General features: G+C 65.2%; 81 protein-coding genes. 18 read left to right on the top strand and 63 right to left on the bottom strand.

The genetic code is table 11. From position 1 onward, the window contains the following. The 6 genes from HPC46_RS22430 to HPC46_RS22405 all read right to left on the bottom strand — a co-directional run. A partial coding sequence (locus HPC46_RS22430; protein ID WP_218894525.1) for an LLM class F420-dependent oxidoreductase occupies positions 1-667 on the bottom strand: 667 nt, incomplete at its 3' end. 7 nt (positions 668-674) lie between these two features. Further along, complete coding sequence (locus tag HPC46_RS22425; RefSeq protein ID WP_179474005.1) at positions 675-1811, bottom strand: acyl-CoA dehydrogenase family protein; 1137 nt, start codon at positions 1809-1811, stop codon at positions 675-677. Next, entirely contained in the window at positions 1811-2593 is a 783-nt protein-coding gene (locus tag HPC46_RS22420; protein ID WP_179474003.1) for a TIGR03084 family metal-binding protein, read from the bottom strand. The genes HPC46_RS22425 and HPC46_RS22420 overlap by 1 nt, the downstream gene beginning before the upstream one ends. Continuing rightward, on the bottom strand, positions 2593-4581 hold the full coding sequence (locus HPC46_RS22415; RefSeq protein WP_179474001.1) for an acetyl/propionyl/methylcrotonyl-CoA carboxylase subunit alpha: 1989 nt from the start codon (positions 4579-4581) through the stop codon (positions 2593-2595). Before HPC46_RS22415 ends, HPC46_RS22420 begins: the two co-directional genes overlap by 1 nt. A gap of 5 nt (positions 4582-4586) precedes the next feature. Continuing rightward, the gene (locus HPC46_RS22410) at positions 4587-6185 is read right to left on the bottom strand and encodes an acyl-CoA carboxylase subunit beta (RefSeq protein ID WP_179473999.1); all 1599 of its coding nucleotides are present in this window, start codon (positions 6183-6185) and stop codon (positions 4587-4589) included. 159 nt (positions 6186-6344) lie between these two features. After that, positions 6345-7271 (bottom strand): NAD(P)H-dependent flavin oxidoreductase, encoded by a 927-nt coding sequence (locus HPC46_RS22405; protein ID WP_179473997.1) that lies wholly within the window; start codon positions 7269-7271, stop codon positions 6345-6347. 195 nt (positions 7272-7466) lie between these two features. On the opposite strand from HPC46_RS22405, the gene HPC46_RS35090 reads away from it, so the two are divergent. Together HPC46_RS35090 and HPC46_RS22390 are read left to right on the top strand one after the other, a co-directional pair. Further along, on the top strand, positions 7467-8498 hold the full coding sequence (locus HPC46_RS35090) for a LuxR C-terminal-related transcriptional regulator (RefSeq protein ID WP_233716570.1): 1032 nt from the start codon (positions 7467-7469) through the stop codon (positions 8496-8498). Then, positions 8495-9664 carry a helix-turn-helix transcriptional regulator gene (locus HPC46_RS22390; RefSeq protein WP_179473995.1) on the top strand — a complete coding sequence of 390 codons (1170 nt, stop codon included), beginning with the start codon at positions 8495-8497 and terminating at the stop codon, positions 9662-9664. The genes HPC46_RS35090 and HPC46_RS22390 overlap by 4 nt, the downstream gene beginning before the upstream one ends. Before the next feature lie 5 nt (positions 9665-9669). Here the strand turns inward: HPC46_RS22390 and HPC46_RS22385 are convergent, their stop codons facing one another. From HPC46_RS22385 to HPC46_RS22365, 5 genes are read right to left on the bottom strand one after another with little or no spacing between them, the layout of a single operon-like run. After that, entirely contained in the window at positions 9670-10128 is a 459-nt protein-coding gene (locus tag HPC46_RS22385) for a hypothetical protein (protein WP_179473993.1), read from the bottom strand. Positions 10129-10130: 2 nt separating this feature from the next. Next, positions 10131-11633, bottom strand: coding sequence for an aldehyde dehydrogenase family protein (locus HPC46_RS22380; RefSeq protein ID WP_179473991.1), 1503 nt, complete (start codon positions 11631-11633; stop codon positions 10131-10133). A 15-nt stretch (positions 11634-11648) separates the two neighbouring features. Then, positions 11649-13220, bottom strand: coding sequence for an acyl-CoA synthetase (locus tag HPC46_RS22375; RefSeq protein ID WP_179474017.1), 1572 nt, complete (start codon positions 13218-13220; stop codon positions 11649-11651). Positions 13221-13237: 17 nt separating this feature from the next. Continuing rightward, a complete protein-coding gene (locus tag HPC46_RS22370; RefSeq protein WP_179473989.1) occupies positions 13238-13741 on the bottom strand; it encodes a ketosteroid isomerase-related protein in 504 nt (167 codons plus the stop codon). A gap of 14 nt (positions 13742-13755) precedes the next feature. Continuing rightward, positions 13756-14208: a ketosteroid isomerase-related protein gene (locus HPC46_RS22365; RefSeq protein ID WP_179473987.1), complete on the bottom strand. Its 453-nt coding sequence runs from the start codon at positions 14206-14208 to the stop codon at positions 13756-13758. Between the two features lie 219 nt (positions 14209-14427). On the opposite strand from HPC46_RS22365, the gene HPC46_RS22360 reads away from it, so the two are divergent. Continuing rightward, on the top strand, positions 14428-15672 hold the full coding sequence (locus HPC46_RS22360) for an acyl-CoA dehydrogenase family protein (protein WP_179473985.1): 1245 nt from the start codon (positions 14428-14430) through the stop codon (positions 15670-15672). Here the strand turns inward: HPC46_RS22360 and HPC46_RS22355 are convergent. After that, the gene (locus tag HPC46_RS22355; RefSeq protein ID WP_179473983.1) at positions 15663-16706 is read right to left on the bottom strand and encodes an LLM class F420-dependent oxidoreductase; all 1044 of its coding nucleotides are present in this window, start codon (positions 16704-16706) and stop codon (positions 15663-15665) included. The genes HPC46_RS22360 and HPC46_RS22355 overlap by 10 nt on opposite strands. Positions 16707-16844: 138 nt before the next feature. Between HPC46_RS22355 and HPC46_RS22350 the strand changes: the two genes are divergently transcribed. Further along, positions 16845-17699, top strand: a complete 855-nt coding sequence (locus HPC46_RS22350; RefSeq protein WP_179473981.1) for a hypothetical protein — start codon at positions 16845-16847, stop codon at positions 17697-17699. Here the strand turns inward: HPC46_RS22350 and HPC46_RS22345 are convergent. The 6 genes from HPC46_RS22345 to HPC46_RS22320 form a co-directional block, all read right to left on the bottom strand. Further along, positions 17631-18245 carry a TetR/AcrR family transcriptional regulator gene (locus HPC46_RS22345; RefSeq protein WP_179473979.1) on the bottom strand — a complete coding sequence of 205 codons (615 nt, stop codon included), beginning with the start codon at positions 18243-18245 and terminating at the stop codon, positions 17631-17633. The two genes, HPC46_RS22350 and HPC46_RS22345, sit on opposite strands and share 69 nt — an antisense overlap. Positions 18246-18632: 387 nt before the next feature. Beyond that, positions 18633-19901 (bottom strand): cytochrome P450, encoded by a 1269-nt coding sequence (locus HPC46_RS22340; RefSeq protein WP_179473977.1) that lies wholly within the window; start codon positions 19899-19901, stop codon positions 18633-18635. Positions 19902-20007: 106 nt separating this feature from the next. After that, entirely contained in the window at positions 20008-20925 is a 918-nt protein-coding gene (locus HPC46_RS35775; RefSeq protein ID WP_179473975.1) for a response regulator transcription factor, read from the bottom strand. Positions 20926-20982: 57 nt separating this feature from the next. Then, complete coding sequence (locus HPC46_RS22330) at positions 20983-22137, bottom strand: helix-turn-helix transcriptional regulator (RefSeq protein ID WP_179473973.1); 1155 nt, start codon at positions 22135-22137, stop codon at positions 20983-20985. A gap of 175 nt (positions 22138-22312) precedes the next feature. Next, the gene (locus tag HPC46_RS22325; protein ID WP_005141097.1) at positions 22313-22525 is read right to left on the bottom strand and encodes a ferredoxin; all 213 of its coding nucleotides are present in this window, start codon (positions 22523-22525) and stop codon (positions 22313-22315) included. A 34-nt stretch (positions 22526-22559) separates the two neighbouring features. Beyond that, the gene (locus HPC46_RS22320; RefSeq protein ID WP_179473971.1) at positions 22560-22868 is read right to left on the bottom strand and encodes a hypothetical protein; all 309 of its coding nucleotides are present in this window, start codon (positions 22866-22868) and stop codon (positions 22560-22562) included. Positions 22869-23025: 157 nt separating this feature from the next. Here HPC46_RS22320 and HPC46_RS22315 point away from each other — a divergent pair, with 157 nt between their 5' ends. Continuing rightward, positions 23026-23940: a 1,4-dihydroxy-2-naphthoyl-CoA synthase gene (locus HPC46_RS22315; RefSeq protein ID WP_179473969.1), complete on the top strand. Its 915-nt coding sequence runs from the start codon at positions 23026-23028 to the stop codon at positions 23938-23940. 123 nt (positions 23941-24063) lie between these two features. Then, positions 24064-25170, top strand: coding sequence for an NDMA-dependent alcohol dehydrogenase (locus HPC46_RS22310; protein WP_179473967.1), 1107 nt, complete (start codon positions 24064-24066; stop codon positions 25168-25170). A 54-nt stretch (positions 25171-25224) separates the two neighbouring features. Here the strand turns inward: HPC46_RS22310 and HPC46_RS22305 are convergent, their stop codons facing one another. The 6 genes from HPC46_RS22305 to HPC46_RS22280 form a co-directional block, all read right to left on the bottom strand. After that, positions 25225-26379, bottom strand: a complete 1155-nt coding sequence (locus HPC46_RS22305) for a helix-turn-helix transcriptional regulator (RefSeq protein ID WP_179473965.1) — start codon at positions 26377-26379, stop codon at positions 25225-25227. Between the two features lie 14 nt (positions 26380-26393). Beyond that, a complete protein-coding gene (locus tag HPC46_RS22300; RefSeq protein WP_179473963.1) occupies positions 26394-27842 on the bottom strand; it encodes an aldehyde dehydrogenase in 1449 nt (482 codons plus the stop codon). Positions 27843-28080: 238 nt separating this feature from the next. Beyond that, positions 28081-28776, bottom strand: a complete 696-nt coding sequence (locus HPC46_RS22295; RefSeq protein ID WP_179473961.1) for an SDR family oxidoreductase — start codon at positions 28774-28776, stop codon at positions 28081-28083. Beyond that, on the bottom strand, positions 28773-29684 hold the full coding sequence (locus HPC46_RS22290) for an alpha/beta fold hydrolase (protein WP_179473959.1): 912 nt from the start codon (positions 29682-29684) through the stop codon (positions 28773-28775). The genes HPC46_RS22295 and HPC46_RS22290 overlap by 4 nt, the downstream gene beginning before the upstream one ends. A 79-nt stretch (positions 29685-29763) precedes the next feature. Beyond that, positions 29764-30588: an SDR family oxidoreductase gene (locus HPC46_RS22285; protein ID WP_179473957.1), complete on the bottom strand. Its 825-nt coding sequence runs from the start codon at positions 30586-30588 to the stop codon at positions 29764-29766. Positions 30589-30592: 4 nt separating this feature from the next. Next, positions 30593-31006, bottom strand: coding sequence for a DUF4345 domain-containing protein (locus HPC46_RS22280; protein WP_325096734.1), 414 nt, complete (start codon positions 31004-31006; stop codon positions 30593-30595). Positions 31007-31118: 112 nt separating this feature from the next. Between HPC46_RS22280 and HPC46_RS22275 the strand changes: the two genes are divergently transcribed. Continuing rightward, entirely contained in the window at positions 31119-31733 is a 615-nt protein-coding gene (locus HPC46_RS22275) for a TetR/AcrR family transcriptional regulator (RefSeq protein ID WP_179473955.1), read from the top strand. Here HPC46_RS22275 and HPC46_RS22270 read toward each other — a convergent pair. Both HPC46_RS22270 and HPC46_RS22265 read right to left on the bottom strand, forming a co-directional pair. Next, positions 31702-32718, bottom strand: coding sequence for an NADP-dependent oxidoreductase (locus tag HPC46_RS22270; RefSeq protein ID WP_179473953.1), 1017 nt, complete (start codon positions 32716-32718; stop codon positions 31702-31704). The genes HPC46_RS22275 and HPC46_RS22270 overlap by 32 nt on opposite strands. A gap of 83 nt (positions 32719-32801) precedes the next feature. Continuing rightward, positions 32802-33383, bottom strand: coding sequence for a TetR/AcrR family transcriptional regulator (locus HPC46_RS22265; RefSeq protein ID WP_179473951.1), 582 nt, complete (start codon positions 33381-33383; stop codon positions 32802-32804). A 91-nt stretch (positions 33384-33474) separates the two neighbouring features. Between HPC46_RS22265 and HPC46_RS22260 the strand changes: the two genes are divergently transcribed. Genes HPC46_RS22260 through HPC46_RS22240 form a run of 5 tightly spaced genes read left to right on the top strand, consistent with a single transcriptional unit; the run spans position 33475 to position 39009 of the window. Beyond that, the gene (locus HPC46_RS22260; protein WP_179473949.1) at positions 33475-34962 is read left to right on the top strand and encodes an amidase; all 1488 of its coding nucleotides are present in this window, start codon (positions 33475-33477) and stop codon (positions 34960-34962) included. Between the two features lie 20 nt (positions 34963-34982). Beyond that, entirely contained in the window at positions 34983-36227 is a 1245-nt protein-coding gene (locus HPC46_RS22255; RefSeq protein WP_179473947.1) for an NADH:flavin oxidoreductase/NADH oxidase family protein, read from the top strand. Next, positions 36224-37123, top strand: coding sequence for an SDR family NAD(P)-dependent oxidoreductase (locus tag HPC46_RS22250; RefSeq protein ID WP_325096733.1), 900 nt, complete (start codon positions 36224-36226; stop codon positions 37121-37123). Before HPC46_RS22255 ends, HPC46_RS22250 begins: the two co-directional genes overlap by 4 nt. A gap of 27 nt (positions 37124-37150) precedes the next feature. Continuing rightward, on the top strand, positions 37151-38110 hold the full coding sequence (locus HPC46_RS22245; protein WP_179473934.1) for an enoyl-CoA hydratase/isomerase family protein: 960 nt from the start codon (positions 37151-37153) through the stop codon (positions 38108-38110). Next, on the top strand, positions 38107-39009 hold the full coding sequence (locus tag HPC46_RS22240; protein ID WP_179473932.1) for an alpha/beta hydrolase: 903 nt from the start codon (positions 38107-38109) through the stop codon (positions 39007-39009). The genes HPC46_RS22245 and HPC46_RS22240 overlap by 4 nt, the downstream gene beginning before the upstream one ends. Positions 39010-39016: 7 nt before the next feature. On the opposite strand, the gene HPC46_RS22235 is transcribed toward HPC46_RS22240, so the two are convergent. From HPC46_RS22235 to HPC46_RS22170, 14 genes are all read right to left on the bottom strand, one after another. After that, positions 39017-39742, bottom strand: a complete 726-nt coding sequence (locus tag HPC46_RS22235) for a hypothetical protein (RefSeq protein ID WP_179473930.1) — start codon at positions 39740-39742, stop codon at positions 39017-39019. A gap of 13 nt (positions 39743-39755) precedes the next feature. Beyond that, positions 39756-40031: a cytochrome C oxidase subunit IV family protein gene (locus HPC46_RS22230; protein WP_179473928.1), complete on the bottom strand. Its 276-nt coding sequence runs from the start codon at positions 40029-40031 to the stop codon at positions 39756-39758. Further along, positions 40031-40657 carry a cytochrome c oxidase subunit 3 gene (locus HPC46_RS22225; protein ID WP_179473926.1) on the bottom strand — a complete coding sequence of 209 codons (627 nt, stop codon included), beginning with the start codon at positions 40655-40657 and terminating at the stop codon, positions 40031-40033. Before HPC46_RS22225 ends, HPC46_RS22230 begins: the two co-directional genes overlap by 1 nt. A gap of 30 nt (positions 40658-40687) precedes the next feature. Beyond that, on the bottom strand, positions 40688-41482 hold the full coding sequence (locus tag HPC46_RS22220; protein WP_179473924.1) for an SDR family NAD(P)-dependent oxidoreductase: 795 nt from the start codon (positions 41480-41482) through the stop codon (positions 40688-40690). 17 nt (positions 41483-41499) lie between these two features. Then, the gene (locus HPC46_RS22215; RefSeq protein ID WP_325096732.1) at positions 41500-42282 is read right to left on the bottom strand and encodes an enoyl-CoA hydratase/isomerase family protein; all 783 of its coding nucleotides are present in this window, start codon (positions 42280-42282) and stop codon (positions 41500-41502) included. A gap of 26 nt (positions 42283-42308) precedes the next feature. Further along, the gene (locus tag HPC46_RS22210; RefSeq protein ID WP_179473920.1) at positions 42309-43121 is read right to left on the bottom strand and encodes an enoyl-CoA hydratase/isomerase family protein; all 813 of its coding nucleotides are present in this window, start codon (positions 43119-43121) and stop codon (positions 42309-42311) included. A 29-nt stretch (positions 43122-43150) separates the two neighbouring features. Then, complete coding sequence (locus HPC46_RS22205; RefSeq protein WP_233716568.1) at positions 43151-43915, bottom strand: enoyl-CoA hydratase/isomerase family protein; 765 nt, start codon at positions 43913-43915, stop codon at positions 43151-43153. Between the two features lie 8 nt (positions 43916-43923). Then, a complete protein-coding gene (locus HPC46_RS22200) occupies positions 43924-44682 on the bottom strand; it encodes an SDR family NAD(P)-dependent oxidoreductase (RefSeq protein WP_179473916.1) in 759 nt (252 codons plus the stop codon). A gap of 29 nt (positions 44683-44711) precedes the next feature. After that, on the bottom strand, positions 44712-45656 hold the full coding sequence (locus HPC46_RS22195) for a hydroxymethylglutaryl-CoA lyase (protein WP_179473914.1): 945 nt from the start codon (positions 45654-45656) through the stop codon (positions 44712-44714). After that, positions 45653-46879 (bottom strand): acetyl-CoA hydrolase/transferase family protein, encoded by a 1227-nt coding sequence (locus tag HPC46_RS22190; RefSeq protein ID WP_179473912.1) that lies wholly within the window; start codon positions 46877-46879, stop codon positions 45653-45655. The genes HPC46_RS22195 and HPC46_RS22190 overlap by 4 nt, the downstream gene beginning before the upstream one ends. Next, positions 46876-48078 carry a thiolase family protein gene (locus tag HPC46_RS22185; protein ID WP_179473910.1) on the bottom strand — a complete coding sequence of 401 codons (1203 nt, stop codon included), beginning with the start codon at positions 48076-48078 and terminating at the stop codon, positions 46876-46878. Before HPC46_RS22185 ends, HPC46_RS22190 begins: the two co-directional genes overlap by 4 nt. Next, positions 48079-48849, bottom strand: coding sequence for an SDR family NAD(P)-dependent oxidoreductase (locus HPC46_RS22180; RefSeq protein ID WP_179473908.1), 771 nt, complete (start codon positions 48847-48849; stop codon positions 48079-48081). Continuing rightward, the gene (locus tag HPC46_RS22175; RefSeq protein WP_005141133.1) at positions 48849-50015 is read right to left on the bottom strand and encodes an acyl-CoA dehydrogenase family protein; all 1167 of its coding nucleotides are present in this window, start codon (positions 50013-50015) and stop codon (positions 48849-48851) included. Before HPC46_RS22175 ends, HPC46_RS22180 begins: the two co-directional genes overlap by 1 nt. 71 nt (positions 50016-50086) lie before the next feature. Next, positions 50087-51154: an acyl-CoA dehydrogenase family protein gene (locus tag HPC46_RS22170; protein WP_179473906.1), complete on the bottom strand. Its 1068-nt coding sequence runs from the start codon at positions 51152-51154 to the stop codon at positions 50087-50089. Between the two features lie 104 nt (positions 51155-51258). On the opposite strand from HPC46_RS22170, the gene HPC46_RS22165 reads away from it, so the two are divergent. Beyond that, complete coding sequence (locus HPC46_RS22165; protein ID WP_179473904.1) at positions 51259-52014, top strand: FadR/GntR family transcriptional regulator; 756 nt, start codon at positions 51259-51261, stop codon at positions 52012-52014. On the opposite strand, the gene HPC46_RS22160 is transcribed toward HPC46_RS22165, so the two are convergent. From HPC46_RS22160 to HPC46_RS22085, 16 genes are all read right to left on the bottom strand, one after another. Further along, the gene (locus HPC46_RS22160; protein ID WP_179473902.1) at positions 51984-53957 is read right to left on the bottom strand and encodes an AMP-binding protein; all 1974 of its coding nucleotides are present in this window, start codon (positions 53955-53957) and stop codon (positions 51984-51986) included. The two genes, HPC46_RS22165 and HPC46_RS22160, sit on opposite strands and share 31 nt — an antisense overlap. Positions 53958-53962: 5 nt before the next feature. Then, on the bottom strand, positions 53963-55153 hold the full coding sequence (locus tag HPC46_RS22155; protein ID WP_179473900.1) for an acyl-CoA dehydrogenase family protein: 1191 nt from the start codon (positions 55151-55153) through the stop codon (positions 53963-53965). Positions 55154-55159: 6 nt separating this feature from the next. Beyond that, entirely contained in the window at positions 55160-56830 is a 1671-nt protein-coding gene (locus tag HPC46_RS22150) for an AMP-binding protein (protein WP_179473898.1), read from the bottom strand. A gap of 69 nt (positions 56831-56899) precedes the next feature. Continuing rightward, positions 56900-57709, bottom strand: coding sequence for an enoyl-CoA hydratase/isomerase family protein (locus HPC46_RS22145; protein ID WP_407665545.1), 810 nt, complete (start codon positions 57707-57709; stop codon positions 56900-56902). After that, entirely contained in the window at positions 57706-58686 is a 981-nt protein-coding gene (locus HPC46_RS22140) for a quinone oxidoreductase family protein (RefSeq protein WP_179473896.1), read from the bottom strand. Before HPC46_RS22140 ends, HPC46_RS22145 begins: the two co-directional genes overlap by 4 nt. A 34-nt stretch (positions 58687-58720) precedes the next feature. Then, positions 58721-59155, bottom strand: a complete 435-nt coding sequence (locus HPC46_RS22135; protein WP_179473894.1) for an ester cyclase — start codon at positions 59153-59155, stop codon at positions 58721-58723. A 28-nt stretch (positions 59156-59183) separates the two neighbouring features. Next, a complete protein-coding gene (gene dmpG / locus HPC46_RS22130; RefSeq protein ID WP_179473892.1) occupies positions 59184-60260 on the bottom strand; it encodes a 4-hydroxy-2-oxovalerate aldolase in 1077 nt (358 codons plus the stop codon). After that, the gene (locus HPC46_RS22125; RefSeq protein WP_218894533.1) at positions 60257-61144 is read right to left on the bottom strand and encodes an acetaldehyde dehydrogenase (acetylating); all 888 of its coding nucleotides are present in this window, start codon (positions 61142-61144) and stop codon (positions 60257-60259) included. The genes dmpG and HPC46_RS22125 overlap by 4 nt, the downstream gene beginning before the upstream one ends. Positions 61145-61191: 47 nt before the next feature. Continuing rightward, positions 61192-61989 (bottom strand): 2-keto-4-pentenoate hydratase, encoded by a 798-nt coding sequence (locus HPC46_RS22120; RefSeq protein WP_179473888.1) that lies wholly within the window; start codon positions 61987-61989, stop codon positions 61192-61194. Positions 61990-62021: 32 nt separating this feature from the next. Further along, entirely contained in the window at positions 62022-62786 is a 765-nt protein-coding gene (locus HPC46_RS22115) for an SDR family NAD(P)-dependent oxidoreductase (RefSeq protein WP_179473886.1), read from the bottom strand. Beyond that, the gene (locus HPC46_RS22110) at positions 62783-63271 is read right to left on the bottom strand and encodes an aromatic-ring-hydroxylating dioxygenase subunit beta (RefSeq protein ID WP_179473884.1); all 489 of its coding nucleotides are present in this window, start codon (positions 63269-63271) and stop codon (positions 62783-62785) included. Before HPC46_RS22110 ends, HPC46_RS22115 begins: the two co-directional genes overlap by 4 nt. Beyond that, the gene (locus tag HPC46_RS22105; protein ID WP_179473882.1) at positions 63268-64536 is read right to left on the bottom strand and encodes an aromatic ring-hydroxylating oxygenase subunit alpha; all 1269 of its coding nucleotides are present in this window, start codon (positions 64534-64536) and stop codon (positions 63268-63270) included. Before HPC46_RS22105 ends, HPC46_RS22110 begins: the two co-directional genes overlap by 4 nt. Continuing rightward, complete coding sequence (locus HPC46_RS22100) at positions 64533-65357, bottom strand: alpha/beta fold hydrolase (RefSeq protein ID WP_179473880.1); 825 nt, start codon at positions 65355-65357, stop codon at positions 64533-64535. Before HPC46_RS22100 ends, HPC46_RS22105 begins: the two co-directional genes overlap by 4 nt. After that, complete coding sequence (locus tag HPC46_RS22095; RefSeq protein WP_179473878.1) at positions 65354-66430, bottom strand: DODA-type extradiol aromatic ring-opening family dioxygenase; 1077 nt, start codon at positions 66428-66430, stop codon at positions 65354-65356. Before HPC46_RS22095 ends, HPC46_RS22100 begins: the two co-directional genes overlap by 4 nt. Next, a complete protein-coding gene (locus tag HPC46_RS22090; protein ID WP_179473876.1) occupies positions 66375-67385 on the bottom strand; it encodes an amidohydrolase family protein in 1011 nt (336 codons plus the stop codon). The genes HPC46_RS22095 and HPC46_RS22090 overlap by 56 nt, the downstream gene beginning before the upstream one ends. 236 nt (positions 67386-67621) lie before the next feature. Then, complete coding sequence (locus tag HPC46_RS22085) at positions 67622-68353, bottom strand: FadR/GntR family transcriptional regulator (RefSeq protein WP_179473874.1); 732 nt, start codon at positions 68351-68353, stop codon at positions 67622-67624. 116 nt (positions 68354-68469) lie between these two features. Here HPC46_RS22085 and HPC46_RS22080 point away from each other — a divergent pair, with 116 nt between their 5' ends. From HPC46_RS22080 to HPC46_RS22060, 5 genes are all read left to right on the top strand, one after another. After that, the gene (locus tag HPC46_RS22080; protein WP_179473872.1) at positions 68470-70149 is read left to right on the top strand and encodes an AMP-binding protein; all 1680 of its coding nucleotides are present in this window, start codon (positions 68470-68472) and stop codon (positions 70147-70149) included. A gap of 189 nt (positions 70150-70338) precedes the next feature. Next, entirely contained in the window at positions 70339-71133 is a 795-nt protein-coding gene (locus HPC46_RS22075) for an enoyl-CoA hydratase-related protein (RefSeq protein ID WP_179473870.1), read from the top strand. 5 nt (positions 71134-71138) lie between these two features. Further along, entirely contained in the window at positions 71139-72272 is a 1134-nt protein-coding gene (locus tag HPC46_RS22070; RefSeq protein WP_179473868.1) for an acyl-CoA dehydrogenase family protein, read from the top strand. Beyond that, the gene (locus HPC46_RS22065; protein WP_179473866.1) at positions 72269-73168 is read left to right on the top strand and encodes an SDR family oxidoreductase; all 900 of its coding nucleotides are present in this window, start codon (positions 72269-72271) and stop codon (positions 73166-73168) included. Before HPC46_RS22070 ends, HPC46_RS22065 begins: the two co-directional genes overlap by 4 nt. A gap of 9 nt (positions 73169-73177) precedes the next feature. Beyond that, positions 73178-73636: a MaoC family dehydratase gene (locus HPC46_RS22060; protein WP_179473864.1), complete on the top strand. Its 459-nt coding sequence runs from the start codon at positions 73178-73180 to the stop codon at positions 73634-73636. A 69-nt stretch (positions 73637-73705) separates the two neighbouring features. On the opposite strand, the gene HPC46_RS22055 is transcribed toward HPC46_RS22060, so the two are convergent. The 7 genes from HPC46_RS22055 to HPC46_RS22025 are packed head-to-tail and all read right to left on the bottom strand — an operon-like array spanning position 73706 to position 80864. Then, on the bottom strand, positions 73706-74185 hold the full coding sequence (locus HPC46_RS22055; protein WP_179474009.1) for a CAP domain-containing protein: 480 nt from the start codon (positions 74183-74185) through the stop codon (positions 73706-73708). Positions 74186-74207: 22 nt separating this feature from the next. Next, positions 74208-74525, bottom strand: a complete 318-nt coding sequence (locus tag HPC46_RS22050) for a DUF732 domain-containing protein (RefSeq protein WP_179474007.1) — start codon at positions 74523-74525, stop codon at positions 74208-74210. Positions 74526-74548: 23 nt separating this feature from the next. Continuing rightward, complete coding sequence (locus HPC46_RS22045) at positions 74549-76018, bottom strand: MCE family protein (RefSeq protein ID WP_179473862.1); 1470 nt, start codon at positions 76016-76018, stop codon at positions 74549-74551. Between the two features lies 1 nt (position 76019). Next, positions 76020-77168 (bottom strand): virulence factor Mce family protein, encoded by a 1149-nt coding sequence (locus HPC46_RS22040; protein ID WP_179473860.1) that lies wholly within the window; start codon positions 77166-77168, stop codon positions 76020-76022. Then, entirely contained in the window at positions 77165-78484 is a 1320-nt protein-coding gene (locus HPC46_RS22035) for an MCE family protein (RefSeq protein ID WP_179473858.1), read from the bottom strand. The genes HPC46_RS22040 and HPC46_RS22035 overlap by 4 nt, the downstream gene beginning before the upstream one ends. Further along, a complete protein-coding gene (locus HPC46_RS22030; protein WP_179473856.1) occupies positions 78481-79839 on the bottom strand; it encodes an MCE family protein in 1359 nt (452 codons plus the stop codon). The genes HPC46_RS22035 and HPC46_RS22030 overlap by 4 nt, the downstream gene beginning before the upstream one ends. Further along, complete coding sequence (locus HPC46_RS22025; RefSeq protein WP_179473854.1) at positions 79836-80864, bottom strand: MCE family protein; 1029 nt, start codon at positions 80862-80864, stop codon at positions 79836-79838. The genes HPC46_RS22030 and HPC46_RS22025 overlap by 4 nt, the downstream gene beginning before the upstream one ends. Positions 80865-80961 lie beyond the last annotated feature (97 nt).

The raw sequence follows: 80961 nt of genomic DNA, 5'->3' as shown, positions 1-80961 counted from the left end.
CGAAGTCCTCGCGGGAGCGGCGGGCACCGGGGCGGGCGAACCCTTCGTCGAGCCATTCGTTGTACATCGGGGCCAGCCGGGGTGAGTAGAAGATCGGCAGCCAGCCATCGCAGATCTCGGCGGCCAGGGCGACGTTTTTGGGGCCTTCGGCGCCGAGCATGATCGGGATGTCGGCGCGCAGCGGGTGCACGATCGGCTTGAGCGGCTTGCCCAGGCCGGTGGTGCCCTCCCCGCTCAACGGCAGCGGGTAGTGCGGGCCGGCGCTGGTGACCGGGGCCTGGCGGGCCCAGACCTGCCGGATGATGTCGATGTACTCGCGGGTGCGGGCCAGCGGCTTGGGGAAGCGAGCCCCGTACCAACCCTCCACCACCTGCGGCCCGGACACGCCCAGGCCCAGGATGTGCCGGCCGCCGGAGAGGTGATCCAGCGTCAGGGAGGCCATCGCGCACGCGGTGGGGGTGCGGGCCGAGAGCTGCGCGACCGAGGTGCCCAGCCGCATCCGGGAGGTCTCGCGGCCCCACCAGGCCAGCGGGGTGAACGCATCCGAACCCCAGGATTCGGCGGTGAACACCGTGTCATACCCCGCTTCCTCAGCGGTGGCCACCAACTCCGCATGGTTGGTGGGTGGTTGCGCGGCCCAATAGCCGAGCTGCAGACCGAGTTTCATACCGTCCTCAATACGATCGGGGGAGCGCCAGGGTGTGCTGCGCCACGTAGTTCAGGATCATCTCGCGGCTCACCGGGGCGATCCGCAGCAGGCGAGCCAGCCCCCATTGCGGCAGCAGACCGTACTCCGTCGCCAAGCCGTTGCCGCCGTGCACCTGGATGACGTGATCCACCGCCTCGACAGCGGCTTCGGCGGCCGCATACTTGGCCATGTTGGACGCTTCGCCCGCGGGCAGTCCCTGATCGAAGAGCCACGCCGCCTTGGCGGTCATCATCGCGGCGAGATCCACGTTGATCCTCGCTTTCGCCAGCGGATGGGCGATGGCTTGATAGGAACCGATCGGTGGACCCCAGACGGTTCGGGTGCGGGCGTATTCGGCGCCCTGTTCGACCGCGTGCCGCCCGACCCCTACGCAGACCGCGGCGCCGGTGATGCGTTCAGGGTTCAGGCCGTCGAAGACCTGACGAAAGCCGTCGTGCTCGGTGCCGACCAGGTTCGACGCCGGCACCCGCACGTTGTCGAAGTGCAGCGTGAATTGCTTTTCAGGGACGCTGATTCCGACCGGGAGCCGATGCTTGACCAAACCCGGTGCATCGGTCGGGACCAGGAACAGTGACAATCGCTCCGGCGCGGAGCGGGTGACGACGATCAACGCGCCGGCCTCGTCGACACCGGATATGTAGTACTTGGTGCCGTTCAACAGGTAGTCGCCACCGTCGCGAACGGCGGTGGTGCTGATCTGGCGGCTGTTGGATCCGGCGTCCGGCTCGGTGATGGCGAATACGACCTTGGTTTCACCGGATGCCATCCGCGGCAACCACTCTCGACGGTGCGCCTCGCTGCCGTAGCGGCTCAGCAACTCACCCGAGATGGCGCTGGAGACGAGCAACAGCAACAGTGGGCAGCCGTGGGCGGCGGTCTCCTCGCATACGATCGCGAGCTCGGCCATCCCGGCGCCTCCGCCGCCGTACTGTTCGGGAAAGTTGATCCCGATGAATCCGTGGGCGCCGAGGTCCTGCCACAGCTCGGTAGTGGGTTCCCCGGCCGCTGCCCGCTCGGTGAAATAGCTTGCGCCGTAGCGGTTGGTGACCGCGGCGACGGCCTTGCGCAGGTCCTGGTGTTCGTCGGGCTCGGTGAAGTCCATCAGTGCATCGCCCGACGGCTGGGAGCACCGGCGAATGCCTGCGCGATTTCCAGCCAGCCCTGAGCTACCGGGCCGACGGCTCTGAGCCCGGTCTCCGTCCAATGCCGACGCTGGGTGACCGTCAGCACGAAATCCTCGGCTGTGCCGTGCACTTGGTTGGCCGAATGGACCGGTCCCCAAGTCCACTCGTCTCCGTCGGGGGAGTGCAGAACGACCCGGATGGCTTCCCCCGGCACGGCCATCCCGTTGAGCGTATGGGCGAAGGCGAACGTCGCCACACCGAGATGGGCGATGCTCCGGAGGCCGGGACTGGGCGGATGCGCGATTCCGACCGCGTCGTACACATCCTGGCCGTGCGCCCAGGTCTCCATCAGCCGTGCGGTGGCCGACGATGCCACGCTCATGTCGGGTCCGAACCACGGCAGTCTGCGTTTGGGATCGTCGCCGCCGAAGGCGGCGAGGAGCTGGCTGCGAGCCGTGGTGAACCACTCCAGCTGCCGCTCGGGTGTCACGTCGCGATACCGGGCTGCGATGCGGTCGGGGAAATCCATTCCGCCGCTGATGAGTTGGTCGGCTTCCGCTCGGAAGGCAATGGGATCGGCCGAAGCCAACCGTGTGGCGTCATCGAAGAAGGCCAAGTGGGAAACCTGGTCGTTGATGCTCCATCCTGCTGCCGGTGTAGCCAGCGTCCACTGATCGGCGTCAAGTCCCCGCAACGCGGCGATGAGGTTGTCGGACTCTGTCCTGAGGTCGGCCAGCAATCCCGGGTAGTCGAGGCCCATCACGCCGACTCATCCGAGCTGACCACCGCCAGGACTTGCCCGGATTCCACCTGGTCACCCGCGGTCACCGAGATCGTCGACACCACACCATCGGCGGGTGCACGGACGGTGTGCTCCATCTTCATCGCCTCGAGCACCACGATCGGGGTGCCGGCCTCGACCCGGGTTCCTTGGATCACCTCGATGCGAACGACCGCGCCGGGCATGGGCGCCACCAGCGAGCCGGCCTCGGCCATCGTCGTCGGATCGGGGAACCGTTCGGTTTCCCGAAGCGACGTCGAGCCCAGCGAGCTGTCGACATAGTGATCCAGGCCATCCCGGACCACCCGATAGCGCCGGCGCACCCCGTCGATCTCGGCATCGACGAGATCGGCTGAGGCACTGTGTAACCGGACAGCGAAGTCGGTTCCCGACACCGACGCGTCGACGGTTCCGCGGGTGAAGCGGTACGCCACGTCGATCTCGGTCTCGCCGGCGGTGAAGCTGACCCGCTGGTCTGCACACGGCAGGGTCCGCCACCCGGATGGCAGGCCGGGCAGCACCGATGCGCTGGCACGGCGGTCCGCTTGGGCGGCCAGTGCGGCGATCACAGCATGAATCTCCGAGGCGCCGGACCCGGCAGACTCGGCGGTCAAGCCGGCCGGGTCGTGCCGGTCGAGGTACCCGGTGTCGATGGCACCGCAGAGGAACTCCGGTTCGCGCAGGATGCCGATCAGCAGGTCACGGTTGGTCGCAACGCCGTGCACCCGCGTTTCGGCGAGCGCCCGGGCCACCCGTGCGCAGGCCTCCTCGCGGGTGTTGCCGTAGCCGATGACTTTGGCCAGCATCGGGTCGTAGAAGGTACTGATCACCGATCCCGACTCGAACCCGGCGTCAATCCGGATGCCTGGGGAGTCGGGAAACTCCAGTGTCTTCAATGTGCCCGATGCCGGAATGAAGCCGGCCGCAACATCTTCGGCATAGAGCCGAACCTCGACGGCGTGCCCGTGCGGGGATGAGTCCAGCATCTCGGGAGGCAGCGGCTGGCCGCTGGCCACGAGAAGCTGGGCGCGAACCAGGTCGATGCCGGTGACGAGTTCGGTGACCGGATGCTCGACCTGCAGTCGAGTGTTGACCTCGAGAAAATAGAACGATCCGTCCGGTGCCATCACGAACTCGACGGTGCCGGCACCCTCATAAGCCAGTGCCTGGCCCGCGGCCACCGCCGCTCGGCCCAACTCGGCGCGCAACGTGGCGTCCACGGCTGTTGAGGGCGCCTCTTCGATGATCTTCTGATAGCGGCGCTGAATCGAACATTCGCGTTCGCCCAGATGCACGACGCTGCCGTGACTGTCACCGAAGATCTGCACTTCGATGTGCCTCGGGGATTCGACGAACTTCTCCAGAAACACGGTGCCGTCGCCGAACGCCGAGGCGGCCTCTCGGCGCGCGCTCTGCACTGCCTCGACGAGAGAGCTTGCGTCGGTGACGATCCGCATCCCGCGTCCGCCGCCGCCGAACGCGGCCTTGACGAGGATCGGGTAACCGATGTCGCGCGCAGCCGCCGCGAGGTGCTCAGGATCGAGATCCTCGCCACTCTGGACGGTCGCCCCGGGCAGCACCGGGACTCCGGCAGCGGCCATGAGTTCTTTTGCGGCGATCTTGGAGCCCATCGCGGTGATCGCATCGGGGCTGGGGCCGACGAACACGATCCCCGCCGCCGCGCATGCGGCGGCGAAATCGGCGTTCTCCGAGAGGAATCCGTATCCTGGATGGATCGCATCGGCTGCGGTGCGGGCCGCTGCGTCGAGTACCAGATCGCCGCGCAGGTACGTGTCACCCGGTGCGGTGCCGGGCAGATGAACCGACTCGTCGGCGGCTGCGACATACGGCATGTTGCGGTCGGCGTCGGAGTACAGCGCGACGGTCGTGATGTCCATATCGCGCGCTGTGCGGATGATGCGGGCGGCGATCTCCCCGCGATTGGCGATCAGCAGTTTGTGGAACACGGTCCTCACATCCTGAAGACGCCGAAGCCACGGCGTCCCTCGATGACGTTGGAATGGGCTGCAGACAAGGCCATCCCGAGCGCAGAACGGGTGTCTCGGGGGTCGATCACGCCGTCGTCATAGATTCGCGCCGAGACGTAGAACGCGTGCGACTCGCGCTCGATCTGATCCTCGATCTCAGCAGTCCGGCGGGCGTCTGCCTCGGCATCGAATTCGCGGCCGGCGGCTGCCGCCGAGGCCTTTCCGACGATCGACAAGACGCCGGCGAGTTGTTGGGCACCCATGACGGCCAGTTTGGCGCTGGGCCAGCTGAACATGAAGCGCGGATCGTAGGCGCGGCCGGACATCCCGTAGTTGCCCGCGCCGAACGAACCACCCATGTTCACGGTGATGTGCGGGACCGTGCTGTTGGTGACGGCGTTGATCATCTTGGCGCCGTCCTTGATGATGCCGCCCTGCTCGTATTCGGTGCCGACCATATAGCCGGTGACGTTCTGCAGGAAGATCAGCGGCGTGTCGGTCTGGTTGGCGAGCAGAATGAATTCGGTTGCCTTCTTGGACTCTTCGGAAAACAACACGCCGCGGGTGTTGGCCAGGATGCCGACCGGGAAGCCGTGAATCGACGCCCACCCCGTCGCGATGCTGGTGCCCCAGCGTGGCTTGTACTCGGAGAACCGCGAACCGTCGACGACCCGGGCGATGACTTCTCGTGGATCGAACGGCACGCGGGAATCGCCTGAGGCGATCCCGAGCAATTCCTCAGCGCTGTAGAGGGGTTCGTCGGCCGGCAGGCTTGGTCCAGGGCCGTGCTTGCGCCAGTTGAGATGCGTGACGATATCGCGTCCGATCCGGATCGCGTCGACTTCGTCGACGGCGAAGTAGTCACCGAGGCCGGAGACGCGGGTGTGCATGTCGGCGCCACCGAGTTGTTCGTCGTCGGCATCCTCGCCGGTGGCCATCTTCACCAGGGGAGGCCCGCCCAGGAACACCTTTGCCTGCCGGTCGACGAGCACGGCGTAGTCGCACATGCCCGGCACGTACGCCCCGCCCGCGGTCGAATTGCCGAACACCAATGCGACGCTGGGGATACCCATCGCAGACAGCTCGGTGAGCTCGTGGAAAATCCGCCCGGCGGGGACGAACAGCTCGGCCTGGGTGGGTAGGTCGGCGCCGCCGGACTCGACCAGGTAGACCACGGGCAATCGGTTGATCCGGGCGATCTCCAACGCCCGCAGGTTCTTTCGCAAGGTGTACGGATTCATCGTGCCGCCACGCACGGTGGGGTCGTGGGCGATGATCATGCATTCGGTACCGCTGATCACGCCGATCCCGGTCACGATGGCCGCACCGACGTTGAATTCGGTGCCCCAGGCCGCCAATGCGGACAACTCCATGAACGGACCGTCGCGATCCACCAGCAGTTCGATGCGCTCGCGGGCCAGCAGCCGACCGCGCTCGTGGTGCCGTTGGACATAACGCGGTCCGCCGCCGGCGGCAACGAGTTCGAGCTGCTCGTTGAGCGCGGCAACGGCGGCCGACTGGGCTTCGAGGTTGCTCAGGTAGGTCGGTGAAGTGGTGTCGACTTCGGTGCTCAGGGCCGGCATCAGAATTCCTTGTCGCGGCGGCAGCGTCGGAAAGGCCGCAATCGGATAGTGAACGATGAAACACTAAGTGCGCGTGGGCGGATCTCAAACGGAATTCCGATAGTCACCTCTATCTGGTGATACAGACGATCCGGCAGGGGTACGCGGTCTTCGGCTGAGCTAGTCATTGATCACTAGACCTGCCGAATCTCTGCGGGCGGCGGTGTATTCGCCGACAAGGCTGGCAATCAATTCGGCCGCGGACGTCACGCTTCCGACGCCGGACACGCTGTGGCCGGCACTCCAGGCGGTGCTGTTGGACAGCAACCGATCCTGGTCGAATCCCGTGCCATCTACCGGCTCTGCCCGATCCGCCCTCTCGAGCCAACTGGCCAGCAGGCTGGCGGGGATCCCGCCGACGCGGGTCGACAGCCTGACGTCGTCCAGGGTGGCGGCGACAAGCGCGGTCCGGTAGTCGTCGTCGGCCTGACTTTCGTGAGTGGCGATGAACCTGGTGCCCAGGTACACGAGATCGGCGCCGAGTATTTCCGCGGCGAGGATCGATCGGCCGTCGGTGATGCCGCCGGCGAGCACTACCGGTCCGCCGTAGAACTCGCGGACCGCGCGTACGAACGCGAATGGATTGGCCCATCCCGTCTGTCCACCCGCACCGGCGGTCAGCAGGATGAGCCCGTCGACTCCCGCCGCCACTGCGCGTCGGGCGTGTCCGACGCTGGCGACGTCGGCATACACCTGCGTTCCGGTGTCGTGGAGGGGCTCGATGACCGGCTCCGGCGATCCGACGCTGGTGATGACCAACTCGACGCCGTGCTGCTGGAGCGTCGCGACATCCGCAGACAGGCGCCGGTTGGTGCGATGGACCACCAGGTTTGCGGCCACGGGAGCCGAGTCGGGTGTCAATGCCGCGCGAATCTGGCTGAGCCAGTCATCGAGTGTGGTGGAGCTGGGGGCGTTGTGGGTCGGGAAAGCGCCGATCACGCCCGCCTGGCATGCGGCGACGACGAGTTCTGGCCCAGAGACCGCGGTCATCGGGGCTGCGATCGCTGGCAGGGTGAGTCGCGTCCGCCACGGTCGGGGAATGGGCAACGTTGACCCTCGTCTCAGACAGTCTGTTAGTGAATTGAGAATAACTAACACGTCAAGTCGCGCGGTGCGGTCGATCTGGCCAGTAGGGCAGGTTGGCCCCTAATCGTGGGCCTATTTGCCGGTGAAAGGGGAGTTGACAAGAGTGATGCAGCTCACGAATGATGTCAGGACTAGTTAATCCCGAGCCGCATTGCCTTGGGAGAGTGCAAGGAGCGCCCTATCGACACCGATGTTTGGTCCGAGACACTGGGTGCGGCTCAGCTCGCTGATCGGCTGGCCGAGGTCAGCGCGTCGCGCCTGACGGCGGTCCAGCAGTCCAGCGACCGATCGACCGTGGCGCTCAGTGCCGTGCTCGACGCACTGGAGCGGGTGCGCCGGGAGTCCACGACCGGCGCGGTGTTGGACGCTGCGCCTCTCCGGTTGTGTGCCAGCGGTGCGTTCGACCGGGTGATGTTGTCCGCGATTCGCGGGTCGTTGTGGTTACCGCAGGCGCTCTACGTCAGGACCCCGGGCGGGGACGTGAACCTGCAGATCGACGTCGACGTCGAGGGTCTCGAGATCGCGTTGGCCTCACCCCTGGTGGAGGCCGAGGTGGTCCGCCGCCGGGTGCCGGCACTGGTGAACGACGCGATGAACGAGCCACGTGCGCATCAGGCACTGGTCCAGCGGACCGGGAGCCGTGACTACGTCGTGGCGCCCGTCATCGCGATGTCCACGGTCGTGGGATTACTGCACGCGGATCGTCTCGCAGGACCTCCGGTAGGCCCGCTGGATCGCGATCTGCTGCGGATGTACGCGGACGGCGTCGGCGTGGCCTACGAGCGCGCAGTACTGGCCGACCGGGCCGATCAACAACGTCGCAGCGTCGCCGACGTTTGTGATGCGGCGATTCGTGCGCTCGCCGAGATCGACGAAACGCCCAGCCTTGCTCTTGACTCTTCCCAGCAACCCGCGGCGAGTCGCGTTGCGATGGCGGCGGTTTGGGATCGGGCTGACGGGCGAGGATCTGACAGGTTGTCCCGGCTGACCGCGCGTGAGCGTGAGGTCTTGGCGCTGCTGGCTCACGGGGCCACCAACGCGCAGCTGGCGGATCGCCTCACGGTCGCCGAAAGCACGGTGAAGTCCCATGTCAAACACATCCTGCACAAGCTTGGTGCCGGCAATCGAGCTGCCGCCATCGCCTGCTATCTGCGTGAGGCTCGAACCGATGAACGGCGGCAGCGATGAGTGTTTCCCTGGCCAGTGACGGAACGCGTTCCACTACGGCACGATCGAGGACCGAATGGTGGTCCCGCGAAGTAGAGCTCGTCGAGCGGCTACGGGTGGCCAGCGAGCACACCCAGGCGACCCTCGAGACCCAACTCCCGCTGCCCGCGGTCGAATGGGACGTCCCGTGGCGGGCCGCCGAGCTGATTTCTGTGCTGACGCACGCCTGCATAGACAGGTTGCGCCACATTTCCGACATCGAGGTGCTGGCCGCTCGGGAGTTGTGTGATCAGATCCTGAACCTCCAACAACTCGCGATGGACTGGTACCTGCACGACACTGCGATGCGCGGGCAGCGGTTATCTGATTGCGCGGCCGGTTTGGCCCGGTTGCGGGGTCTGCCCAGTTCGACTGCCCTGGTCGACAGCGCGTGTGAAGAATTGGTGCTGCGCTGCGGTTTTCACCGCGCTGTGCTGTCCAAGGTGGAAAGCCGCAGCTGGAAGCCGCTGATCCTGCACGAGCGTGGGGACAGCACCAATGCGTCCTGGTTCAGCGACTGGATCAACCAGAGCGTGCCGCTTTCCGAGACGGCTCCGGAGGCGGAGATGTTGTCCAGGCGGCGCCCCTCACTTGTCTACGACACGGCGAGTGCGCCGGTGTATCGCCCGCTGATCGTCGCTGCCGGACAGTCACGTTCCTACGTCGTGGCACCGCTGGTTCTCGGCAGCGACGTGGTCGGCTTTCTGCACACCGACCACCATCCGCTACCGCGCAGAGTGGATGAGTCCGACCGAGATGTCTTGTGGGCATTCGCAGACGGCTTCAGCCATATCTATGAGCGTGCAATGCTTCTCGAGCGGCTGCGGGCGCAGCGGGACAGCGTCCGAGAGTTGTTCTTCGGCACCGTCGACCGGATCGATCAGCTTTGCGAAGCCGGTATGGAGTCGGCTCGGGCGTCCGGCGAGGCCGAGACCGAGTCACCCGGCGGAGCTTCGGGGCCCGTACCGTTGACCGAGCGTGAAGCCGAGGTCCTGGACCTGATGGTCACGGGTGCGACCAATCAGGCCATCGCCGATCGCCTTGTCATCACCGAGGGCACGGTGAAATCACACGTCAAGCACATTCTGCGGAAGTACGGCGCGGTCAATCGCGCACAGGCGATCGCTTGGGCGTTGCGGGATCGCTGAACTTCTCAGGCGGGCCGAGCCGTCGAGGCGGGACCGGGTAGCCGCAACATGGTGTCGAGTAAGGGCAGGACGGCGTCGCGAACGAGCTCGGCCGCCCCGGCCGCTTTCGGAATCAACACGGCACCGTCGGCGATTCCGAGGGCATGGATATCGGCGATCAATCCGGCCAGCCCCGACGGCGTTCCGACGTAGAGCAGGGTGCCTTCGGTACCGTCGACATCCGTGCTGCCCATCAGGGATCGTGCGGTGCGCGAGTCGGCAGCGATGACGATCTCGATGTCGGCAACGATATCGACGTCGGGGCGATCACGGCGCAGTCGAGCCGACTTGCGCCAGATGTCACCGAGATCAGTTGCCCGGACCCGCTCGGCGGCAATGCCGTTGACCCACAGGACTCCATCAGCCAGTGCCAGCCCCAACCGCAGCGGCCGATTCTGGGTGATGTCGATATCGATACCGACCATGGCTAGCCGACAGCCGGGTCGATGACGATCGCGAAGGCCTTGTTCTCGATCCCCCCGGAGCGATCGAGTGCGATGAACTTCTCCTCGACGTATTCGTCGATGGCGTGCGGGCCGCCCTCGCGACCCAATCCGCTCTCCTTGTATCCGCCGAACGGATATGCCGGGTGGATGATGTGCCAGTTGTTGATCCACACCGACCCGGCTTCGAGCCGCCGGGCAACGGCGAGCGCTCGCTCGTCGCTGCCCCAAACACCGGCGGATAGACCGTATTTGGTGTCGTTGGCGATGGCGACCGCTTCGTCGACCGAGTCGTAGCTCAGGACCACCAGTACCGGGCCGAAGACCTCTTCCCGCGCGATACGCATGTCGTTGGTGACATCGACGAAGATCGTCGGCTCGATCCAGTACCCCTTCTCGAATTCCGGACCGCAGGGTGCACGCCCACCGATCGCCGTAGTCGCCCCTTCGTCGGCAGCGATACGGAAGTAGTCGAGGATGCGGTCGCGCTGCGTCGCCGAGATGATCGGCCCGACATGCGTTGTCGGCTCCAGCGGATTGCCGAGCTTCAGGGTGGCGGCCCGCTGTACCAGCTTGCCGACGATTTCGTCCTTCCGACTGGCCGGGACCAACAGGCGGGTGCCGGCCTCGCACGCTTCGCCGTTGTTGGCCATGCAGGCGAACAACGCGCCATCAACAGCCATGTCGATATCGGCATCATCGAGAATGATGTTGGCGCCCTTGCCGCCGAGCTCGAGGGTGACCTGCCGGACCGAGTCGGCGGACTGCCTCAGGATGCTCTTGCCCACCGCGGTGGATCCGGTGAAGGCGACTTTGCGCACCAGCGGATGGCCCGACAGGTGAGCGCCTACCGGTTCACCGTCACCGGTGACCACGTTCAGCACGCCGGGCGGAAGCCCGGCAGCCTCGAACTCGCGAGCCAGTTCCAGCGCCAGTAAAGGTGCGTGCTCGTCCGGCTTGAGAACAACCGAATTGCCGGCCACCAGTGCGGGCCCGACCTTCCACACCGTCGTCAGCAATGGGATGTTCCACGGCACGATCGCCGCGACGACCCCGATCGGTTCGCGTACGACGATGCCGTCGGCCGCGATCGGCTCGATGGCCGGACCGGCCGTCTCCCATTGGTACTGCTCAGCGATCGCCGCCAGGTATTGCAGCTGGCCGACCGAGAGGCCGACGTGCAGCGCGCCGGTGATGCGGATCGTGGCGCCGTTCTCCTGCGTCTGCAACGCGGCCAGTTCGTCGGTTCGGGCGGCGAGCTTCTCGGCGACGGTGTTGATGAGCGCTGCGCGCTCGGCCGGCGGTGTACGCCGCCAGGTACCGTCGTCGAAGGCATCCTTGGCCGCGGCGACGGCGGCGTCGACGTGGTCGACGCTGCCCTTGGCTACCGTTGCGATGAGCTCTTCGGTTGCCGGGCTGCGGATCTCGTAGAGTTCGTCGGCTTCGACCCATTTGCCGTCGATGTACATCGAGTAGTGGTTGGTCATGACAGCTCCTCTGTGTCAACCAATTTGGCGGGTCTGGCCCTGCCAATACGGCTTGCGGATGGCTTTCTTGTCGACCTTGCCGGCCGGGTTCAGGGGGAGTTCGTCGGTGAACAGCACAGTTTTCGGTGCCGGGACCGATCCGAGTGCGGCTTTCACGTGTTGGATCAGTTCCCTTTCGAGATCCGGGCCGGTGATCTCACCGCTCCTGGCCACCACGACGGCCAGGACGGACTCACCCCATTTCGGGTGCGGGACACCGATGACGGCGCTCTGCGATACTGCCGGATGTGCGGACAGGACGTCCTCGACCTGGCGCGGAAAGACATTGAATCCACCGCTGACCACCATGTCCTTCTTGCGGTCGACGATGAACAGGAAGCCGTTCTCGTCGAGGTAGCCGATATCGCCGGTGTGCACCCAACCGTCGCGCAGCGTCTCTGCATTGCGTTCGGGGTCCAGGTAGCTCAGCATCTGGCCGAGCTGGCGTGAACAGATCTCGCCGGTCTCACCGCTGGGCAGCGGACGATCGTCCTCGTCCTGGATGCTGATCTGCACCGGAAACATCGGCCTGCCCGCCGAAGCGAGCCGCGCGGTCCACTGATCATCGTCGATGCGGTGTTCGTTCTTGCGCAGGCATGACACGTACCCCTGTTCGGTGCCCGCATAGGTCTGGATGAAGATGGGGCCGAACACCGCAAGTGCCTCGCGCAGGCGCTCGGGTGCGATCGGGGCACCGGCGTAGACCACGGTTCGCAACGAACTCAGGTCGAAGTCGCCTCGGCCACCGTGGTCCAGTAGCAGGTAGATGATTGTCGGCACCAACGCGGTGGCGGTGATGCGGTGCCGTTGGATGCTGGCCATCAGCCCATCGGCTTCCAGCCCGGGAAGCATCACATTGGTCCCACCACGGACGAACGTGGGCATCACGAAGATCTGCGAGAAGTGGGTCAGTGGCGCACCGTGTGCGAACACCTCACCGAAGGTGATGTCACCGATCTCAAGACCAGCGGAGATGCTGTAGTAGCTCCACGTGAAGTGAGAATTGACAACACCTTTCGGCTCACCGGTGCTCCCGGAGGTGAACAGCACGTAGGCCTCGTCATCCTCGTCGATGGCGACCTCGGGCCGGGTGGTGGAGCGTTCGTCGACGAGTTCGTCGAAGTCGAGTGCCTCGACCGCGAGCTGATCCGGGGTACCGAGGCGGATCAGCGTGTTCAGCTTGGGCAGGTCGGCTTTGATCGCCGCAACCGCGCTCTCGAACTTGGCGTGATAAATCAGTGTGGTCGCATCGGTCGACGCGAGGTTGGAGCGGAATCCGTCGGCGGCCGCGCGGGTCGGCATCTGCACCAGCACCGCGCCCGCCGCCCAAATACCGTGCTGGATGGGGATGAATTCCAGGCAGTTGGGCATCAACAGGCCGACTCGCTCGCCCTTCTGAACCCCGCAGTCGATGAGGGCGCGCGCGATTTGATTGCGCCACTGCAGCATTCGCCGATAGCTGATGCTGCGATCCGCGTCGATGATCGCGGTCTGGTCGGCGTAGTAGGTGCATGCCCGATCGAGGACATCGGGCAGCACCCCCCACATGCCGTGGCGTTCTCGGCTCACTGCGGCGCCAGCGAGGCTGGGTCGAATCCCTCGACCCAGTACTCCGGAGTGATGATCGGCAGGCCCAGCTCCTGCAGCACCGGTGTGTCGTTCCAGTAGGTCGTCTCGCGCTCGATCTTGCCGTCACCGTCGAGCTGATGCCAGGTGATTCCGCGGGTGCGCAGGGATTTGCCCTCGGTCGGTACACCGCGGTAGGTGGCCAGGCCTTCGCCGGCCCAGTCCCACAGGATGACGACGGCCGGGTTACCGTTCACCCCGGCGAGCTGGAACGCCTCGGTGGCAGTGAACCGGTGCAGACCCACTCCGTTGCCGCTGTTGGTGTTGGCGAAGGGAGCCAACCGCGGCTCCAACTCCGCCTTGGTGATGGCGGTGTCGATGACGTGATCGGAATCGGCGTGGTCGTCGTAGACCAGATCGTCGGCATAGAGATCGACCGCAGCAGCGGTGTCCGATGTCAGTGCGGTGACCCAGCGGTTGGCGTGGTCGGTGGCCAGGCTCATGTGACGTGTTCCTCTCAGACCAGGGCCGGCGACTTGGCGACGGCGGTGGGGTCGACGGGCAATCCCAGGTCGCGCACCGCGGTGGCGACGTCCCAGAAGCTCTCTTCGCGCTTGATGCGCCCATCGGCGTCATAGATGTGGAAGGTGATGCCGCGGGCACCGGGCACGACGCCGTTCGTGGGTACACCGACGAACGCGCCCGCGGTCGGTGCCTGCCAGGTCCAGCGGTAAATGGCCGCCGAGGCGTCACCGACGACCTCGTCGATGCGGAAGTTGTTGATGCCGATGCCGTTCTCGGTGTCGGCGTTGGCATAGGGCGCGAACACGCGCAGGAGCTCGTCCCTGGAGGTGATGGACTGGCCGAGGATCGGGTCCTCGAACAGGAAGTCGTCGGCGTAGAGGGCGACGACGGCCTCGGCGCTCTCCCGAAACGCTTTCAGCCATTTGACGGCAAATGCGTGGCTCATGAACGGGTCTCCTTGCGGCTGGGAACTCGGGTGGAACGACCGTTCCGACGCTAGGCATCGCGCGCGGCGGGGGCGACTACCACCGGGAGGAAACCGACTGCCCCAACGGGGGAGGGGTTCCCCTGTCGTTGGAGCGAGTTACCCCCAGTGAGGGGTGTGCGCACCCTCGCCGTGGAGCAGCATCGGCGTCACTCAGCGGAATCAGATATGGAGAAAGTGATGCTCAACCAGGACATGACGGACGAGGAGTTCGCCCCGTACTTCGCCAAGGCTCAGGAGGTCTCCCAGTTCTTCCGCGAGATCGGCCCGAAGTACGACCAGGAGAACACCTTCGCCTACCCGTCGATCGAGGTGTTCAAGAAGTCGGGCCTGGGTGCGCTGCCGGTGCCGAAGGAATTCGGTGGAGCGGGTGGCAACATCCTGCACGTGTCAAAGGTGGTCTCCGAGATGTCGCGCGGCGACTCCGCCATCACCCTGGCCTACAACATGCACTACATCATGGTCGGCATCGCCGGGAACCTGATGACCGAGGAGCAGAACAAATATTGGATGGGGCGGGTCGCCGACGGTGAGCTGATCTTCGGCCCGTTCTCCGAGAAACGGGCTGGCTTCTCCGGCCTGGCCGACATGCGGGCGGTGCCCCAGCCTGGCGGAGGATGGAAGCTCTACGGCAAGAAGACGTGGGGGACGTTGAGCGAAGCGGCCGATATCATCACCACCAACGCCACCGAGACCGACGCCGAAGGAAATCTGCCGGACACGTTCGAGGACCGGGTTGCCGCCGAGAAGCTGTTCATCGGCGATTTCAAGGTCGACGAGAACGGAATCGGTGACGGCGTGCGTATCGAGAAGACTTGGGACGCTTTGGGTATGCACGCGACGGGTACCCAGGTCATTCACTTCGACGGCTTCTTCATCCCCGAGGACGGCTTCGTGTCAGTCTGGCGCGCAGGGGCTTTCGGTGTCCTGGAGTGGGCGTCGCTGATGTTCGCCAGCATCTACCTCGGCATGCAGTACCGGATCCTGGAGGAGTCGGTCGCCAAACTGTCCAAGAAACACCTCGGCGCCACCTTCGGCGCGATCGTGGCTGCCGATACCGAGGTCAAGAACGTCGGGCACATCATCGACGGGATCGGCGACATGGCCACCCGGGTCCAGCTGTCCAAGCGGGTCGTCTACCAGACGTGCGAGGACCTGATCAACGGACGCGACAAGGATTGGCAACCGGAACTGCGCTTCCCGTATCTCGGCATCGCCAAGACCTTCACCTCCGAGAACGTCCTGCACATGTCACGAAAGGCGATGAGCCTGGTCGGCGGCGAATCATTCCGTAAGGGAACCATTTTCGAGCGGCTGTACCGGGATTCTGCTGCGTCGATGTTCCAGCCGCTCAACGCCGACCAGACTCAGACCTACATCGGCGAATTCCTGTTGAACACCGCCGCGGCGGCCAATCAGGGCTGATCGGCACGCTTGATCCCCTCGACGACGGTCGCGCGGGTGGCCTCGTCGAGGGGATAGGGCGTGTACACGGTGAATCGGTCGACGAGTCCGGCGAATCGGCGCACGATCTCAGCACCGACCTGCTTGGGTTCACCGCAGACGGCGAACGTGGACAACACCTCGTCATCTATCAGGTGGGCCATCGTGGTCCAGTCGCCGGCCTTGGACAGCCGGTGCAGGTCGGTGTGCAACTCGCTCCAGCCGTGGAGATCCAGCACCGCCCGGTAGGCCGGGGTGGCACCGTAGAAGGCGATCTGCCGGCGGACGTGGTGCAGCGCATCGGCATAACCGCGTTCGTCGTCGGCCGTGACGATCAAACCCGGGTAGCAGACGCTGAAATCGGAGCGTCGGCGCGCCGATGACTGCAAGCCCTCCTCGATCACCGGGTGTGTCACCTCTCGCAGGTAACGCGCGGTGGTGAACCCGTGCACCAGCAGGCCGTCGGCCAGCTCGGCCGCCACCGCTGTCATCTTCGGCCCCACGGCGGCCAGGACGATTCGGGGGATGCCGAACGGGTTGGGTTCCGGGCTGAACATCGGCGTCATCAGCGTGTGCTGGTAGTGCTCACCGCGGAAGTCCAACTTCTCGTGGTTCTGCCAGCTGGCCCAGATCGCGTGGAGGGCTTGGATGTATTCCCGCATTCTCGCTGCCGGGGCCGACCACGGCATGCTGAAGCGTCGCTCGATGTGAGCTTGGATCTGGGAACCGAGGCCGAGCACGAATCGCCCTCGGCTGAAGGTGTTCAGGTCGTTGGCGACGGCGGCCGTGGTCATCGGGCTACGGGCGAACGCTACCGCTACCGCGGTGCCGATCTGCATAGCCGGAGCTTTCTGGGCGGCAACCACCAAGGGTAAGAAGGGGTCTCTGTTCACTTCGGTCGACCACAGCCCATCGAAACCGCTCCGCTGCGCCTGCTCGACCTGCTCGGTCAGGACGCCGAACTCGCCGCCGCCGGTTCCGTCGATACCGCCGCCGATATTGCTGTCCACATACACGCTCGCAGCCTGGCATGGGCCCATCGACGCTGTCGTGCTCCTTACCCCCGAGTGGGGAGGCAAATCCCCTCTGTGGATGTGTGGTGCCGGCGGTCGTGGTCATAGCTTATTGGGAACATCCATCAAGGAGCTGTCGAAATGGGCCGAACGCCGACCGACGTGATGCAGCACGAGCTCAGCCTCTTGTGGCAGAACGTGTTTACGTGGGCCAGTTGGGTGATCGTCCTTGCCATGCTGGTGATCGCGGCGTGGATGGGGATCAGGCAACGTACCCCGTTCTACCTGATCGCCTGCCTGGCGGCCGGTGTGGCCGCCTTCGCGGAACCGCTGTACGACGTTGCCTTCGACCTCTGGTTCTACGATGCGCATTCCGACGGGTCGCCGGGCGCCGGCCTCGTGCATTTCTCTGCTTTCGCTGTGCCTCAACCAAACTGGACACACAGTGGCTACGTCATCCTGTACGCCACGGCCTGCCTGTATGCGGGACGGCTCATCTACGAGGGCAGGTTGGGCCGGCGCGGGCTGTTCGCCGTATGGGGGATCGAGATCGTCGCCTCGTGCGTCTTCGAGGTCACCGGAACCGCTACGAACGTCTATACCTACTACGGACCGTACCTGGGGCGGATCTGGAACTACCCCTTGGTGATTGGCGTCCTCGAAGGCACTCAGGTCGTGCTGTTCACCGTTGTCGCGGTTCTCGTATGGCGCAAGGTTGCGACGAACTGGGGCTTGCTGGGGTTGTTCATCGTCTTCCCGATGACCTTCTTCGGCGCGAACTTCGGTCTCGGCGCTCCGGTGATCATCGCGCTCCATCTCGACGACGGCTTGGCAACCCGCACCGTGATCGGCCTCGCGACGCTGGTGTCGATCGTGCTGTGCGCCGTTGTCGTCAACGGCCTGAGCAAGTTCCTTCCCGAGCCGGCGTCAGTCGCTGATGCCCAGCACAGCCCGGGCGGATTCGGTGAGCAACGTCCGCAACCGGTCCTCGGCTAGTCCGACGCCGTGGAACAGCGTTGACTGGATGGCCCCGATCGCTGCATGCACGACGGTCCGCGCCTCGGCGTCGTTGACATCGTCGCGCAGTTCGTCGACCAGGTGCACCCACTCCTCGAGATAGAGGCGTTGCTTGCGTCGAAGCCTGCGCTGGTCCTCTTCGGGGAGATTGTTGATCTCGTTGTGATAGACCTGCGCCAATTCCCGGTCGCCGACCACGAATTCGACCTGCCCGGCGATCAATTGGCTCAGCGCGTCCCCCAGGTCGGTCGTCGCGTCCAGGATGTCCTGCTCGTCGCGGAGTAGGTCGTCGATCACCCGGTCGAACAACGCCACCAAGACGGCTGACTTGCTGTCGAAATGGCGATAGACCCCGGAGCCGGTGATTCCGGCGGCAGCGCCGATCTCGGCGATGGATACCGCGTGGTAGCCCTTACGGGCGACCAGGTCTGCCGCCGCGGTCAAGATCCGGTTCTTGCGTTCTGGATCGCGAGTGCGAACGTGGGCGGGCGTTTCGCCCCGCGAGTCTGTGACGATCGTTCCCACCTCCGGATGTGTATGCGGATTCATTATGCATTGCTTCTCACCTGAACTTTTCCAGCTGTGTTAGTGAATCTTTATCAGGCATCCAGGACCATCGCCCTCGACGGCCTCCCACCGGATGGTGACTGGCGGTGGGGTCCGGGCGACGCTGGGCATGCCCGCGGTTCGAAGGTGGCGTGACCCGGCGTGATGGAGGCGGCACAGATCACCGGCTATGCGGTGTTGGTGGCGGCCTGTCACCACCGGCTGCGCACGGGGCTGGCCGATCTGGAGCACCACTGCGATCAGGATGGGTTGTGCGGCGGTGGCATTGTCCTTCGTGTCCGATGTGTTGGTCATCCGGCAGCCGGACGCCTCACCACGCGCTGCAGCACCGGCCCGCGGCTGAGACTAGGACCGCTTCTTCTCCGGCGTCCAGGTGGCGGGCAGTCGCTTCACCCCGTTCATGAAGTTTGACAACAGCAGGTCGGGCTCGCCCACCTCGAGATTCTGCATGCGGTGGTAGATCTCGCGCATCTCGGCCTTGATGACCTCACGGCCAAGGATGTGGCCGAGGCAGTAATGCGGGCCACCGGCGCCGAATGACTGGTGCGGGTTGTGCTTGTCGTCGCGGCTGATGTCCATCGTGTCCGGGTCTTGGAATACTTCCTCGTCGCGGTTGCTCGCGATATACCACAACACCACCTTGTCGCCTTCCTTGATGGTGACGTCGTCGAGCTGGTAGTCCTGTGTTGCGGTGCGGCGGAAGTGCATCAGCGGAGGTTCCATCCGTAGCGCCTCGTTGACCGCGTTGTCGGCCCGGCCCTCGAAATCCGCCATCAGGTAGTCCAGCTGATCGGGATGCTCCTGGAACAGGTTCAGGCAGTGGGCCATTGCGTGCCTGGTGGTGTCGTTCGCGCCGGCGGCCAGCAGTGCGAAGAAGACTCCGACTTCCTGCTGGGACAGCTTGTGGCCTTCGTACTGCGCCTCGGCGACCCACGTCAGCAGGTCGTCGCCGGGATTCTTGATCCGGTCCGGTACCAGTTCGTTGGCGAGGGTGGCCAGCTTCATCGACGCGTCGGCAAAGACCATCAGCGGAGAGCCGATGTGGGCGTACTCCGGGTCGTTCCAACAGGCGAACTGTTCGGCGGCATCCATCGTGTACTGAATCTGGTCGTTGTCCGTGATTCCGAGCATGCTGCAGAAGACGCGCCCGGGAACCTCCTTGGTGATGAGCTCGCACAAGTCCCCTTCGCCGCGGTATGCGACGTCATCGACGATGCCGCTGACGATGCCGCCGATCTTGTCCGACATCTTGCGGATGTTGCGCGGGGTGAACGCCACCGTGACGATATTGCGCATCTCGGTGTGCCGCGGCGGGTCGGTCACGATGAACGACAACATGTCCTCCAACTGCGGGAAGTCGTCGATGAAGACGCCCTCAGCCGAACTGAACACCTCGACGTTGCGCGAGACCTCGCGGAGGTGGCGGTGCTTCACCAGCGACCAGAAGCCTTTGGCGTTCTGCAGATTCGGGTCGAGGGAGTCTGGCGCATCGTTCCAGCTGATCGGCTGGTTGTTGCGCAGCCATTTGAACGCCTCGTGGCGATAGGGCCGCGGCTTGGCCCAGAATTCCAGCGAGTTCAGCCTGGTGTCGATACCCTCGGCGGCAGTGCTCATGAAGTGTCCCTCAGCTGTCCGTCATCCCGGCCATGAATTGGGAGCCGGTGTGGCGATGCTAAGTCCGCTGTGACCGCGGACACATCCACTGATGGGGTCAATGTTTCTACGGCAGAGGGGGGACGCCGCGTGATTGTTGGTAGCGGGCAACAGCATCCGTGCGGTTGCCCGCCTCGAGTTTCTGCATGATGTGCCGGACGTGAGATTTGACGGTTCCTTCGGAGATGAACAGACGTGCGGCGATCTGGGCGTTGGTCTTACCGGCCGACATCAGCACCAGCACCTGCTGCTCCCGGTGTGTCAGATGTCCGGTGCTGTCATCGGCGGCGCGCACATCGGGCGTGCCGCTGGCGGTGATGTACTCAGTCATATCGATGACATCATCGAAAATATCTGTCAAGGAATACATTTCATTGGCGTGATCTTTCGACGCGGTGCGCAGCGACTGCATCCGTTCCATCACGATGTTGCGCTCCATGATCGTGCCGAGACCCTCGGCGAACAGTCCCAACAGGTCCCGGTCCTCGGTGCCGACATCGCCGGACGCCGACGGCGCGTCGGCGTGCAACAGCCCCACCGGTGTCTGCCAGACATAGATGGGCGCAGCGATGTACACGTCGGGCTTGACGACCGCTACCAGGTCGGTGTTCACGTGTGGATCGGATTGGGGGTCGGTCACAAGGATGGGTGCTTTGTCGCGCACCATCGTGCTTTCCGGCAACGGTGCGCACAGGCGCCGCGGGTGCGCCCGACCGACTCGCAACAAGGTCTCGGTGAGGTCGGGGTCCCCGGCGGCGTGCGCGGAGCGCACCATCCACATATTGCGCTGGATGCGGGAGAACAGCACGCGGCTGAAGCCGGCCCTGCACAGTTCGAGCGGCAGGCGATCGGCGAGATCGGTGTTGGTGGACAGCCGCCGCAGGCGCGCCAAGGCCTCGGTGGCCGCCGTTGGTCTGCCATCCGGTGCTACCGCGGAAGGGCCATCGGCGTCTACCGAGCGCAGAACCCGGTGTGGAGGTGCCACCCCATTGACGCTATGAAGATGACGTTGTCGGCACATCTCCCAAGAGGAGGAGGTGCTCTACCTCCCGCGGGCCCGGTGATACTTGGCGACGGCTTCGGTTCGGTTGGATGCGCCCATCTTGCGCAGGATGTGTTTGACGTGGGATTTGATCGTTCCCTCTGTGACATAGAGCGACGCGGCAATCTGGGCGTTGGTCTTACCGGCCGCGATGGCGCGAAGGACTTCCGCTTCGCGCGAGGTCAGGTCAGACAACGGTGCGGCGGCTGCGTCATCACCGCCGGCAGAACCCCGGCCGACGACGTCATCCGCCCAGGACAGCGCGGGTCCAGCCGAGTCGATGACGTCCAGGGTGAAGTCGTCGGCCAGTGCGCCTGCCAGGCGCGCGTGCTCCTGTGCGGCGCGGCGCATCGCCCTGAGCCGCTCGATCATCAGGTTGCGCTCGAAGGCCAGTCCGAGGCCTGCGGCGAACATCCCGAGCACATCCCGATCGAACTCTGTGACGCGCGCCGCCCCGGCTTGGCGGTCGGCGTGTACGAGCCCGATGGGCTTGCCCCAGCTGAACACCGGTGCTGCCACGTACGCCGGTGTCTGAACCGCCTCGAGAAGTTCGGGATGGACACCGGGGTGGGTCTGCGGGTCGGTCACCAGGATTGGAGCACCGTGCCGGACCATCTCTGACTCCAACAGCGGGCCGGCCAGTTGCCGTGGGTGGGCCAGGCCCGCCTCGACCATTTTCGACGCCATCTCCAGATCTGCCCCGGCGAAGGCAGAGCAGGTCAGCCACATTCCGTTCTGAATCCGGGAGAACAGCACCCGGGAGAAGCCCATCCGGTAAACCTCGGTTGGGATGCGCTCGACCAGGGCGGCCGCGGTGGTCGCACCGCGGAGTCCGTTGATCGCGTTCTGCACACTTTCCAGGCGCACGCGCTGGGTTCCCAGGAGCATGTCCTTGAGTGCGACCTGGGCCTGTTCGGCTCGAAGCGCCAGTGCAGCCAGCGAAGCCTGGTCGCGGAACTTCCTCGAGACGCTGGTCAGTTCGAGGCGTCGGGTCAAGGCGTGGCGGGCAGCCGATAAGGCGGCGTCGGTGGCTTGCGGGTCGGCATCGGGTCCGGCGGGATACAGATCGTCAACCCCGACGATCTCTTCGGTCATGCGAACGATGTCCCACGCCTGCTGGAGGAAGTCGGTTGCCGACTGTGCATGTTGGCTCATCTCGCCTCCTCCCGCGCTCGTCCCATGGGTGCGACCAGCGCGGTCAGGACGCCGGCGGCCGTGTGGGGACAAGTATGTGACGTGCGCCACTTACCGTCAAAGACTGCAGTATAGCCCGAATAGTTATTATGGTCAGACCATACCGGAATTCGGTGAGGTGGGTTTTGCCGTCGGGTCAGGCGTCGACGATCTGGATGGATTGAGTCGGACAGTTGCTGGCGGCTTTCTCCAACTCCTCTCGACGTGAACCGTCGGCGGTCTCGTGAAGTACGACGACCTGTCCGTCGCCATCGTCGGGGATGCTGAAGAAATCCGGTGCGGTCATCTCGCACAGCCCGATCGTGGCGCACTTGGAACGGTCGAAGACAATCCGGCAGCGGCTGCTCATCAGCCCTCTCCTCCTTGATGGACGACGTTCCTCATCACACCACCGGGATGCTGACCGCGTCAGTCCCCGAAAGAGGAGTTTCTCCGGGACCAGAAGAGGTATCTGCGCCCGGCCCGAGCAACCGATTGCAGCGGAATACTCCAGGCGGACCGGGAAGGTATGACGCAGTCCACTTCCGCCAGCCGTCGGCATGGGGCACGCTGCCCCCGACGCGAAGCCGATGCACGAAGTCACCGGCGTCGGTTGCGGTGCAGATGATTTCATCCAGCAGAGTGTCGCGGACAGCGTCCTTCGGCATATCGCTGGGCAGAAAGATCTCGACCGATTTCCAGATGTCCGACACCTCGCACCTCCCGGCTGTGCCCGGTAGCAACTACGATCGACGCTAGTTCGGCGGTGCTCGCCCGACGAGTCCCAGGCGGGCGAACTTTCATCCCCCAAAAGAGGGGACTGCCGCCAGGTCGAAACCCTCGCAACGAATCTGGGCCTATGTTCGCACCGTGACTGACAACCCGTTTGACCCGTCGCTGTGGGTGCCCGTCGAGGGCTTCGAGGATCTCACCGACATCACCTATCACCGGCACATGCTCAACGGCGTCGGACAGCCGACGGTCCGAGTGGCATTCAATCGTCCAGAAGTGCGAAATGCCTTCCGCCCCCGATCCGTCGACGAACTTTATCGAGTGCTCGATCACGCCCGGATGTCGCCGGATGTCGGAGTGGTCCTGCTGACCGGGAACGGGCCGTCGCCCAAGGACGGTGGGTGGGCGTTCTGCTCCGGTGGCGATCAACGGATCCGTGGCCGAAGCGGATATCACTACGCGTCAGGGGAGACCGCCGATACCGTCGACGTCGCGCGTGCCGGACGGCTCCACATCATGGAGGTGCAGCGACTGATCAGGTTCATGCCGAAGGTGGTGGTCTGCCTGGTCAACGGATGGGCTGCCGGTGGCGGACACAGCCTGCATGTGACGTGTGACCTGACCTTGGCCAGTCGCGAGCATGCCAGGTTCAAGCAGACCGATGCCGACGTCGGATCCTTCGACGGCGGCTACGGCAGCGCGTACCTGGCCAAGCAAGTGGGTCAGAAGTTCGCTCGCGAGATCTTCTTCCTCGGTGAGGCGTACACCGCTCAGCAGATGCATGAGATGGGTGCGGTCAACCGCGTTGTCGACCATGCCGAACTGGAGAACGTCGGTCTGCAATGGGCCGCGGCCATCAACGGCAAATCCCCTCAGGCTCAACGCATGCTGAAGTTCGCGTTCAACCTTCTCGACGACGGTCTGGTTGGTCAGCAGATCTTCGCCAGCGAGGCCACCCGACTGGCTTACATGACCGACGAGGCCGTCGAGGGGCGCGACGCGTTCCTGGAGAAGCGCACACCTGATTGGAGCCGGTTTCCGCGCTACTTCTAGGGCGATTCGGTACAGCCAACCCAAAGCGGACACCAAATACACCCCTTCAGGGAGATGCCTCCCGGCCGTCGTCGGGGTGACGATGGCCTCACGAAGTCCCGGTATTGAGTCGAGAGGTGCGCCGTGCGGACGAAGGCTGCTGTCCTGTGGGGAACTGGCGAGAAGTGGCAGGTCGAGGAGGTGGAGCTCGATCCGCCCAAGGAGGGCGAGGTTCTGATCAAACTGGTCGCCAGCGGTCTGTGCCACTCGGATTACCACCTGGTCACCGGCGACATCCCGGTTCCGCTGCCCTACGTCGGCGGCCATGAGGGCGCCGGCATCGTGGCCGACGTCGGCCCCGGCGTCACCGACGTCGCCGCGGGCGACTCGGTGGTCCTGAGCTTTCTGCCCGCATGCGGGAAGTGCTCGCACTGTGCGCGGGGCATGACCAATCTGTGTGACCTTGGTGCGCACATCATCCAGGGCCCGCAGCTCGACGGAACGTACCGATTCCATGCCCGCGGACAAGGCCTGGGCCAGATGTGTCTGCTCGGAACCTTCTCGGAGTACACCGTCGTGCCGATGGCTTCGGTGGTCAAGGTCGACGCGGGCAGCCCGCTGGACCGTGCCGCGGTAATCGGCTGCTGCGTTCCCACCGGGTACGGCAGCGTCGTGAACACAGCCGGCGTGCGTCCCGGTGACGCCGTCGTGATCATGGGTATCGGCGGCATCGGGGCCAATGCTGTGCAAGGCGCCAAGGGTGCCGGCGCGCGCTACATCGTGGCCGTCGACCCCGTCGAATACAAGCGTGCCAAGGCCATCGAGTTCGGTGCCACCCACACCGCCGCCAATGTCGCTGAGGCGCAGGCACTCATCACCGACCTGACGCGTGGTGTGATGGCCGACGCATGCGTCATCACGACCGACACCGCCGAGGGCGCGTATGTCGGTGAGGCACTGAGCCTCGTGGGTCGGCGCGGGAAGGTGATCGTCACCGCCATCGGTCATCCCACCGAGCTGACCATGGACGGATCGCTGTTCGAACTCACGCTCTACGAGAAGTCGATCCACGGCTCACTGTTCGGTTCGTCGAACCCCCGCCACGACATCCCCAGGTACCTGGAGATGTACACCCTCGGTGACTTGAAGCTCGACGAGCTGATCACCACCGAGTACACGCTCGACGACATCAACCAGGGCTACGAGGACATGTTGGCTGGTCGCAATATTCGCGGAGTGATCCGGTTCTAGTAGATTCGCACGAATGCGGGGCGCTCGATGAGCGCCCCCCATTCGTGCGTGTGACTAACCGGCCTTGGCGGGGCCGGCGGCCGAGGTGAGTCGGTGATACCGCGCCACCGCCTCAGTCCGGTTGGTGGCGCCCAGCTTCCGCAGAATGTGCTTGACATGGGACTTGACTGTGCCTTCGGTGACGAACAGGCCGACGGCTATCTGGGCATTTGTCTTGCCCGAAGCCAGGTTCCGCAGCACGTCCCATTCGCGTGGCGTCAGACGCTCCCCGCGTTCGTCGGACAGCATCGACCCCTGGCTCCTGCCGGCCTCGGCGGGGGGGTCGAGACTGAGTTCGGCGCTCTCGAGGACATCGGCGGTGAAGTCGTCGGCGATGGCGTTGACTCCGGACAGATAGTCGGCAGTGGCCCGCCGCACCGCCTGCAGCCGCTCCATGAGCTGGGCACGCTCGATCGCCATGCCCAGGCCCTCGGCGTATGTTCCCAATATGTAGCGGTCGAATTCGTCTACGGCGCAATCAATGTCGCGATCCGCGTGCATCATCGCAACGGGAACTCCCCACGCGGTGATCGGTGCGGCCACGTAGCCGATGGTGCCGGTATATCGGATGAACTCGGTGTGCACCCGCGGGTTCGACTGCGGATCACAGACGACCACCGGAGTGCATCGACGCACCATCTCGCTTTCGATCAGCGGTCCGTTGAGCTGACGGGGATTCGCGCGCCCGATGGCGACGATCTCCTCGCCGAATTCCGGATCATCGACGGCGAACGCCGTCCTGGCCATCCAGGTGCCCTGCTCGATCTTGGAGAACAGCGCCCTTCGGAAGCCGATCCGTCGTGCTTCGATAGGCGCACGCTCGGCAAGCACCCCGGCCGAAGGTGCGTTTCGCAGCGCGGACAACGCATCCCGAACTCCGAGCGCGACTTCGGCGCGCTGCTGGATGAGCGCGTCCTTGACGTCCGACTCGACGGAGACCGTGCCCAGCGCCAGGGCAGCGGCTTTGACTTTGGGCACGCCGGTGGATTCCTCGGCCCCGCCCTCCAGAGCGTGGAGTAGTGCCTGGCGGGTGGTCTTCAGTGCGGTGTTGCTGGCCTGAAGATCGCCGTCGGCAGGCAGTGGGCACAGATCATCGATCGACAGTAAATCGCTTGTAGCACTGATAATCTCGCGGGTTCGCTCGACCTCGTGCGTGGTGTCTGCAGACATGGTGTCCTCTATTCCTAGGCCGGCGGCAAGTAGATCGACTTGTAGACCTGGAATGCGGCCAGTCCCTCGGGCCCCATTTCACGGCCCATGCCGCTCTCCTTGATTCCGCCGAAGGGGGCTACCGGCTCGTTGACGTAGTGGTTGACCCCGATGGTGCCCGAGCGCACTTTGCGGGCGATATCCGTCGCGCGCTCGGTGTCGGCCGACCAAACCGTCCCGCCGAGACCGTAATTGGAGTCATTGGCGATCGCGACGGCCTCGCTCTCGTCGCCGTATGGGATCACCGACAGCACCGGCCCGAAGATCTCCTCGCGAGAGATCGTGGCGTTGTTGTCGACATCGGCGAACACTGTGGGCTCGACGAACCAGCCCTGGTCCAGTCCCGCGGGCCGGGAACCACCTGTGGTCAACCGGCCTTCTTCTTTGCCTTTGGCGATGTAGCCTTCCACACGCTCGCGTTGCCGACTCGACACCAGCGGGCCGATCTTGGTCTCGGGGTCCAGCGGATCCCCGATGGTCAGTGATCGGGCCAGATCGGTGATGGTGTCGACGATTTCGGTGTAGCGGCTGCGCGGTGCCAGCACCCTGGTGTTCAACCAGCAGATCTGGCCGTTGTTGAGCAACGTGGCGCCGAAGAACGCCTCGATCGATGCGCTGAGGTCGGCGTCGTCGAGCACGATGGCCGCGGACTTCCCGCCCAGTTCCAGTGTCACCGGACGGAGAAGGCGTCCGCACATCTCGGCGATGGCACGGCCCGCGGCGGTGGAACCGGTGAACGACACCTTGTCGATGCCCGGGTGTGACACCAGGTAGGCGCCGAGGTCGCGGCCCCCCGGGACGACGTTGAGGACGCCGGGTGGCAGCCCGGCAGCAACTGCCGCCTCGGCCATCAGGAAGGCATCGAGGACGGTCTCCTCCGCCGGCTTGAGCACCATGGTGCAGCCGGCCGCGAGCGCGGGTGCAATTTTCAGGAACGAAATGCCCTGCGGGACATTCCACGGCACGATCGCACCGACGACACCCACCGGCTGACGCGACACCAGGGAGGTGCCACCGAGCATGCCCTGGCGTTCCTCCTCGATCGGGGCACTGTTCATCACGTCGCTGTAGTACCGGAGCAGCAGGGGAGGAAAGGCCGTCTCGAATTGGTGGGCCAGCCAGATGGGCATTCCGTTTTGCATCGACACCCGGGCGGCGGTCTCGGCGCCACGCGCGTCGAGCTCGGCGGCGAACTGCTCCAACGCCTCGCCACGCTGCTTGGGGTGCCAAGAGGCCCAGCCATCGGGATCGTCGAATGCCCCCCTCGCGGCCGCGACCGCGGTGTCGACGTCGGCCTCGCTCCCGCGCGGGACCGAACCGATCAACTCCTCTGTGGTGGGGGAATGAACGTCGATTGTGGCCACGGTTGCCGGATCGGTCCACTGACCTCCAAGGTAGAGCTGGCGGTAGTCGATCGCTGGCATCGGTGCCTCCTGTAAGTGACGTCGCCGATCTTCGGCAAATATGTGATCGCTGTCACCGTTCAGGGTGCCGCGACGCCCCGTAAAGTTCAATTCTTATTATGGTCAGACCGAAAAGATCCCTCTATCGGCGTACCCCCAAAGGGGGAGGAGTCGATCTGGAATTGGGCCGGCAGTCGAACCACGACGGCGGCGGCGACGGCCAGAGATGCGCTCTGTCACACGAGGACGTCGCGATACGTCACCCGCGTAGCCGCTCACCGATCGACAGGTTCATGTGTGCGCGCACCTGGCGGGTCATCTCGTCCGCCAAAACCTCGTCAGCGCCGGACTCGATGCCGTCGAGCACCTGGCGCACGACGTCCGCGGCGGCGGCTTTCGGGCTATCCGCAAACGCGGCCATGTCGGTGTCCACTAGTCCCACGTAGACGCCCACCACCTGCACGCCGCGCGACCCCAATTCGAGCCGCATCGAGTCGGTGGCGCTCCACAACGCGGCCTTCGTCACCCCATAGCTCGCGCCGACGGGCATCCACGCGAGCACCGAGGCCACGTTGACGATGGCGCCGGACCTCGCTGCGATTCGATCGGCGAAGGCCGCCGCAGTGGCCAGCGGACCGAACAAGTTGGTCTCCATCTCCTCTCGGAGTGCAGAGGAGTCATGATCGAGCACCGAAGCCCCGCGGGCGATGCCGGCGTTGTTGATGAGAACGCTGACGTCGGGGGCTGTCTGGGCGGCGTTGGCGACCGATGCTGCGTCAGTGACATCGAGCCGGAGCGCAACGACGCGTGGGTCTTCCACCTTGACTGCCCGCGGAACACGGGCACCGGCATAGACTTTCGTGGCTCCCCGGTCGAGAAGCTGCGCTACGTATTCGCGGCCCATGCCCCGATTGGCTCCGGTGACCAGCACGGCCTGGCCGGCGAGTGAGGTCATGAGTTCACCGATCCCAGAAATTCGAGTGCCTCCGGAACGAAGCGTTGGTGGGCTTGGAAGATGCCACCGTGCCCGGCATCGGAGTAGATGCGCAGAGTGGCGTTGGGTAGGCGGTGGGCCAGGTCGTAGGAGTTGCTTGTGGGCACCATGCGGTCGTTGTCGCCGTTGGCCACGAGTACGGGCTGGTGGATGCGTGACAAGTCGGCGGGTGTCTGCAGACCAAAGGCGTGAATCGCTTTGAGCTGCTGACGGAATGCTCCGATCGCCATCGCTTTGTCCCGATCGTTCGTGCGCTCCTTCAATCGCTTGATGAACGCGCGCGCCTCGGATTTTCCGTGCTTCGTCCTCGTGAAGAAGAGAAGTTCCTTGGGGTCCTTGAAGGTGGCGTAGGCGTGCAGTGTGTCAAGGTAGGTCAGTCTCGTCACGTCGGCGATGCCTTCGCCTCCGGCGGGTCCGGTACCGGCGAGGATGATCTTGCGGACGAGTGCGGGTTCCTGTTGAGCGATCACTTGCGAAACCATCCCGCCCAGCGAGAACCCCAGTAGGTCGACCTGATCGAATCCCAGCGCGCGGATGAACGCCACCGCGTCGTGTGCCATCGCCTCGACGGTGTCCGGTGTCTTGCCCGCCGAACCGCCGACGCCGCGGTTGTCGAAGGTGATCACGTGGTGTTTGGCCGCGATGCCGTCGACAACGCGGGGATCCCAGTTATCGAGGTTGGCGGCCAGGTGGTTGAGGAAGATCACCGGTATGCCGGAATCGATGCCCAGTTCCCGGTAGACGAACTGCGTCCCGTCCACCGACACCGATTTCGTCGGCGCATTCCGGTACGACGTGCCGTCTTTGCCGGCGCTCGCTGCGTGTGTGTGGTGTGCCGCTTCGGGTCGGGTGCCGCGCTTGTCTGTCATGATCTCTCCTCAACGTATACCGATCGGTTTGTTTCTGATGTGGCGTCGCTCACCGGCAAGGCGGTGTCGCCGGGGCCCGTCATTTCGATGTGGTTGCTGCAGCCAGCGCTGCATCGCTGACCGCGGTCGGCGTGATTGCGATGGCCGCTTTCTGGGTGCGGCTGACCAGATCCAACAGGTAACGGCGTTTGGGGCGCCTCGATGTCAGCGCGTGCTCCACTGCCTTCGTCACCCTCTTGGGATCGGCGGCAAGCTTCTGCATACGTCCCAACAACTTCCGGCTCCCGGCCAGGTGTGAGGCATACAGTCGGCGGTGCTCGTCACTGAGTTCGGCGGTCATCCGGTCGTAGTCATCGAGCACGTCAGCCCACATATCGGTACGGATCGGTCCCGGCTCGATGAGCGAAACGCGAATCCGCCACGGCCGCAATTCCATCCGGAGTGCATCGGCCAGGGACTCGATCGCGTACTTCGAAGCGGTATAGGCGCCGGTGCCCGGTGTGGTGATCAACCCGCTGACCGAGGACATGAACACCACCCGGCCTCCAGCTGCCCGAATGCTTGGCAGTACCGCCTGCGTCACCGCGATCTGCGAGATGACATTGACGTCGAGCTGTCGTACCAGATTGTCGAGCGACAGTCCCTCGATCGGCCCGTTGACGATGATGCCGGCGTTGTTGACGACGCCGTCGAGCTCGCAGGGAAGGTGTTCGGCAAGTGCTGAGATCGCAGAGCGGTCGGTGATGTCGAGCGCAATCGGGTGGACATTCGGCAAGCGGCCGAGGCTGCTCAGGGCGGCGTCGGATCGAGCGGTCGCGTAGACGTCCCAGCCTCGCCGGCTCATGTGCTCGGTGATCGCGAGGCCGATTCCTCTGCCTGCGCCGGTTACCAGTGCGGAAGGCATTTGCTCACACCGCCTTTGCGGATTGGCGCCGCTGCCAGGAGAGCAGGATCGGCACTCCGATGGTCTCGAGGGCGATCGCCCCCACGATCGCGGGATGCGGCCGGCCGCGTTGTCTCCAGGAGACGATCCGCGCCAATCCGCCGACTGCGACAGTGGACAACGCGAATGTGGCGGCAGGAGATCGATCGATACGTCCGAGCTCCCGCAGGATCGTGACGCCCGCGGCGAACTTGAACACGTTGGCATAACGCAGGGCGCTGTCGACGGTCGGAACCACATCGGGTGAACCCCCGGGCACAGCCTGGGGACCGCGCAGGATCTCACCCAATACACTGCCCATCGGTATCGCCGAGAGAATTCCCAGGGTCCACTGCAGCGCCGCGCGGTTGGGGCCGAGGGTGTGATGAGAGGTGGTCACAGTGGCGGTCTCCTCGTAGCTGATGCGTCCGGATGTAAACCGATTGGTGTACTTCGATGGCCGACGCTACACGGCCGCGGCCAAAAGGTAAACCTATCGGTATGCTTAGGTCATGAACGCAGATGTCGCGGAGCGTAGAACTCCTAAGGGGGCCGGTACCGGCGGCGGGCGAGGGGCGCGCCAGCGCATCGTCGCGGCCGCTATGAAGTTGTTCTACCACGAGGGCATCAACGCGACTGGAGTGGAGCGATTGGCCACCGAAGCCAGTGTGTCCAAACGTACTCTCTACCAACATTTTCCGAGTAAGGATGCGGTGGTCGAGGAGTATCTGAGGTTCATTCAGCAGCACGTGGGTGATCCGCTGCGGCCCGGGCCGGACGATCTGCGGCGGACTCCGCGGGCACGCATCCTGGCGCTGTTCGAAACGCCGTCACCGGATGGACAGATGCGGGGTTGCCCGTTTCACAATGCGGCCGTCGAGGCGGCCGAGGCCATGCCGGAGATTCACGAGATCGTGAAGGAGCACAAGCGCAACTACATCGACGGTGTGGCGCGGCTGGCCAAGGAGGCTGGAGCCGGCAATCCCAAACTGCTGGCCAACCAACTCGCCGTGCTGTACGAAGGTGCTGCCGCCCTGTCGACGTCCTTGGACGATCCGGCTCCCTGGACGCACGCGCGCAAGGCTGCGCAGACGCTCATCGATCTGGCTGTTGCTTCACAGCGATGACTACCTTGCCCTTTGTCCGTCCGGTTTCGACGTAGGCCAACGCCTCGTTGGTCGCCTCGAAATCGAAGGCCCTGTCCACCAGCGGCCGGATGACACCCGATTCGATCAGGCCGGTAATCTCTTGCAGTTGCTCGCCATCGGCTCTCATGAACAGGAACGAGTACCGCACACCCAGCCGCTTTGCCTGGGCTCGCACTCCGCGGCTCAACGCCCGCAGCGCGAGTCCGACGAACCACGGCGCTCCGACCTGTTCGGCGAAGGCGGGGTCCGGCGGCCCGGAGATGGAGACGAGGATTCCGCCGGGCTTCAGAATCCGAAGGGACTTCGTGAGGGCTGCGGTGTCCTGGCTGTGCAATACGACGTCGTAGCCGCTCAGTTCGGTCTCGAAGTCTTGTGACTTGTAGTCGATGACCACATCGGCGCCGAGCCCCCGGACCAAGTCGAAGCTGGCCGGGCTGCAGGTTGTGGCCACGGTCGCACCAAGATGTTTGGCGAGCTGGATCGCCACGGTGCCGACGCCACCGGAGCCGGCCTGGATGAAGACCTTCTGGCCCGCGGTGAGGCGCGCCGTCTCGATGAGCGCTTGCCATGCGGTCAGCGCGACGAGCGGTATCGAGGCCGCCTGTTGGATCGTGAGGTTGGCCGGCGCATGCGCGACGTCGCGCTCGTGTATAGCGATGGATTCGGCGAACGTGCCAATCCGGTTCGTGTCAGGCCGGGCATAGACGGTGTCGCCAGGCTTGAATGCAGATACTTGCGAGCCGACCTGTGTCACGACGCCGGCGACGTCATTGCCCATGATGATCGGCAACTTGTACGGCAGAACGAGTTTGAACTCTCCATCGCGGATCTTGGCGTCTACGAGATTCACACCGGCGGCATGGATCTCCACCACTACGTCGTGCTGGCCTGCGCGCGGAGCGTCGACATCGGTCAGCGTCAGTCGGCCGTTCTTGCGGTAGTGGTCGAGGACAAAGGCCTTCACGCGCTGACCCTTCCCGTCGTCGGTACACCGAATGGTATACCGGAACGGTACTCCGGCTCGGAGAAGAAGTAAACTGATCGGTGTTATTTCACCTTGCGGCGGCTGCGCGACGACGTTGGTCGATGTGCCGCGATGAGTTCCTCGAGGTGGTGGGAGACCTGCTCGAGTGGCTTCGTCGACCGCGCTGCGCGGGCAAGGATGACTGCCCCCTCGACCGCGGCGACGATGGTCGTCGACAATGATTCGGCGACCGAGGGGTCTATTCCGTCTTCTGTGAGCGACGTGGTCAGCAACTCGGCCCACTGCGCGAACACGTCGGCGGCTGCAACAGCGGCCTCGGGCGCTTCGTCACGACCGCACGCTGCCGCCACGATTGCGCACCCGTTCCGGAAGTCGTTGCCAACCAGCGCATCGCACCACATCTGGGTGAATGCCGCGACCGGATTGGGCTGGTCCAGGTAGGCGCGAAGGACGGTTGACATCTCGTCGCCGGCGGATTGGGTTGCCGCAGCGACGAGTTCGGACTTCCCGCCCGGAAAGTTCAGATAGATGGATCGTCGCGTCACGCCACTGGTTTCGAGGATGTCGGCGATGCCAGTTCCTGCAACGCCGTGACGTTGCATCAGTTCCGCTGTGGCGGCCGTGAGCCGATCGCGTACCCGCATGGCTTGCAATATACCATTTGGTCTACTACCGTCCCTTTCTGAAATACACCGATCGGTATACCGCCGCGGTTCACCTCGAGAAGGGCGTGCCATGTCAGCGACGATCTCGGACAGCATCGTCTGGCTCCCGGCCGCCGACCAACTGGCCGCACTGGCTGCCACGGACGTCTCGAGTGCCGAACTGGTCGAGCTGTATCTGGCCCGCATCGAGGCCCACAACAAGTCCCTCAACGCCATCGTGACCGTCGACACCGACGGGGCGCGGCGCTCTGCGCGGGAGGCCGACGCGGCGCGGGCGCGTGGCGACCGACTCGGCCCCCTGCATGGGCTCCCGATCACCGTCAAGGACAGCTACGAGACAGCCGGGATTCGCACCGTGTGCGGCCGGCCGGACCTGGCCGATTATGTGCCCATCCAGGACGCCGAAGCCGTCAGCCGATTGCGTCGCGCGGGCGCTGTCATCCTGGGCAAGACCAACCTTCCGACCGGAAATCAGGACGTCCAGGCCAGCAACCCGGTGTTCGGCCGGACCAACAACCCGTGGGACACCGCGCGCACGTCCGGCGGCTCGGCCGGCGGCGGTGCGGCCGCGACCGCGGCCGGCCTGACGAGCTTTGACTATGGGTCGGAGATCGGAGGCTCGACCCGCATCCCCGCTCACTTCTGCGGCCTTTACGGTCACAAGTCGACATGGCAATCCGTGCCGTTGGTGGGCCATATCCCCAGTGCGCCTGGGATTCCCGGGCGTTGGGGAGAGAGTGACATGGCCTGCGCCGGCGTACAGGCCCGCGGACCCCGTGACATCATCGCCGCCTTGGAGGCGACGGTCGGGCCACTGAACCCCGACGGTGGGTTCTCCTACACTCTGGCCCCGCCGCGGGCCACCGCGCTCAAGGATTTCCGGGTGGCGGTCTGGGCCGACGATCCAAACTGTCCGATCGACGGCGACGCCCGACACGCCATCGCAGAGACTGTTTCGGTCCTGCGCAATGCCGGCGCCCGCGTCACCGAGCACCCGGCCACCATTCCGATCGACCTGGCCGAGTCCCACAAACTCTTCCTCAGCCTGGTCTTCGCCGCCTTCTCCGTCGACCGGTCGACGATCAGCCCGCGCTCGGCCGGTGCCTTGGCGATGCGCGCGATGCGCAATCCTCACGGCGACGCCGCGGCTGCGCTGCGGGGGACCACGCAGAGCCATCGCGGCTGGCTGTTTCGCGATGCCGCGCGTCGCGAGATCGCAAGTCGCTGGGTCCGATTCTTCACCGAGTTCGACGTGCTTCTGCTGCCAGTGACGCCCGGCGCCGCACCGCCCCATCACGACAGCGACCACGATCTGTTCGGTCGCACGATTCTGGTTGACGGTGTGCAGCGGTCCTATTGGGACCAGACCAAGTGGAACGCGCTGGCCAACATCGCCGGCACTCCCGCGACGACGATGCCCGTGAGCACCAGTGCCGGCGGCCTGCCCGTCGGCGTGCAGGTGATGGGGCCGCCGGGCGGCGACCGCACCACCATCGAGTTCGCCGCCCTGATCGCCGAGGCGCTGGGCGGCTACCGCGTGCCGCCGCAATACCGATGACCCCTTCGAAAGGACCTGTCATGACCGCACTGTCCGATCCACTGACCTTGCCTTGTGGCCTGGTGCTGCCCAACCGGATCATGAAAGCCGCACTCAGCGAGGGGATGGCCAACAAGCGTCATGCGCCCGACGAGCGACTCGAACGTCTTTACTCGACGTGGAGCAAGGGTGGATACGGCTTGATCATCACGGGCAACGTGATGGTCGACGGCACCCAACTCGGCGAGCCCGGCAATGTGGTGATCGAGGATGAGCGCAACCTGGACGCGCTGTCCCGCTGGGCCAAGGCCACCAAAGACGGCGGGGTGCCGATCTGGGCGCAACTCAATCATCCGGGCCGGCAGTCGAATCCGCTCGAACTGGGTGCGGTACCGGTTGCCCCCAGCGCAGTTCCACTGGCCATGCCCGGCTCGCCCACACCTCGTGCCCTCACGACGGTTGAGATCGAGGACATCATCGAGCGGTTCGCCGTCGCCGCCAAAGTCTGTGAGACAGCGGGCTTCGACGGCGTACAGATCCACGGCGCGCACGGTTACCTGGTCGCCCAATTCCTGTCACCGCTGTCGAATCGGCGCGAGGACGAGTGGGGCGGCGACCCGGCGCGACGGATGCGCTTTCTCGTCGAAGTGGTGCGCCGCATCCGTTCGCGAGTGTCACCCGGCTTCGCGGTGGGACTCAAGCTGAATTCGGCGGACTTCCAGCGCGGTGGATTCACCGAGGACGAGTCCCGTGGTGTCCTGACGGCGCTCGCCGGCGAGGGCCTCGACCTGATCGAGGTGAGCGGCGGAAGCTACGAACAGCCGGCCATGATGGGCGCCGCCGCGGACAGCACGCGGGCGCGCGAGGCCTACTTCCTCGAATACGCGCGCACGGTGCGCAGCATCGTCGGTGACGTCCCGTTGGCGGTCACCGGCGGATTCCGGTCGCGATCGGCTATGCAAGCCGCGGTCGACAGCGGCGAATGTGACGTCGTCGGTCTCGGCCGGCCCACGGCCACCACTCCGGATGCGGCCGATGCCATCCTGAGCGGACGCACCGCGGCGCTGGCTTCGCATCAGAAGCGCTTCGGGATGCGCAGCGTCCTGGGCAGGGTGACCGATCTGAAATCGCTCGACGGCTTTCTCGACATCAGCTGGCATGCCGATCAGCTGCATCGGGTGGGTGCCGGGCTGCAGCCGGACCTGGAGCGGGGCCGCATCGCCACCACGCTGGCGATGTTGCGGCGCAACGGCCGTGCCTCGTTCGGCCGCAAGCGGGGATTGTGAAGACGCTGAGGCGGCGTGGCGGGAAGCGCTACCCCCTGGCCGGCAAGGTGGTGCTGATCACCGGCGCCGGACGGGGCCTCGGAGCGGCCACCGCCAATACCCTCGCTCGACGAGGGGCGCATGTCGTGGTGGCCGACATCGACCAGCTCTCGGCGCAGCGGGTGGTCGCGACGCTGGCGCATGCTCGCGGATTGGCGCTTGAATGTGATGTGACACGGCTTGATTCGGTCCATGACGCGGTGACGCGGACGATTGAGGAGTTCGGCGGTGTCGACGTGGTGATCGCCAACGCCGGAATCATGGGTCGCGGCGCCACGCTACGCGCGTTGGAGCCCACCGAGGTCGGACAGGTCATGTCGGTCAACGTCGCAGGCGTCGTCAACACGGTGTCGGCCGCGATGGAGTCGGTGATCAGTCGACAAGGCCAGATCGTCCTGATCAGTTCGGTATTCGCGTTCATCAACGGGGCCGGGGTCATCCCGTACGCGATGAGCAAGGCCGCGGTGGAGCAACTCGGCCGCGGGCTCGGCGTAGAACTGGCCCGCCACGGCGCCTCAGCCATGACGGCGTACTTCTCGCTCATCGATACCCCGATGATCCGCACTGGCCTGGATGCCGACCCGCATGCGCTGACGCTGATGCGAGCCCTGCCCGAATTCGTCGGCCAACGCATTCGGCCACACACCGCCGCGACCGCGATCGTCGACGGGATCGAAGGCAGAAAAAGTGCCGTCGTGATCCCGAAGCGCTGGTCGCCCATTGCCGTCCTGCGCGGGGTCGCCGGACCGCTCGTCGATGCGAAGCTTGCGCGGGACGCCGGAGTTCAGGAAGCGCTGGCGCGCATGGACAATGCGCGCTCTGCAGGTGAATTCACGCATTCACCCACTTCGCCCTAGCCGCGCTCACAAGGGATGGATATTTCAATGACGGACGAACCCACACTCACAGTGGAAGACCGCGGAGCCGTTCAGGTTGTGCGGGTCGACGGAGGTCGGCATAGCCTCTTCGGTGTCCAGATCGCCGACCAGCTCGACGAGTTGGTGACCCGTGTCGACTGCGATGCCGGGGTACACGCGGTGGTGTTCACCGGCTCACGTCCGGGACGGTTCGTCAGCCACGCGGACGTGCGCTGGCTTCAGGAGGAAGGTGCCGCTGTACCGGAGCTGGGCCGCCGCGGCGCCTCGGCGGTGGCGCGGCTGGCCAGAGGGGTGGGCCGTGCGCATGTGCCCGAATCGGTGCTGCGCCGGACTCCGCTGCGCGGCGCAGCACAGCTTGACCGCCTTCACGACACGTTCCTGCGCATGAACGCCAGCGGCGTCATCTTCGTTGCGGCATTGAATGGTTCGGCCTTGGGCCTGGGCGCGGAGTTCGCCTGGGCATGCGATCTTCGGGTGATGGCCGATGGTGATTTCTTCATCGGTCAGCCAGAGGTGCTGCTGGGTATCAATCCCGGCGGTGGCGGCACTCAGCGGCTGACCCGGCTGGTCGGCACCCACCGGTCGTTGGTCGCGATCCTCGAGGGCAAGCCGTTCACCCCCGCCCAGGCTCTCGCCTATGGGGCTGTCGATGAGGTCGTGGCGACCGATGAGGTCGTCGACCGTGCGGTCGAACTGGCCGGTCACTTCGGAAGGCGCACGAAGGGGGCGATTCAGGCGATCAAGCGGTCGGTGTACTTCGGCGGCTCGATGTCGCTGGCGGAAGGGCTGCACGTCGAGCGCACCGAGTTCCTCGGCACCGACCAGTCCAAGGAGGGGCAGGAGTTGATGCTGCGGTACCTCGCCACCACCGACGCCACCGGTGAGTTGCCGCTCTATGACCGCGACACCTACGCACAAGCCCTGGAACTGGGTCAGGTGCCTGCCGTTGCGGCGGCGAAGCGATGAGCCCTGTGCACTCGTTCACCCGGCGGGAGGTCTCGTTCACCTCCGGCTCGGAGCACTGCGCCGCCTGGCTCTACCTGCCGACCGGGGTCGAGTCCCCGCCGGTGGTGATCCTGGGTCACGGCCTGGGCGCAACCAGGGAAATGCGCCTGGACGCCTTCGCCGAGCGCTTTGCGCAGACCGGTATCGCCGCCGTTGCCTTCACCTACCGGCATTTCGGTGACAGCGGCGGCGAACCCAGTCAATTGCTTTCGATCAAACGCCAACTCGCCGACTGGGACGCTGCGATCGCGTGGGTCAAGAATCGGACTGACGTCGACGGCACCCGCATCGCCGTCTGGGGTACTTCCTTCGGCGGTGGCCATGCCATCAGAGTGGCCTCGCGCCATCCCGAATTGAAGGCGGCAGTCGCCCAATGCCCGTTCACTGACGGCCTGGCCTCGTCGCTCGCGCTGGGGCCCAGAGCGTCACTGAGAATACTTCCCGCGGTGGCGAGGGATTTGGTGGCATTGATCCGGCATCGTGCGCCGGTCATGGTTCCACTGGCCGGCCCCCCGGGTTCGGTTGCCCTGATGAACGCCCCGGACGCTCTGCCGGGCTATCAGGCTCTGCTGCCCGAGCACGCGACATTCCGCAACGAGGTTGCCGCCAGGGTCGCGCCGACCATCATGGGCTACCGGCCCGGACGCGACGCGAAGAAGATCGGCTTTCCAATTCTGTTCTGCATCAGCGATACCGACTCGGTGACTCCGCCGGAGCAGTCGCTGAAGTACGCCCGCACCGCGCCGCGAGGGGAAATCAAACGTTACGACCCCGGCCACTTCGCGTTCTATCTCGGCGAGCCGTTTGAACAGCTGGTAGAAGATCAGGCTGAGTTCCTCACCAGAACGCTCGGGCCGTGACGCTGTGTCAGGCGGCCGATTCGGCGATCGCCTCTCCAACCGGCGCGCGCTTGAGCTCCTTGAGCATGAAGAAGGTCGTCACCGTGATGTAGCAGCCCCAGACCGCGACGGGCATATAGAAAGCCAGCAACCCGTGGTAGGCGAACGGCCCGCTCTTGAAGAATGCCGGACCCGCCGCGGTGAAGATCGCCAGTGCGCCGGCCAGCGTGAGCCAGGTGAACCATCGCGGGATCATCGGTTCCGGTCGGTCATCCATCAGCTCCACGATTCCGGTCGCGGCCATCTCGATGGCCAGATAGATCCAGCCCAGCAGGAAGGCGAACCACGCCCAGTCGTACCACGCCTGGATGACGTCGGCGCCGAACTCCGGCCGGTAGGCGGCCACGATCCACGCGCAGCAATTGAAAAAGACGATCAGCGAGATGAACACTCCGCACACCGCCGTTGTGTACGACCACAGCGGTTGGCGCCCTTCGATTTTCGACAGCATGATGCCGAACGCGATGGAGCCCGGTGTGAGAATCCCGGCCGCGACATAGAACAGCGTGCAGCCGACGATCACGCCCCACCGATGCGTCTCGGTGAACCACACCTTGGTGGCCTCCAGTCCCAGATCCGCCCGTGCGGGGGCGAAGAAGTGGGCGATGCCCAGCCAGCCGATGGCGGTGAGGGCGACGAAGGCCCAGTTACACCACAGTCCGATCTTCAGTGATGTCGTTCTCTGTGTGTTCACGAATACACCTTTCTCATAGGATGTTTGGGGCAAGTAACCACATGCCGAGAATCAGGGCGACGACCACGGCGAGCCAGCCTTGGAAGGCGATCCGCACCCGTATCGGGCCATGCCGGAGTTCCATGAAGTCCAACATCACGAATCGCACTTTGACCGCAGCGATGAGGAATATCCCGGTCACGGCGACGGCGGGACTGAACAGATCCGAGGACAGCCCCCAGGTCGTCATGGCCGTCAACACCATCAGCGCGAGCCACACCTTGGTGACCCGTTGATGCAACGCCGACATCAGGCCGCCCTCATCAGATAAAGCAAGGGGAACAACAGGATCCACAGCAGGTCGACCAGATGCCAGAAGGACGCCACCGATTCCGGCAGGGCCCGGTTGGTGTTGCTGTAGCGGCCGCCCCTGGATCGGGACCACACGTAGGCCAACAGCCCGGTGCCCAGGATGACGTGAATGAGATGGAGCCCGGTCAGGGCGAAGTACCACATGAAGAACGGGTTCGTGGCGGGCGTGATGCCGGAGGTGATCTTCTGGGCGTACTCGAACGCCTTCGACACCATGAACAGCGCGCCGGTGAGCATCCCCGCCAACAGGTACCGCGGAACCCGTTCGGGGCGTTCGCGTTTCAGCGCCTCGATCGCCAGGGCCACCGACCACGAACTGGTCAGCAGGATCAGGGTGTCGACTCCGCCGAGGTTCATGTCGAGGGTTCGGCGCGAGGCTTCGAAAACCCCTGGGGCGTGCAGTCTTTCCTGCATGAAGCTCGCAAACAGAACCGCGAAGAAGACGCAGTCGGCGCCGATCAGGGCCCAGATGCCCGCCACCCCGGGCAGGCGGCGGTTCGCAGGTCGCGCGATGGTACCCGAGGCGGATCGGCACGCCGCCTGGCTGTACCGCTCGAATTGCATTGCGCCGCCTGCTTTCCACTCTGTTCGGGGTCAGGCCGCCGAGATGCCGCCGTTGACGCTGATCGCCTGTCCGGTCAGCCGCGCCGCTGCGGGGCTGCACACGAAGACCGCCAGGGCCGCGATATCGTCGGCGTCCGGCACCCCGAGGGCAGCCTGCTTGGCGGCGCTGGCGAACAGTTTCGCGCTGAACCCGTCGGTGGTGATCCGTTCGGTGGACGCTGTGCCGTGCACCAGCGACGGGGTCAGCGCGTTGGCCCGGATGCCGTGGCGCTTCTCCTCGATCGCGATGGTGCGGGTGAACATCACGATCGCGGCCTTGGCCGCCCCGATCATGGCCTCACCCGGGGTCGCGGTCTTGGCGGCGTCGGAGGCGACGTTGACGATGATGCCGCCGCGCCGGGCCCGCATCCCGGGCAGTACCGCGCTGGCCATCTGCATCGACGGCGTGGCCAGTTCGTTGAGGATGCGGCTGATGTCGGTGATCGGGATGTCCTTGAACAGCTCCGGTCTGACGTCGGCGGCGGTGGTGCACATCAGGATGTCGATCCCGTCGAGCAGCTTGTCGGCCTCGGCGGCCACGGTCGACGCGGAGGAAGAGTCGGTGGCGTCGCCGGCCAGGAAGTGCGCGTCGGTCCCGAGGGCGCGCAGTTCGGCGGCGGCTAGCTGACCCCGTTCGCAGTTGCGCCCGACGATGACGATCCGAGGTACTCCCGCCTCGGCGAGGCCGCGGGCGGTGGCCAGCCCGATACCGGCCGTGCCGCCGACGATCAGTGCACCGCACTCAGCCAGGCTCTTGGCCGGTGGGAGTTCGTTCTCAATGGTCATTGGTTGCCTCCGTTGCGCTACAGGGTGGTTCGGCAGACCGCTTGGCTGCGGTTCTCCAGTTCGAGGGCGGCCAGGAACGAGTCGATCTCCGCGTTGCGGATCAGGGAATTCTTCGTCGCGCGGATGCCCTCGGCGCCGTTCTCGGCGATCGCCTCGGCCAGTTCCACCGCCGCGGCCACAACATCGCCGCCGCCGCCGGCGACGATCCGGTTCGCCAGGCCCATTCGCACGGCCTCCTCGGCCTTGACCGTGCGCCCGGTGAACGCGATCTCCGCGGCGCGGGCCGGACCGACGACCCGCGAAAGGTGCCAGGACGCGCCCAGTTCGCCGATGGACAGGCCGACGCGGACGAAACCGGCGCTGAAGCTCGCCGAGCCGGCGGCTATCCGGATGTCGGCCGACAGCGCCAGTGACAGTCCGCCGCCGGCGACGGGGCCGCTGATCGCGGCGATCACCGGGCAGGGCAGAGCCCGCAGGCCCGAGGTGCCCGCCGAGGCGGTGTCGACGAGCTCGTTGAACTCGGGGATGGTCATCCTGGCGATGACGGCCACTTCCTCCAGGTCGAAACCGGTACAGAACGTCGCCCCGCCGGCCCCGGTGATGACCAGGGCCCGCAGCGGCGCTTTCCGCAGAGTGTGGGCGTACCAGGCGATCTCGCCGAACATTTCGACCGTCTGGGAGTTGCCCCGGTCGGGCCGATTGACCGACATCACGGCGATGCCGGGACGCGGTTCGGCGATGGTCAGGGTCTTGGCCTGACCCAGCTCGTCGAGGATCTCGCCCATCGGTCGGGTGGACACCCGATTCCATCCGGTCGGCATCGGCCTCACGCGCCCGTGAAGTGGGGAGCGCGCTTTTCCCGGAACGCGGCCAGCGCTTCGGGCATGTCGGCGCAGCGAGTGAGCAGGGCCTGCCCGCGGCTCTCCAGTTCAAGGGCGGCGGCGAACGAGGTGATCTCGAGGTTGGACTGCAGCGCCCGTTTGGAGAGTTTGATCCCGCCGGGGGAGTTTGCGCAGATCTGGCCGGCCATCGCCAGGGCGCGATCGAGCAGATCGTCGGGACCGGTGACCGCGTTGAGCAGGCCGAGTCGCTCGGCCTCTTCGGCGCCGACGGTCCGTCCGGTGAAGGCGATCTCGGCGGCGTGCGCCGGTCCGATCAGCCGGGGCAGCAGCCATGAGGCGCCCAAATCGCCTGCGGACAGCCCGATCTTGACGAACGCGGCGTTGAACTTCGCGGTGGGTGCGCCGAGCCGGATGTCGGCCATCAGGCTCAGCGAGAACCCGCCGCCGGCTGCGGCACCGTTGACGGCGGCGATCACCGGCACCGGGATCGCCCGAACCGCGGCCAGCGCGCGTGCGGCGCGATTTTGCTGGTCGAACATGCCCAGCGCGGAGAGGTCCGGCAGGCGCTCGGCGTCATCGAGGTCGTATCCGGCGCAGAACCCCGCACCTGCGCCGGTGAGGATCACCACTCGAATGTCGTTGTCGTCGCTCAGCTTTCGGGCTACGACTTCCAGTTCGTCGAACATCGTGTTGGTCATCGCATTGAGCCGATCGGGCCGGTTCAGTGTGACCAGCGTGATCCCCGGGGCCGGTTGGGTAACCAGCAGGGTCCCGTACTCCGCGGACTTCTCTGTCATTGTGGTGCTCCTTGACTCTGCCGGCCTTGTCAGGTGAAGTTCGGCTGTCGCTTTTCGACGAAGGCCCGCAGCCCTTCGGCCGCCTCGCCGTTTTCGAACAACTGCTGAATCTGTTCGACCTCGTAGCGCAGGCCGTCATCAAGTGGCAGAGCGTCGGCGGCATCGACGGTGCGGACGACCGCCTGCTGTGCGGGGGCCGACGCGGCGCACAGTTCGGCGGCCAACGCGCGGGCGGCGGACACCGCGGTGCCCGGGTCCACCAGCCGGTCGATCAGGCCGATCCGCAACGCGTCGGCGGCGTCGATCTGCCGGCCGGTCAGCATCAGATCCAGTGCCGGACCGCGGCCGACGAGCCTTGGCAACCGCTGCGTTCCGCCGGCACCGGGAATCAAACCGAGCTTGACCTCGGGAAGGCCGAGCTTGGATTGCGCACCCGCCACCCGCAGCGTGCAGGCCATCGCCAGTTCCAGTCCGCCACCGAGAGCGAGTCCGTCGATCGCGGCCACCGACAGGGCGGGGTGGCGCGCGAGCCGGTCCAGGCCCGAACGCAGGCCGTTGCCGTAGGCCTTGAACGAGGTGGCGTCCACGGTCGTCATGTGCTTGATGTCGGCGCCCGCGGCGAAGAATCCGTCAAGTGCCGATGACAGAATCAGCACCTTCGGACTCACATCGTCGGCGACGTCGAGGGCGGCGTGCAACCCGTCGACGATCGCCGGTCCCAGGGCGTTCGCCGGCGGCCGATTCAGCGCGATGTGCAGTATCGGTCCCTCGGCAGACCAGGTGACGGCACTCATTTGCTCGCTCAAGCCATCGTCAATCCGCCGCTGACCGACAGGGTCTGGCCAGTGATGTAGCTTGCGGCGTCGGAGGCGAAAAATGCCACCGCCGCCGCGATGTCGGCCGGATCGGCGAGGCGCTTCATGGGCACCGATCGGGTCATCCCGCCGATCACCTTGTCGGCTTCCTGCCCGGAGGCATCGGCGAACTTGCGCAGCGCAGGGGTATCCGTCGGCCCGGGGCACACGGTGTTGACGGTGACGCCCTTGGTGGCGACCTCGCGGGCCAGGGTCTTGCTGAACGCGATGATGCCGCCCTTGGCGCCGGAGTAGACGGCTTCCAGCGACGACCCCACACGCCCGGCGTCGGAGCCGATGTTGACCACCCGGCCGAAGCCCCGCTCCACCATGCCGGGTACGACGGCCTGGCTGACCCGCAACGCGCCCTTGAAGTTGATGTCGAGGATGCGGTCCCAGAAGTCCTCGGTGGTTTTCAGAAACGGCATGAAGTCGTCCCAGCCGGCGTTGTTGACCGCGATCTCGACCTCGCCGAGCTCGGCGGCGACGGTCTTGACGGCCGATCGCACCGATTCGGTGTCGGTGACATCGACATGCACGGCGATCGCCGTGCCGCCGGCCTGACCGATGCGCTCGGCGGTGTCCTGTGCGACCTCGAGGTTGAGGTCTGCGACGGCGACCCGGAAGCCGTTGGCGCCCAATGTCTGCGAGATCCCGGCGCCGATTCCTTGGGCGCCGCCGGTGACGAATGCGACTCGTGCTGTCATGATCTGCCTTTCAGTTTGTCGATGCCGAATTACCGGCAGCTGGGTGCGGAGGCGTCGGGATGCCAGTCGACCGGACCGGCGACGATGCAGTGGCTGGTCAGCTTGCGGCCGAGGATCTCTTGGGCGGCGCGGGCGGCGTCGATGACGGCAGTCAGGCTCACACCGGTCGGCACACCCATTTCGTGGAACATGTTGAGCAGGTCCTCGGTGGCGATGTTTCCGGTCGAGCCGGCAGGAACCGGGCAGCCGCCGAGTTCGCCGAAGCTCGATTCGAAGCTCGTGCAGCCGGCTTGCAGGGCCGCATAGGCATTGGCGATACCCTGCCCGCGGGTGTTGTGGAAATGCGCCGTGATCTCGATGCCGGGCAGACGCTCGATGGCCGCGGAGAAGATGTCGAAAACATAAGCGGGGTGCGCCATTCCGGTGGTGTCGCCGAAGCCGATCTCACGGCAGCCCGCCTCGGCGAACTGTTCGGCGAGGTCCAGGGTGCGTTGCATCGGGACCTTTCCCTCGAACGGGCACCCGAACGCGGTGGCGATCACGGCGGTGGGACGCAGGTCCTCGGCGTCGATGCGCTTGGCCACGATCGCGTTATCGGCCATTGATTCGTCGATGGTGCGGTTGACGTTGCGCTTGTTGTGGGTCTCCGAAGCGCTGACGAACATCGCGACTTCGTGGAAGCGCTCTCGGACCTTCAGCGCGTTGTCCAGTCCGCGGTTGTTGGGAACCAGAATCGTCAGCGACACGTGCTCGGGGATGTCCACGCCGTTGAGGACCTCGACGGCGTCGGCCAGTTGCGGGATGACGTCGGGGCGCACGAAGCTGGCGACCTCGATGCGGTCCAGGCCGGTGCGCGCCAGTTGGTTGATGAGGGCGATCTTGTCCGACGTGGCGATGACCTCGGGCTCGTTCTGAAAGCCGTCGCGGGGCCCTACTTCTCGTATCCTCGCGGCCGCAGGCAGGGTGGGGCTCATAAGCTGGTGATCTCCTTCTCCAGTTGTTCGCGGAAGTTCGGTGCGGCGATAGCCGCCAATCTGCGGGCGCGCTCGCCGATACTGCAGCCCCGTAGATGCGCCGCGCCGTGTTCGGTGACGACGACGTCGACGTCGGAGCGCGCGGTTGTCACGATCCCGCCGTCGAGGCGGGCTTTGATCGTCGAGCGGCCCCGGAATGCCGAGTGCAGCGCGATGATCGAGCGTTTCCCGGTCAGCGCGGCGGCGCGGGTGAAGTCGACCTGACCGCCCACTGCACCGACGTAGACGCCGCCGCTGAGCTCTGCGCCGACCTGTCCGGACAGATCCACCTCGACGGCGAAGTTGATCGATACCAGCGAGGCCAGCTGGGAAAGCACCTGTGGGGTATGGGTGTAACTGGTGGGCAGGAACCGCGTCGGCAGATCCGGTATGCGCCGATACAGTTCGGCCGAGCCGAGGGCAGTGCCGACAACGACAAGGCCGGGGTCGACTTCCTTGTGTCGCCCGGTGGCAACGCCCTTGTCCACCAGGCGCATCAGTCCGTCAGTGATCATGCCGGTGTGAAAGCCGAGATCCCGATGCTCCGCGAGCGCATCGAGGACGGCCGCGCCCAGCGATCCGACGCCGAGCTGCACGGTGTCGCCGTCGTCGACCAGCGCCGCGATGTGGGCGGCGATCTGGCGGTCCACCGGGCCCGGCGCGCGGGTCGGGTCTTCGGGCAGTGCCCGGCTGGTGGTGATGGTGGCGGCGAAGCGGTCGAGAGGGATCGGTGTGGATCCGATGGTGGCCGGCATCTGGTCGTTGATCTCGGCGATGAGCACCGGGGTGTGAGCGACGGCGTCGGCCACGTAGTCCACACCGACCCCCAGCGAGCAGCAGCCGTCGGAGTCGGGCGGGGCGACCTGCACCAGCCCGACGTCGCACGGGAGCCGTCGTTCGGCGAACATTCTCGGCAACGCCGAGTAGTGGCAGGGGACGACCTCGAGGCGTCCACTGCGGCTGAGCTCACGAAGCTCGCCCAGCCCGCCGTAGGACACCATCGACATGCGCTGCGGCATGGTCACCGCGAGCTGGTCGTTCCAGGACAGGCCGGTGAACGTGCGAATGGGGCCGATGCGCGCGCTCTGCGCGATCAGCCCCTCCACCAGGGGACGGGGCTCGGCGGCCGCCTGGCCCCACCACACCCCGTCGCCTCGGCTGAGGAACTCGGTGAAATCGATCAAGACGGCACTCGCTGGATGATGGTGCCGGTGCCCAGGCCGCCGCCGCAGCACATGGTCACCAGGCCGAGGTTGGCCTGGCGGCGCTCGAGTTCGGCGACCAGCGTGGCGATGAGCCGTGCGCCGGTGGCGCCCACAGCATGGCCGAGTGCGATCGCCCCGCCGTTGACGTTGACCCGTTCGGGATCCGCCTTCAGTTCGCGCTGCCAGGCCAGGACGACTGACGAGAAGGCTTCGTTGACCTCGAAGAGGTCGATGTCGTCGACCGAAAGGTTATTACGCTCCAACAGTTTTCGGGTGGCCGGGATGGGTCCGGTGAGCATGATGATCGGGTCGACCCCGACGGTGGTCTGGTCGACGATGCGGGCCCGGATGCGCAGACCGTGCTCTCGTGCCGCGCCGAGCGAGCACAGCAGCACTGCCGCCGCGCCGTCCGAGATCGGCGATGAGGTGCCCGCCGTGACCCGCCCGTCGTCCTTGCGGAACACCGGCCGCAAGCCGGCGAGGGTGTCCGCAGTGGTCTCCGGACGCACGCATTGGTCAGTGCTGCGGACCTCGCCGTCCAGCGTCAGCGGCACCATCTCGGCGTCGAAGCGGTGCTCGGCGATCGCGGTGGCCGCCGATCGATGTGATGCGGCCGCGAACTCGTCCATCTCGGCCCGGCCGATACCCCAGCGGTCGGCGATGAGTTCGGCGCTCTCGCCCTGGTGCACGAAACTGTATTGCTCACGCAGTTCGGCCGGCCACGGGTCGCCGTACATCGCGCTGATCTTGGCGGGGGAGTCGATCGGGATGTGCCCCATGTGTTCGACACCGCCGGCGATGACGATGTCGTGGGTGCCCGATGCCACCAGCGCGGCGCCCATCTCGACTGCGGTCTGCGCTGACCCACAGCGTCGGTCCAGCGTCGTGGCCGGGACCTCCGGCGGAAAGCCGGCCTGTAGCCAGGCATTTCGCCCGATGTTGCGGGACTGCTCCCCGAACGGGGCGGTACAGCCGATGATCAGGTCGTCGACAACGGCCGGGTTCAGGCCGGTCCGGGCGATCAGGTCGGTGTAGCAGGCGGCCAGCATCGTGTTGGGATGCGTGTCGCGGTACCAGCCGCGTTCGGGATGCGATTTGCCGATGGGCGTGCGAATCGCCTCGGCGATGAACACGGGCCGCCCGGCGCGGGTGAAGGGTCCGTTGACCGGCGCGACCATTCAGATCACCGTCCCACCGTCGACGGGCAGGACCTGTCCGGTGATGTAGGAACCGGCGTCGGACGCCAGGAAGAGGAAGCTCGGCGCAATCTCTTCCGGAGTGGCCCACCGCCCCAACGGGATACGGGCCAGCGTCTTGGCCGCCAGCTTCTCGTTCGACCGGATGTTCGCGGTCATCGCAGTAGCCGCCAGCGGCGCGACGGCGTTCACCGTCACCGACGTGCGAGCCAGCTCGCGGGCAAGGGACTTTGTGAGCCCGATGATTCCAGCCTTGGCTGCGCCGTAGTTGGCCTGCCCGACCGTCCCGGTCAACCCGGCTGCCGACGTCACGTTGATGATCCGGCCCCGGCCGTCGTCGGGTAGAAGGGCTTGCGCGGCATGGCTACACAGAAAGCTGCCGACGAGATGGATGTCGACGATCCGGCGGAAGGTTTCCTCGGTCTGGTCGGCGAACATCGCCGGGGCGATGGCGCCCGCATTGTTGACCAGGATGTGCAGCGTGCCGCCCGCCAGGGCGGCAGCACGCTCGGCGGCCTCGGCGGCCGCGACGGCATCTCGTACGTCGAAGCCGAACGAGTCTGCCCGGCCCCCTTCTGCGGTGATCGTATCGGCGACCGCCGAGGCGGCACTCGCGTCGATATCGGCGACCAGTACCGCCGCGCCGGCCCGGGCAAAGGTGTGCGCAACCGCCGCGCCGACACCGCCGCCGGCTCCGGTCACCAGGGCCGACCGCCCGTCGAGCCGGAAAACCTCAGCCAATTCCCGCGTCATCAGTAGCTCCGCGGAAGGCCGAGGACGTGTGAGCCCAGGAAGTTGAGGATCATCTCTTGACTGATCGGTGCGATCCGCGTCAGGCGCGCTTCCCGGAAGTACCGGGCCACGTGGTACTCCTCGGAGTAACCCATGCCGCCGTGGGTTTGCAGCGCGCGGTCGGCGGCCTGGAATCCAGCGTCGGCACACAGGTACTTGGCGGTATTGGCCTCGCGCCCACACGGTTTGCCGTTGTCGTAGAGCCAGGTCGCCTTGCGTAGCATCAACTCCGCGGCGTCAAGCTGCGCCAGTGAGTCGGCCAGCGGGAACTGGATGCCCTGGTTCATTCCGATCGGTCGGCCGAAGACCTCGCGTTCACTGCCGTAGCGAACGGCCGCGCGTAAGGCGGCCCGCCCGATACCGAGCGCTTCGGCGGCGATCAGACAGCGTTCCGGGTTCAGGCCGTCGAGGATGTACTGAAAACCCTTGCCCTCCTCGCCGACCCGGTCCTCGAGAGGGATCTCCAGGCCGTCGATGAACAGCTCGTTAGAGGTCACCGCGTTGCGGCCCATCTTGGGGATCGGCCGGATGTCGACCTTGTCGCGGTCGAGGTCGGTCAGAAACAGCGTCAGCCCGTCGGTCTTTCGGCTGACGTCCTCGAACTTGGTTGTGCGGGTGAGTAGCAGAATCTTCTCGGATTCCACCGCTTTGGAGATCCACACCTTGCGGCCATTGACCACATAACGGTCGCCCTCGCGACGGGCGAACGTGGTGATGCGGGTGGTGTCCAGGCCCGCGCCAGGCTCGGTGACCCCGAAGCAGACGTGTAGATCACCGGTGACGATGCGGGGAAGCGTGCGGCGCTTGAGTTCGTCGGATCCGTGAACGATCACCGGGTGCATGCCGAAAATCGACATGTGGATCGAACTGGCGCCGTTCATCCCGGCACCGGACGCGGCGACTTCCTCTAGGAGCAGGGATGCCTCGGTGATCCCGTAGCCGTGGCCGCCGTACTCCTCGGGGGTGGTGATGCCGAGCCAACCACCGCTGGCGAAGGCGTCGTAGAACTCGCTGGGAAATTCGTGGTCATGATCCTTGGCCATCCAGTAGTGGTCGTCGAACTTGCCGGCGAGCTCTGCTACCGCGGACCGGATCGTCCGCTGATCGTCGCTCAGTTCGAAGTCCACGCTGGTCTCCCTTCGGAAGTGCTTTAGGTTATAAATATACTAATGGACAGACCAAAACTGAACCCTGTGTTCTAGGCCACCGACGGCATGATCGGCAGCATCGACGCGATCTGCTCGTTCCAGGCGGTCGGCGATCCGAACAGGACCCGGTTGAGCTTGGCGCGCTTGTAGAACAGCTGCAGGTCGTATTCCCACGTGTAACCGATGGCGCCATGCACGGTCAGTGCCGAGTCGGCGAGCGTTGCGCACTGGGCCGACACCTGGGCCTTGGCTGCTGCCGCGTGCAGGCCGGCATCTGGTCCGTTGTCCTGTACCGACGCGGCAGCGAACATCGCCACGGAATAGCCGGCCTCAATGGTGACCAGCATCTGAGCGCACGCATGCTTGACTGCCTGGAACGCGGCGACTGGTTTGCCGAATTGCTTGCGCTGCTTGGCATATTCGACGGACAAGTCAAGCATGCGTTCAGCGGCGCCGAGCGCATCGGCGGCTACCAGAACTGCTGCCCGGTTGGCGCTCCTCCTCAACACCTCACGCGCGTCGACGTCGACCACGACGGACTCGGCGGCATCGAACGCCACGTCGCCGACCGAGCGCGATCGATCGAGCAGGTGCCGTGGGCGCACGTCGACCCCGTCGCTCTCGCGCTCGACCAGGTACAGCCGGCATATGCCGTCCGGCGTCGTCGCAGGAACCAGGAAGCGGGCTGATTCGACCGCCGCGAGTACGCCAGGAACCTGGCCACTGATCCGGCCGTCCAGCCATGTCACGCCCGCGCTCGTTCCGGGAATCCGATCGCCGGGCACCGCCATGGTGGTCAGCTCACCCACCTCCAGCGCCGCCCGCGTCGGCGCCGGCACGTCGATGACTGCGCGGGCCAGCCAGCGTGCCGACGGTGCGCTTGCGCGGCCCAGTTCGCGGGCGGTGAGGGCCAGCTCGAGCAAACCGCCACCCTGTCCGCCGAGTTCCTCGCCGAAACCCACACCGGCCCAGCCGTCCTCGATGAGAACCTCGTCGAAGGCGCGTTGATCGCCGGTGTCGAGCCACGTGCGTACCTGCGCCGAACCCGCGCGGGCGGTCAGCCATTCCCGCAGGGAATCCGCATAGAGGGTCTGCTCGTCAGATAACTCCCAGTGCATTACGTTTCTCCAGACGGTAATTGCCGTCGACTCGAGAGGTTGCCGACACGGCTGAGCCTTGAGTGGTAACTTAGGTCTGACCATAAGTCCATTGAGGAGGCGTTATGGAGGGTGGCGACGCGCGGCCTGCGATCACGCTCGGGCCGGTGGACGTACCCAAAGCCCCCGACGTCCTGGCCCGTGAGCTCAGGGAGCGGATTCTGTCCGGGGAACTCGTGGAGGGCACCGCGCTGCCGGCCGAACGCGAGTTGGTCAAGCAAACCCAGATGAGCCGGGCGACCGTACGGGAAGCGTTGCGGATTCTCGAGGTTCAGAATCTGGTGCGGGTGAAGGCCGGCAGAGCCGGCGGCGCGTTCGTGCAGCGTCCCAGCACTGCTTCGATGGCCAACTCGGTAAGCATGTTGATTCGGGGCAGGCAGATCAAGCTGGCTGACTTGATGGAGACGCGTGAGGCGCTCGAACCGTTCTGTGCAGAACTCGCGGCCACCAAGCGCACGGAGGCCGACCTTGCGACGCTGGATCGGGCGAACGACGCCATCGCCGATCCTGGCGCCGATCTGTCCCGATTCCTGCAGGCCAACCTGGATTGGCATGTGGGGGTGGCGATTGCGAGTCATAACGAACTCCTGATCGGGTTCATGACGGCGCTCTCGCAAGCGATCTACACCGGCACGGCGAACGCGTCGTTCGTCGACACTTCGGTGCGTGCGGTGACCGCGCGGGCCCACAAGTCCATCACCAAAGCCATCCGCGACAAGGATGCTGAGGCGGCCGGGCGCAGGATGCGCAGGCACGTACACAGCTATGCGGCAGCGGCGCTCAAGGTGGATCAACGTGACTCCATCACTGTCGATGACTGAGTCGCCGCAACAACAACGTCGCGTATCGCGTTGACGGCATCGGGGTTCTCGGCGCCCGAGAGGTCGCCGGGATCGGTGCCGAGTGCGGCGGCTCGGATCGCGCGCCGCATGATCTTTGCCGATCTGGTCTTGGGCAGGGCGTCGACTCGCCAGATCTTCGACGGCGCGAACGGCTTCCCCAGCTGAGTGCTGACCAGGGCCTTCAGCTCGGCGGCGACAGTGGATTCTTCGGGATCGCTACCGGGGCGCGCAACCCAAAAGGCCCAAACGGTCTCGCCTTTCACCGGATCAGGCACGCCTATCGCAGCAGTCTCACTGACGGCAGGATGGGTCGACAGTGCCGACTCGACCTCGGCAGGCGCGAGCCGCTTACCCGCCACATTCATGACGTCGTCGGAGCGGCCGAGGATGAACCACTGACCGTCCTCGTCCACCATCGCGAAATCGCCGTGAGTCCACATGCCGGGGAAACGTGACCAATACGCGTCCAGGTAGCGCTGATCGTCCTTCCACACGCTGCGGGTCATCGACGGCCATGGCTGCCGGCACACCAGCTCGCCCACCTGCCCGCGAATGGAACGGCCGTTGTTGTCCACGACGTCGACGTCCATGCCCAGTGACGGCCCGCCCAGCGAGCAACTCCGGATCGGTTCGACCGGATAGGGCGCCAGGAACGAACCACCGACCTCGGTTCCTCCCGAGAAGTTGATGATCGGTACCCGCGCGCCGAACACCTCGCGTCCCAGCCAGTCGTAGGAGTCCGGATCCCATGGCTCGCCGGTCGAACCGAGGACGTGCACCGAGGACAGGTCGCGCGCGTGGATCTGGTCGAGATCGGAACCCTTCAACGTGCGGATGAGAGTGGGTGAGACACCGAGCATCGAAATCTTGTGCCGAGCAACGAGATCCCAGATCCGGTAGTTGTCCGGGATATCGGGAGATCCCTCATAAAGCATCAGCGCTGCCCCATTGGCATGCGTGCCGATGATCGACAGCGGACCCATGATCCAGCCCATGTCGGTGATCCAGCAGAACACGCCGTCCTGGCTCATGTCGAAGGAATAGGCCACCTCGCTCGCGGTCTTCACGAGGAAGCCGGCATGGGTGTGCACCGCGCCCTTCGGGCGCCCCGTGGTGCCCGAGGTGTAGCCGAGCAGAAGAGGGTGCATCGACGGAACAACCTCGGTGACGAGCTCGGCCTGCGTGCCGGTCAGTTCCGACCAGCGCGTGACCGTCGCGTTGACGTCGGGTTCGGTTGCAGTGCCGACGTTGTCGACGACGATGAGGTGTTCCGCAGTGGGGCAGTCCGACACGGCTGCGGCCAGTTGCGGGAGCATCGCCACTTCGCGGCCGCGCCGGATCGTGCCGTCGGCCACCACGACGGCCTTGACGTCGGCGTCGGTGAGCCGGGACGTGATGGCTGCCGCGGCGAAGCCGGAAAACAGCGGAACCAGTACGGCGCCAAGTGCCGCCACCGCGTAGACCGCGACGACCGCCTCCGGGATCATCGGCATATACAGTGCGACCGCGTCGCCGCGCTTGATCCCGATACGCCTCAATCCAGCTGCGGCCCTGGCGACTTCATCGGCCAATTGACCGTAGGTCAAAACAGTCGTCCGACCGTCCTCGGTCTCGTGTCGCACGGCGACCTGGTGCGGGTCGTTGTCACACCAGCGACGTAGGCAGGAGTCCACGACATTGAGCTCGCCGCCGACGAACCAGTCGGGATGTTCGATGCCCCGGCTCAGGTCGAGCAGCACGACATCGGGTACGGCGAAGGTGATCCCGAGGTCCTCGACCACCGCATCCCAGTACCACGCTGGGTGCGCGACGGAGCGATCCCGCAGTTCGTCGATACCGTCGAGTTTGTGCGCCCGGGCCAGGCGGGTGACGTTGGCGTTCTCGACGTAGTCCGGCGAGGGCAGCCATTGGTAGTCGCTCATGACTGTCACTCTCTCGGCATGCCGAGGATCCGCTCGGCGACGATATTGCGCTGGATGAACGTCGATCCGCCCGCGATCGCTGTGCCGCGCGCCTGATTGGCCAGCCGCAGCCACCGTTCACCGGCGACGTCGTCGGTGGGGGAATCTTTCTCCGGAAGTGCGAATTGGCCGTCCAGCTTCGACAGCGACAGTCCGAAGTCGGCTATGTCCTCTACCAGTGGGCAGAAGAACAGCTTGCCGATGGAGGTGACGGGCCCCGGCGGGCCGCCGCCGGCGGCGCCGGTGATGACCCGCTGACTGATGAGGTAGTGGGTCAGCGCCCGCCCGTAGAGATCCGCGATTCGTTGGCGTACCAGTGCATCGGTGCCCAACGGCCGTCCGTCGTCGCGGGTGTGTCCCGCAATCTCAGCGCACAGATCCGCGACCGCGCCAGTGGTGTTGACCCGGCCCGTCGCTATGCCGACGCGCTCGAAGGCCAGCGTGCCCATGGCGACACGCCACCCGTCGTCGATGTTGCCGACGACATCCTCGTCGCCGATGAATACGTCATCGAGAAATACTTCGTTGAATTCGGCCTCGCCGAGCATGTGGTCGAGCGGCCGGATACGGACCCCGGGCGAGGTCATGTTCAAGAGGAAGTAGGTGATTCCCCGATGCCGGGGTCCGCCGCCCGTGCGCGCCAACAGGATTGCGTAGGCGGCGAGCTGAGCGCGGCTGGTCCAGATCTTCTGACCGGTAATTCGCCAGCCGCCTTCGACTCTCACCGCCGCCGTCCGCAATGATGCAAGATCCGATCCGGCTTCTGGTTCGGAGAACAACTGGCACCAAATGTGTTCGCCGGTCAGGATCGGCCGCAGGTACCGCTGTTGTTGTGCGGCAGTGCCGAACGCGATGATCGTCGGGCCGGCGAAGTCCTCGCCGATGATGTTGAGCCGCTCGGGTGCCTTGGCGCGGTCGAGCTCTTCGGTGAAGACCGCCTTCAGCTTGGCGTTGGCGCCGCCGCCACCGAACTCCTGTGGCCACGACAATCCGGCGAACCCGGCATCGAACTGCATTCGCTGCCAGCGGGTCCAGTAGTCGCGCTTTTCGTCAAGGCGATGAGGCTCCGCGCCGCCGAGCTTCGGCAACGTGTCTGAGAGCCAAGACCGGATGCGCGCGCGGAATTCGGCTTCGGCAGTGCTGTCTTTGAGGTCCATGGACGCCTACTTCTCGGTCTTGGTCAGATCGGCCGCCTTCTGGCGGAGGACGTGCTTCTGAACCTTGCCGGTGGCTGTCATAGGCAGCTCGTCGATGGCTATCACGTGTTCGGGGGTCTTCTGGATCGCGACACCGTGGGCGGTGAGATAGGTCCGCAGGTCCTCCACTGTCGGCACGGGGTGGCCCTCGCGGGTGACCACGAAGACACCGACTCGTTCACCCAGTCGGTCATCGGGGAATCCGACGGCCGCGGAGTGGCTGAGGGCGGGATGGGATACCAGGTGGTCCTCGATCTCGCGCGCGCTGATGTTCATCCCGCCGCGGATGATGATGTCCTTCACGCGTCCGGTCACGCGGACGAAACCGTCCTCGCCCATCACGCCGAGGTCGCCCGACCGCGACAAGCCGTCCGGTGTGAACAGGTCGGCGGTCTCCTGCGGGTTGCCCAGGTAGCCGATCATGTGCGACGGGCCTTGGTAGGCGATGTCTCCTTCGGTCCCGCGCGGAACCTCCCGGCCGTCCTCGCCGACGATGGCGACGTGGTGGCCCTCCAGCGCGGCACCGTCAGAGTTGAGCGCCCGGTCAGGCGCGTCGGCGACGGTACAGCTTGTGGTGCAGAGATTCTCACTACGTCCGTAGAGGCTGAGCACCTTCAGATGGGGCAACGTCCGGGTCGCGCGTTCGACCACTGCGCGGGGGATCGGCGCTCCTGCACACACCCACAGCCGCAGCGTGCTCAGGTCGTCGCGCTCGAGGTCGAAGGACTCCAGCAGCATCTGCAGGAACGTTGTGGCGGTCACTGCCTGGGTGCAGCCGAATTCGGCGATCTCGGCCGCACCGCGAGTCGGCTCCCATTCGGCCATCACATGGGTGGACGCCCCATTGAGCAGCGGTACCAGGACGCTGGTGACGAGCCCGGTGGTGTGAGTGATGGGGGAAGGGCCGAACTGGACGTCGCTGTCGGTGTAGGCGAACGCCTTGGTAAGGCTGCGGGCACCGGAGCAGTAGGTGTTGAAGGTGTGTACGCAGCCCTTGGGGCGCGAGGTCGTCCCCGACGTGTAGACGATCACGAAGGGGTCATCGGCGCTGGGCTGGGCGGGCAGATCTTCGGCGGCCGTGGCCGAATCAGCGCGGGCTTCATCGAGAAGAGCGATACCACTGTCCTTTTCGGCCGCGAGGTCACGCGCGGCGTCGTCGGGACGGGCGATCAGAATGTCGAGGTCGCGCAGCTCGTCTCGGACATCGCGATACATGGCCAGGTAGTCGAAGTTCTTGAACGTTGCCGGCGCGATGACCCCGCGCAACTCGGCGTGGCCCGCCACGTAGCCGACCTCGTCGCGCCGGTAGATCGGCATGATCGGAACGGCGACCACGCCGATCCGGGACAGTGCAGCGACCACCTCGATGAACTCGACCCAGTTCGGCAGTTGGACCGCCACGGTGTCACCCGCCCGCCAACCCCGGGCGTGGAAACCGGCCGCCAGGCGCAGAACCGAGGCGTGGAGCTCGCGGTAGGTGAGTGACCGCCGGCCGTCGGTGACGAAGACCTTGTGCGGACGTTGTTCGGCCTGCCGTTCCAGCAGATCGAACAGAGTGTCGTCGCTCCAGAGGCCCGCGTCGCGATACCCGCGGACGACGTCAGCGGCGTATCGGTCGGTGTACTTCCCGGGCTTCATCTGTTCCGTCTCTCGAGCAGTTGGTGAAACATTATTATGGTCAGACCAAAATGGCAAGAAGAGAGTCTGTCATGCATTCCGCCAGATCGGTGCTCGCTTCTCCTTGAAGGCGCGGACGCCTTCGGGGAGATCCTCGGTGGTGAAGGCCAGCGCGAGCTGGGCCTGGAGATAATCGAGAGCGGCATCAAGCGGAAGATCGCGCGTGGCTGCCAGCGCCTTCTTGCCCAATCCCAAGAGCAGCGGGGACTTCTCGGCCACCGTAGCCACCCAGCTGCGCACCGCGTCGTCGAAATCCTCGTCCGGTACGACGCGGTTGACCAGACCCGCTTCGGCGGCCTCCGTCGCCGTCAACAAGCGGCCGGTCATCATCAACTCGTTGGCGGTCAGCCGGCCGGTGGCGCGGAAGATCAGTGCCGAGATCATGAACGGGAAGGCGCCGACATTGATCTCGGGGCATCCCAATCGCGCGGATTCCTTGGCGATCACCAGATCGCACGCCAGCGCGATGCCCAGTGCGCCGGCGAGCACATCACCGTTGGCCGCGCATAGCACTGGTTTGCCGATCGCAGTCAGCGTCCGGAAGAGATCCGGAAAGCGGTTCAGGCCGGCGTATTTGGTGATTGTCGGCCGGGTGTCGGCGAATGCGTCCAGGTTGCCGCCGGACGAGAACACCCTATCGTGTGACGACGTCAGGACGATCACGCGAACTTCCGGATCCTCGGCCGCGCGGGACAAGGAAGCCATCAGCTGATCCAGCAGCGTGTCGGACAGCGCGTTGCGCCGGTCGGGGTCGTCGAGGATCAGGTACGCGGCCATGGGCGCATCAGGATCGGCGTGGACGGGACGGCGATCGTAGGCGACGAGGGGTCTGTCGGTCATGCATGCTCCAGTACGGTCTTGCCGAATCCGCTTGAGGTTTCGAGGTGTTTGTGGGCTTGGGCAGCGTCGTCCAGCCGGAAGACCCGGTCGATGACGGGCGGCGGGATCCGGCGCTCCGACAACAGGCGCAGCAGTCCCGCGAAGTCACCGGTGTTGCCCATCGTGGTGCCGAGCAGGTCGTATTGCCCGAAGTAGAAGCCGCGCACGTCCATCGCGGCGTGGTCGGATGCGTTGGCACCGAGGACGACCAGCCGTCCGCCCGGACGCAGAGCACGAACCGATTCTGGCCAGCGGCCGACGGGATCCAGCACGAGATCGAATCCGGCGGCAGACGGGGACAGTGCCCGGGCTTGTTCCGGCCAGTCCGGATCGGTGTGCAGCACTCCGGCCGTGGCGCCCTCGGAGACCGCTCGCGTGATCTTCTCCTCGGACGAGGAAGTCACCATGATCGAGACGCCGATGTGGGACGCCAGTTGCACTGCCATGGTGGCGATTCCGCCACCGGCACCGACGACCAACATAGTCTCTCCCGCGTGAAGCCGGCCCCGGCTGAACAGCGCGCGGTAGGTCGTCAGCCCCACCAGCGGAAGGGCAGCGGCCTGAAGCCAGTTGTATCCGTCCGGCTTCGGGGCGAGGCATTCCGCTGGAACGCTGACGAGTTCGGCGTAGGTGCCCGGTATGTGATCGCCGAGGATCGTCCAGCCGGGCGCGGGTGCATCGTCGCGCGGACCCCAGTGCAGGGACGGGACAATGACGACGGGTTCACCGGTATCTCGCCGGACTCCCGCGCCGTCGGCACCGATGACATGGGGTAGTGGCGACTGGTATCGGCCCTGACGGACCAGGACGTCGTGCCAGTTTAGTGCTGCGGCACGCAGTTCGACTGTCACCCAGCCGGCCCTGTCTTCCGGGTTGGGGAACGGCGCCGGTTGTAGGACGTCGGGTTCACCGAACTCGCGGATCACTACCGCGTGCATTCTGCCCCCTCGACGACTCGTCCGCGAATGTCGTTCAGACCAGACCGAGTTGGGCCAGAAGGGTCGCGACGTTCCAATAGGCGTGCACCGACACCGCGCGGCCATAGTGGTCGAGTTGCCAGACGTCGACTCCGGTGACGTCGAAGGAGCGGTGGGTAGCCGGCACACCCGGCGGGAATCCTTCACCGGTGTGGGTGCCGACCATTCGCCATTCCTGGGTGATCCGCTGATTGGTCACGTCGATGAGGGGCTCGCCTACCGGAATGAACGCCAGGTCAGGAAAGCCGCTCCACGCGGCGGTGAAGAAGCCCGCGGCGCCCTCGCGGTCGGTGATCGGACTGGGTAGGGAGGGATCGTGCCAGTCGACGGTCTCGGCGACGATGTTCAGCGCCACGGCGAGGTCGCGCTGGTTCCAGGCCGCGAAGTATCGGGCCGGATAACCGGCGAGATCGGTGGTCGCGGTGGTCATCGGTGAACGTCCTTCCGCGCCGCAAGGACTACGGCGTGGCGCCTACCGTAATGCTGCCCCCGGCCCCGTTTCGTCCCCCAAACGAGAGGTTTTCCGGGTTCGCTCGCGAGATCAGATCGAGCGCGACGTCGTCGATCATGTCCTCTTGGCCGCCGACCAGCTTCCGGCGCCCCACTTCCATGAGGATGTCGCGGACGTCGAGACCGTATTGGGTAGCGGCCCGTTCGGCATGGCGCAGGAAGCTCGAGTAGACGCCGGCGTAGCCCAAGGTCAGAGTCTCGCGGTCGACCCGCACGGGACGGTCCTGAATCGGGCGGACCAAGGTCTCGGCGGCGTCCTGGAGTGCGAACAGGTCGCAGCCGTGCGCCCAGCCGTAGAGGTCAGCCACCGCGACGAAGGCCTCGATCGGACAGTTCCCGGCGCCAGCTCCGTGTCCGCACAGGGAGGCGTCGACCCGAGAAACGCCTTCCTCGACGGCGATGACGGAGTTGGCCACTGACATCGACAGGTTCTCGTGAGCGTGGATACCGATCTGCGTTTGGGGTTCGAGAATGTCTTGGTAGGCCCGCACCCGATCGCGGACGTCGCGCATCGTCAGGCGGCCACCGGAATCGGTCACGTACACGCAGTGCGCTCCGGCATCCTGCATCAACTTTGCCTGGGCGGCAAGGACACTCGGCTCGGCCATATGAGACATCATCAGAAATCCCGATACATCCATGCCAAGCTCACGAGCCTTCTGGATGTGCTGGCCGGAGATATCCGCTTCGGTGGCGTGCGTGGCGATACGCACGGAGGTGACGCCGAGATCATTGGCGCGGACCAGATCGTGCACGGTGGCGATACCCGGCAGCAGCAATGTCGTGAGTCGGGCCCGCTTCACCACGTCGGCGGCGGCGGCGATCCATTCCCAGTCGGTCGCGCTTCCCGGCCCATAGGTGAGGCTGGATCCGGCCAGTCCGTCGCCGTGGGACACCTCGATGGCGGCGACCCCAGCCGAATCGAGCGCCGCGGCGATCCGACGAAGTTGATCGATCGGCATCCGGTGCCGGATCGCGTGCATGCCGTCCCGCAGAGTGACGTCCTGGATGTATAGCTGGGTCATGAGGCGCACGCTCCCCGACGTTCCGACAGGGTCTCGCCGACGCGCAGTGCCGCCGAGGTCATGATGTCGAGATTCCCGGCGTACGCGGGAAGGTAGTGGGCGGCACCCTCGACCTCGAGGAACACCGACACCTGCCAGCGTGGGGTGCCGTCCCTGTGGTCCACCAGATCCCGCGCCGTGGATTGGTCGTCGAGCTTGCGGACCTGCACTTGCTGTTTGAGTCGATAACCCGGCACGTAGGCGGCCACCGAGTCGGCCATCGCGGTCACCGACTGTTCCACGGCATCGAGATCGGCGTCACCGATCAGGCAGTGCACGGTGTCGCGCATGATGAGTGGTGGCTCTGCGGGGTTCAGCACGATGATGGCCTTGGCTCGTCGGGCTCCGCCTACCACTTCCAGCGCCCGCGATGTGGTCTCGGTGAATTCGTCGATGTTGGCACGAGTTCCCGGCCCTGCCGAACGCGACGAGATGGAGGCGACGATCTCGGCATAGAGGACGTCGGTGACGGTGCTGACTGCCGCCACGATCGGGATGGTGGCCTGGCCGCCGCAGGTCACCATGTTGACGTTGCGCTTGTCCAGATGCTCGGTGAGGTTGACCGGCGGCACCACGAATGGTCCGATCGCGGCGGGCGTCAGATCTACCAGGGTCCTGCCAGTCGGCCCCAGCAACGCCGCGTTGGCGATGTGCCCTGACGCCGATGTCGCGTCGAACACGATCGAAATATCATCGAATTCGGGCATCTTCATCAGACCACGGACACCGTCCGCAGTGATCGGCACGCCCAACCTCTTGGCGCGACTCAACCCGTCGGAATCTGGGTCGATACCGACCAGCGCGCCCATCGCGAGCCGATCAGACGTTCGCAGCATCTTGATCATCAGGTCGGTACCGATGTTGCCGGAACCGATAACCGCGACTGTGGTCGTCACTGGTCGTCCTTCGCGAAAGTGACTTCAGCAGAGCCGATTCCGTCGACCATGGCCACGTAGGTGCTGCCGGGGCGCACCGGCACCATGGGGCCGAGCGCGCCGGAGAGCACGATATGCCCTGCGCGCAGCGGTGTCCCGTTGTCGCGGGCCGCCTTGGCCAGCCACCGCAGCGCGACGAGCGGACTGCCAAGGCAGTCCGAGCCGCGGCCCCGCGATACTTCGGGGCCATCTTCAGTCAGTCGCATGGTGGTGGCTTCGACGTCGATGTCTGCCGCGGAGACGGCCGGTTCTCCCAGCACGAAGAGCGCCGAGGATCCATTGTCGGCGATGGTGTCGACGATGCTGATCGACCAGTCTCGAATTCGGGAGTCGACGATCTCGATGGCCGGTACCGCGATGCCTGCGGCCAACCGAATGGTCTGGTCGGACAGGTCGTCGTCGAGGTCGCCTGACAGGATGAACGCGATCTCGGCTTCTATCTTGGGCTGCAGCAATCCGCCGTAGGGAACGGTGGATCGGTGCGCAATCTTCATGTCGTCGAAGAGGACTCCCGAGTCGGGTTGGTCGACGCCGAGTTGGCGTTGCACCGCCGGTGACGTCAGGCCGATCTTGTGACCGACGATCGTGCGTCCCCGCGCGATGTAGTCCTCGGTGATCAGACGCTGGACCTGGTACGCCGCCGGGATGTCCAGGTCGCCGATGAGGTCGCGGATGGGCTCGCACTGCGTGGGTGCGGCGGCCGCGGTGATCAGCCGATCGGCAGCGTCGAGCACTGCCCTGGGGTTTTCAGCCATGAAGTGTTCCTCAGATGTGAGTGCGGCGGGCCTCAGCCCATGCTGGAGCCGCCGTTGACGTAGAGGGTTTGACCCGTGACAAAACGGCTGTCCTCGCCGGCCAGGAACGCGACGGTGGCCGCGACCTCGGCGGGCTGACCCGGGCGGCCCAACGGGACGATGGCGGTACCTTGCTCAACCACCCGCAGCAGGCGGGCCGGCGCCTCGTCGGATTCGAGCAACGCGGCCAATTCCGGTGTGAGCACATAGCACGGGGCGACGGTGTTTGCGGTGATCCCGGATTGCCCGAACTCGCGGGCCAGACCGGTGACCATCGCATGCACGCCGCCCTTGGCGGCGTTGTAGATCGCGTGGTCGATCAGGCCGGTGCGGACCGAGTCGGCACCGATGTTGATGATCCGGCCGTGCTGGCGCGAAACCATATGCGGCAGAACCGCTCGGGTACACCGGATGGTGGTCCACAGGTTGTTGTCGACAGTCGCCTGCAGACTCTCCTCGGTGTGCTCCAGGGTCGGTCGGATCACCCCGCCGCCTGCGTTGTTCACCAGGATGTCGATGTGCCCGAGCGCTTCGAGTGCCGCTGCCACCAGATCGTCGGCGACGCCGGGCTTTTGCAACTCGCCGACGAACCCTGCGGTGATCGATGTGTGGCGCTGTACGCGAGCGAGGTCCTCGGCGCTGCGGGCGGCGGCGACCACGCACGCTCCGTCCGCGACAAGACGCTGGACGATGGCCAGTCCGATTCCGGACGCCGCACCGGTGACGATCGCGGTGCGTCCCGACAGGTCAGCGTTCACAGCACGATCGCCACGTCGGCCACCTGCCGCAGATCGGTCATGTCCAGTTCGACCCGCTTGTAGGCGATCCGGAAGCCGTCGGCCGTGGTCCGTAATCGGTAGTGGTATCGACCCACATACGTGCTGGACCGTCCCCCGCGGAAGCGCCACACGGTGAAGGACGCGGTAACGCCCAGCTCGTCGCCCGCGGACTGCACTTGCACGTTGAACACCTGGTGGTTTGTCCGGGAGTGGGGGTATTCGCGGTGCGCACGCCGATTGTTGAGACGCTCCACCCGCGCCTGCATCCGACGGTGGTCGTCGTCGATCAGCATCAGATCGCGAGCAGGATCGCCGTCACGCCGGTCGTTGCACGGCATCTCGTACTTTGCGTCGGGGTCGAACAACGCCAACCAGCCGTCCAGATCCCACGAATCGAGAAGGGCGGCTTCCCGGTAGAGGAAGTCCTCGACCTCAGCACGGGTGACGGTGTCCGCGGTGGTCATCGAACACCCGCCCGGTCCGTCGTGGTACCCATCTGCTGCTGCCAGCGCCGCCAGAATTCGCGCATCTGCTCCTCGTCGTTGGCCATCGCTCCGCGGCCCATGCCCCGGGAGATGTCATTCCATTCGACGCCCCCGCCTTCGAAACCCTGCTGACAGGACTCGAGTGCCTCGATGTCGTCAGGAGTGGCGAATCCGCCGGGCCCAAGGAAAGTCAGGAAGCTGTCCAGACGCCGCTCGCGCAGGCTGGCCGGCTCGTCGGTCGGGGCCAGCTCCCAGGCCGTCACGTCAACACGGTTGGGTGCCGGCGAGAACATCGTCCGGACAGTGACTGCCATGATGTCGTTGATGATCAGATTGGGATAGATGATCAGGTTCCGGTTCACCTCGGCCATCTTGTGAGCCCGCTCTTCGCCGTAGCGCTCGGCGAGTTCGGCACGGATACGGTCTATTTCGACGCGGGCGTCGTCACCGAAGAGCGGTTCCCACTTCGCCACCGGGCGCCCCCAGGGGGAGGAGTACTCGATGACAGCGTGCCCATTGCCGAGCTTGACCGCCTGGCCGACGACTCCGCCCTGCATATCGGTGCCCAGGGAGACGAGGTATTTGAAGTAGGTGTCGTGCGTGGAGGCCGCGTGGTAGCCGTCGGCGCTGTTCTCCACCAGCAACTTCCAGTTCGCATCGAAGCTGTATTCGTTGGTGCCCTTGACGATCTCGACCGACCCGCCGCAGCCGTCCACCACCAGATCGATGTAGTCCTTGGCGCCGGCGAGGTAGCTCGGCAGGTCCATGATGTCGGGGTCGAAACTGGCGAACACGAATCCGCGGTAGGACTCCACCCGGGCTACCCGGGCCAGCCCCAACTCCTGGAAGTCCAATCCGTTCGAGTAACCCTCACGGTCCGGCACACCGTTGAGCCGCCCCTCGCTGTCGAACGTCCAGGCATGGTAGAAGCATTGGAAGACCTTGGCATTTCCGGAATCTCGCCGGCAAACAAGGGCGCCGCGGTGGGTACAGGAATTGTGAAAGACGTTGATATTGCCGCTCTTCGCCCCGCGCACCATGAACAGCGGCCGGCCCGCCACCTTCCGCCGCACGAAGTCGCCGGGGTTGGGAATCTCGGAGTCGTGTCCGACGTACAGCCACGACTTGCCGAAGATCCGTTCCACTTCGGTGCGGTGAAGCTCGGCCGATGTCATCGCCGAGCGGTGCACCCGAAACACCTGGCGGTCCTGGTCATCGACGACAAGCGGTTCGATCGTGGTCATGAGCGATCCAGATAATCGCTCACGAGCGAGGAGAATTCGTCGGCCCGCTCGATCTGGGTCCAGTGTCCGCATCGGCTGAACACGTGCAGGTCGGCGTTGGGCAGCAGGTCCAGCATCGCCACCGATACGGCCAGCGGCACGACCTTGTCCTCGCGGCCATGTACCAGCAGCGTCGGGGTGCCGATCTGTCGCACTTCTTCGGCGGTGATGCCGAGTTCGGACCCTTTGTGGCGCGGGTCGGCGAACATGGCGCGATACGCCTCGAAGGCGCCGTCGGCGATGCTGGCCTCGTAGCGGATCTCGACCAGTTCGTCGGTGATCAGTTCAGGATCGACCGCGAAGTAAGTGCGCAACAGAGTGCGCATCGCCTCATGGGATGGTTCGTATGCCCGCAGCGCGGCGAGCCCGTCGGTCGGGGTCATGCCGACCCCCGGAGATCCCATCAGCACCATTCGCCTGATTCGCTCGGGGTGATCGGTGGCCATCTGCAGGGCGATACGACCGCCGAGTGAGTTGCCGACGACCGAGGCCGCTTCGATACCGTGCGCGTCGAGAAACGCCCAGACGTGGTCGGTCCAACTGCGCAGCGAGTAGACGACGTCCTCGGGCCGCTCGGTCGCACCGAAGCCGACGATGTCCGGCGCCAGCACGTGAAAGCGCTCGGCCAAGGGTCCGATGTTGTACTGCCAGTTGGCCGTTGCAGATACTCCAGGTCCGGAGCCATGCAACATGATCACCGGCGGACCGGATCCCGCCTCCAGGTAGCTGGTCTTGATGCCGCCGGCATCGATGGTGTGTGACTGTGTCACGAGGGTCGTCATCCTTGCTTTCCTTCCTGGAAGACCGCGAAACACTTGTTGGAGTTGAAGACATCGGTGAGGACCAACTCGGACCAAGCGAGTTCGAGGCCCAGCTCGGCCACCGCTCCAGTCATGCAGAACCAGTTCAGGAGTTCTTGCTGTCCGGATTCGAGGAGTGCGTCCGTCGTGGTCGACCGCCACGTGTCGTAATCGCCGTTCCGCAATGACTCGTACAACCGCAGATCGGCCTCGGTGTCGGGGGAGATGTGCCAGTTCTTGTCGACCAGGAACGCGTGTGACCAACTCGACGAGGCGACGAGGGCGACTCGCAGGTCGGTGTCGGCGAACACCTGGGCCACCGCTCTGCCGAGGGCGAAGCAACGTGCCGGCGACGGACCTACCGGGTCGGTCTGCTCGCCAACGATGTCGGCGAACCGCACCAGACCGCCGCGCCGGGCGATCACGTGCGGGCCGTAGCAATTCACCGTGATCGCGATCAGCGGGTACGGGAATTCTGCTCCCGCCGAGGGGTAGTCGAGGAAAAGCTGGGTGTTGACGATCGCGTGCGGGAAGGCCGAGTCCTTGCGTCTCTCGTATGAGTACGCCATGTCGAAATCGCGCTGGAGCAATCCGTTGGTGAGCCTGCGAGCGGTTGCGGGGGCGCCGTGCAACGTGATGGTGGTGTCGTCGGGAAGGCCCCAGGCGTTCGGGCTGCCGCGTTCGGTCATGAGCTCGAACGGCTCCGCTTCGACATCGCCGTACGCCAGTACGCAGAACGGCGGGACGACTTCCTCCCGAAAATTCTCGTATTGATCGTCACCCCACACCACGACAACATCCGGTCTGAAGTCGTCGAGCGCCCTCCTGCACCGGGCGAGGTTGTCCACCAGAGCTTTTCGGTGATGCGCGGCGGCCGTGACCCCTTGATCGTCACCCCACTCGTCGCGCATCGCGGCCGGCCAACCAGCGGGGTCCTTCCGCTCCGGCGGGATGTCGGGGTCGGTCAGCGTCCAGCGCAACAGGCTGGCCATGTGTTCGTCAGTGCCGGCCAGCAGCGGATAGTGGGTGAGTCCGAGTCCCAGGAAGTGGGCCATAGTGTTCCTCCACGTTGGTTCTGGTGATTCGCTGCCGGAGCTCGGCGGGTAGGTCGGTGACGATGTCGTCGAGGGGGCTCGGCATTGCGGGGAAGGGGTAGTCGGAGCCGAATACGACGTGGCTCGCTCCGACCAGCTCCACGACCGCGAGCAGGGCCTGCCGGTTGTAGGTCAAGGAGTCGCTCCACAGCGATGTCGCGCAGCGACTGGGCAGGTTCGGCGAGTCCGGAGGGACGCCGGCGATCAATGCCCCTTTGTCGAGCCGTCCGATGAGGGCGGGCAGTGCACCCATTCCGTGTGCCAGGCACAGTCGTGCGCCCGGTCGGCGGGCCAGGGCGCCGCTGGTGACTAGCGCCGCGGCAGCCAAACCGGTCTCGATCGGCATTCCCGCACCGAATCCGATGCCGATCGACGTGGTGCGCGTCAGCAGATCTTGATCGCTCGGGTGGACCAGAACCAGGGCACCCAGTTCGTGGGCGACCTCGAAGAACCGGTCGAACCGCTCGTCCGACAGCTCAATACCCCGGACCTGCGTGCCGATCTCCACGCCGAGGAATCCTGGACGCGCCATGCAGCGTCGCAGCTCCTCGACGGCCAGGTCGGGGTCCTGCAGAGCAACCGCACCCAACGCGGCGAACCTGGTGGGTTCAGCGCTGATCATTCGGGCGAAGAACTCATTCTGTGATGCCGCAAGCTCCGCGGCGGCAGCGGCGTCACCCTGGTAGCAGAAGGTCACCGGGATCGGCGAAACAACCTGCACTGCAACGTGTTCGCGGTCCATATCCGCCAGCCGGCGGCTGGGTGACCAGCACCTGTCGTCGATGTGCCGATAGCGCTTGCCGTCGAAGTGCAGCCATGCGTCGGCATCGTCAAGACGCTCCACCGACGGCCACGGATGACCGGGGAACCGGTGGCCGAGATCGGGCAGATCGGGGTCGACGGCGTGAGTGTGCACGTCGATGAGCCCATGGTGGGTGCGTGGTGAAGCGGTGATGATCGTGCCTCCGTGCGCATGGTCGCGTCCGACGCATCACACGATAGGACAATGTGCATACACAATCAAGATTGTGGACGCATAATGTTGTGGATCACATTTCGGAGGTGATAGAACTGGGTGCGTGCACCCACCAGTGGGCCCCGCAGCCGCGCAACGGCTTTGGGGAAGTACGCGTGGTACCGGCGCTCAGACCGTCAAGGGTGTTGCGGGGTGTTCGGCGTCCGGTCCGGGTCCTCGGCGCGAATCAGGTCGCGATCGTGACGATTGATCGCCTCGACGAAGGAGGCTTGGTCGTGGACGGATATGGCCGCGACGATATCGTCGTGAACGTCGAGGCTGGCTGCCAGAAGCGGCTCGTGGTCGTCGACGAACATCACCCGGCTCAGCACCGTCTTGATGCTCGTCACGATCAACTGATGCATCCCCTCGAGCACCGGAATGTGCGCCGCGGCGGCGACGACGCTGTGGAATGCCAGCACGGCGTCGAAGAACTCGCGAGCCGTTGTGCCGGCGCGCATGGTGACCATGGCCGCACGCATGGCGCTGATGTCCTCGGCCGTGGCGCGCTCGAAAGCGGCCTTGGTCAAGCCGAATTCGAGATAAAGCCGGGCTTCGAAGAGATCCAGCGGATGCGGGTTGGAGGGCTGGAACCACATATCCAGCGCTCCGGTACGAACCTGCGGGGGAGCGGTGGCCACGGTGATGCCGCCACCGGGACCGGGCCGGACGGACACCAGATCCCGATCGCGCAGGATCCGCAGCGTCTCGTTCATCACGGTGGGGCTGATACCGAACCGGTCCATGATTTCCGAGCGGCGTCCGAGATGGGCGCCGACGGGCAGCCGCTCGGACAGAATCTCGTGTTCGAGATCGGCGGCGACCCGCTCGGCCCGCGACGATCGCACCGCGGGCTCACGACGCGCCATGCGCAGCCTCCTTCGGATCGCGCCCGGCCGCGACGATGCGCCTCCGGAACACTCCAGGAGATATTAACGTCCGACCTGACCGGGTCCGGGAAGCAAACCGAGATGAGGAGCCGATAGTGCCCGAACCGACACCTGGTGCCGTTGCCTTCCGCAAGGCCCGTGACCTACTGGTCGAACGCCGTGCGGATTACGACTTCGTCGCCTCCGCCTTCGAGTGGCCAGATGTGACACCGTCTTTCAACTGGGCGATCGACTGGTTCGATCTTGTCGCCGATGGGAACTCCGCGACCGCGCTGCGGATTGTCGGGGACGATGGCTCCGACGAGTCGTACTCGTTCGCCGACATGGCCGACAGATCGAATCGGGTGGCAACCTGGCTTGCCCAGACCGGCGTGTCTGCGGGTGATCGGGTGATGCTCATGCTGGGCAATCAGGTCGAGCTGTGGGAGTCGATGCTTGCCGTGATGAAGCTCGGGGCGGTGATCCTTCCGGCAACGACCGCGCTGGGGGCAGGCGATCTCGTCGACCGGTTACACCGTGGTGGCGTGCGTCATGTGATCACCAATGCCGATCAGGTCGACAAGTTCGCGAGTGTCCCTGGTGACTACGGACGCATCGCGGTCGGCGATGCGCCGGCGCCGTGGCGTCTATACCGCGAGTCGGATGCCATCGGTGGGGCCGGCAGCTTCACCACTACGACCGCGGCGAATGATCCGATGCTCATCTATTTCACGTCGGGCACAACCAGCCATCCGAAACTCGTTGAACACACCCACCGCTCGTATCCGGTGGGGCACTTGTCCACGATGTACTTCATCGGACTGAGGCCGGGCGACGTACATCTGAACATCAGCTCGCCCGGGTGGGCCAAGCATGCGTGGAGTTCGTTCTTCGCGCCGTGGATTGCCGAGTCAACGATCGTTGCCTACAACTACCCGAGATTCGACGCGGCGAGGTTCCTCTCGATGCTGCAGCATGTGGCGGTGACGTCGCTGTGCGCGCCGCCAACGGTGTGGCGCATGCTCATTCAGGCCGACCTCGGAGACCGGCCGCAGGCCCTGCGTGAAGCGGTGGGCGCCGGCGAGCCCTTGAATCCGGAGGTGATCGATCAGGTGCGCACGCGGTGGGGGCTGACGATCCGAGACGGCTTCGGCCAGACCGAGACCACTGCGCTGATTGGCAATACGCCGGGAGCGACGGTGAAGCCGGGGTCGATGGGCCGTCCGCTACCGGGCATCCCGGTCGAAATCGTCGACCCGGTCACCGGCGAGCCGGCCGACGAAGGTGAGATCTGCCTACGTCTGAGCCAGGCTCCGGTGAACCTCATGACCGGCTATCTCGGCGATCCCGACCGCAATGCCGAGGTCACCGCGGGCGGTTACTACCACACCGGTGATGTCGCGAGCCGCGACGAGCACGGCTACATCACGTATATCGGCCGCACCGACGACGTGTTCAAGGCATCCGACTACAAGATCTCACCCTTCGAACTGGAGAGCGCACTGATCGAGCATCCCGCTGTCGCGGAGGCTGCGGTCGTCCCCGCCCCCGACGCCGTGCGGCTCGCCGTGCCGAAGGCCTACATCACGCTCGCGTCCGGCTGGGCGCCCGACCGGGCGACCGCTGAGGCGATCTTCGCGCACGCACGCGCCAACCTCGCTCCGTACCAGCGCATCCGTCGTATCGAATTCACCGCCGAGCTCCCGAAGACGATCTCCGGCAAGATCCGCCGCGTCGAACTGCGTAACCGGGAGCGGCAAGCCGGCTCGTTGCCCGACGAGTTCCACGAGACCTGATTCTCCGCGGACTGCCTCCACCGGGGGACGAAATTTCCACCTGTAGGGGTGCGACGGCGCCCTGAAATTGTTGCAGGGTTGCCCTCGGGGCATGAGTTCTTGGTGCCTATAGGTTTTGGTATTATGGTATGACCAAAAGGCCACACGGACGTGAGATGCCGACGGCTCTTAAAGATGAAGGGCGACAGAATGACTGACTTCACCGACATCACCTACGCAGTCGACAACGGACTGGCCTGGATCACCATCAATCGTCCGGAACGCTACAACTCCTTCCGCGCCCGGACCGTCGATGAGCTCATCAAGGCATTCAAGCTGGCGTGGGGTAGCGCCGAGGTCGGCGCCATCTGCCTGACGGGCGCCGGTGAGAAAGCCTTCTGCACCGGAGGGGACCAAAAACAACGCGCCGAAACCGGCGACTACGGGCCCTCCGACAGCGGATTGTTCGAAGTTGACTCGTTGCACAGGGTGATTCGTGATGTACCCAAGCCGGTTATCGCGGCGGTCAACGGCTTCGCGATCGGCGGTGGCCATGTGTTGCACGTGCTCTGCGATCTGACAATTGCCTCCGACACTGCGGTTTTCGGCCAGAACGGACCACGGGTGGGGTCCTTCGACGCCGGCTTCGGTACCGGATACCTGGCCCGGGTGGTTGGCGAGAAACGGGCCCGCGAGATCTGGTTCCTGTGCCGCAGGTACTCCGCGCAGCAGGCGTACGAGTGGGGCCTGGTCAACAAGGTGGTGCCGGGCGATCAGCTCATCGCCGAAGTGCGTGCTTGGGCTGACGAGATCCTGCAGCTGTCGCCGACGTCGCTGAAAGTGCTCAAGCAGTCGTTCAACACAGACACCGAACAGTTCGCTTCGCTGGGTCAGATGGCGTACTCGAATCTGAAGCTCTTCGGCGAAACGCCGGAGGCCCAAGAGGGTATTGCGGCGTTCAACGAGAAGCGGGTGCCGGACTTCGCCCCGTACCGAGGTAATTGAGCGACGTGTTCACCGCTGAGCAACTGGATTTCGCCAACGCCATCGAGCAATTCTGCTCGGAGAGGTGTGGCAGCGTGGACCAGCGCCGCGAGCTGACCGACGACGGGCGACTCTCCAATAGTCCGGAACTGCTGCTGCGGCTGGCGGATCTGGGCTGGCTCGGCGTCTCGCTGCCCGCCGAATACGGCGGCGGCGGAGCGGGAATGGTCGAGGAGTGCATCTTCCTCGAGGAGACCGCGCGGGGGCTGGCGCCCATCCACGCCTACGGAACGGGATTGACCGCAGCTCAGACCTATTTACGGCACGGGACCGAAGAACAGAAGAAGGAAGTCCTGAGCAACCTGTGTAGCGGACGATTCGAGGCGATCGCGCTCTCCGAGCCCGGTGCCGGTTCCGACCTCGGCTCGGTGCGCACCCGTGCGATCCGCGACGGTGACCGGTTTGTCGTCAATGGTCAGAAAACCTGGATCACCGCAGCCCATCTCGCCGATCACATCCTGGTGCTGACCCGCACGTCGACCGAGGGAAGCAAGCACCAGGGACTCACCCTGATGTACCTCGGCACCAACACCCCCGGACTCGAGATCAAACCGATCATCACGATGGACGGTCACACCGTGAACGAGGTCTTCTTCACCGACGTCGCCGTCCCCGTCGCCAATGTGGTCGGCGGTATCGGCGACGCCTGGCACCGGTTGATGCGTGGCCTGAACGTGGAGCGGCTGATCATCGCTGCGATGTCGATCGGGTCGGCGCGGCGCTCGCTCGAGGACACCATCAACTACGTCCGCCAGCGTGAGCAGTTCGGCCGGTCAATTGGGACCTTCCAGGCGGTCCGGCATCGACTGGCCGATCTGGTTGCCGAGATCGACTGCTGCCGGGCGTATGTGTATCAGGTTGCCGCGCAGATCGATGCCGGTCTCGAGGACCAACTGGCCCGCGAGGGATCGATCGCCAAGCTCAAATGCACCGAGGTAGCCAAGCGTGCGGCACTGGAAGGCGTGCAACTGATGGGGGGTAACGGCTACACCGTGGAGTACGGAATGGAACTCCAGGTGCGCAAAGCGCTCGCCCCGCCGATCTACGGCGGCGCCAACGAGATTCAGCGCGAGATCATCGGAAAGAGCCTCGGACTGTGAGTGCCCGCAGCATCTTCACAGCCGACGCCCTCGCGGGTAAACGGATTCTGATCACCGGCGGTGGCACCGGGCTGGGTCCTGGGGTGGCTGCGCGGCTCGTTGCACACGGTGCGCAGGTGCACATTTGGGGACGGCGCGAAGCGGTGCTCGCAGAAGCGGCCGCGGAGATCGCGGCGGACAGGCCCGGAGCGGCCCACTGTCAAGCGGTCAACGTTCGTGATTTCGACGCCGTTTCAGCGGCGGTCGCCGAGATCTGGGAACAGCACGGCCCGTTGACCGGGGTATTGAACAACGCCGCGGCGAACTTCATCGCACCTACCGTGTCACTGAGTCCGCGTGCGTTCGAAGCGGTCACCGCGACCGTGATGACCGGGTCGTTCAACACCACCCTCGCGGTCGGAAAGCGCTGGATCGCTGAGGGATTGCCGGGTGCCGTGCTGTCGAACCTCACCACCTGGGTCTGGAGTGGATCGGCCTTCGTCGTTCCCTCCGCCATGGCCAAGGCGGCCGTGCACGCGATGACGATGTCGCTCGCGGTGGAATGGGGCCGCTACGGCATCAGGCTCAACGCCTTCGCGCCTGGGCCGATTCCCACCGAATATGCCTGGGAGATGCTGAATCCCACAGAAGAGAGCTCCGCGGGCGCGACCCAGGCCGATCAGATTCCCCTTGGTCGAACGGGCACCATCGACGAACTGGCCAACTTGACGATCTTTGCCTTCTCAGACGCCTGTGACTACCTCACGGGCGAGACCATCGCGATGGACGGCGGCCAGCGGCTTGCGGGCCCGAACACGTTCGCTTCCTTGACGGCGATGACTGACCAGGACTGGGCCAACGCGCGCGAGCGCAGTCAAGCGGCCTCGGCCGCGGCCAAGGCCGCGCGAACGGTGTAGGTGGCGGCCGTGAGAATCATCGCATCCATCGACGACGCGCAGACCGCGGCGGGCACCGAGTTGGGAGTCAGTGATTGGCTGACGGTGGACCAGGCGCGCATCGACGCCTTCGCGGCAGCGACCGGTGATGATCAGTGGATCCACGTCGACCGGCAACGAGCTGAGGTCGAAAGCCCCTATGGCACAACGATCGCCCATGGGCTGTTGACGCTGTCACTGGTGCCGGCGCTGAGCAAGCAGTGCTTCGTCGTCGACAACGCCAAGATGGGCGTCAATTATGGCCTCAACACAGTGCGGTTCGTCGCTCCGGTGCCCGCGGGTTCCCGCGTCCGGGTTCGGTCGCAGTTGGTCGATGTCACACCGGTCAGCGACTCGACCGTGCACCTGACGGTTCGTCACACAGTCGAGATGGACGGTTCTGACAAGCCGGCGGCCGTGGCAGAGATGATCGGCCGTTATGTCTTCTGATCGAAGGAGCGGGGCTCACCGGGCGGCGGCATCGCAGACAATTGACGAAGACCCGCCAGGGCGGTCACGTCAGGCCGGCTGGCCGAACACGGCCACGACCACGGACCGATCCAAGCTGTTCTCCGACCACACGCCGATCGCCGTGTTGGCGCAGTCGGACATCATCGCGAAGTAACCGGGGTCGTAATACCACTGATTGAGAACGTCGAGGTTGTTGATCGCCAAGGCCGGGTTGATTGCGACAGCCTGGGTGACCTTGCCCTTGAAACCAGCTGCCTCAGAGCGTGATTGCGGCGTCGACCCATCGGAGCCGATGTTGACATCGGCCAGGTCGCGATTGTTCAGAACGTCGCGGGTGTGCCACTCCGCGGCCAGCGTCAGGGCGGGATTCTTCTTGATGTTGGTGCTGCAGCCAGCCTGATGCTGAATGGTGTAAACGTTGGCCACGACGCCGTTGTTGAGCCGCGTGTTGTCGGCATGCGCAGGTACTGCCGCCAGCGTCGCAGCAGCGATTGCGGCGGTTGCCGGACCGGTTATTCGTCGGATCATCATGGAAATCATGGCCATTCGCTCAGTGGGTCGGCTGCCCGGTGTAGTGCGCTGCGGACTGGCGAAGCTGCCAGATCATCGCCGGGCACAATTCGTTGACGGCCTGGTTGATGAGGTACACCGCCTGGTAGGAGTCGGCGGTCGCGAAATCAGTCATGACCTCGCTGATGAGCTGGCTGTAGCCGCGGCCACCGCCGACCTTGCCGCAGACGCCGTAGCCGTAGGCCAGCGCTGCATCGGGGCTGGGGAAGTTGTATCCCGGCCGCACCGTCACGTTCACCAGGTAAGCGACCGAGTCGGCCCCTGCCTGAGGCATGGTGATCAAGCCGGGAAGTGCCATTGCGGCGGCGATTCCGCCTGTCGTCACGATCCGGGCGGCAACAGCATTGACTGCCACGAGTTGTCCTTCTTGGTGGGCTCGGCCAGGTCGGACTGGGTGTATTCGCGCCCATTCGGTGCGACATAGGTGCCGGTGGCCGGGTCGTATTCGGCAACACCCAGCAGAGCCGGCGGTGGGGGAGCCGTGGGCATGGCTGCTTCGGGAGGTGTTGCACCCGGCGGCAATTGAGGGATGTCTTGTCCGGAGAGGGTCGCGTTGGGGTCGCCCTTCCAGTTGTATCCGTCGTTGAGTGGCACGTACTGCTCGTTGCTCTCGCACAACTTGACCGTCGGTGCCCGCTTGCCGGGCACGGTCTCGCAGGGAATGTTTCGCGCACCGCGGACATTGAACGGCGAGTCTTGCGGAGTGCGGCAGTACAGGTCGCCAGGCATTCGATCGGGATAGTCGGTCAGAGTGGGGACCCGGGCCTGCTGGGTCGGCAGGAAGCCGGTCGTACATGCCGGCGGGAGGTTGATATTGAGGTTGAACGACAGGTATTCACCCCGGTATGCCTGCGTGGTATTCGCATTGGCGACGAACGTGCCCTGCCCGACGGCCACCGCGTGTGGCAGTAACACCAGCAGCTGCTCGATGTCGTTCTGATAGGCGATGGCGACCTGTCCGACGCTGGAGAGGTTGTTCAGCAGAACCGGAAGGGTGGGCTTCAATCGTTCTATCAGTTTTCGCGCCTCTTGTGAGGCCACGATGATGCCTTCTTTGTCGATGAATCCGGCGACCGCGTCGTTCTTTCTCTGGAGATCGCCGGTGACCGTGGCCAGGTGGGACGCCCATGCGCGGATGTCGGTGGACGTATTCACCTGGGAATCCAAGACGGGCTTGGCGTTGTCGATGAGGTCGATCAGCGGATCGAGGTTCTTGCGCGCGTCGATCGCCAGTGTCGTCGAACCCTTGACGATGTCGGACAACTGCGGGCCCAGGCCGCCGACGGCCGTGTACGCCTCGTCGACCGCGGTCTTGAGGTTGTCGTGTGGAATCGCCTTCAGGCCGGAGTTCGCGGCGTCGAGCAGTTCGTTGATGTCCGGGGGTATCGACGTCTCGGATAGCGGGATCACGTCGCCGTCACGCAACGGCCGGGATGTTCCGTTGCGGGGCATCAGCTCGACGTACTGTTCGCCGATTGCTGATTGACTGTGCACCGCGGCGTTGAGATCGGAGGGGATGGCGATACCCGACTTCAGCGACAGCTCGGCCTCCACACCGGTATCGGTGAGATGGACCGATTGCACCCGGCCAACCTCGACGCCGCGGTAGGTGACGTTGCCGGTGCTGTAGAGTCCACCGGTTTCCGGCAGCTCCATGGTCACGCTGTAGCGGCCGACGCCGAACAGCTTCGCCGGCAGCTTGAGAAAATGTAGCCCCATCACTGCGACCGCGGTCACCGCGATCACAGCGAAAATGGCCAGCTGGATGAGCATTCGTCGGTTCAGGTGCATATTACGGTCCCTGATCGAAGCGATACGGCGCGACCAAGGGGTTGACCTTGGTGTACGGGCTCGGGAATTGTCCGATCGTTCGGCCCCACTGCATTTCGAGTTCGGTGAGGTTGCCCTCCCAACGGGTACCGGTGAAAATGCCCTGATCGATCCGGCTCAGGGTGAGGTCGACGACGCCGGTCATGTTCGCGTAGTCGCCGCGCTGCCATTTCTCGATCGTTTCGTTGGGGAACGGGAACGTGAGGATGAGGCTCAATGCGCGGGTCATGCTGGGCCCCGCGTTGGCCAGCGACTCCAGCACCGGCCCAATGTCTTTGAGTTCTTTGATGAGATTCTGCTTGCTTCCGTCTACGGTCGTGACCACCAAGTCCGCGAACTTGCCGAGCTGGTCGGCGGCCTCGGCGAGGTTGTCGCGCTCGTTGTTCAGCACGGCCAGTGCTTCCGGCACCGTTGCCAGCGCCTTGTCCAGCACGGGCTGGTTGGCGGCGAACGTCTTGGCCAGCGTGTTGAGGCTTTCGGTGGCGGCGATGATGTCGTCGGTCTGGTCGTTGAGGTTGCCGGTGAACCTGTCGATCTCGCTGATGATGCCGCGCAGGTCCTGCTCACGCCCACGGAACGCGGTGCTGAACGCCTCGGTGATGTCCTGGATCTGGGCGAGGCCGCCGCCATTGAGCACGGTCGACACCGCAGCGAGGGTCTGCTCGACGGTGGGATAAGACGCCGAATGTGACAGCGGGATAAGCGATCCTTGGCGCAGGCGGCCCTGTGCCGGTGCATCTGTTGGCGGACTCAGTTCGACGTGCTGAGAGCCGAGAATCGACGTCAGGCCGATCTTGGCCGTTGAGTTGGCGGGCAGCGTGACATCCCCATTGAGGCGCATGGTGACCAGTGCATGCCAGCCCTGGAGTTCGATCTTGGTGATGTGGCCGACGGTCGCATCACCGACCCGGACCCGTGAGTTGGGTTGAATGTTGTTGATATCGGGCATTTCTGCCTCGATCGTGAACGAACCTGGACCGTTGCCTTCGGTGCCCGGCAAGGACAACGAATTCAGCCCCTGCCAGTTCTGCAGGCCACAACCGGAGGAGCAGACCGCGGTGAGGGCGAGTATGACTGCGACCGTGAATCCCCGGCGACACACGCGCTTCATGATCCGCCTCCGGCGGGGGGAGCCATCATCCCGGTCAGCCCCGTATTGGGATCAGTTGCGACGGTCGGCCCGTCCGCGGGTGCGGCCTCTGCGGCCATCGGGGCCGGCGGGGGCGCGGGTGCTGCAGGGGCGGCAGCGGGCGGTACGTAGTCCGGGCGAAGCCAATCTTCGCTATAGGTGACCTCGTTGGGCCGGGCTTGCGTGCCGACGAGGAAGTTCTCGCCGATCGGCAGGAAGTTGTACTGCCGATTCTTGATGATCGGCGCCAAGTACTGCACGCACAGCTTCGCCGACTGTTCGGCGCCGAGGCGTGAAGCCGCCTGAATGGCACCGCACAGGAACGAAATCGGGTTCGCGAAGTTGTTGACCGCCAGTGCGCCGGTGAACGCACCGTTCGACGCCTCGTAGATATTGGTGAAGTTGGCGATCGTCGACGGCGCGATGTGCAGCGTCTGCTTGATGTCGTCAAGACTCTCGTTGAGGGCGGTGCTGATCGAGGCGAGCTTCTCCGACGTTGTGCCGATGGTGTCGCCGGTCTCGTCGACGAAGGTCTTGACGTCGCCGATAACGGCATTCATGTCCGTGAACGCATCACCGATCTTGGTCGGGTCGTCGGCAAGCAGACCTGTCACCGACGCCAGGTTCTGGTTGAGCGTACCCAGCAGATCACTGCTTCCCCGCAAGGCCGTGATCAATATCGACAGATTCTTGAACGTCGCGAAAATGTCTCCGCTGTGGTCGCCGAGCACCGAAATCGCCTGGGACAGTTTGATGATCGTGTCCCGAATGTTGCCGCCCTCGCCGCGCAGGTTGTCCGCGGCGGTGTTGATGAACGACCCCAGCGTGCTCACCCCGCCGGGGGCGGTCGGCTTGAGCAGCTCGGTGAGGCGCTGCAATTGAACCCGTACCTGATCCCACTCGACCGGCACCGCGGTGCGATCGCGGGGAATTACCGCACCGTCTCCCATCGCGGGTCCGCCGGTGTAGACCGGGGTCAGTTGGATGGCGCGACCGGTGACCAACATCGGTGACAGGATCGCGGCCTTCGCGTCGGCAGGGACCTTGTACTTCCGGTCGAACCAGAACGAGATCTTCACTCCGTCAGGTTGCGGTTCGACGTTCGCCACCTGGCCGACGGGCACACCGAGGATGCGGACGTCGTCACCCGGGAACAGCGCGGTGCTGTTGTCGAAGTAACCGACAACCTCAACCCGGTCGGCCCGGTTGTAAGCGCGGAGAGCGAGAAAGCCACCTGCGACAAGGGTCACCACCAGCACGGCGGCCAGAATCGTACGCGGACGACGCAACCTGTTCACTGCTGTCCTCCTGTCGCTCCACCAGGGGTCGGCTCACCGGGCGCCGGTACGAAGAACGGTGCCTGTGTCGGGTCGGGGACCGACGCGATCTGGGGCGGCGACGCGGCCGGCGGACCTGGTGGCGGTCCGCCCGGTGGCGGTGCGGGTAACGGCTCGCGATACGGGTAGCAGCCGGTGGGGCCGGGCAGCGGCAGGCCCGGTGGGCCGCAGCCCGGGTCGCCCGGGTTGCCGGTGATCGCGTCCGGCAGGTTCTGGCGCGGCTCGCCGCCCTGGCCGGTGCGCGGGTAGGGCACCGGCAGTGCCGGGGTACCGGGCTGTCCGATCTGGGGGTCCGTGCGCAGGGACGGCAGCAGGGTGGCCGGGTCGACTCCGAGATCGGAGAAGGCCGCGTCGATGAACGGCTGGACGAACTGGCCCGGGAAGAGGTTGGCGACATACGCCTTGAAGAACGGCCCCGACGAGACGGACTCACCCAACGACATGGCATAGCTGTTGAGTCGTTTGATGGCGTCCTGCACCTTGGCTTTTCGGTCATCGACGATCGTCAACACACCGTTGAGCTTTTCCAGAGCCGGTTTCAACGTCGTGCGGTTCTCGGCGATGAAACTCTTGAGTTGTTGCGAGACCGCCGAGATGTTGCGCCAGATCCGGTCTAGTGAATCGCCTTGTGCCTGTAGGGCGATCAACAGCCCATTGGTCTGTCGCACCAGTTGCACGATCTGATCGGTTCGCTTTGCCAATACGTCGGTGGTCTTGGCCGCGTTGGCCAGCAGGTCGCGCAGTCGCTCATCCTGCTTGTTGAGAGTGTCCGCGAATCTGGCGACGCCGATGACCGCGTCGTGCAGATCCGGTGCGGTGTTGGCAAATGTCTGCGCCACCGTGGCAAGGGAGTCCGACAGCTGGTCGGTATTCAGTCCGCTGATGGTGCTGGTCAGGTCTCCGAGTGCATCGGGAAGCTGGTAGGGCGAGGTGGTGCGGTCGAGCGGGATCGGGCCCGACAGCTCGCCGTCACCGCGTGGGATGACATCGAGCATCTTGGTTCCCAGCAGACCCTTGGTCTTGATCGCCGCGATGGTCCGATCGCCAAGGTGCACATCGCCGTTGATCCGGAACGTCACCAGAACCTGACCGCCGTCGAGTTCGATATCCGACACCTTGCCCACGGGCAGACCCGACACTTCCACGCCTGCGCCGGTGAACAAGCCACCTGCGTCGGCGAAGTGGGCAGAGTAGTTGTGTCCCGGGTTGAGGAACGGCACTTTCTGCCAATTCAGTGCCGCCATCACGATACCGGCGATGACGACAGCACCGATGGTGCCCATGACGACGGGATTGCGTTCGGAGAATGACTTCATTTCGGTGTGCACCGTCCGGTGTCCTGACCGGCAACCTTGACGTAAACGGGTTGTCCGCCTTTGCCGTTCAGCTTCAGCACGAGATCGCAAATGTAGAAACTGAAGAAGTCGCCGTACATGCCCTGCCGGCCCAGCGCGCGGTATTTGTCGGGCAAGGTGTCGATCAGCTTCTCCAGATATTCATGATCGGCAACGGCGATCGCAGCGGCTCGGTCGGTTTCGTGGACCACCTTCTGGAACGGCCCGCGGGCCTGGGTCAGCAAGTCCGCAACCGTGCCGGCAGCCGCGTTGGTGCTGGCGAACGCGTTGGCGATATCGGTTCGGCGGGCGTGCAGCGCGTCGACCAGCCCTGCGAGGTTCGTGACAGCCTTGTCGAGCTGGGCGCTCTGGCTACCGAGGGACCCCAACACCGCGTTGAGGTTGGTGATCACTTCGTTGATCAGTTGGTCGCGGTCAGCCAGGGTGTTCGTGAACACAGCGGCTTGACTCAAGAACGAGCCGATGGTCGCGCCCTGCCCCTGCAGCGCCTGATTCAGCTGGCCGCTCAAGGCGTTGACCTGGTCGGGGCTCAGCGCACGGAACAGGGGCTTGAAACCGCCGATGACCGAGTCCAGATCCAGGGCAGGCGCAGTGCGGTCCACCGGAATCGTCTGTCCGGGTTCCAGCCGCTTGACCCCGCCGGTGCCTTCGTCGAGAGCCAGAAATCGGCCGCCGATCACGTTGTCGTAGCGAATGATTGCGCGGGTTCCCTCGGTGAGAATGACGGCGTCCCTGGCCGAGAACGTCACCCGCACCGTCGCGTCGCGGTTGATCGCGATGTCTTCGACCTTGCCGACCTCGACCCCCGCAACGCGGACGAAGTCGCCGGACTTCAATCCGGTCACGTTGGTGAAGACGGCGTTGTAGGTCTTACCTTCGCCGAACCTGAACTGTGCGAACACCGCAAGGAGGGCGAAGGCGCCGAACAGGCAGACCGTCAGGAAGATGCCGAGCCGCCATACGGTGCCCCTCAGGTTGTCCTTCACGGTTCTACCTCCCGTCGGCGGTCGATGGTCATGGTGTCGGTGGTGGCGCGGCGGGGTCGGGCGCCGGCGGGGCTGGGGCAGGTGCCGGCGGCACGCC

The organism is Mycolicibacterium vinylchloridicum (assembly GCF_013404075.1).
Taxonomy (GTDB): Bacteria; Actinomycetota; Actinomycetes; order Mycobacteriales; family Mycobacteriaceae; genus Mycobacterium; species Mycobacterium vinylchloridicum.
This window is presented reverse-complemented; position numbering and strand designations above follow the sequence as displayed.

What these genes read in the sequence shown, in the direction of transcription:
- HPC46_RS22425 (WP_179474005.1), bottom strand. Translation starts at nt 1,811, where the DNA reads ATGGACTTCACCGAGCCCGACGAACACCAGGACCTGCGCAAGGCCGTC.
- HPC46_RS22420 (WP_179474003.1), bottom strand. Translation starts at nt 2,593, where the DNA reads ATGGGCCTCGACTACCCGGGATTGCTGGCCGACCTCAGGACAGAGTCC.
- HPC46_RS22410 (WP_179473999.1), bottom strand. Translation starts at nt 6,185, where the DNA reads ATGCCGGCCCTGAGCACCGAAGTCGACACCACTTCACCGACCTACCTG.
- HPC46_RS22390 (WP_179473995.1), top strand. Translation starts at nt 8,495, where the DNA reads ATGAGTGTTTCCCTGGCCAGTGACGGAACGCGTTCCACTACGGCACGA.
- HPC46_RS22385 (WP_179473993.1), bottom strand. Translation starts at nt 10,128, where the DNA reads ATGGTCGGTATCGATATCGACATCACCCAGAATCGGCCGCTGCGGTTG.
- HPC46_RS22380 (WP_179473991.1), bottom strand. Translation starts at nt 11,633, where the DNA reads ATGACCAACCACTACTCGATGTACATCGACGGCAAATGGGTCGAAGCC.
- HPC46_RS22375 (WP_179474017.1), bottom strand. Translation starts at nt 13,220, where the DNA reads ATGTGGGGGGTGCTGCCCGATGTCCTCGATCGGGCATGCACCTACTAC.
- HPC46_RS22370 (WP_179473989.1), bottom strand. Translation starts at nt 13,741, where the DNA reads ATGAGCCTGGCCACCGACCACGCCAACCGCTGGGTCACCGCACTGACA.
- HPC46_RS22365 (WP_179473987.1), bottom strand. Translation starts at nt 14,208, where the DNA reads ATGAGCCACGCATTTGCCGTCAAATGGCTGAAAGCGTTTCGGGAGAGC.
- HPC46_RS22360 (WP_179473985.1), top strand. Translation starts at nt 14,428, where the DNA reads ATGCTCAACCAGGACATGACGGACGAGGAGTTCGCCCCGTACTTCGCC.
- HPC46_RS22350 (WP_179473981.1), top strand. Translation starts at nt 16,845, where the DNA reads ATGGGCCGAACGCCGACCGACGTGATGCAGCACGAGCTCAGCCTCTTG.
- HPC46_RS22340 (WP_179473977.1), bottom strand. Translation starts at nt 19,901, where the DNA reads ATGAGCACTGCCGCCGAGGGTATCGACACCAGGCTGAACTCGCTGGAA.
- HPC46_RS22330 (WP_179473973.1), bottom strand. Translation starts at nt 22,137, where the DNA reads ATGAGCCAACATGCACAGTCGGCAACCGACTTCCTCCAGCAGGCGTGG.
- HPC46_RS22325 (WP_005141097.1), bottom strand. Translation starts at nt 22,525, where the DNA reads ATGAGCAGCCGCTGCCGGATTGTCTTCGACCGTTCCAAGTGCGCCACG.
- HPC46_RS22305 (WP_179473965.1), bottom strand. Translation starts at nt 26,379, where the DNA reads ATGTCTGCAGACACCACGCACGAGGTCGAGCGAACCCGCGAGATTATC.
- HPC46_RS22300 (WP_179473963.1), bottom strand. Translation starts at nt 27,842, where the DNA reads ATGCCAGCGATCGACTACCGCCAGCTCTACCTTGGAGGTCAGTGGACC.
- HPC46_RS22295 (WP_179473961.1), bottom strand. Translation starts at nt 28,776, where the DNA reads ATGACCTCACTCGCCGGCCAGGCCGTGCTGGTCACCGGAGCCAATCGG.
- HPC46_RS22290 (WP_179473959.1), bottom strand. Translation starts at nt 29,684, where the DNA reads ATGACAGACAAGCGCGGCACCCGACCCGAAGCGGCACACCACACACAC.
- HPC46_RS22285 (WP_179473957.1), bottom strand. Translation starts at nt 30,588, where the DNA reads ATGCCTTCCGCACTGGTAACCGGCGCAGGCAGAGGAATCGGCCTCGCG.
- HPC46_RS22275 (WP_179473955.1), top strand. Translation starts at nt 31,119, where the DNA reads ATGAACGCAGATGTCGCGGAGCGTAGAACTCCTAAGGGGGCCGGTACC.
- HPC46_RS22265 (WP_179473951.1), bottom strand. Translation starts at nt 33,383, where the DNA reads ATGCGGGTACGCGATCGGCTCACGGCCGCCACAGCGGAACTGATGCAA.
- HPC46_RS22260 (WP_179473949.1), top strand. Translation starts at nt 33,475, where the DNA reads ATGTCAGCGACGATCTCGGACAGCATCGTCTGGCTCCCGGCCGCCGAC.
- HPC46_RS22255 (WP_179473947.1), top strand. Translation starts at nt 34,983, where the DNA reads ATGACCGCACTGTCCGATCCACTGACCTTGCCTTGTGGCCTGGTGCTG.
- HPC46_RS22245 (WP_179473934.1), top strand. Translation starts at nt 37,151, where the DNA reads ATGACGGACGAACCCACACTCACAGTGGAAGACCGCGGAGCCGTTCAG.
- HPC46_RS22240 (WP_179473932.1), top strand. Translation starts at nt 38,107, where the DNA reads ATGAGCCCTGTGCACTCGTTCACCCGGCGGGAGGTCTCGTTCACCTCC.
- HPC46_RS22230 (WP_179473928.1), bottom strand. Translation starts at nt 40,031, where the DNA reads ATGTCGGCGTTGCATCAACGGGTCACCAAGGTGTGGCTCGCGCTGATG.
- HPC46_RS22225 (WP_179473926.1), bottom strand. Translation starts at nt 40,657, where the DNA reads ATGCAATTCGAGCGGTACAGCCAGGCGGCGTGCCGATCCGCCTCGGGT.
- HPC46_RS22220 (WP_179473924.1), bottom strand. Translation starts at nt 41,482, where the DNA reads ATGACCATTGAGAACGAACTCCCACCGGCCAAGAGCCTGGCTGAGTGC.
- HPC46_RS22210 (WP_179473920.1), bottom strand. Translation starts at nt 43,121, where the DNA reads ATGACAGAGAAGTCCGCGGAGTACGGGACCCTGCTGGTTACCCAACCG.
- HPC46_RS22205 (WP_233716568.1), bottom strand. Translation starts at nt 43,915, where the DNA reads ATGAGTGCCGTCACCTGGTCTGCCGAGGGACCGATACTGCACATCGCG.
- HPC46_RS22200 (WP_179473916.1), bottom strand. Translation starts at nt 44,682, where the DNA reads ATGACAGCACGAGTCGCATTCGTCACCGGCGGCGCCCAAGGAATCGGC.
- HPC46_RS22195 (WP_179473914.1), bottom strand. Translation starts at nt 45,656, where the DNA reads ATGAGCCCCACCCTGCCTGCGGCCGCGAGGATACGAGAAGTAGGGCCC.
- HPC46_RS22185 (WP_179473910.1), bottom strand. Translation starts at nt 48,078, where the DNA reads ATGGTCGCGCCGGTCAACGGACCCTTCACCCGCGCCGGGCGGCCCGTG.
- HPC46_RS22180 (WP_179473908.1), bottom strand. Translation starts at nt 48,849, where the DNA reads ATGACGCGGGAATTGGCTGAGGTTTTCCGGCTCGACGGGCGGTCGGCC.
- HPC46_RS22170 (WP_179473906.1), bottom strand. Translation starts at nt 51,154, where the DNA reads ATGCACTGGGAGTTATCTGACGAGCAGACCCTCTATGCGGATTCCCTG.
- HPC46_RS22165 (WP_179473904.1), top strand. Translation starts at nt 51,259, where the DNA reads ATGGAGGGTGGCGACGCGCGGCCTGCGATCACGCTCGGGCCGGTGGAC.
- HPC46_RS22160 (WP_179473902.1), bottom strand. Translation starts at nt 53,957, where the DNA reads ATGAGCGACTACCAATGGCTGCCCTCGCCGGACTACGTCGAGAACGCC.
- HPC46_RS22155 (WP_179473900.1), bottom strand. Translation starts at nt 55,153, where the DNA reads ATGGACCTCAAAGACAGCACTGCCGAAGCCGAATTCCGCGCGCGCATC.
- HPC46_RS22150 (WP_179473898.1), bottom strand. Translation starts at nt 56,830, where the DNA reads ATGAAGCCCGGGAAGTACACCGACCGATACGCCGCTGACGTCGTCCGC.
- HPC46_RS22145 (WP_407665545.1), bottom strand. Translation starts at nt 57,709, where the DNA reads ATGACCGACAGACCCCTCGTCGCCTACGATCGCCGTCCCGTCCACGCC.
- HPC46_RS22140 (WP_179473896.1), bottom strand. Translation starts at nt 58,686, where the DNA reads ATGCACGCGGTAGTGATCCGCGAGTTCGGTGAACCCGACGTCCTACAA.
- HPC46_RS22135 (WP_179473894.1), bottom strand. Translation starts at nt 59,155, where the DNA reads ATGACCACCGCGACCACCGATCTCGCCGGTTATCCGGCCCGATACTTC.
- dmpG (WP_179473892.1), bottom strand. Translation starts at nt 60,260, where the DNA reads ATGACCCAGCTATACATCCAGGACGTCACTCTGCGGGACGGCATGCAC.
- HPC46_RS22125 (WP_218894533.1), bottom strand. Translation starts at nt 61,144, where the DNA reads ATGATCAAGATGCTGCGAACGTCTGATCGGCTCGCGATGGGCGCGCTG.
- HPC46_RS22120 (WP_179473888.1), bottom strand. Translation starts at nt 61,989, where the DNA reads ATGGCTGAAAACCCCAGGGCAGTGCTCGACGCTGCCGATCGGCTGATC.
- HPC46_RS22110 (WP_179473884.1), bottom strand. Translation starts at nt 63,271, where the DNA reads ATGACCACCGCGGACACCGTCACCCGTGCTGAGGTCGAGGACTTCCTC.
- HPC46_RS22105 (WP_179473882.1), bottom strand. Translation starts at nt 64,536, where the DNA reads ATGACCACGATCGAACCGCTTGTCGTCGATGACCAGGACCGCCAGGTG.
- HPC46_RS22100 (WP_179473880.1), bottom strand. Translation starts at nt 65,357, where the DNA reads ATGACGACCCTCGTGACACAGTCACACACCATCGATGCCGGCGGCATC.
- HPC46_RS22095 (WP_179473878.1), bottom strand. Translation starts at nt 66,430, where the DNA reads ATGGCCCACTTCCTGGGACTCGGACTCACCCACTATCCGCTGCTGGCC.
- HPC46_RS22085 (WP_179473874.1), bottom strand. Translation starts at nt 68,353, where the DNA reads ATGGCGCGTCGTGAGCCCGCGGTGCGATCGTCGCGGGCCGAGCGGGTC.
- HPC46_RS22075 (WP_179473870.1), top strand. Translation starts at nt 70,339, where the DNA reads ATGACTGACTTCACCGACATCACCTACGCAGTCGACAACGGACTGGCC.
- HPC46_RS22055 (WP_179474009.1), bottom strand. Translation starts at nt 74,185, where the DNA reads ATGATCCGACGAATAACCGGTCCGGCAACCGCCGCAATCGCTGCTGCG.
- HPC46_RS22050 (WP_179474007.1), bottom strand. Translation starts at nt 74,525, where the DNA reads ATGGCACTTCCCGGCTTGATCACCATGCCTCAGGCAGGGGCCGACTCG.
- HPC46_RS22045 (WP_179473862.1), bottom strand. Translation starts at nt 76,018, where the DNA reads ATGCACCTGAACCGACGAATGCTCATCCAGCTGGCCATTTTCGCTGTG.
- HPC46_RS22040 (WP_179473860.1), bottom strand. Translation starts at nt 77,168, where the DNA reads ATGAAGCGCGTGTGTCGCCGGGGATTCACGGTCGCAGTCATACTCGCC.
- HPC46_RS22030 (WP_179473856.1), bottom strand. Translation starts at nt 79,839, where the DNA reads ATGAAGTCATTCTCCGAACGCAATCCCGTCGTCATGGGCACCATCGGT.